A 111,523-nucleotide genomic window follows, 5' to 3' on the forward strand; every position below is an offset into this window, starting at 1 on the left:
ACCAGCACCATCGCCGCCGGACTGGGGTCGTGGGCGATCAACTACGGCCTCGGCAAGGGCATCAAGTACGAGTTCATGCCGTTCACCTACGTCGGTGTCGGCACCGCCGGTGCGGGTGGGCTCGACGAGGACCTCGGCGGCCTCAACCCGGTCGGCTGGCCGGAGAACCTCACGCCCGAGGCCAACCGGGACGGCCTGCCCGACGAGTACGAGTAGGACGGTCAGCGGCCGCCGGGGGCGCGCCGCAAGAACTGCTCCACGAGCGCCTGCACGTCGCCGGAGCCGCGGCTGAAGGCCTCACCGACCTGGCGCATCTGCGCCAGCGCGGCGTCGAGGTCCTGCGGCGGGGTGGCCACGCCCAGCTCGGCGGTCAGCTCGCGCCGCCGGCGCTCGAAGTCCTCACGGGCCGCCCGGGCGACGGCCACGATCTCCTCGGCGAGGTCGACCGAGGGCTTGCGCATCGCCTTCGGGTCGAGCTGCAGCTCGCGCAGCTCGACGTCGGTGGCGATCGCGGTGATCGTGCCGTCGTCGCTGGTCGCGCGCCCGGTGAGCCCGGCGAGCTCCTGCCGCAACCGCCGGAGGGCCTCGCCCTGCTCCTCGGCCTCGCGCTCGACCCGGCCGGGGTCGTCGAGGAGGTCCGGGGGCGGTCGCAGCGACTCGAATCCGCTCGTGTCCACGGTGGTCCTCTCGTCCGGGGCGGGTGCGGGGCGCGACGCTAGCACCGTGGGGATGGGCCCGGCCCACCCCGCGCGGTGGCAGGATCGCCCGCCATGAGCGACCTCTTCGCCGCCTCCGCGTTCACGGTCACCCGCTCCGTCCGGGGCCCGGGCCGCCTCGACTACGAGGTGGTCGGTCCCGGCGGGCCGGTCGCGGTGGCCCGCCAGCGCGACGGCTCCGGCCTGGCGGCGCTGCGCAAGGTGTTCAGCCGCTCCCACCCCGGCCGGGTCTTCGACCTCACCACGGTCGACGGCTCACCCCGGCTCGTGGTCTCCATCGCGCCGGGCACCGGCCTCGGGTACGAGACGACGGTGCACGACGCCTCGGGGGCACTCGTCGGCACCGCGTCGGCCAGGGCCGGGATGCTCGGCGTCAAGGACGCCCGCCTCGTCGACGCCGCGGGCGGCGACGTCGGCAGCCTCGGCGGCCGGCTGCCGCGGCAGCTGACCTCGCCCGACCGCGTGGCGCGGGGCGTCGTCGGCATCGCGGTCCCGGACGACCTGGCGGCGCGCCACCGGACCACGGCGTACACCGTGGAGCTGGCGCCGGAGGTGCCGCCGCACGTGCGTGACCTCGTCGTCGCGGCCACGATCTCCGCGGACGCCGCGACCCTCTCGGCCGGGCCGATCTAGCGCTCAGGCCGTGGTCAGCTCGCGCCAGTCGGGCTCGGCGGTGCGCTCCTGGTACTCCGCGACCCGGCCGGGCCAGTTGGTGGAGATGCGGGAGCCGTCGGTGTACCAGCTGTCGCAGGTCGACCAGGCGGTGTCGCGCAGCCTGGCCTGCATCTCGCGGTCGTAGGCGGCCTCGACCTCGGGCCTCACCTCGGCCGTGCGGGTGCCGTCGGCGGCCATCCGGGCCACGACCTGGGCGACGTACCCGGCCTGGGCCTCCATCATCCCGATGATCGAGCTGCCGCCCAGGTTGGTGTTGGGGCCGTAGATGCAGAAGAAGTTGGGGAAGCCGGGCACGGCGATGCCGAGGTGGGCGTGGGCGCCGTCGGACCACACGTCGTGCAGCTCCGTGCCGTCGGCGCCGACGACCTCGACGCCGGCGAGGAAATCGGTGGCGGCGAACCCGGTGCCCCAGACGAGCACGTCGGCCTCGTGGAGCACGCCGTCGGCCGTGCGCACCCCGCTCGGCTCGACCCCGGCGACGCGCTCGGTGACCAGGTCGACGTGCTCCCGGGCGATCGCGGGGTACCACTCATTGCTGAACAGGATGCGCTTGCAGCCGATCTCGTAGTCGGGCACCAGCTTGGCCCGCAGGTCGGGGTCGGGGACCTGGCGGCGCAGGTGCAGCTTCCACGCCGTGCGCACCGCGCCCAGCAGTGCCCGCGACCAGGTGACCTGGCCGCCCAGGGCGGCGTTGAGTCGCTCGCTGAGCCAGAACACCGTGCCGCGCTCGCCGCGCAGCAGGGCCGGCCAGCGGTCGAACGCGCGGTGGTGGAGGTCGCGGTAGGCCTGGTCGGGCTTGGGGACGACGTACGGCGGGGACCGCTGGAAGACCGTCATCGCCCCGACCCGGTCGACGATGCCGGGCACGAACTGGATCGCGCTCGCGCCCGTGCCGACCACGGCGACCCGCTTGCCGGCCAGGTCGACGTCGTGGCGCCACTCGGCGGAGTGGAAGGACGGGCCGGCGAAGGTCTCGGCGCCCGGCAGGGCGGGCACGACCGGGTTGGAGAGCTGGCCGAGCGCCGGCACCACCACCTCGGCGTCGTACGACGACCCGTCGGCGCACCGGACGTGCCAGGCCGCGGCGTCGGCGTCCCAGGTGCAGGAGACGACGTCCTTGCCGGTCTCGACGAGGTCGAGCAGGCCCTCGCGGGCGGCGGCGTCGCGCAGGTAGGCGAGGATCTCGGGCTGCTGGGAGTAGCGCCGGCCCCAGCGGGGGTTGACCGCCCAGGACCAGGAGTAGAGCGGCGAGGGGACGTCGCAGGCCGCCCCGGGGTAGGTGTTGTCGCGCCACACGCCGCCGACCGCGTCGGCCCGCTCGAGCACCGTCACCTCGGTCAGTCCGTGCTGCAGCATCGCCCGGGCGGCGCCGAGGCCGCCGAAGCCGGCTCCGATGATGAGGACGCGGGGCTGGGTCGTCGCGGTCGCTGCCATGCTCCGAACCTAGGCGGGGGCCACCCCCAGGAGGGAGGGGTGCGCGACACTGGGGTTGATGATTCCGGACATGCGTCTCGAGCCCGCCAGCCCCGACTGGCGCCACCCGCGCGCGGTGGCGGGCGTCGTCGTGCTCGTGCGGTACGCCGCCGGGCGCGGCCTGGCGCCCGCGACCTGCCTCGCGGGCACCGGGCTGGCCGTGGCCGACCTGGCCGACGCCGCCGACCCCGACCGCGAGGTGACGGCCGACCAGGAGCTGCGCGTCGTGCGCACGCTGCGCCGCGAGCTGGGGGAGGTCGGCCGAGCCGTCGGGGCGACCTACGACGCGGGTGTGTTCGGGGCCTTCGGCTACGCCGTGCAGTCCTCGCGCACGGTCCTGGAGGCGATGACGACCGCGGCGCTGTTCATCGACCTGTCCTACGCCTTCGCGGTCCCGCGGGCCGAGGTGGTGGGCGACCGGGTGGTGGTCGAGCAGCACGGGGCCGGCCTGCCCCGCGACGTACGACGCTTCCTGCTGGAGCGCGACGGCGAGGCGGTGCGCCAGGTGCTCGACGGGCTCGTCCCCGGGGGCGTCGGTGCCGAGCTGCGGGTCGAGGGCGACCGCGCGACGGTCGCGTTCGACGCCGACCAGCTCGACCGGCCGCTGCCCGACCGGTCGGCGGAGGCTCTCGAGGCGGCGGCGACCCTGTGCCGCGACGTGGTGGACCGGCGCCGGGCCCGCACCGGCCTCGCCTCCGACGTGCGCGTCCTGGTGGCCCAGCGACTGCGTGACGGCGCGCCGATGCCCGAGGTCGCCGCCTCGCTGGGCTGGACCGAGCGGACCCTGCGCCGGCGCCTGGCGGCCGAGGGCGTGTCCTACCGCGAGCTGCTCGACGAGGTGCGCTCCTCCGTCGCCTCCGCGCTCACCGCCCGTGGCGCGACCCTCCCGCTCGACGACCTGGCCGCGCGCCTCGGCTACTCCAGCGCGTCGGCGTACCTGCACGCGCGGGCCCGCTGGACCGCCTGAACCACGTCACCCTGCGTTCACCCACAGGTCGCCGCGGCCTCAGGTGGCCTCCCTACGGTCCGCGGCATGACGACACGTCCGATCAACCGCCGTCTCCTCCCGATCACCCCCGTCGGGGGCGGCGGCGCCCACGGTCGCTCCTCCCGCGACCCCATGACCTGCCTGTTCCGCTGCGGCAACGCCTGCGACCACCCCGAGCCCAACCGCACCGAGCACGGCCACGTGCAGGACGAGATCGCCAAGGTCGTCGGCCGCCGCGGCCTGCTCAAGAGCAGCCTGCTCGGCGGCAGCGTGCTGGCCGTCGGCGCGACCGTCGGCACCGCGGGCAGCGCGGCCGCCGCCCCCCAGCCGCGCCCCGGCGGGACCCCGCCCGTCAAGCCCGGCCGCGGCCCGGCCAAGGGTGGCGACCTCACCCGCGAGATCGCCGCGGTCACCCCCAACCGCCGCGACGCCGTCGTGACCGCTCCCGGCTACACCAGCTCCGTCGTCGTCCGCTGGGGCGACCCGGTCGAGCCCGGCGCGCCGGAGTTCGACCCCCGCAAGCAGACCGCCGCCGCCGCCCGCACCCAGTTCGGCTACAACAACGACTACGTCGGCCTGCTGCCGCTGCGCCCGGGCTCGAAGCTCGGTGACGAGGCGCTGCTCGTGTGCAACCACGAGTACAGCGACGAGGTCCTGATGTTCCCGACCGGCGTCTACAGCGACGAGCAGGTCAAGACCATCGCCATGAGCAACCACGGCATGTCGGTGCTGCGCGTGCGGCGCGGGGTCGTCCCCGGCTCGTGGAAGCGCGTCGCCCCTGGCGCCCGCACCACGCCGGAGAACCGTCGCCTGCACATCGGCACGACCTTCGTCGTCGACGGCCCGGCCGCCGGCGACCCGCGCCTGCGCACCTCGGCCGACCCCTCGGGCACCAAGGTCCTCGGCACGCTCAACAACTGCGCCGGCGGCACGACCCCGTGGGGCACGGTCCTCTCGGGCGAGGAGAACTTCAACCAGTACTTCGACAAGGGCGCCGGCGCCCTCGACAGCCGGTACGCCGCGGCTTACGCCCGCTACGGCATCACCGGGTCGGGCACCAAGGGCTGGAGCACCGTCGACCCGCGCTTCGACCTCTCGAAGGAGCCGCACGAGCCGCACCGCTTCGGCTGGATCGTCGAGGTCGACCCGTACGCCCCCGGCGAGGCGCCGCGCAAGCACACGATGCTCGGCCGCTTCAAGCACGAGGGCGCCAACATCCACGTCGCCCAGGACGGCCGCGCGGTGGCCTACATGGGCGACGACGAGCGGGGTGACTACCTCTACAAGTTCGTCTCGGCCGCCAAGGTCGACAAGGGCTCCTCGGCCGCGGCCCGCCAGCGCAACAAGCAGCTGCTCAGCAAGGGCACCCTGTACGTCGCCAAGCTGGTCGGTGACGGCACCCAGGACGGCCAGCACGACGGCACCGGCACCTGGATCCCGCTGTGCTCGGACACGCAGTCGTTCGTGCCCGGCATGTCGGTGGCCGACGTGCTCATCCTCACCCGCCTCGCCGCGGACAAGGTGTCGCCGACCAGGATGGACCGGCCCGAGGACGTCGAGCCCAACCCGGTCAACGGCCGCATCTACGCCGCCCTGACCAACAACTCCAACCGCGGCAGCGCCTCGCTGCCCACCGACGAGGCCAACCCGGTCGGCTCCTCGATGGTGCGTTCGGGCCCCGGTGCCCCGCTCACCTCGGCCTCGGGCAACCGCAACGGCTACGTGCTGGAGATGACCGAGACCGGCCGCGAGGGCCACGCCGGCACCAGCTTCGCGTGGAACTTGCTGCTGGTCTGCGGCGACCCCGCCGCCGCCGAGACCTGGTTCGGTGGCTTCGACAAGTCCAAGGTCAGCCCGATCAGCTGCCCCGACAACGTCGCCTTCGACTCCGTCGGCAACTTGTGGATCTCCACCGACGGCAACGTCCTGGGCTCCAACGACGGTGTCTTCCGGGTGCCGACGTCGGGTCGGGAGCGCGGCCGCGTGCAGCAGTTCCTCACCGTACCGAAGGGTGCGGAGGCGTGCGGCCCGCTCGTCACCGACTCCGACCGGTCGCTGTTCGTCGCCGTCCAGCACCCGGGCGAGATCTCGGGCGCGACGTTCGAGGCGCCTGCCTCCACCTGGCCGCACACCGACGACTTCCCCCGCCCCTCGGTCGTCGTGGCCTACCAGGACCGCTGAGCCAGGATCGCTGGTCCCCGACGTACGACGGCCCGTCGCCCCTCGCGGGGTGGCGGGCCGTCGCCGTACGGGCTCGGGGGTCAGGTGATCGTCATGCCACCGTCGACGGCGAGGGTCTGGCCGGTGACGTAGCCGCCGGCGTCGGAGGCCAGGAAGACCAGGGCGGCGGTGAGCTCGCGCGGGTCGCCCTTGCGGCCGGCGGGGATGCGGGCCATCTGGGAGTCGAGGTAGCCCTCGGGGTAGGTGTCGGTCATCTCCGAGGTGAAGAAGCCCGGCGCGATGGCGTTGACCCGGATGCCCTTGCGGCCGGTCCACTGCTGGGCCAGGTCGCGGGTCAGGCCGATCAGGCCCGCCTTGGTCGCGGCGTACGCCGCCTGGGGGAGCCCGGCGGTGGTCAGGCCGAGGACCGAGGAGATGTTGACGATGCTCGAGCCGGGCTGCATGACGCGGCCGCAGGCCTGGGCCATCCAGTAGCAGCCGTTGAGGTTGACGTCGACGACGCCGCGGAACTGCTCCGGCGTCTCGCGGGTGGCGGGCACGGCGGTGCCGACGCCGGCGTTGTTGACCAGCACGTCGACCCGGCCGTACTCCTCCATGGCCAGCGCGACGATGCGGGTGCACGACTCGGGGTCGGCCACGTCGGTCTCGACGGCCAGGGCCCGGCGGCCGGTGGCCTCGACGAGCCGCGCGGTCTCGGCGAGCCGGTCGACGCGGCGGGCGCCGAGCACGAGGTCGGCGCCGGCCTCGGCCAGGCCCTGCGCGAAGGCGACGCCGAGGCCGCTCGAGGCGCCGGTGACGACGGCGACCTTGCCGTCGAGGCGGAACAGGTCGTTGACAGTCTGGTCGGGCATGGCTGGGATCGTAGGGTGCCCGCCACCCCGGCCCAGCGCCGCGACCTCGAGATCACCAGCCACGGCGCCCGGCTCGCGGCCTGGCACCACCCGGCGTCGTCCCCGGCCTGGACCACGCCGTCCGGGCGGCCGGTGGTGGTCATGGCCCACGGCTTCGGGGCGACCAAGGACGCGGGGCTCGTGCCGTTCGCCGAGCGGTTCGCCGCCGCCGGGGCCGACGTGGTCGTCTTCGACTACCGCGGGTTCGGCACCTCCGAGGGGCAGCCACGCCAGCTCGTCGACCACCGCCGCCACCGCCAGGACTACGCCGCCGTCGTGGCCCACGTGCGGGGGATGGACGGCGTCGACCCCGACCGCGTGGTCCTGTGGGGGTCGTCGTACTCCGGAGGGCACGTCGTGGCCGTTGCCGCCGCCGACCCGCGGGTGGCCGCCGTGGTCTCGCAGGGCGCGGCCATGGACGGCCTGGCCGCGGTGCTCGAGATCCGCCGGTACGCCGGCACGGGCCAGCTGCTGCGCCTGACCGCCCACGCCCTGCGCGGCCTGGTGCAGCGCTCGCACACGGTGCCGATCGTGGGGGAGCCCGGCTCGCTCGCCGCGATCACCTCCGACGACGGGCTCGCGGGCTACTCGCTCATCATGGGTCCGACCTTCCGCAACGAGATGCCGGCCCGCGCGATCCTGCCGATCATGGCCAACCGCCCGGTCCGTGCGGCCCGGGCGCTGAGCGCGCCGGTGCTGTTCGTGGTGGCCGCGCACGACACGATCGCGCCGCCCGCGGCGGTCGAGCGGGCCGCGGTGCTCGCCCGGCGGGCCGGGGTGCGGGTCGAGGTGCTCCGCCTCGACGTGGGCCACTTCGCGATCTACGAGGGCGAGGCGTTCGAGCGCTCGGTCGCCACCCAGGTCGCCTTCCTCGACTCGGTGCTCGCCCCGGGCGCCAGGGGCGCTACCCTGGGCAGGTGAGCACCACGACCCTGCTTGGACAGCCGCGCTGATCGACGACCGATCGCGTGGCCACCCCTCCTTGCGAGGGGTTTTTTCATGTCCGAGCAGCGCGGCCCACCCGGCCCACCCGGCCCCCAGCGCCACCAGACCCACAGGAGCAGCCAGATGACCGCCGAGACCGAGCAGCAGGCCGAGCCCACGTCGTACGACGTCGCGGCCGTCGAGGCCAAGTGGCAGCAGGTCTGGGACGAGCTCCAGCCGTTCGTCGCCGACGACGCCGCGGTGGCCTCGGGGGAGCGGGAGAAGCGCTACGCGCTGACGATGTTCCCCTACCCCAGCGGCGACCTGCACATGGGCCACGCCGAGGTGACCGCGCTGCACGACGTCATGGCCCGCTACTGGCGCTTCCGCGGCTACGAGGTCATGAACCCGATGGGCTGGGACTCCTTCGGCCTGCCCGCCGAGAACGCCGCCATCCGCAACGACGAGCACCCGGCGACCTACACCTACGCCAACATCGAGACCCAGTACGAGTCGTTCAGGAAGTTCGGCCTGAGCTTCGACTGGAGCCGCCGGCTGCACACCTCCGACCCGGAGTACTACCGCTGGACGCAGTGGCTGTTCCTGCGCTTCCGCGAGCGCGGCCTGGCCTACCGCAAGAACAGCCCGGTCAACTGGTGCCCCAACGACCAGACCGTGCTGGCCAACGAGCAGGTCGTCGACGGCGCCTGCGAGCGGTGCGGTGCGACGGTGACCAAGCGCGAGCTGACGCAGTGGTACTTCAAGATCACCGAGTACGCCCAGGAGCTGCTCGACGACCTGGACGTGCTGGCGCCCACCTGGCCCGACCGCGTCATCACCGCGCAGCGCAACTGGATCGGACGGTCCGAGGGGGCCCACGTCGACTTCGTCGTCGAGGGGCGGGACGAGCCGCTGACGGTCTACACGACCCGGCCCGACACGCTGTTCGGCGCGACGTTCATGGTGGTGGCCGCCGACGCCGCCCTGGCCGAGGAGCTGGTGAGCGAGGAGCAGCGCTCGGCCTACGAGGACTACCGCGAGCAGGTGCGCCGCGCCTCCGAGATCGAGCGCCTGGCCACCGACCGGCCCAAGACGGGCGTCTTCCTGGGCGTGCACGCCACCAACCCGGTCAACGGCGAGCGCATCCCGGTCTGGGCCGCCGACTACGTCCTGGCCGACTACGGCACCGGCGCGATCATGGCCGTGCCCGCGCACGACCAGCGCGACCTCGACTTCGCCCAGGCCTTCGACCTGCCGGTGCGCCGCGTGGTCGACGTACCGGGGGCGGGTGACCCGGCCGAGACCTTCGAGGCCACCGTCGGCGACGGGGCCTACGTCGACACCCCGCTGCTGGAGGGCGTCGACGGCAAGGCCGAGGGCGTCCGCCGCACCATCGAGCACCTGGAGGGGCAGGGGCTGGGTCGGGGCACCGTGAACTTCCGGCTGCGCGACTGGCTGCTGAGCCGCCAGCGCTACTGGGGCGTGCCGATCCCGGTCGTGCACTGCGAGGCGTGCGGCGAGGTCGGCGTGCCCGACGACCAGCTGCCCGTCACCCTGCCGGAGCTGCGCGGCGCGGACCTGAAGCCCAAGGGCGTCTCGCCGCTGGCCGCCGCCACCGAGTGGTCGCAGGTCGCGTGCCCGTCGTGCGGTGGACCCGCCACCCGCGACAGCGACACCATGGACACCTTCGTCGACTCCTCCTGGTACTTCCTGCGGTTCTGCTCACCGGGCTACCAGGACGGGCCGTTCGACGTCGAGCAGGCCAAGGCCTGGATGCCGGCCGACATCTACATCGGCGGCGTCGAGCACGCGGTGCTGCACCTGCTGTACGCCCGGTTCTTCACCAAGGTGCTGGCCGACATGGGGATGCTGGACGTGCGTGAGCCCTTCGCGGCCCAGCTCAACCAGGGCGTCGTGATCAACCAGGGCAAGAAGATGTCGAAGTCGCTGGGCAACGGCGTCAACCTGGGCGCGCAGCTGGAGGAGTTCGGGGTCGACGCGGTGCGGCTGACGCTGGTCTTCGCCGGCCCGCCGGAGGACGACATCGACTGGGCCGACATGAGCCCCGCCGGGTCGCTGCGCTTCCTGCAGCGCGCGTGGCGGCTGAGCGGCGACGTCACCTCGGAGGTGGGCACGCCGGCCGAGGGTGGCGACGTCGCGCTGCGGCGGGTCACCCACCGCACGGTCGACGACGCCCAGACCCTGGTCGAGGGCCACCGGTTCAACGTGGTGGTCGCCCGCACCATGGAGCTGGTCAACGCGACCCGCAAGGCCATCGACTCCGGCTGCGGCCCGGCCGACCCGGCCGTGCGGGAGGCCGCCGAGACGGTCGCGCGCCTGCTCAGCCTGGTGGCGCCGTACGTCGCGGAGGAGATGTGGGAGCGCCTGGGCCACCAGCCGTCGGTCGCGCAGGCCGCCTGGCCCGTCGTCGACCCGGCGCTGCTGGTCGAGGAGTCGGTGACCGCCGTCGTGCAGGTGCAGGGCAAGGTGCGGGGCCGCCTGGAGGTGCCGCCGACCATCAGCGCCGCCGACCTGGAGGCCGCCGCCCTGGCCGACCCCGCCGTCGTCGCCGCGATCGCCGACCGCCCCGTGCGCAAGGTGATCGTGCGCGAGCCCAAGCTGGTCAACGTGGTCGTGTGACCACCGGGCCCGAGCTGGACACACCGCGGGTGGCGGTCGTGACCGACTCGACCGCCAGCCTGCCGCCCGGGGTGGCCGAGGAGCACGGCGTCGTCGTCGTACCGCTGCAGGTCGTCGTCGGGTCGGAGGTGCACGACGAGGGCTCGCCCGAGGCGACGCCCGAGGCGGTGGCGACCGCGCTGCGGGAGTCGCGGTCGGTGAGCACGTCGCGTCCGGCCCCGGAGGTCTTTCGCGAGGTGTACGCGCGGCTCGCTGCCGCGGGGTACGACGAGGTCGTCTCGGTCCACCTGTCGGCCGACATGAGCGGCACCGTCGAGTCCGCGCAGCTGGCCGCGCGGGAGGCGCCGGTGCCGGTCACCGTGCTCGACAGCCGCCAGGTCGGCGTCGCCACCGGGTACGCCGCCCTCACCGCCGCGCACACCGTGGCCTCCGGCGGTACCGCGGCCGAGGCCGCCGCGATCGCCCGCTACCGCGCGGGCAAGTGCCACTCCTACTTCTACGTCGACACGCTCGAGCACCTGCGCCGCGGAGGTCGCATCGGTGCCGCAGCCGCGCTGCTCGGCGGGGCGCTCGCGGTCAAGCCGCTGCTGACGATCGAGCGGGGCGTCGTGGGCTCGCTCGAGCGCGTCCGCACCTCGGGCCGGGCACTGGCCCGGCTGGCCGACCTCGCCGTCGAGGCCGCGGGGGAGGACCAGGTCGACGTCTGCGTCGCCCACCTCGCCAGCCCCGAGCGCGCCGAGCAGCTGGCCGAGCGCCTCGCCGACCGCCTCGCCGACAACCTCGACGGGCGCGAGGTCTGGTGCGGCGAGGTCGGTGCCGTCCTCGGCGCCCACGTCGGCCCCGGCATGCTCGCCGTCTGCGTCGCCCCCCGGCTGCTCCTCGACATCGACTGACCCTCCCGCGGGAGGGCCGACCTGCCCCCCGGTGGTCGAGGAGGCGCCCCCGCGCCTGTCTCGGGACCGCGCCCGCCACCGTCCAGGAGTCGTCCACAGGACGACGCCCGGGCCCGTTCCTCCACAGCCCCGGCCGCCCCGGCCGGCACCGTCCCCGGAGCGACCTAGCGTCCCTGCCATGCGCAGCCGTCGTCCGGGTCCCGACCACGCCGAGGCCGTCTCCCGCCGTCTCGCGTCCCTCTCCGAGCAGCTGGCCGCCGCCCGGGAGGAGGCGAGCGCGGTGGGTGACGAGGAGTGGTGGGGCGACCACACCCGGGTCTCGCCCCGCCCGGCCCTGCACGTGGTCGGCCCCGATGAGTGGTCCGCGCCTGCACCGCAGCCGGTCGGGGCCTCCCGGGCGGGACCCACCGAGCCGCCGGAGCCGACGGTCGTCCCGACCCCGGGCCGGCACGCCTCGCGCCGGCGGGGGGCCTGGGTCGAGGGCGTCGTGCCCGAGACGCTCCGTGGCCGGGTCGCGCTCGGCCCCGGCCCGGTGGCCGTGGTCGCGGTGCTCGTCTGCCTCGGCCTGGCCGTCGCCTGCTGGCAGGTGCTGCGTGACGACGCCGGTCCGCCGACGCCCGCTGCGGCGCCCGTGAGCGACCTCGTGCCGGTGGCCGGGGCGCCGACGGCAGCCGCGGAGGCCCCGCCCGTGGCCCCGGCACCCTCGGGGGCCACGCCGTCCGCGGCTGCGGGAGGCACGGGCACGGTCACCGTCGACGTCGCGGGCCGGGTCCGGCGTCCCGGCATCGTGGTGCTCCCGGCAGGCTCGCGCGTGGTCGACGCCATCGAGGAGGCCGGTGGGGCTCGTCCGGCGGTCGACCTGAGCTCGATCAACCTGGCCCGCCCGCTGGTCGACGGCGAGCAGGTGCTGGTCGGCGTGGAGGGCGCCGCGGCCCCGGTCGTCACCCCGCCGGCCACCGGCACGGCGCCGGGCGGCTCGGGCGCCGCTCCGGCGGCCCTGGTCGACCTCAACCGGGCCGACCAGGCCGCGCTCGAGACGCTGCCCCAGGTCGGTCCGGTCACCGCGGCCGCGATCATCGCCTGGCGCGAGCAGCACGGCGGGTTCAGCGCGGTCACCGAGCTGCTGGAGGTCGACGGCATCGGCGACGCCACGCTGGCCCAGCTGACCCCGCTGGTGACGGTGTGAGGGCCGGCGGGTGCCCAGCATCACCGACGAGCCGCGCCTGCCCGGCGCGGCCGCGGAGGCGGGTCGTGGGGCCGACCTGCGGATGCCGGTGCTCGCGGCGGCGGCCTGGGCAGGCGCGCTCCTCGGCCTCCTGCTGCCACCGGTCACGGCCACCCTGACCCTCGTCGGCGCCTGTTCGCTGGGCCTGCTGCTCTGGGTGCGCGGTCGGCCTCGCCGGGCGGACCGGCTGCTCGCGCTGGTCGGGTGCGCGCTGGTGGCCGGGGGCGTCCTGGCCGGCGCGTCGTTGCGCACCGAGTCGGTCGCCGGCGGCCCGGTCGGTGAGCTCGCCCGCGACCGGGCCGTGGTCGAGGTCGTCGGGATCCTGACCTCCGACCCCCGGCCGGTGCGGGGTCGCTACGGCGACGACCTGGTGGTCGTGCGGGTCGGCGTCCGCGAGGTGGTGGGTCGGGGCTGGCGGCACACCACGCGCGCCACGCTGGTCGTCCTGGGTGACCCGGCCTGGGCCGACCACCCCCTCGGCGCCACGGTGCGCACCCGCGGCCGGCTGGCGCCACCCGACGACCGAGCCGACGGCGTGGCCGGGCTGCTGACCCGCGCCTCGGAGCCGGTGCGGGTCGCCGAGCCCGACGTGTGGTGGCGGGGCGCGGCGGCGGTGCGGGCGTCGATCCGCGACGCGGTCGCCCACCGTCCGGCCGACCAGCGTGCCCTCGTGCCCGCGCTCGTCGACGGTGACGACGCCGACCTCGACGAGGGCCTCGAGGCCGACTTCCGCACCACGGGCCTGACCCACCTGACCGCGGTGTCCGGCACCAACCTCACGCTGGTCGTGGGCTTCCTGCTCGTGGTCGCCCGGTGGTGCGGCGTGCGCGGACGGTGGCTCGCGCTCGTGGCGGCCCTGGGCATCGTGGGGTTCGTCCTGCTGGCCCGCACCGAGCCGAGCGTGCTGCGGGCGGCGGCCATGGGCACCGTCGGCCTGGTGGCGATGGGGGCCAACGGACGGCGCCGCGCCGTGCGGGGCCTGTCCGTGGCCGTGGTCGGCCTCCTGCTGCTGCAGCCCGGGCTGGCCGTCGCGCCCGGCTTCGTGCTGTCGGTGCTCGCCACGGCCGGCATCGTCCTGCTGGCGCCCGGCTGGCGCGACGCGCTCGCCCGGTGGCTGCCGCGCTGGGCGGCCGAGGCGGTCGCGGTGCCGTTCGCGGCCCAGGTCGCCTGCACCCCGGTCGTGGCGGCGATCTCCGGCCAGGTCAGCCTGGTGGCGGTGCCGGCCAACCTCCTCGTGGCGCCGGTGGTCGGGCCGGCCACGGTCCTCGGCCTCGTCGGCGGCCTCCTCGCGCTGGTCAGCGACCCGGTCGGGCGGATCGCCGGCACGGGCGCCGGGTGGTGCGTCGCCTGGATCATCCACGTCGCCCGCACCGGTGCCGACCTGCCCCAGGCCGTCCTCGGCTGGGGCACCGGCCCCTGGGCACTGCTCGGGCTCGTCGTCGTGTGCGTGGTCCTCGCCGCCCTGGTCCCTGTCCTGCTCGCGCGACCCCGCCGGGCGCTGCCCCTGGCCGCGGTGCTCCTGCTCGTGGTGCTCGTGCCCGCCCCGACGCCGGGGTGGCCGCCGTCGGGCTGGGCGGTGGCGGTCTGCGACGTGGGCCAGGGCGACGCCGTCGTGCTCAACGCTGGCGGCGGGGCCGCGGTCGTGGTCGACGCCGGGCCCGACGCAGCCCTCGTCGACGAGTGCCTGCGGCGGCTCGAGGTCGACCGGGTGCCGCTGCTGGTCCTGACCCACTTCCACGCCGACCACGTCGACGGGATCAGCGGGGTGTTCGACGGCCGCGACGTCGGGCAGGTGTGGACCACCTCGACGCTGGACCCGCCCGGCGGCGTGCGGGAGGTGCTGGCCGCGGCCGCCGAGCACGCACTGGCCCCGACCCTGCCGGCGACGGACCCCCGGCACTACGGCGACGTCGAGCTCCAGACCGTGTGGCCGCCGGCTGCGCAGCCCCGCGCGGGGCCGGGCGACGGCAGCACGGCCAACGACGCCAGCGTCGTCCTGCTCGCCCGGGTGGGCGGCCTGAGCGTGCTCCTCACGGGCGACGTCGAGCCGCACGGCCAGGCCCTCCTGGCCGCCGCGCTGCCCGGCCTCGACGTCGACGTGCTCAAGGTCCCGCACCACGGGAGCCGCTACCAGGACCTGCCGTGGCTGCTGTCCCTGCGGGCGGAGTCCGCCCTGGTCTCGGTCGGGGCGGACAACGACTACGGCCACCCGGCCCCCGACCTGGTGCGGGCCCTGCAGGACGCCGGGAGCGAGGTCCACCGCACCGACGAGGAGGGCGACCTCGTCGTGACCGCCGACGGCCGCGTGCACACCCGTGACCCGTGACGCGGGCCCGAGGTGCAGGCCGACGGGGTGTCGGTGGCGTGTGCCAGGGTGGCCCCGTGCGAGCAGCGGACGTGCTGGGCCGGGTCCTCCTGGTCACCGGCAAGGAGGAGTTCCTCAACGCCGCGACCGTGCAGGCGGCCCGTGAGGCGGTGCTCGGCCACGACGCCGAGGCCGAGGTCGCCGACTCCCCGGCGGCCGACCTCAGCGCCGCCACGCTGGGCGAGCTCACCGCGCCGTCGCTGTTCTCCTCCACCCGGTTCGTGGTCGTCCGGGCGCTCGAGCACCTCACCGACGACGCCGCGCCCGGTCTCCTGGCCTACGCCGCCGCCCCCGTCGACGACGTGGCCCTGGTGCTGGTCCACGGCGGCGGGCCCAAGGGCTCGGGCCACCTGACCAAGCTGCGCAAGCTCGCCACGGTCACCGAGCACAAGTCCGAGGAGGTCAAGCCGTCCGAGCTGCCCGGGTTCGTCGCCGCCGAGGTACGCCGCCGCGGCGCGAGCATTGACGGCGAGGCGAGCCGGCTGCTGGTCGACGCGGTCGGCCACGACCTGCGCTCGCTGGCGGCCGCCGCCCACCAGCTGACCAACGACTTCCCGGGCGAGCAGCTGACGGCCGACAAGGTCGGCCGCTACTTCGGGGGCCGCGCCGAGGCCAAGTCCTTCGTCGTCGCCGACCACGCGTTCGCGGGCCGGCGGGAGAAGGCGCTGGAGGAGCTCCGCTGGGCCATGGACAACGGCACCGCTGCGGTCCTGATCACCTCGGCGTTCGCCGGCAGCGCCCGGGGCCTGGCCCGCTACAAGGGCGCTCGCCGCGGGTTGCGCGACGCCGAGCTGGCCCGCGAGGTCGGGGTGCCGCCGTGGAAGCTCAAGACCCTGCGCAGCCAGGCCCAGAGCTGGTCCGACCACGGCCTGGCCCGGGCGATCCGGGCGGTGGCCCAGGCCGACGCCGACGTCAAGGGTGCGGCCAGCGACGCGGCGTACGCCCTCGAGCGGCTCGTGCTCACCGTCGCCGCGCTGCGCGACTGATCAGTCGGGGCCCGCGGGTCAGCCGGCCCTGCGCGGCGGCGGCTCGACGTGCTGGATGGCGCCGCGCACCCGGGCCACGGTCTCGGTGAAGGCGGGCAGGGCCCGCAGCTCCTCCGGTGGCACCTGCGCCTCGTCGGAGGAGAACCGAGCCGGTTCGTCGAGCACGATGCGGCCGGGGCGCGGGCTCATCACCAGCACCCGGGTGCCGAGGAAGACGGCCTCCTCCACGCTGTGGGTGATGAACAGGATGGTCTTGCCGGTCTCGCGCCACAGCGTGAGCAGCTCGTCCTGCAGCCGCTCGCGGGTGAGGGCGTCGAGGGCGCCGTACGGCTCGTCCATCAGCACGATGTCGGGGTCGGCGGCCAGCACCCGCGCGATCTGGGCGCGCTGCTGCATGCCGCCGGAGAGCTCGTAGGGGCGCAGGTGCCCCACGTCGTGCAGGCCCACCAGGTCGAGGTAGCGGTCGGCCGTCGCGGCCCGCTCGGCCTTGCCGGCACCCCGCAGCCGGGGTCCGAGGGCGACGTTGGCACGGACGTCGAGCCACGGGAAGAGCGTCGGCTGCTGGAAGACGACGCCGCGCTCGGGACCGGGTCCGCGCACCGGGCGACCCCCGACGGTGATCTCGCCGCTCGAGGGCTCCATGAAGCCAGCGAGCAGCCGCAGCAGCGTGGTCTTGCCGCAGCCCGACGGCCCGGCGAGGGTCAGGAACTCACCGGGCTCGAGCGCCAGGTCGATCCGGTCGAGCGCGTGCACCTCGCCGTCGCGAGCGCGGAACCGGTGCTCGACGCCCGACAGCACGACCGAGCGGTCGTGGGGCTCACTCATCCGCGGCGGCCTGGGCCGGGCCGGCGTCGACCCCGTCGGCGTAGGTCTGCGCGGGAGCGACCTCGCCGATGCCGTCCTGCTGGAGCAGGAACTCCGCGGTGGCGAAGAGGTCCTGGCCCAGCTTGCCGCCCAGGTAGTCGGGCCCGACCTGCTCGGAGGCGTCGAGGTAGGTGTAGCCCTCGAACTGCTTCTTCGCCTCCTCGGTGGACACGCCCACCTCGACGGCGACGCTCTCGGCGGCAGCGTCGGGGTCGTCGCGGATGAGCTCGACGGCCCAGTTCTGCGCCTTGGCCCACGCGTCCATGGCCGCCGCGTTGTCGGCGATGAAGCCGCTGTCGGCGATGGCGAGGTCGAACGTCGGCTTGCCGGCCTTCGCGGTGTCGTCGCTGGTCAGGACGACCTGACCGCCCTCGGAGACGAGCTGGCTCAGCGTCGGGTCCCAGATCCAGGCGGCGTCGACGTCGCCGCGGCTCCAGGCCGGGGCGATCTGCTCGGGCTCGCTGTTGATGAGCTGGTAGTCGGCCGCGTCCTCGCCGGCGTCGGCGATGGCCTGGAGCAGCGAGAAGTGCGCGGTCGAGCCGAACGGCGTCGCGATCGTCTTGCCCTTCAGGCCCGCCAGGTCGGTCGCGGCACCGTCCTGGACCACCAGCGACTCGGCGGCGCCGATGACGTCGTGGACCCAGACGACGTCGACCGGGAGCTCGAGCGGCGCGGACAGGGCCTTGGTCGCGGGGGAGGAGCCGACCAGGCCGATGTCGAGGCTGCCGCCGCCGAAGGCCTGGACGACGTCGGCGCCGGAGGCGAAGTTGCTCCACTGGACGTCGGCGTTGGGCAGGCAGGCCTCGAGGATGCCGCGGTCCTTGACGATGACGTCGCCGTTGGGCACCTTCTGGAAGCCGAGCCGGATCGGGCCCGTGACGGACTCGTCGGCCTCCCAGGGGCACTCGGTCGCGGCGGCCTCGTTCTCCTCGCCACCGCCCACGCAGCCGGCCAGCGCGGTCGAGGTGAGCAGGGTCGCGGCGACCAGCGCCGAGGCGCGCAGGCGGGTGCGGGTGCGGGTGGACGTGCGGGTGAGGGTCATGTCAGGCCTTTCCTCGCCAGGGGGCGAGAGTCTTCTCGGAGATGCGGAGGACGGCGTCGAGGGCGATGGCGGTGAACCCGATGACGAGGATGCAGGCGATCGACAGGGCGATCTTGTTCTGGGTGCCCGAGAGGTAGGCCAGGCCACCGATGCCGGGCAGTCCGTTGACGAGCTCGGCGGCGACCACGGTCGTCCAGGCGAAGCCCACCGCGACCCGCAGGCCGCTGAGGATGTCGGGGAGCGTCGCGGGCAGCAGCACGTGCGTGATGACCTGGCGCTGCGAGGCCCCCAGGGTGCGCACCGCGTTGAGCTGGTCCTCGCGGACCCCGCGGACGCCGTTGATCGTGGCCAGGGTGATCGGCGGGAACGCCGCGAGCACGAGCAACCAGACCTTCGAGGTGTCGTAGATGCCGAACCAGGCCACCAGGAAGCCGATGTAGGCCAGCGGCGGGATCGAGCGGAGGAAGTCGACGTACGGCCCGAGGAGGGCGCCGAAGGACCGGAAGAGCCCCATGGCCAGCCCGAGCGGGACGCCCACCACGACGGCGATGCCCAGGCCGATGCCGATGCGGCGCAGGCTGACCACCAGGTGCTCCCACAGGAAGTAGCCCTCCTCGCCCCGCACGACGCGGTCGACGCCCCCACCGATCGGGTGGTAGGAGTTCGCGCGGACGAACGCGTCCCAGACCTCCAGCGGGCTGGGGGCGAGGTAGGCCGGGCTGACCACGTCGGAGGCCGAGACCAGCGTCCACGCCGTCAGCACCACCGCGAACGTCAGCAGGTGGAGCAGCAGGCCGCGCGGCGCGCGGACGGACAGGGTGGTCGCCACGGCCGGAACCATAGCGATTCGATCGACAAACCGATCAATTGTCCGACCAGTGGTCCGGACCAGGGGCCACCACGCCGACCCGTCGTGTGGACCTACGACGGGTCGACCAAAAACAGATCGACCCGTCGTGGCGGCACGACGGGTCGACGGAGGCGGGCTCGGCTCAGAGCGAGGCGGCCTTCTTGGAGATGGCCGACTTGCGGTTGGCGGCCTGGTTCTTGTGGATGACGCCCTTGGAGGCAGCCTTGTCGAGCATCTTGTTGGCCTCGCGGCCGAGGGTGACGGCCTGCTCCTTCTCGCCGGCCTCGGCGGCCTCGCGGAACTTGCGGATCGCAGTCTTCAGGCCGCTCTTGACCGCCTTGTTGCGCTCGTAGCGCTTCTGGTTCTGCTTGTTGCGCTTGATCTGGCTCTTGATGTTCGCCACGGTGGTGTGTCTCGCCTCTGGTGCTCGATGGACAGGAACGAAGTCTGGTCGCGTGCGCGCGTGGACTCGCGTCTGGCACGCAGCCGACAAAGCTACCAGCGGCCCGGGGGCTCTCCTAATCGTCGTCCGGCCGCACCGAGGAAGCGTCGGGCCTCCGTACGACGGAACGCGGCGAGCCCCGGCAGGCCCACGTCGACCACCGTGGCCGCCCGCAGCGCGAGGTGGGCGCCGATGGCCAGCATCGAGGCCGTGACGAGGTCGTCGCCGGCCGCGGCCAGCGCGGGGGAGGAACGGACCGAGGTGTCGAACCAGGGCCGGTCGACCCGTTCGACCCGGGCGAGGAGCGCGTCCTGCCAGGCCGGCCCGATCGCCGCGGCGCCCCAGTCGACGAAGACCACCTCGCCGGAGGGCCGCACCAGCAGGTTGTCGTTGCGGATGTCGTAGTGGACGAGGTGGTCGCACGGCACCTCGGTCAGGGCGACGACCAGCGGCCGGAGCTCGTCGTGGCGGGCCGCCACCCACGCCGGCACGACGTCGGGGCGCTCGTGGGCGACGACGTCGTAGCTGCGCAGCCAGCCCGGGTAGACCTGCCCGAGGTCGGTGAGACCGGGGCGGTACATCGGGTTCTCGACCCCGGGTGCCGGGTCGGGCCGTGGCGGGTCGGGCACGCGCTCGCGCAGCACCCGGCCCAGGTCGTCGGTGGCCGCCAGCAGCGCGTCCATCACCGCGTCGTCGTCGGTGTCGGGGTGCTCGCCCTCGACGTCCTCGAGCAGCAGCGCCACCCACCCGCCGTCGCCCTCGTCGTAGGACGCCAGCAGGTCGGCCCACAGCGGGTGCGAGCCCAGCAGGCCGAGCACCAGCGCCTCGCGCCGGTACAGCGTGGGGGAGTCGGGGTTCAGCTCGGCGCCGACGGCCTTGACGAACGCGCGGGTGCCGTCGGCGCACACCAGCCGGGTCACGCAGCCCGGCGACATGCCGCCCGTCTGCTCCCGCGCGGTGACCACCGGCGAGCCGAGGGCCTGCTCGACCCACGCGCGCACGCGGTCGGGGACCCCGGCGTACGGGAGGTGCGTGCCGGCCGAGCGCGGCGCACTCATGCGCCGCTCACTCGCCCGTCTCCCAGCCGCGCCGCTCGCACAGCCAGTCCCAGGCCACGTCGCCGCACCACCGCTGGTGCTCGCGGATCCAGGGAGACGTGGGCGGCACCGGGTCGTCGGCGGACTTGAGGAGGTAGCCGGTCAGCAGGGCGAGGGCGACGTCGACCGCGTCGGCCGGCACCCCGGCGAACGTCGGGTGGTCGGCGAGCACGGCCTCGACGTCGAGGCCGTCGCCGCGCGGGCCGACCAGGAGCCACAGGGAGTCGAGCCAGGGCGGGCCGAGGACCGGCCAGTTCCAGTCGCACAGGACGGCGGTGCCGTCGGGGCGCACCAGGATGTTGTCGTCGCGGACGTCGGTGTGGACCACGGCGTCCCCGGTCAGCACCTCGGCGGACCGTCGGGCCAACGCGGCCGTCTCCTCGCCCCGGGGCAGCACGAACGTGCGCCGCGCGTAGTCCCAGTGCCCGGGCCAGTCGGCGAGGTCGGCGGCGAGGGGGTCGAGCAGCAGCCCGGCGGGCGGCGGGGTCAGGGCCGCGTTGGCCGCGGCCAGCATCTGCAGCGACGCCGCCAGGTCGGTGTCGGTCCAGGGCCGGTGCGGCGCACGGCCCTCGACGTGCTCGATGCCGAGCACGACCCAGTCGTGCGCCTCCTCCGTCCACCGCAGCCGTGGCGCCGGTACGCCGGCCGGCAGGGCGCCGAGCTTGCGCGCCTCCTCCCGGTAGGACTGGGCGAACAGCCGCTGCGCCTTCGCCGACGCCGCCTTGACGAAGTGCCGCGACCCGTCGGCGCACACCAGCACGGAGGCGAAGCCCGGGGTGAAGCCCGCCGTCTGCGAGCGCGCCTCGACGACCGGGCTCCCGGTGCGCCGCTCGACCAGCGACCGCACGGGCGGGGGCAGGTGCACCCACTCCAGGCGGCGGGCGGTGCGGCCGTGCGGCACGGGCGACGGACGGCGGACGGGCACCGACCCATCCAACACCCGCCGACCCGTCGCGGATCCACGTCGGGTCAGCGAATAGGCGGGGTCGGGGTGGCCTGGAAGAATGGCCCGACCATGTCCCTGCCTGTTGACGCACCGAAGCCCGGCCAGACCGACCCGGGCATCATCCGCAACTTCTGCATCATCGCCCACATCGACCACGGCAAGTCCACGCTGGCCGACCGGATGCTGCAGCTGACGGGCGTCGTCGACGAGCGCGCGGCCCGCGCGCAGTACCTCGACCGCATGGACATCGAGCGCGAGCGCGGCATCACCATCAAGAGCCAGGCCGTGCGGATGCCGTGGACGGTGCCGGCCGACAACGAGGCCGGGGCCGAGCCGGGCACCTACGTGCTCAACATGATCGACACGCCGGGCCACGTCGACTTCACCTACGAGGTCTCGCGCTCGCTCGAGGCGTGCGAGGCGGCCATCCTGCTCGTCGACGCCGCCCAGGGCATCGAGGCGCAGACCCTGGCCAACCTGTACCTCGCCATGGGCGCCGACCTGCACATCATCCCGGTGCTCAACAAGATCGACCTGCCGAGCGCCAACCCCGACAAGTACGCCGCCGAGCTGGCCGGCTTGGTCGGGTGCGACCCCGACGACGTGCTGAAGGTGAGCGCCAAGACGGGCATGGGCGTCGAGGCCCTCCTCAACCACATCGTGGCCGAGACCCCGGCGCCGGTCGGCGACGCCGACAAGCCGGCCCGCGCGCTCATCTTCGACTCCGTCTACGACACCTACCGCGGCGTGATCACCTACGTCCGGGTCGTCGACGGGTCGCTGACCCACCGCGACCGGATCAAGATGATGTCGACGAGCGCGACCCACGAGATGCTCGAGATCGGCGTCATCAGTCCCGAGCAGGTCAAGGCGGGCGAGCTCGGCGTCGGCGAGGTGGGCTACCTCATCACCGGCGTGAAGGACGTCCGCCAGTCCCGCGTCGGTGACACCGTCACCACCCAGCACCACGGCGCCGTCGACCCGCTCGGCGGCTACAAGCACCCCAACCCGATGGTCTACGCCGGGCTCTACCCCATCGACGGCGACCAGTACGGCGAGCTGCGCGAGTCCCTGGAGAAGCTGCAGCTCAACGACGCCGCCCTGGTCTACGAGCCCGAGACCTCGGGCGCGCTCGGCTTCGGCTTCCGCTGCGGGTTCCTCGGCCTGCTGCACATGGAGATCACCCGCGAGCGGCTCGAGCGCGAGTTCGGCCTCGACCTCATCTCCACCGCGCCCAACGTGGTCTACGAGGTCGCGATGGAGGACGGCACCGAGATCGAGGTGACCAACCCCAGCGAGTTCCCCGAGGGCAAGATCGCCGAGGTCCGCGAGCCCGTCGTCAAGGCCACGATCCTCAGCCCCAGCGACTACATCGGCACGATCATGGAGCTCTGCCAGACCAAGCGCGGCCAGCTCGGCGGCATGGACTACCTCTCCGAGGACCGCGTCGAGATGCGCTACACGCTGCCGATGGGCGAGATCGTCTTCGACTTCTTCGACCAGCTCAAGTCGCGCACCAAGGGCTACGCCTCGCTCGACTACGAGCGCTCCGGCGAGCAGGCCGCCGACCTGGTCAAGGTCGACATCCTGCTCCAGGGCGAGCCCGTCGACGCGTTCAGCGCCATCGTGCACAAGGAGGCGGCGTACTCCTACGGCGTGATGATGGCCGGCAAGCTCAAGGACCTCATCCCGCGCCAGCAGTTCGAGGTGCCGATCCAGGCCGCCATCGGCGCCCGGGTCATCGCCCGCGAGAACATCCGCGCCATCCGCAAGGACGTCCTCGCCAAGTGCTACGGCGGCGACATCACCCGCAAGCGCAAGCTGCTGGAGAAGCAGAAGGAGGGCAAGAAGCGGATGAAGATGGTCGGCCGCGTCGAGGTCCCCCAGGAGGCCTTCGTGGCCGCGCTCTCCAACGACGGCGCCGGCTCCTCGGAGAAGTCCAAGAAGTAGTGCACGTCCCCGAGGAGTGGCTCACCCACGTCGACCCGCGCGGTCGCTGGGAGCCGTGGGTGGCCGGGCTGCCGCGCCTGGTGCGTGACCTGCTCGAGGAGTGGGAGCTGGGGGTCGACGGCCGGCAGTGGCACGGGTACGCCGCCGTGGTGCTGGCGGTGCGCACGGCCGAGGACCGCCCGGCGGCGCTCAAGGTCGGGTTCCCGCACGCGGGGTCCGAGCACGAGCACCTCGCCCTCCAGCACTGGCACGGCGACGGTGCGGTGCAGCTGCTCCGCGCCGACCCGCGGCGCTCTGCCCTGCTGCTCGAGCGGCTCGAGCCGGCCGACCTCACCGAGGTCTGGGACATCGAGGCCTGCGAGGTCGTCGCCGGCCTCCACGGCCGCCTGCACGTGCCCGCGCCGCCCCAGCTCCGCCTCCTCTCGGCGTACGTCGCCGAGGCGACCGACCGGCTCGCGCGACTGCCCCGCAGCGCGCCGGTGCCGCACCGGCTGGTCGAGCAGGCGGTCTCGCTCGGGCGCGCGTTCGCCACCGACCCGGGGACCGACGGGCGGCTGGTGCACACCGACCTGCACTACGCCAACGTGCTGGCCGCCGAGCGCGAGCCCTGGCTCGCCATCGCCCCCGAGCCCCTCAGCGGCGACCCGCACTACGAGCTCGCCCCGATGCTGTGGAACCGCTGGGACGAGCTCGACGGCGACTACCGGGGCGGCACGGTGCGACGGTTCGAGGCGCTGGTCGACGCCGCCGGGCTCGACGAGGACCGGGCCCGTGACTGGGTCGTGGTCCGGATGCTGCACCACGTCCTGAGGGCCCTCGACGAGCCGGCGCCCGACAGCGCCTGGATCACCCAGTGCGTCACCCTGGCCAAGGCGGTCCAGCCGTGAGCCGGGCAGCGAGCCGGTCGTGACCGGACACGTGCTCTCGGTCCACGTCGGCCGCCCGCGGGAGGCGGCGTGGACCACGATCGGCCGCACCTCGATCGACAAGACCACGGTGCCGGGGCCGGTCGCCGTCGGCGCGCTCGGCCTGGCGGGCGACCAGGTGTCCAACCTGCGCCACCACGGCGGCCCCGACAAGGCCGTCTACGCCTTCGCCCGGGAGGACCTCGACCGCTGGGCAGCGGCGTTCGAGCGCCCGGTGCCCGACGGGACGTTCGGGGAGAACCTCACCACGGCCGGCCTCGACGTCAACGACGCCGAGGTCGGCGAGCGGTGGCGCATCGGGTCCGACCTGGTCGTCGAGGTGACGATGTTCCGCACCCCGTGCTCGACGTTCAAGGCCTGGCTCGGTCGCAACGGGTACGACGACCGGGCCTGGCTGCGCCGCTTCGTCGAGGACGGCCGGCCCGGCGCCTACCTGCGGGTCGTCGTGCCGGGCCCGGTGGCGGCGGGCGACGCGATCGAGGTCGTGCACCAGCCGGGACGGGGCGTCACGGTGGCCTCGTGGTTCGCCCAGGCCATGGGGACCGCGGCGCCGGAGGCCAGATGAGCGGATCCTCACGCAAGCCTGGCGAGATCCCCTGACGAGCATGTGGCGCAAACCACTAGGTTACTGGCGAGCAACCTGCGGCCCGAGCAGCCGCACCCCTGGGGAGAGGACCCGCCATGCCTGTCAACGAAGACGCCTCGTTCGTCGACCACATGCCGCAGAACGTCGCCGTCCAGTTCCTGGACCGGGTCGAGGTCTCGCCCGACGCCGAGGCGTTCCGCTTCCCGCGCGGCGAGTCCTGGGAGTCGGTGACCTGGCGCCAGGCCGGTGACCGGGTGCAGCGGCTCGCCGCCGGGCTGCTCTCGCTCGGCCTCGAGCCCGAGCAGCGCGTCGGCATCGCCTCGGGCACCCGCTACGAGTGGATCCTCGCCGACCTGGCCGTGATGTGCGCCGCAGGCGCCACCACCACCGTCTACCCCAGCACCAACGCCGACGACGTCGGCTACATCCTCAGCGACTCCGAGTGCCGCGTCGTCTTCGCCGAGGACGACGAGCAGCTGGCCAAGCTGCGCGAGCAGGAGTCCGAGCTCGGTGCGCTGGTCAAGATCATCACCTTCGACGGCACCGCCGACGGCGACCGCGTCCTGACGATGGACGCGCTGGCCGAGCTCGGCGAGGCCTACCTGGCCGAGCACCCCTCGGTGATCGAGGAGACCGCGCGCAAGATCCCCGCCGACCAGCTCGCCACCCTCATCTACACCTCCGGCACCACCGGCCGTCCCAAGGGCGTGCGGCTGCTGCACCGCTCCTGGGTCTACGAGGGCTCGGCCATCCAGGCCCAGCAGATCCTCGACGAGACCGACCTGCAGTTCCTGTGGCTGCCGATGGCCCACTCCTTCGGCAAGGTGCTGCTCTCGGCCCAGCTGGCCTGCGGCTTCGCCACCGCCATCGACGGCCGGGTCGACAAGATCGTCGACAACCTCGCGGTCGTGAAGCCGACGTTCATGGGCGCCGCGCCGCGCATCTTCGAGAAGGCCCACGCCCGCATCGTCACCATGCAGGCCGCCGAGGGCGGGCTGAAGGAGAAGATCTTCAAGCGCGCCTTCGCGGTCGGCACCCAGGTCGACGAGCTGGAGCTGGCCGGCAAGGGCGTGCCGCTGCCGCTGAAGCTGCAGCACGGCCTGTTCGACAAGCTGGTCTTCAGCAAGGTCCGTGACCGCTTCGGCGGCCGGGTGCGCTTCTTCATCTCCGGCTCGGCCGCGCTGAACGCCGAGATCGCCCAGTTCTTCCACGCCGCGGGCGTCCTCATCCTCGAGGGCTACGGCATGACCGAGAACGCCGCCGGCGCCACGGTGAACCACCCCGACGACTACAAGATGGGCACCGTCGGCCGCGCGTTGCCCGGCGCCGAGGTCAAGATCGGCGAGGGCGACGAGGTCCTGCTGCGCGGGCCGCACATCATGGCCGGCTACCACAACCTGCCCGAGGAGACCGCGAAGGCGCTCACCGACGACGGCTGGCTGCACACCGGCGACAAGGGCTCGCTCGACGCCGACGGGTTCCTCACCATCACCGGCCGCATCAAGGACCTGTTCAAGACCTCCGGCGGCAAGTACATCGCTCCCTCGGCCATCGAGGCCAAGTTCAAGGCGCTGTGCCCCTACGCCAGCCAGTTCCTGGTCTTCGGCAACGACCGCAACTTCGTCGTCGCCCTGGTCACGCTCGACCCCGACGCGATGGCCGGCTGGGCCGAGGAGAACGGCATGGCCGGTGCGTCGTACGGCGACGTCGTCCGCTCCGAGAAGGTGCAGGCGATGGTCGACGACTACGTCGAGCAGCTCAACGCCAAGCTCAACCGGTGGGAGACCATCAAGAAGTGGCGGGTCCTCGACGAGGACCTGACGATCGAGTCGGGGGAGCTGACCCCCTCGATGAAGGTCAAGCGCAACGTCGTGGAGTCCAACAACAAGGACCTCATCAACTCCTTCTACGGCTGACCGCAGGCGAGGCACAGCCGACCCACAGCGGGGCGGCCGAGGCTGCACGCATGAGCAGCCACGGCCACCCCGAGCAGCAGCCCACCCACGCCGTCGAGGAGCACGACCTCGGCCTCGCGCACGACCTGGGGCGGCTGTCCCGCCAGCGACGCTCGTGGGGCCGACGCGGTCTGCTCGGTCTGCTCGGCGGCGTGGGCGCGACGGCCCTCGTCGGGTGTGCCGGGGGATCCGACACCCAGGCGGCGTCGACGTCCACGTCCCAGGGCGCTCCGCCCGCGGGCGTGCCGGGCGGTGCGGAGAGCGGCGTCGAGGTCGCCGACGGCGAGATCCCCGAGGAGACCGCCGGCCCCTACCCGGGCGACGGCTCCAACGGTCCCGACGTGCTCAGCGAGTCCGGCGTCGTGCGCAGCGACATCACGGCCAGCTTCGGCGGGTCCACGGGCGTGGCCGAGGGTGTCCCCGTCACGGTGAGGATGAAGGTCTACGACCTCGCCGGCGAGGAGGCCACTCCGCTGGCCGGGTCGGCGCTCTACCTGTGGCACTGCGACCGCGACGGCCGCTACTCGATGTACGACGACGAGGTGGCCGACCAGAACTACCTGCGCGGCGTGCAGGAGGCCGACGCCGACGGCTACCTCAGCTTCACCACGATCTTCCCGGCCTGCTACGACGGCCGCTGGCCGCACATGCACTTCGAGGTCTACCCCAGCCTCGAGGAGGCGACGTCGGCCGAGAACAAGCTCCGCACCTCCCAGCTGGCCATCCCGGCCGCGACCTGCCAGGAGGTGTACGGCGTCGCCGAGGGCTACGACTCCAGCGCGGAGACCTTCGCGAGCGTCAGCCTGGACACCGACATGGTCTTCTCCGACGGGTGGTCCCTGCAGCTGGCCACGGTCACCGGCTCGGTCGACGAGGGCTACGTGTTCGTCCTCGACGTGCCCGTCTGAGCCGTGCTGCACCGGGTGCGACCATGGGGTGGTGCCGTCCGCCCTCCCTCCCGGTGACCCGGCGCCCGTCGACGGCGGGCTGCCGGCCGAGGCGTTCAGCGGCCGCGACGAGCGCACCCTGTCGGTCTACGTGCACGTGCCCTACTGCCGGGTGCGCTGCGGCTACTGCGACTTCAACACCTACACCGCCGACGAGCTCGGACCCGGCGCGAGCCGGTCGTCGTACGCCGACCAGGCGGTCGCCGAGGTCCGGCTGGCCCGGCGGGTGCTGGGCGACGACCCGCGCCCGGTCTCGACGGTGTTCCTCGGCGGCGGCACGCCGACCCTGCTGCCGCCGGCCGACCTCGGCCGGGTGCTGCGCGCCGTCGACGACGAGCTCGGCCTGGCGCCGGGCGCCGAGGTGACCACCGAGTCCAACCCCGACTCGGTCACCCCGGCCGACCTCGTCGCCCTGCGCGAGGCGGGCTACACACGCATCTCGTTCGGCATGCAGTCCTCGGTCGGCCACGTGCTGCGCGTGCTCGACCGCACCCACGACCCCGAGCGGGTGCCGCGGGTGGTGGAGGCGGCGCGGGCGGCCGGGTTCGAGCAGGTCAGCCTCGACCTCATCTACGGCACGCCGGGGGAGACCCTGGCCGACTGGGAGGCCAGCCTCGACGCAGCGCTGGCCTGCCGGCCCGACCACGTCTCGGCGTACGCCCTCATCGTCGAGGAGGGCACCGCGCTCGCCCGCCAGGTGCGCCGCGGGGTCGTCCCGGTGCCCGACGACGACGACCTCGCCGACAAGTACGTCGCGGCCGACGAGCGGCTGACCGCGGCCGGGCTCGGCTGGTACGAGGTCTCCAACTGGGCCTCCTCCGACGACAGCGCGTGCCGCCACAACCTGGCCTACTGGCGCGGCGGCGACTGGTGGGGCGTCGGTCCCGGCGCCCACTCCCACGTCGGCGGCACCCGCTGGTGGAACGTCAAGCACCCCGCGGCGTACGCCGACCGGCTGGCCGCCGGGTCCAGTCCGGCGGCCGCGCGCGAGGTGCTCGACGCGGAGACCCGACGGGTCGAACGGGTGCTGCTCGAGGTGCGGCTGCGCGCCGGCCTGCCGCTCGCCGTGCTCGACGCCGACGGCCGCGCCGAGGTCGAGCGGGTCGTCGCCGACGGCCTGGCCGCCGTGGCCGACGGCCGGCTGGTGCTGACGCGCGCCGGCCGGCTGCTGGCCGACGGCGTCGTCAGGCGCCTGCTGTGAGGTCGGCGGTGACGAAGTCGATGAGCTCCTCGACCCGGCCGAGCAGGGCCGGTTCGCAGTCGGCGTAGGACGACACCCTCGACAGGATGTGCTTCCAGGCGCGGGCGATGTCGGCCTGGTCGTCGTGGGGCCAGCCGAGCGCGGCGCACACGCCCTTCTTCCACTCGACCTCGCGGGGGACGTCGGGCCAGCGCCGCAGCCCGACCCGTTCGGGCTTGACCGCCGCCCACACGTCGACGTACGGGTGGCCGACGACGAGCACGTGCTCGCCCTGCACCTGCTGGGCGATCCGCTGCTCCTTCGACCCCCGGACGAGGTGGTCGACGAGCACGCCGACCCGCCGGCCCGGACCGGGGTCGAAGTCGCGCACGATGTCGGGCAGGTGGTCGACGCCGTCGAGGAACTCGACCACGACGCCCTCGATGCGCAGGTCGTCGCCCCACACCTTCTCGACCAGCTCGGCGTCGTGGCGGCCCTCGACGAAGATGCGGCTGCCGCGGGCGACCCGGGCCTGCACGCCGGCCACGGCGACCGAGCCCGAGGCGGTGCGGGTGGGGGCCGCGGGCGCCTTGACGCGCACCGGGGCGACGAGCACCACCGGCCGGCCCTCGAGCAGGAAGCCCGGACCCAGCGGGAACGTCCGGCGCCGCTGCCGACGGTCCTCCAGCGTGAGCACGTGCAGGTCGCGGTCGACCTGCACGACCTCGCCGACGAAGTCGGTCATCACCTCCTCGACCACGAGGCCGAGGTCGGCGGTCGCCTCGGTGGCCCGGCCGCGCTTGGGCGCACGCCAGTCACCGGCCAGGACGTCGGAGCCGTATCGATCCACGCCCCGACGCTAGGACGACGCTGCGGCGGCGCGGGTCAGGACGCGCCGTCGTCGCCGTCCTGTGACCCGCCCGACGCGCCCTCGGCCCCCTCGGACCCCTGGGAGCCGTCGGACTCGTCGGGGGTCTTGCCCCCGTCCATCAGGTCGTCGACGGTCTCGCCGGCCTCGAGGCCCCCGGCGAGCGGGTTCTCGTCGGGCTGCAGGTCCTCGGGGAGGTCCTCGTCGGCAATGCCCTGCACCTCGGCGGTCTGGTCCTGCTCGCTCTCGGACTGGCTCATGCCCGGCAACGTACGCCGCCCGCGCTCCCCGGCACGCCACCCCCGCGGGTCGGCCGGGGCGCCGGGGTGTCCCCCAGATCGGTCAGAGGAGGGGGAGCCGCTTCTGGGCGCGGGGGAGCTGCTCGTAGACGCGCCGGACGGCCTGGTCGAGGAAGCGGACCGGGAAGGGCCACTCGTCGGCGGCGTCGAGGGCCTCGGCCGCCGGGACCCCGCGGCCGGCCAGGTCGCGGATCGTCTCCGCCAGGACCCCGATGTCGTTGCGCTGCTGCTCGACGAACTCCCGGTCGACGACCGCGCCGTGGCCGGGCACCACGACCGAGTCGCCGGTGGTCAGGCCGAGCACGACGTCGAGGGTCAGCGGCCACTCCAGCGGCCAGCAGTCCGCACCGAAGCCCGGGGTGCCCTCCCGCTCCTGCGACTCCTCGACGAGGTCGCCGGCCAGCAGCACGTCGGCGTCGGGCACCCGGACGACCAGGTCGCCGGCGGTGTGGCCGCGCCCGGGGTGCACCAGCTCGACGAGCCGGTCGCCGAGGTCGACGACCCGGGCCGAGGAGAAGGTGTGCGTGGCGGGCACGAGCGTCGTCGCCCGCACCTCGGCCGATCGCGGGTCGCTGTCGTCGGGGTCCCACGCGTCCTCGTGGCCGACCCCGGCCACCTGCGCCGCCTGGGCGGTCTCGTGGGCGTGCACCGGCACGTCGCCGTAGGCCGCGAGGACGGCGCCGTTGCCGAAGCAGTGGTCGACGTGCTCGTGGGTGTTGACGGCCTCCACGACGTCACCGAGGCCGAGGGCCCGGACGTCGGCCACGACCTCGCGGGCCGCGACGTCGGAGGCGTGCGTGTCGACCAGGAGCAGGCCGCGCGCGCCGCGCACGATCGTCACGTTGAGGTCGAACCACGGGTAGCGGGAGACCCAGACGCGGTCGGCGACCTCGGTGAACGGCATGCTGCCGTTGTAGCAGGCCTCAGCAGAGGCCGGCGTGCAGCTCGCGGCGCAGGGCGTCGCCGAGCTCCTCGGTGGTGGTCGCGGGACGGGCGAAGACGAGGCGGCGGGTGTGGGCGCCGTCGAGGCCGACCCACTGCACCTCGACGCCGGTCGGGCACAGGCCGTGCAGCGCCACGCCGACGACAGCGCTGAGGGGCAGGTCGACGGTGGTGGCGACCGCGCGGCGCAGCTCGTCCTGGTGGGCGAGGTTGGCGTGCTCGGTGGCGCGCTGGAGGTAGCCGCGGTTGAGGTCGTGCACGGAGGAGCGGAAGTGCTCGACGGGCACGCGCACCTGGTCGCCGCCCGCCCGGGGACGGGTCAGGACGACCACGTCGACGACCAGTACGACGGTCTCGCGCTCCTCGGTGCAGCACTCGCACCGGTCGGCTCCGCGCCGCTCGAGCCGCCCACCGAGGGTGAGCACGGCCTCGCGGTCGGGCGTGCCGGGGCGGCCCAGTCCGCTCTCGAGGGTCATCAGCGCGCGGCGACCCTCGGTGGCCGCGGCGACCAGGCGGGTGCCCGCGGGGGAGGAGAAGGTGGGCACGCCGCCGAGGTCCTGCATGCCGAGCTCGCCCCGGCCGCCCTCGGCCGGGTCGCCGAGGTCGTCGAGCACGTCGTCGACACCGTCGACGACCAGGTTGACGCCCTCGGGGCAGGCGAGCACCGAGCGGGCGGCCGCGGCCAGCAGCCGGGGGTCGCCGGTGCCGGTGCTGCGGCGGGAGTCGAGGCTGGTCATGCGGGCTCTCCTGGTGTCCTGGACTGAGACTAAGGCAAGCCTAACCTTGCCGTGGTCGATCGTGCCAGGGGGCTGCCCCGTGAGGTCCGTCTCCGACCCCGGGAGCGGTAGACTTGGCACTCGGATCAGGGGAGTGCCAGGAGGGCCGGGGACGGCCCGCGACGCGATGGGAGGTCGCCGTGCAGGAGGAACGCCGGATCGCCGTGCTGCGCGCGATCGTCCAGGACTACGTCGCGACCGAGGAGCCCGTCGGCTCCAAGGCGCTCGTCGAGCGCCACGGCCTCAACGTCTCACCGGCCACGGTGCGCAACGACATGGCGGCATTGGAGGAGGAGGGCTACCTCACCCAGCCCCACACCAGCGCCGGGCGAGTGCCCACCGACAAGGGCTACCGCCTCTTCGTCGACCGGCTCGGGTCGGTCAAGCCGCTCAGCGCCGCCGAGAAGCGCGCCATCGCCAGCTTCCTCGACGGCGCGGTCGACCTCGACGACGTCGTCACCAGGAGCGTGCGCCTGCTCTCCCAGCTGACCCGCCAGGTCGCCGTCGTGCAGTACCCCACGCTGTCGCGCTCCACCGTGCGCCACATCGAGCTGGTCGCGCTGGCGCCCCAGCGGCTCCTCGCCGTGCTCATCCTGAGCACCGGCCGGGTCGAGCAGCGCGTCGTCGAGCTGCCCGAGCCCCTCGTCGACGACGATCTCGCCCGCCTGCGCAGCCGCCTCAACCTCGCCGCCACCGGCGAGGTCATCGCCGACGCCGTCGCCGCGCTGCGCCGGCTCGGCCCCGAGCAGCCCGACGCGACCCGCACCGTCGCCGACGTCCTCGCCGACGCGATGTCCGACCACCGCTCCGACAGCCGGGTCGCGGTCGGCGGCGCCGCCAACCTCGCCCGGTACGGCGACCACTTCGACTCCGCGGTGCGCCCGCTGCTCGAGGCGCTCGAGGAGCACGTGGTGCTGCTCAAGCTCATGGGCGAGGCCACCGCGGCCGGCACGGTCACGGTCCGCATCGGGGCCGAGGGCCCGATCGAGGAGTTCTCCTCGACCAGTGTCGTCACCACCGGCTACGGCCCGGCCCAGGACGCCCTGGCCAGCCTCGGCGTCGTCGGGCCGACCCGCATGGACTACCCCGGCACGATGGCGGCGGTGCGCGCCGTCGCCCGCTACGTGACCCGCATCCTCGACGAGGCCTGACCGGCCTCGCCCGCCTGCACCCTCCCGCGCACTCCCGCACCACCCGACGTAGAGCGAAGGAACACCGTTGAGCCAGGACCCGTACGACCTCCTCGGGGTCGACCGCGACGCCGACGCCGACGCGATCAAGAAGGCCTACCGGCGGCTCGCGCGCCAGCTCCACCCCGACGTCAACCCCGACCCGGAGACCCAGGAGCGCTTCAAGGAGGTCTCGGCGGCCTACGAGGTCCTTTCCGACCCGCAGAAGCGCGCCGCCTACGACCGGGGCGGCGACGCCTTCGCCGGCGGGTTCGGCCAGGGCGCCGGGTTCTCGTTCACCGACATCATGGACGCCTTCTTCGGCGGCCAGCCGGGTGCCGGCGGTGGGCGCGGCCCGCGCTCCCGCCGGCGCCGGGGCCAGGACGCGCTCGTCCGCATCGAGGTCGACCTGGCCGATGCCGCCTTCGGCGTCTCGCGCGAGCTCAAGGTCGACACCGCGGTGGTCTGCCAGACCTGCCAGGGCGACGGGGCGGCCCCGGGCAGCCAGCCCGTGCCCTGCGAGACCTGCCGCGGCCAGGGCGAGGTGGCCCACGTGCAGCGCTCGTTCCTCGGCGAGGTGCGGACCCTGCGTCCCTGCGCGGCGTGCCGCGGGTTCGGCACGATCATCCCCGAGCCGTGCCGCGAGTGCTCCGGCGACGGCCGGGTCCGCTCCCGGCGCACCCTGACGGTCAAGATCCCCGCCGGCGTCGACACCGGCACCCGCGTCCAGCTCGCCGAGCAGGGCGAGGTCGGCCCCGGCGGGGGCCCCGCCGGCGACCTGTACGTCGAGATCCACGTCGCCCCGCACGAGACCTTCACCCGCCACGGCAACGACCTGCACTGCACGATCACCCTGCCGATGACCGCGGCCGCGCTCGGCACCACGCTCACGCTGCCGACGCTGGAGGCCGACGTCGAGGACGGAGCCGGGTCGGGCGTCGAGACGTCCTTCGAGCTCGAGGTGCCGGCCGGCACGCAGTCGGGCCACGAGCAGGTCCTCACGGGCCGCGGCGTCCCCGGGCTGCGCGGCGGCCGGGGCGACCTGGTCGTAACCACGGTCGTCGAGACACCCACCCGCCTCGACGCCCGGCAGGAGGAGCTGCTCCGCGAGCTCGCGGCGATCCGCGACGAGGAGCACCCCGGCGGCCAGGTGAAGGCCCCGCACAAGTCGGTCTTCGGCCGGCTCTTCGGCGGCCACTGAGCCACGACGACCCCGTGAGCCTCCCGGTCCACCTCGTCCCGTCCCTCGCCACCGCCGCCCCCGGTGGCACCGTGGTCGTCGAGGGCGACGAGGCCCACCACGCTGTCGCCGTACGACGCCTGCGCGTCGGTGAGCCGGTCGTGCTGACTGACGGGGCCGGCCGCACGGCCACCGGGCCCGTCGCGGCCACCGGCAAGCGGCGGCTCGAGGTCGTGGTCGACCGGGTCGACGACGCCCCGCGGCCCGACCCCGAGGTCCTGGTCGTGCAGGCGCTGCCCAAGGGCGACCGGGGCGAGCTCGCCGTCGAGGTGCTCACCGAGGTCGGCGTCGGGACCATCGTCCCGTGGGCCGCCGCGCGCTCGGTGGCGGTCTGGAAGGGCGAGCGGGCCGAGAAGTCGCTGGCCCGGTGGCGCGCCACGGCCCGCGAGGCCGCCAAGCAGGCCCGACGCCCCTGGCACCCGGAGGTCCGGCCGATGGCCACGACCGCCGAGGCCGTCGCGCTCGTCGGCGCCGCCGCCCTCGCGGTCGTGCTGCACGAGGACGCTGCCTCGACCTTCGCGGGGTTGACGGTGCCGACGACGGGCACCCTCGCCGTCGTGGTGGGCCCCGAGGGTGGGCTCGACGAGGCGGAAGTCGCGGCGTTCGCCGCCGCCGGGGCGGTCTCCTGCCGCCTCGGCCCGGAGGTCCTGCGCACCTCCACGGCCGGCGTCGTGGCCGTGGGCGCGCTGCTCGCGCGGACGGCGCGGTGGGCATGACCTGGCTTCGCGTGCTGCTCGTCCCGACGCTGCTCGGGATGCTCGGGCTGGTCGTCCTGCCGATCCTCATGGGCTTCGCCGACGCCGGGTTCAACGAGGTGGAGGCGGGTGAGGACCGGCGGGCGAGGACCGAGATCGACGCCCGCGCCTACGTCGACTCGCGGTTCGACGCCACGTGCGAGGTGACCGCCGCCGACGGGTCCACCACGACGATCGACGTGGGCGAGGCCCCGGGGCGCAGCAGCATCGGCCTCTCGGGCGACTACGTCGACGGGCCGGCCACGATCTCCTGCGACCGCGCCGTCACCCTCGGCCGCGACCCCGGCCCGCTCGTGGCCCTGGGCGACCGGCCGTGGTTGCTGGCCGTGCCGATGGTCCTCCTCGGCGGCGGGGCGCTCCTGCTCGGACGGGCGCTGCGCGCCCAGCGGCGGGACGGTCCGGCGTCCGCCCGGGCCTGGGAGCTCCCGCCGGGCTGAGCGGCGACCCCCGGCGTGTGGGAGACCTCAGCCCACGGTGAAGGTGCGGGTGTCCTCGAACGGGCCGGGGCCCTCGCCGCCGGACGGGTCGTCGGTGCGCGCGACGAGCGTGTAGGTGCCCGGCTCCAGGCCGCTGACGTCGAGCTCGGTGGCGAACGGGTAGAGCTGGTCGCCGAACGCCTCGGCGGTGGTGAAGTCGGTCAGCACCTCGGTGCCGGCCTCGTCGAGCACGGCGAGGGGCACGGTGGCCTCGAAGGAGCTGGCGACGCCCTCGACGGCGAGGGTGCCGGAGGCCTGCTCGCCCTCGGTGGGCGTGGTCAGGCTGACCAGCGAGAGCACGTCGAGCTGCGGCTGCGCCTCGACGCCCTCACCCGTGGGCTGGTCGTAGAGGTCGGCGGGGGAGCCGTCGGCCAGCTCGACCCGGACCGGCTCACGACTGCCGGCGGCGCCCTGCAGCGTGTACACGAGCGACTGCACGGCCAGCGCGGCCTGCTCGGACGAGGTGCCCTTGTCGGCGCTGAGCGGCGAGTCCTCGCCGAGGGTGACCACGATGGCGCCGTCGCGCTGCTCGACCGCCTCGACCGTCACGCCCGGCAGGAGCGTGGTGTAGTCCGGGTCCTCGGCGGCGCCCTCGACGAGCACCTGCGCGGCCCCGAGCAGCGGGTCGCCGTCGACGCGGTGGAACTCGCGGTAGAGGCGCTGGCCCAGGGGGGTCTCGCCGACGAAGTAGACCGGCACGGCCGTGCCGCCCTCGGCCTCGCCGCCCGGCTCGGTGGTGCCGGGCTCCTGGCTGGAGTCGCCACCGTCCGTGGGCGCCGAGGACTCCTCGGTGGGGGCCGGGTCGGCTGCCGTGGGCGACGACGACGGCTCGGTGTCGTCCCCGCACGCGGCGAGGCCGGTGCTCAGCAGGCCGGCGAGGGCGAGGGCGGCGAGACGGGTGGGGGTGCGCATGGGCTTCATCCTGACGTCCTCTCAGCCTGCGGTGACGGTGATCGTGCGCGTGTCGGCGTCGGAGCCCCGGCCCTCGGTGCCGGCCCTGGGGCCGTCGTCGTCGCAGCGGAGGGCGTGGTCGCCGGGCGCGACGCCGGTGAGGTCGACGTCGACCGAAGGCTGGCGCGCGCGGTCGTCGAGCAGCCGGCAGGAGGAGGTCCCCTCGGAGCCGTTGCCCCAGCCGCTCGCCTCGACGCCCGACCCCGCGGCGTGTGCCGAGCCCTCAGCCGGGGAGACCGGGTCGACGGGGGAGCGCACCGCCAGGTCGTCGGCGGGCGCCACCGTGACCAGCTCGGTGCCGTCGGTCGCGGAGGCCTGGTCCTCGACGACGACGGTGCGGGTGTCGGTCGTCTGCTCGCGCTCCTCCGGCTCCCGCGTCGGGTCGGTGTGCTGGGCCACGAAGCGGTAGCCGCCCGGCGGCAGGCCGGCGACGTCGACCACGACGCTCCAGGGCCGCCGTGCTCCGGCGCCGTCGGCGCGGGCCGTGCCCTCGGCGGCGACGCCACCGTCGGCGTCGAGGAGCTGCCAGGAGACCGGGCCGGCGGCCACGCCGCGGGCGGTGAAGGCCTCGCCCACCCGGGTGCCCTCGACCGGGTCGGAGACGTTGACGTCGGCGAGGAGGGAGGAGTCGCGGTCGGTGCCGCCCGCCGGCACGGGCAGCCCGAGCACGGTGGGAGCGGCCGCGCCGCCAGGCAGGAGGAAGGCGACGGGGGCGACCTGGCCCGCGGCGGCCTGGACGGTGAGCACGACCTGCTGGACGGCGAGGCGGGCCTCGTCGCCGGTCATCCCAGCGGGGGCGTCCACCAGCGCGGCGGGGAGGCGCACGGACAGGGACCCGCCGGCGGCGGTCCCCCGGGACGCCCAGCCGTCGAGCGCGCTCGGCCACAGCGTCCGGTAGTCGGGGTCGGTCGCGCTGTCGGTCGTCGCGAGGGCGACGACGTCGTCGGCCCGCTCGGGCGGCAGCGAGCGGTACTCGCGGAACAGCCGCGGCCCGAGCGGGGTCTCCCCGACGTAGTAGACGGCCTGCGCCGTGCCGCCCGGCACCGACCCCGGAGCCGGGGGGAGGCCCCCGGTCGCGGGTCCCACGGACGGCACCGGGTCGGTGGGTGCGGGCTCGACCCCGCTCCGCTCGAAGGTCACCACGGCCACCGTCACCACGGCCGCGGCGGCCAGCAGGGCCGAGCCGCCGGCGTACCAGCCGTGGCGGCGGGTGGTGGAGCGGGTCCGGAGGCGGATCTCGGCGAGGCGGTCGGTCGGCTCGACGTCGCGCACGGCGTCGTCGAGCAGGTCGCGCAGCCGGTCGTCGGCGGTCATCGGTGGTCTCCGGTCTCGTCGGGTCGCTCGTCGTGGAGCAGCGTGCGGAGCGCGGTGGCGCCGCGGGACGCGTGCGACTTCACCGCGCCGCGGCTGATGCCGAGCGTGGCGGCGATGTCGGCCTCGGACAGGTCGGCGTAGTAGCGCAGCGCCAGCACCTCGCGCTGCCGTCCGGGCAGGGCCCGCAGGGCGTCGAGGACGGCGTGGCGCCGGTCGGCGGCCAGGGCCGGGCCGTCGGCCGGGGCCGCGGGCTCGGGAGGCCGCTGCCGTGCGGCGTGCCGGTCGACGACGCCCCGGTGCCGCAGCACCGACCGCGAGCGGTTGACCACCGCCTGGCGGAGGTAGGCCAGCGCGCGGTCGGGGTCGCGCAGCCGCCGCCACCGTCCGTGCAGGGCCACGAACGCGTCCTGCACGACCTCCTCGGCCGTGCCCTGGTCGCGCACGAGCAGCACGCTGAGGCGCACGAGCGGCCGCCAGTGCGCGGCGTACAGCGACTCGACCGCGGTGTCGGCGTCCCAGGTGTCGGGGTCACCCACCGCGGCCTCCCGGTCGATCGTGCGGGTGGCCATGCCCGTACGACGCGCGACGCGCCCTCCTGGTTCACCGGCGCCGTACATTGAGCCTGTGGACTGCCTGTTCTGCAAGATCGTCGCCGGCGACGTGCCCGCCGAGGTGCTGCACACGACCGAGCGCACGGTCGCCTTCCGCGACGTCGACCCGCAGGCGCCGACGCACGTGCTGGTCGTGCCGCGCGAGCACTTCGCCAACGCCGCCGAGCTCGCCGCGGGCGACCCCGAGGCGTCGGCCGAGCTCGTGCGCACGGCCGCGGCCGTCGCCGCCGCCGAGGGTCACCCCGACGACTACCGGCTGGTCCTCAACACCGGCGCCGGGGCCGGGCAGACGGTCTTCCACACCCACCTGCACGTGCTGGCCGGGCGCGAGCTGGCCTGGCCGCCGGGCTGACGGGCGATCGACCTGCGGGACGGGACGGGCTCAGAAGAGCGCGTAGAAGATCCGCATCACCGCGAAGACGACCGGCAGGCCGAAGACCGCGAGCAGGACCCAGGCGGTGACGCGGTGCAGCGGCTTGGCGCCGTCGAGGTTGCCGGCGAAGTCGAGCAGCGCCCCGTCGGGCACGTGGTGGGTGAGGCCGAGCCGGCGCGCGTCGTCGGGCAGGTGGTTGCCGGGGAACCAGTACGGCGGGGCCTCGTCGTCGGGGGAGTAGTCCTCGTCGAACTCGTCGACGTGCTCCCCGGGCCTCATGGCCCCACCGTACGACGCGGAACCCCCGCGACGGGTGCCAACCACCGGCGTAGCATGGGATCCACAGCAAATCCTCACCGAAAGGCCGCCCCCACCCGGGCACCCATGACTGACTCGCAGACCCCCGGCGACCTCCAGACGCGGCACACCGTCGTGGTCCCCAACAGCATCGACATGGTCAGCCTGCTCGGCCCCGGCGACGAGTACCTCGGCATCATCGAGGGCGGCTTCGACGCCGAGGTGCACGTCCGTGGCAACCGCATCTCGCTGCGCGGCAACCCCGGTGAGGTCGCCCTCGCCGAGCGCCTGCTCGACGAGCTCGTGACCATCATCCGCACCGGCCAGGGCGTCACGTCCGAGACCGTCGAGCGGGCCATCGAGATGCTGCGTGCCGAGACCACCGAGCGCCCCGCCGACGTCTTGTCCCTCAACATCCTGAGCAACCGCGGCCGCTCGATCCGGCCCAAGACGCTCAACCAGAAGCGCTACGTCGACTCCATCGACAAGCACACGATCACCTTCGGCATCGGCCCCGCCGGCACGGGCAAGACCTACCTGGCCATGGCCAAGGCGGTCCAGGCGCTGCAGGCCAAGCAGATCAACCGGATCATCCTCACCCGTCCAGCGGTCGAGGCCGGCGAGAACCTCGGCTACCTGCCCGGCACGCTGAGCGAGAAGATCGACCCCTACCTGCGCCCGCTCTACGACGCGCTGCACGACATGGTCGACCCGGAGACGATCCCCAAGCTGCTGGCCGCCGGCACCATCGAGGTCGCACCCCTGGCCTACATGCGGGGCCGGACGCTCAACGACAGCTTCATCATCCTCGACGAGGCGCAGAACACGACGCCGGAGCAGATGAAGATGTTCCTCACCCGTCTCGGGTTCGGGTCCAAGATCGTGGTCACCGGCGACATCACCCAGGTCGACCTCCCCGGCGGCACCAAGTCGGGGCTGCGCATCATCCAGGGCATCCTCGACGGCGTCGAGGACATCTCCTTCCAGGTCCTGACCAGCCACGACGTCGTCCGGCACCGCCTGGTCGGCAAGATCGTGGCGGCCTACGACGACTTCGACGCCCGCGGTGGTCTGGCCACCGCCACCGAGCGCAAGCGGTGACCCCGCTCGTGGTCGGGCGGTGACGGCGTGACGATCGAGATCCTCGACGAGTCGGGCACCGGCGTCGACGTGCAGCACCTGGCCCGGCTCAGCCGGTTCGTCATGGACGCCATGCGCGTCCACCCGCTCGCCGAGCTGTGCGTGAAGGCGGTCGACGAGGCCACCATCACCGAGCTCAACGAGAAGTGGATGGAGAAGGAGGGCCCGACCGACGTCCTGGCCTTCCCCATGGACGAGCTGCGGCCCGGCCTGGTCGACGAGGAGCCCGAGGAGGGCGTGCTCGGCGACATCATGCTGTGCCCGGCGATCGCGGCCCAGCAGGGCGAGGCGGCCGGCCACGGCACGCTCGCCGAGATCGAGCTGCTGACGACGCACGGCATCCTGCACCTCCTCGGCTACGACCACGCCGAGCCCGAGGAGCACGCGGAGATGTTCGGCCTGCAGGACCGCCTGCTCGCCGACTGGCGCGCGCAGCCGAGCTGATGGCGAGCTGATGGGCGGGACCCTCACCCTCGTCGTCGCGGCGCTGCTGGTCGTGCTGGCCGGTGTCCTGACGGCGGCCGACGCCGCGCTGGCGTCGTTCTCCAAGGCGCGCGCCGCCGAGCTGCTCCACGACGAGCGCGCGGGGGCCAAGCAGCTGGTCACCGTCCTCGACGACGCCGCCCGCCACGTCAACACGGCGCTGCTGCTCCGGCTGGCCTGCGAGGTCTCCGCCACCGTGCTCGTCACCCTCGAGCTCGACCGGGCCGTCGACGGCGCGTGGTGGAAGAGCGTGCTCATCTCGATCGCGGTGATGCTGGTCGTGTCCTTCGTGGTGATCGGCGTCGGTCCGCGCACCCTGGGCCGCCAGCACTCCGAGACGGTCGCGCTCTGGTCGGCCGGGCCCCTGGCCGTCTTCACCACCGTGCTCGGGCCGGTGCCGCGGTTGCTCATCCTGCTCGGCAACGCCATCACACCGGGCAAGGGCTTCCGCGAGGGCCCGTTCTCCTCCGAGACCGAGCTGCGCGAGCTCGTCGACATCGCCGAGGCCTCCGCGGTGATCGAGGAGGGCGAGCGGCGGATGATCCACTCGGTCTTCGAGCTCGGTGACACGACCGTGCGCGAGGTGATGGTGCCCCGCGGCGACGTGGTCTACATCGAGTCCTACAAGAACCTGCGCCAGACGCTCTCGCTGTTCCTGCGCAGCGGCTACTCGCGCCTGCCGGTCATCGGCGAGAACCTCGACGACATCCGCGGGTTCGCCTACCTCAAGGACATCGTCCGCCGCGACTTCGAGGCCCCCGACGTCGAGCTGACCCAGCAGGTCGAGGAGGTCATGCGGCCGGTCTCCTGGGTGCCGGAGTCCAAGCCGGTCGACGACCAGCTGCGCGAGATGCAGGCCAACCGCCAGCACATCGCCGTCGTCGTCGACGAGTACGGCGGCACCGCCGGCCTGGTCACCATCGAGGACCTGCTCGAGGAGATCGTCGGCGAGATCACCGACGAGTACGACGAGGAGGAGGTCGAGGTCGAGGAGCTCCCCGAGGTCGAGGGCGCCGGCCCCGAGTACCGCGTCTCCTCCCGCTACCCCGTCGACGACCTCGAGGACCTGTTCGGCTTCGACGTCGAGGAGGAGGACGTCGACAGCGTCGGCGGCCTGATGGCCAAGCGGCTCGGTCGCGTCCCGATCCCCGGCTCCTCCGTCGAGGCGCACGGCCTGCGCTTCGAGGCCGAGACCACCGCCGGCCGCCGCAACAAGATCGGCACGGTCCGCATCCGGCGCGTCGTCGCCCAGGAGGAGCCCGAGCGCGAGGCCGCCGAGGCCTGACCTGGCCGTGCCGTGGTCTCGAGACAGGCGCCAGGGCGCCTTCCTCGACCAGCGTGTGGTCCGGTGGGACCCGGCCCACCCACGGTGGTCGAGGAGGTTGCGCAGCAACCGTCTCGAGGACCACGCGACCGAGCCGGTGCGCACCCCCCTCCTAGATTGGCCGCATGCTGCGCCGGCTGCCCGTCCCGTTCGTCTCGTCGCTGCCGATCCCCGGCCTGGGGAGGACCGGGCCGAAGGTCGTGCTCGAGCTCGACCTCGCCCACGGCGTGCAGACCGGGCCGCCGCGGACGCCGCTCGAGGCGCTGCGAGCCCGCAACGCGCCGTCGCTGCGGTCGATCGGTGACGGGCTGCGCCGGGCGGCGGTCGACGACGACGTGCTGGGCCTGCTCGTCAACACCGGCACCGAGGCGCTCGGGCTGGCCGCGGCCGACGAGGTCGGCGCCATGGTGGCCGACTTCTCCCAGGCCAAGCCCTCGATCGCCTTCGCGACGTCCTTCGGCGAGCTGGGCGGCGGGCTGGCGGCGTACCGGATCGCGGTCAACGCCCGGGAGGTCTGGCTGCAGCCGACCGGCGCCGTGGGGCTCATCGGCGTCCACGGGCGGATCGTGCTGCTGCGCGGAGGGCTGGAGAAGCTCGGCGTCGACCCGGAGTTCGGGCAGCGCCACGAGTACAAGTCGGCCGCCGACCAGTTCGCGGCCGCCGAGGTCAGCGACGCCAACCGCGAGATGGTCCAGCGCCTGGCCGACGCCGTCGTCGACGACACCGTCGCCCGGGTCGCGGCCCGCCGCGACCTGGAGCCGCAGGCCGTGCGCGACCTCATCGCCCTGGCGCCGCTCTCGGCCGCGGACGCGCTGGCCGCCCGGCTGGTCGACCGGCTCGGCTACCGTGACGAGGTCTACGACCACGCCCGCGCCACCTGGACGCCCGACTGGGAGCCGGCCTACGTCCACCGGTGGGCGGCGCGCACCGGTGAGTCCGGGCCGCTGCAGCAGGTGCAGTCGCTGGCGCGACGCGACAAGCCCGCCGTCGCGGTCGTCGACGTCAGCGGGCCGATCGTGCTCGGGCCGGGCACGGGCGCGCAGGCCGGGTCCGACCGGGTCTGCGCCAAGCTGCGCCAGGCCGGGCGCGACGACAGCGTCAAGGCGGTCGTGCTGCGCGTCGACAGCCCCGGCGGCTCCTACGTCGCCAGCGACGCCGTACGCCGAGAGGTGCAGCGTCTCCAGCGCGACGGGCGCCCGGTGGTGGCGACGATGGGGGCCGTGGCCGCGTCCGGCGGCTACTTCGTGGCCATGCCCGCCGACGAGATCGTCGCCCAGCCCTCCACGCTCACCGGCTCGATCGGCGTGCTGGCCGGCAAGATGGTCGTCGAGCGGCTGCTCGACCGCCTCGGCATCGTGCACGAGTCGGTCGACGCCGGCCCGCGGGCCGGGATGCTGGCGCCGACCCGCCGGTTCAGCGACGAGGAGTGGGGCGTGCTCGACGCCTGGCTCGACGCCGTGTACGCCGACTTCACGGCCAAGGCCGCCGCCGACCGGGGGATGGCCCTCGACGTGCTCGAGCCGCTGGCCCGCGGCCGGGTGTGGACCGGCACCGACGCCCACGAGCGCGGCCTCGTCGACCACCTCGGCGGCCTGCGGCTGGCCGTCGAGCGCGCCTGCGACCTCGCCGGGCTCGACCCCGACGACGTACGCCTGCCCTCGGCGTCGCCGCTGGAGTGGCTGCAGCGCCTCAAGCCGGCCGAGTCGAGCGAGTCGCCCGCGGCCGCCGCGGTCGTCGCCCCGACCGGGCCCGAGGCCTTGCTGGCCGGCCTGGCCGCGTCGGTCGGTCTCGCCGTGCCGCACGGTGTGCTCTCGATGCCGCCGGTCTCACTAGCCTGACGGCATGCCCGACGCCCCGCAGCTCGACCCCGAGGACGCCAAGCTCGTCACCCTCGCCCGCGCCACCCGCGCCCGCACCGGCGCCGCCGAGGGGGCTGCGGTGCGCGACCTCGACGGCCGCACCTACGCCGCCGCGACGGTCGACCTCGAGTCACTCAAGGTCAGCGCGCTGCAGGTCTGCGTGGCCATGGCCGTGGCCTCCGGCTCCCGCGGCCTCGCCGCCGCGGTCGTGCTCGGCGACGCCCCCGACCTCGCCGCCCCCGACCGCGCCGTCCTCGACGAGTGGGCCCCCGACGCCGTCGTCCTCCTCGGCGACCCCCGGGGCGCGATCCGGGGGTAGTGCGTCACCCCGTCGACCTGAGAGTCCTCCCTAGAGGTTGACCCAGTGACGTACTACCCATCGGCTACCCCCAGGTAGGACCCCGCTCGCAGGTCGAGCGACCCGGGAGTAACGTGCGAGGACGTGACGGATGCACGGGCGTGGCAGCAGCACGAGGAGGCGGTCGCCCGGTTGGCGGCGTCGTACGCCGCGATCCCGGCGGGCCAGCCGGTCCGGCTGGCCAAGCGCACCACCAACCTCTTCCGCCAGCGCACGCAGACCTCCGCGCCCGGCCTCGACGTCTCGGGCCTGACCGGGGTCATCGAGGTCGACCCCGGGACGCGCACGGCCGAGGTGCAGGGCATGTGCACCTACGAGGACCTCGTCGACGCCACCCTCGCCCAGGGCCTCATCCCGCTCGTCGTGCCCCAGCTGCGCACGATCACGCTCGGCGGCGCGGTCACCGGGCTCGGCATCGAGTCGACCAGCTTCCGCAACGGGCTGCCCCACGAGTCGGTGCTCGAGATGGACGTCTTCACCGGCGCCGGCGAGGTCGTGACGACCCGCCCCGGCGAGGAGCTGTTCGACGCCTTCCCCAACTCCTACGGCTCGCTCGGCTACGCCACCCGGCTGCGCATCGAGCTCGAGCCGGTGCCGGCGTACGCCGCGCTGCGCCACGTCCGCTTCGACGACGCGGCCCTGCTGACCAAGACCATGGAGGAGATCGCCCGCACCGGCGAGCACGAGGGGGAGCGGGTCGACGGCCTCGACGGCGTCGCGTTCTCGCCCGACGAGCTCTACCTCACCCTGGCCCGCTGGACCGACGACCTCGGGGCCGCCGGGGCGACCAGCGACTACGCCGGCCAGCAGGTCTTCTTCCGCTCCCTGCAGGAGCGCGAGACCGACGTGCTGACCGTGCTCGACTACCTGTGGCGCTGGGACACCGACTGGTTCTGGTGCTCGGGTGCGTTCGGCGCCCAGCACCCCGTCGTGCGCCGGCTGTGGCCGCGCTCGCTGCGCCGCTCCGACGTCTACATGAAGCTGCTCGGCCTCGACCGCCGCTTCGACGTCGCCGACCGGCTCGACCGCCGCGCCGGCCGGCCGCTGCGCGAGCGGGTCGTCCAGGACGTGGAGGTGCCGGCCGGGCGGCTGCCGGAGTTCCTGGCCTGGTTCGACGAGCACGTCGGGATGCGACCGGTGTGGCTGTGCCCCTTGGCCACGACGCGCGCGTGGCCGGCCTACCCCCTCGAGGCCGGCGACCTCTACGTCAACATCGGCTTCTGGGGCACCGTCCACGTCGGCCCCGAGGCCGTCGACGCCCCGACCAACCGCGCGATCGAGGCGGCCGTGCACGACCTCGACGGCCACAAGTCGCTGTACTCCGAGGCGTTCTACGACCGCGAGACCTTCGACCGCCTCTACGGCGGTGACCACGTGGCCCGCGTCAAGGCGGTCCACGATCCCGACGACCGGCTGACCAGGCTCTACGACAAGACCGTCCGCAGGAAGTGACCACCATGAGCACCCCCAAGCAGTTCAAGATCGCCGACGTCGTCGCCGACCTCACCCGCGGCGGGATGCCGCTGCGCTTCGAGGCCTACGACGGCAGTGCCGCCGGCCCCGAGGACGCCGAGATCCGCCTCGAGCTGGTCAACCGGCGCGGCCTGCAGTACCTCGTCACCGCGCCCGGTGACCTCGGCCTCGCCCGCGCGTACGTCGCCGGCGACCTCGTCGTGCACGGCGAGCACCCGGGCAACCCGTACGCGGTGATGCAGAAGCTCAAGGACCACACCAAGTTCCGCGCGCCGCTGCCCTCGGAGCTGCTCACCATCGTGCGGGGCCTGGGCCTGTCCAACCTCAAGCCGCCGGCCCCGCCGCCGCAGGAGCACCTGCCCCGCTGGCGCCGGATGGTGGAGGGCGTGCGGCACTCGCTGACCCGCGACGCCGAGGCCATCCACCACCACTACGACGTCTCCAACACCTTCTACCGCCACGTGCTCGGCCCCTCGATGGCCTACACCTGCGCGGTCTACCCCTCGGCCGAGGCCACCCTCGAGCAGGCGCAGACCGAGAAGTTCGACCTCGTGGCCCGCAAGCTCGACCTCCAGCCCGGCCAGCGGCTGCTCGACGTGGGCTGCGGCTGGGGCGGCATGGTGATGCACGCCGCGAGGGAGTACGGCGTCAAGGCGCTCGGCGTCACGCTCAGCCGCCAGCAGGCCGAGTGGGCCAAGAACGCCATCGACGAGGCCGGCCTCGGCGACCTGGCCGAGGTGCGCCACCTCGACTACCGCGAGGTGCTGGAGTCCGACTTCGACGCGGTCTCCTCGATCGGCCTGACCGAGCACATCGGGGTGGGCCAGCTGGAGTCCTACTTCACGTTCCTGCACGACAAGCTCAAGCCCGAGGGCCGGCTCCTCAACCACTGCATCACCCGTCACACCAACCGCCCGGTCCGCACGGGCGCGTTCATCGACCGCTACGTCTTCCCCGACGGCGAGCTCACCGGCTCCGGTCGCCTCGTCACCGAGATGCAGGACGTCGGCCTCGAGGTCCAGCACTCCGAGAACCTCCGCCTGCACTACGCCATGACCCTCCGGGACTGGAACCGCAACCTGGTCGAGCACTGGGACGAGTGCGTCACCGAGGTCGGCCTCGGCACCGCCCGCGTCTGGGGCCTCTACATGGCCGCCTGCCGGGTCGGGTTCGAGCGCAACGAGGTCCAGCTGCACCAGGTGCTGGCGGCCAAGGTCGGCGACGGTGGCGGCAACGGCTTCCCGCTCCGCCCCACCTGGGCCTCCTGACCCGGTGCTCCGCTGACCCGTCGTGGGTCCACGGCGGGTCGGCGTGGATAGCATCGAGCCGATGAGCACCAAGGCCGCGACGTACGACGCCGAGGTGGTCTCGCGCACCCCGCTGACCGACCACCTGGTGCGGCTGGTGCTCGGCGGGCCCGGCCTGTCCGGCTTCACGTCCACGGGCGTCCCCGACGAGTGGGTCGGGCTGGTCGTGCCGGGCCAGTTCCAGAGCCGCTACTACACCGTGCGGTCCTGGGACGGCGCCGAGCTGGTCCTCGACGTGGTGGTCCACGACGTCGGGCTGGTGACCGAGTGGGCGCGGGGCGGGTGCGTGGGCGACCACGTCACCGTCACCGAGCCCAAGGGGTCCTTCGCGCTCCCCGGCGGCGCGGCCTGGCTGCTGCTCGTCGGCGACCTGACCGCCCTGCCGGCGATGGCCCGCATCCGCGAGACCGTCGACGTGCCCACCCGGGTGTGGGCCGAGGCGCCTGAACCGGTGGCCGACTACCTGCCCGGCGAGGTCACCTGGCTGGCGCAGGAGGCCGACGGGGTCAGCCACCTGGCCGAGGTCGTCGAGGGCATCGACTGGCCCGCGGGCGACGGCTACTTCTGGATGGCGGGGGAGTCGGCCCAGATGCGCGCCATCCGCAAGCACCTGATGCGCGACCGGCAGCTGCCGAGCGCCGCCTACGACGTGATGGGCTACTGGCGCTCGGTGGCCGGACGCCAGCCGCGCGCCGTGGACCCGAGGAGGAACGCATGACCGAGCAGCCCGCCCCGCCGTCCGACCGGCCGCACCGCAGCGGGTTCGTCTCGTTCGTCGGCCGCCCCAACGCCGGCAAGTCGACGCTGACCAACGCCCTGGTCGGCCGCAAGGTCGTCATCACCAGCGACAAGCCGCAGACCACCCGCACCGTCGTGCGCGGCATCGTCCACCGCGACGACGCCCAGCTGATCCTCGTCGACACTCCCGGCCTGCACCGCCCGCGCACCCTGCTCGGCGAGCGCCTCAACGACCTGGTCATGACCACGTGGTCCGAGGTCGACGTGGTCGCGGTCTGCTTCCCCAGCAACGAGAAGATCGGGCCCGGCGACCGCTTCATCGTCAACGAGCTGGCCAAGGTCAAGCGCACCACCAAGATCGCCGTCGCCACCAAGACCGACCTCGCCGCGCCCGACCGGATCGGCGAGCACCTGCTCGACATCACCCGACTCGGCACCGAGACCGGCACCGACTGGGCCGAGGTCGTCCCCGTCTCGGCCAAGGCCGGCGACCAGGTCGGCCTGCTGGCCGACCTTCTGGTCGACCGGCTGCCCGAGGGCCCGCAGCTCTACCCTGACGGCGACCTCACCGACGCCCCGGAGGAGGTGCTCGCGGCCGAGCTCATCCGCGAGGCCGCGCTCGACGGCGTGCGCGACGAGCTGCCGCACTCCATCGCCGTCGTCGTCGAGGAGATGGGCCTGCGCGAGGGCCGGCCCGAGGACAAGCCGCTGCTCGACATCCACGCCAACCTGTACGTCGAGCGCGACTCCCAGAAGGGCATCGTGATCGGCCACAAGGGCTCGCGGCTCCGCGACGTCGGCAAGCGGGCCCGGCTGCAGATCGAGGCGCTCCTGGGCACCCCGGTCTACCTCGACCTGCACGTCAAGATCGCCAAGGACTGGCAGCGCGACCCGCGGCAGCTGCGCAAGCTCGGCTTCTGAGCCCCGCGCCCCGCCGACCCTCCGACGGGACCGACCGCTCGCACCCGGTGGGTCAGTCCTCGGTCCAGCAGCGCACGAACGTCTGGCCCGCGGCCCACTCCTGCGCGTCGGGGCCCTCGGAGGCCCAGCGGTAGCTCAGCGGGTCGTCGGCGATGCCGGCGGCGGCGTCCTCGCAGGGGGCGCCGGCCTCGCTGACCGCGCGGCGGCCGGGGTAGTCGCCGGGCTCGAGCGGGAGCACCGAGAACGCCCGCCAGGAGTGCTCGGCGCTGCACGGCACCCGCTCGAAGGACCGCTCCGACGGACTGGCGGTGCCGCACATGCCGTAGCGCTGCCGCCCCTCCTCGGTGCCGAGGACGCCCTCCAGCGACCCCGTCACCGCGAGCAGGTCGCGCTGGCCGGCGAGGGCCACGACGTCGCAGCGGAACCACGCCGCACCCTCGCTGGAGGCCTCCAGGCTCGGGGTGAACCACACCGCCCGGAGCATGCTCAGCCGCTGGTCCTCCAGCGACCCGCCGACGAACCGGCCGAGCCGGTCGGGGCAGGTCGTGGCGACCTGCTGCTGGACCCGCTCGGAGTCGACGGCCAGCAGGTGCCCGTCGACGACGTTGTCGACCGTGCCGATCGCGAACGTCTCGGCCGTGTGCCGCTGGCGGCAGCGCACCGGCTCGGCCCCGTTGGTCGGCGAGACGGCCTGGCGGAAGGTGAGCCGGAAGCAGGCGCCGGCCTCGGGCCCGGCCACCGGCGCGGCCGTGGGCGGCGGGGTGGGGGTCACCACGGCGCTGGGCGAGGCGGTGGGGCCGGCGTCGGGCTCGTCGCTGCCCGAGCAGCCCGCGGCGAGCCCGCCGAGGAGCAGCAGCGCGGCGCCGAGCACGGTCGCGCGCGCCGTACGACGGGGCACGGGGTGGCCCATGCCGGGAGTCACGCGGGGACTCACGCGGGGCTCACTCGGTGGTCCGGGCCCAGCACACCGAGCGTCGGTTGCCGGCGTTCCACTCGGGCTCGCGGAACCAGGTGTAGCCGTAGTCGAACTGCGCGGGGTAGTTGAGCCACGCCTGGACCGAGCGCTTGCAGAAGTCGCGGGAGCGCACCTCGGAGAGGCGGTCGCCCGGGTAGGCGTCGGCCTCCTCGCCGAGCTTGATCGTGGTCACCGCGCGCCAGTCGTGGGGCTGCGAGCACGGGGTCTTGGGGGCGCCGGAGACGGAGGGGCCGTCGACGCAGGCCAGCCACTTGTCGTCGGGCCGGCCCTGGAGCAGCCCGCGGGCCGTCTTGGGCAGCGCGACCAGCTCCTTGCTCTGCGCGCCGCCGCCGACGACGTCGCAGCGGTACCACCGGGCGCCGTCCTCCCACGCCTTGGGCGACGGCCGGAACCACGCCCAGCTCAGCACCGTGCGCATGGTCAGGCTCTCGTCGGCGCCGACGAAGGTGCGCAGGCCCTCGCTGCAGGTGTCGTAGGCGAACTGGGCGACCTCGGGGGAGTCGTAGCCGGCGTCGTCGAGCTCGGGCGGCAGCTCGCCGACGGCGTACGTCTCGGCGGTGTGGCGCTCCGCGCACGGCACGACGGGGCTGGCGTTGGTCGGGGCGGCGACGTCGGTCAGGGCGAGCCGGCGGCAGGAGCCGAGGTCGGGGGCCTCCACGGCGTCGACCTGCTCCGGGTCGGTCTCGCCGCTCTGGCCGGCGGACTCGCCGCAGCCGGCCAGCAGGGCCAGCAGGGCCACCACGGCCAGCACCACCGCCAGCGGGGACCTCGTCGTCACAGGGGGCGATGCTACCGACCGGGGTGTGAGAGCCTGGGACCACGCCTGCGCGATGCGGGCGCCGGACGAGGGAGCCGTACCCGGAACGCGACAAGACGGCCGGAGGAGCTCGTCATGGCGTGGATCGTGCTCGTGGTGTCCGGGGTGCTGGAGGCCGTGTGGGCCACCGCCCTCGGCCGGTCGGAGGGGTTCAGCCGGCTGGCCCCGTCGCTGGTGTTCGGCGCGGCGCTCGTGCTCAGCATGGGCGGCCTGGCCTGGGCGATGCGCACGCTGCCCGTGGGCACGTCGTACGCCGTGTGGGTCGGCATCGGCGCCGCCCTCACCGTGGTGGTCGCGATGGTCACGGGCGAGGAGCCCGTCAGCGTGGTCAAGGTGCTGCTCATCATGGGCCTCGTCGGCTGCGTGGTCGGGCTCAAGCTGACCCACTGAGCCCGCGGACCGTCCCCGCGTCAGTCGGCGACGAGCGCGGCGAGGGTCGCCCCCAGCTCGTGGGCCGCCGCGCGGGCGTCCGCATCGACCTCGCCGAGCACCTCGAGCACCCCGGCCGCCTGCCGCCAGGGCAGGGCACCGGCGATGGCCAGGACCGAGCGGACCGCGCCTGCGGTGTCGTAGCGGCCGTGCACCCACACCCCGAACGGCACGCGACCACCCGGGGACGTGCCGCCGGCGGCGGACCCGTCGTCGGACAGGGCGCCGCCGACCTCGAGGAAGAGGCTGTCGAAGAAGTGGTTCATCGCACCGCTCATGTAGCCGAAGTTCGCAGTGCAGCCCAGCACAATGCCGTCAGCAGCGAGCACGTCGTCGGCTGTTGCCGCTAGGGCCTCCCGGACGACGACATCGACGCCTTCAATGGCATCGTCGTTAGCACCGGCGATCACTCCCGTTGTGAGGGTCTGAACGCTTGGCGTTGGAGAGTGATGGACGACCAACAGGGTGGGCACGTCATCCAGGCTAGGTGCCGCTGTCGGTGGGTGGATCCATGATGTCGATCGTGCTGACGATGAGCGAACTGATGACGCACCTCGACACTGTCTGCCCACCCGGCGCTTCGACTGGACTGGTGGGCATCGACCGACTGACTGGTGGGCTGAGAAGAGGCCAGGTGTGGCTTGTCGTTGGCGTGCCCGAAGAGGGACGGACCACGCTGGCGGTGCAATGGGCGAGAGAGTTCGCTGAACAAGGCCACGCCACGGTCCTTTGGACCCCTCGACAGCCTGCCGCCGATATCGCTGACCGCCTGATCGCTCAGGCGGGTCCGGTTCCGCTCCGAGGCACCGAGGGAAAAGAACGTCGATCTCGGGCCGTTGAAAGAGTCGCAACGCTCCCGTTGCGTGTTGTTCCAAAGGGGGATGGACCGCCCCCTCACGCCGCGCTGACGCCCGGCGATGGCCGATCATCGACGCTCGTTATCGACGACGCCGACCTGTTGGGGATTGAACCGGACGCCGTCCGCGCCCTCGTGAGTCGCACCGCGCTAGTGGTGACGTTGCCGAGAGCGCAGGTTGTCTCCAATGATCCGGTCCGGGACGACCTTGACCCATCGTGGGCTCAGGTCGCCGACCTGGTGGTCGAGGTCCGCCACCGCGGGCTACCTGACGGTGATGAGCATCTGCGCGCAGGGGAAGCGGATCTGATCGTTCTGCACCATCGCTGGGGTCCGTGTTCGAGGATCGGTGTTCAGTTCCAGGCGCACTACTCGCGCTTTATCGACGGGAGTCGACCATGTCCACCGCGCTAGTCGAGGAGATCCGGCTGGTCATCGGTATGGCTGGGACGCGACTACTTGTTGAGGCGTACTTCGATCCAACACGTCGATTCGCTGGGGCGACGTTCGACCTCTTGGGCGACAACCCAGCGAACGAGTTCACAACGGCCGACGTCCTGGGGGCGAGCCTTCTCGACGTGGGATTCCTGCCCAGGGCGGTACGCGGGCTCCTGGTCGACGAACGCCGAGAGCAACTCAATGCCCTTCTGGCGGAGATCCCGAACAACGTCGATCTGTGGGAGGCAACCGATACTGACCTGGGACCTGCCCGCCTGCTGTGGACCGCTGTCATGGGACTAGAGGGCGTTGGGCCCACGCGAACCAGCAAGTTGATGGCCAGGAAGCGACCCCGGCTCATTCCGGTGATCGACAAAGTGGTCCGTGGCGCACTTCCTTCGCTCGGATCTGACTCGTGGTTGTCTATGCAAACGGCGCTCCGCTCCGATATCGACCTACGCGGTCAGATCGACGGGCTGCGGCCCGAGTCCGCTCGTGACATCAGCACTCTGCGCATCCTCGATGCCGCACTGTGGATGAACCTGAGTCGATCGACGCACGTTGCGCGAGAACGACGCCGCGTCAGCAGTTCGACCTGAGCACACGTCGCCAGGCATGGCGGTCAGCGCCTCACAGGCGGCGGCCTCGACGCCTCAATCGCGTCGTCGTCGCCTCCGGCGATCGCCGCGTCCGTAGGTGACCGCACGAGCGGCGGGGGTAGCGGACCAGCAGCAGGCGCGACCGCGGTCTCGACGGTATTGACGGTGATGGGGATCCGGACAGTCGCGGAGGGGACTCGGCGTGGCGTCTGATTAGATGCTGGTTGGGGGCGAGACTTAGGCCATGAGCGAATCATCGAGCGACCCCGAGCCGACTGAAGGCGTCGACAAACCCGCCGCGGAACCGGGCGGCCGACCGTCTTGGATCGAATCTGAGTTGGAGCACGGCGACTTGCAGGGCGACGGCATCGAGCGGAAGCGGCACTAGCCGACCTGTACGGCCGCGATAGGGATACCACGGCTACCTCACCGCCGCCACGGAGGCTGATCCTGAGCAGTGACGCGGCGCGTCGCTGCTGTGTTGCCGTCACAGCCGTCAGAGTTGGCTCGTGAGTGAGCCAACGAGTGAACCGGAACCCTCTGAGGACGTGGAGGGACCGGTCAGCGAGCCCGGCGGTAGACCTTCCTGGATTGACTTCGAGTTGGAAAAGGCCAGTCGTCAACGCCGTGAGGCGGAGACCCGCCGAGACGAAGATGAGTAGCCGGTGACCCAAGGCGTCCACTATCGAGCCCTGGTTGCCGATCGGCTTGCTGCCGAGCAAGACAGGCGGAAACGACTCGACGATCGCTCATCCGCGGTCACCACAGGTTCCGCGGCGTTGCTCTCGCTGATCGTTGCGTTGATCGCCCTTGTGAAGGGCAACGAGTTCCAAGTAGGTGCCACGGTTGGCGTCTTCGTGGTGATCTCGGTGATCGCGTTCGCGTTCGCAAGCGGCTTCGCGATGACGGCAGGAATGTTGCGCCTTTACAAGGTCCCGACCGCCAACACCTTCAAGACCATGCTGGGAACGAGATGGACGGACTCCGAACCGTCTCAGTTACTTGCTTGCGCATGGATGGATCTCGACACGTTGCTCTCAACGCGAGAGGTCAACAACGCCAAAGCGTGGTGGCTCGACCTGGCGCTGAGAGTCCAACTTGGGGCCTTCGTTTCGCTGTCTCTTGCTGCCGTCGTTGCCGTAGTCGACCCCTGAGGGCGGTGACGGGTCATGGCCCGTTCGGTGGCTCTTCGTCTTCATGGCCGATGGTGCTCGACGGGGCAGCCATGCCGCGGAGAATCACTGCCTGATCCAACATCTCCGCGACCTCTGACCGATCAGTCCAGGGCTTCGACGCGAGGTGCGGGTACCAATCATTCTCGTCGAGTCGACTGTAGAGGACCTGATAGGGCCGATCTGTCGATGTGGCTTCCCAGTCGCTCAGGAGCCACGCCGAGCCGACGAGTTGAACCGCATTTGCGATCCATCCTCCGTTGGCCTTCAGGTCGACTCCGGCGAGCAGGACGTCCACGATCCCGTTGATTGCGGACGCAAACTCCCATTGCTCGGTACCTGGCCACAGATCGGTCGGGCGTACCTCTGCTGCCAGGCGCAGCACCACGTCTGCCAGTGACTCCGTCGGTTGCCACCGAGTCGTAAAGGCGCTGGGCTCCCAGCGCGTATCCAGACTCACTGTCAGCGCATCTTCCAGTCGCTGGATGCGCAGGTAGAAGTCGGTCAGCAGGGTTGCGGCTCTGACGCCCAGGGGGCTTAGCAGTCCCAGTTCATCGGCGGCGTCGAGCGCATCGCGGACGTTGTTGTAGGAGGCATCCGTGCGGACAGCCACGATGCGAGCACGGGTCTCATCCTCTTGCGTGCGAAGGGCCAAAGTCACCCGGTCCTGGACCTCTGCAATGGACTGCTGGAGCAACTCCTCGAGACCGGTTTCGCTAATGGGCCCGATCTCTTCCAGTGCGGTCCGTCCGGCGCCTTCGCGAGACTGCTTCCAACCCTCTAGGTCTGGAATCGAGTAACGCTCCGGATGCCGCTTGTCCACGAGTTCGTGGTGCGGCTTGCAGAGGAGTATGAGGTTGGCAAACGACCTTCGCTGGTCGTCTGTCATGTCCTCGACGTATCGAACCCCAGGGTTGGCGTCGCGGATGTGCGCGATCTGATAGTCGATGAACGGCTCGTCACCAATGAACCGGATGACCTGGACTTCGCAGGCGGGGTAGTAGCACCGAGCCCGCGACAGTGCAGCGAGCGCGGCTCGGGTGCCCGCTGAATAGGCTCGTGGTCCTGGCATCAGATCAGCCTGGCATGACTTCGAAGATCAGTGGGACTGACCGTAGTGTGCCCGGCGCGTCGCCTGAGTGCACTTCACGCGCCAAGTACCCGAAGTTGGCCGGCGTGCCGAGCACGAGGCCGTCGGCGGCGAGCACGTCGGCGGCCCGGCAGTCCAGGGCCTCGCGGACCACCACCTCGACGCCCTCGATCGCGTCGTCGCGGGCTCCGGCGACCACGGCGTCGGCCAGCGACCGGACGGCCGGGGTCGGCGCGTGGTGGACGACGAGGAGGCGGGGCACGGCACCGAGGCTAGGCCGGGAGCGGGGTCGGAGGTGAGGTCGGGCACACCCGTGCCCACCCGCGGGGTGAGGCTGCGACGACGGGATCGGGTGACCGTAGGGGCATGGCGACGACGGCTGGAGACAGGCCCCTGGACGCCCGCGACCGACGCCGACCGAGCGACCTGCTCGGCGACGGGTGGGTCGCCAATGCGCTGCTGTGGGTCGGCCCGCTGCTGGCCTTCGTGGTGGTCCTGATCAAGGTCTGAGCGGCTCGTCCTGCTCGCTGTCCCCGCGGTGCAGGAGGGGCACGACGACCCACAGCCCCAGCAGGAACGCCAGCCCGACGGCGAGCGCGACCAACGCCGGGGCGCGGCCGACCGTGACGTCGAAGACGAGGGACAGCACGCCCGAGACCGTCAGCGCGAGCAGGCCGAGCCCCACCCGGGCGGCCCGGTTGGCCGCCTCGACCAGCCACGGCCGCTGCCGCTGCCGGAAGAGCACCCGGTGGAAGGCCACCGGCGCGACGAGGCAGCCGGTCGAGAGCACCGAGCAGCTGATGATGGCGAGGTAGACGCGGACCTGCGCCGCGCTCAGCTCGTCGTACCGGGTGGAGAAGGGCACGGTCAGCAGGAAGCCGGCCAGGATCTGCGAGCCGGTCTGGGTGACCCGGAGCTCCTGGAGCAGCTCGTTCCAGTTGCGGGTGATGCGGTCGCTCGCGGTCTCCGCGCCCGTCCCGGAGGGTCCGGCGGTCATGCCTCCACGTTAGGACCGGCCCGCCCCGTGGACCCCACCTGCGCGGACGGGGGGCGCCCGTTATGGTGGTCAGCGTCATGACGAGCGCTCGACTCCTCCTTCGCTGCCGCAGCGAGGCTCCCGCCACCTAGGCCGCCGCCTCCTCGCTGCGGAGAGCGTGCTGTGCCGGCGCCGCACCCAGCCACCAGCAGGAGAGATCATGACCACCCAGCCCGACCACCGCTCCCGCCAGCACCACACCGGGGCCCAGCAGCCGAGCGGGATGCCGTTCCAGCGCTACGCGCCGTTCATCCCGGTCGACCTGACCGACCGCACGTGGCCGTCGAAGAGGATGGAGAAGGCGCCGCGCTGGTGCGCGGTCGACCTGCGCGACGGCAACCAGGCCCTCATCGACCCGATGAGCCCGGCCCGCAAGCTGGAGATGTTCACGCTCCTGGTGCGGATGGGCTACAAGGAGATCGAGGTCGGCTTCCCCAGCGCCAGCCAGACCGACTTCGACTTCGTGCGCCAGCTCATCGACGAGGACCTCATCCCCGACGATGTCGTCATCCAGGTGCTGACCCAGGCCCGCGAGGAGCTCATCGAGCGCACCTACGAGGCCATCCGGGGCGCCAAGCAGGCGATCGTCCACCTCTACAACTCCACCTCGACGCTGCAGCGGCGCGTCGTGTTCGGCCTCGACGAGGACGGCATCGCCGACATCGCCGTCCAGGGCGCGCGGCTGTGCAAGAAGTACGAGGAGGGGGTGCCCGAGACCGAGGTCTTCTACGAGTACAGCCCCGAGTCCTACACCGGCACCGAGCTCGAGTTCGCCGTCCGGGTCTGCAACGACGTGCTCGAGGTGTTCCAGCCGACCGCCGAGAAGCCCGTCATCATCAACCTGCCGGCCACCGTCGAGGAGGCCACCCCCAACGTGTACGCCGACTCGATCGAGTGGATGAGCCGGCACCTGCACCACCGCGAGCACGTCGTGCTCTCGCTGCACCCGCACAACGACCGCGGCACCGGGGTGGCGGCCGCCGAGCTCGGCTACCTGGCCGGCGGCGACCGCATCGAGGGCTGCCTGTTCGGCAACGGCGAGCGCACCGGCAACGTCTGCCTGGTGACGCTCGGCCTCAACCTGCTCACCCAGGGCGTCGACCCCGAGATCGACTTCAGCGACATCGACGACGTGCGCCGGACCGTCGAGTACTGCAACCAGCTGCCCGTCGCCGAGCGCCACCCCTACGGCGGCGACCTGGTCTACACCGCGTTCTCCGGCAGCCACCAGGACGCGATCAAGAAGGGCTTCGAGGCCCTCGAGCGCGACGCCGCGGCCGCCGGCGTCGCCGTCGACGAGCACACCTGGGCCGTGCCCTACCTGCCCATCGACCCCAAGGACGTCGGCCGCTCCTACGAGGCCGTGATCCGGGTCAACAGCCAGTCCGGCAAGGGCGGCGTGGCCTACATCCTCAAGACCGAGCACAAGCTCGACCTGCCGCGCCGCGCCCAGGTCGAGTTCAGCCGGGTCATCCAGGCTCGCACCGACGCCGAGGGCGGCGAGGTCAGCCCTGACCAGATCTGGTCGGCCTTCCGCGCCGAGTACCTCGACCGCGAGGTCCCGCTGCGGCTCGACTCCGTGCACACCAGCTCGGCGGCGGGTGAGAAGGACGCCCTGACGGTCGGTGTGTACGTCGACGGCGAGCTCCGCACGCTCGAGGGCGTCGGCAACGGCCCGATCGCCGCGTTCTGCGACGCGATCAACGGCCTGCCGCACGACCTCGACGTCCGGGTGCTCGACTACGCCGAGCACGCGCTGAGCTCCGGCGGCGACGCCATCGCGGCGGCGTACGTCGAGTGTGCGGTGGGGGAGAAGGTGCTGTGGGGCGTCGGGCTCGACGCCAACATCGTCACCGCGTCCCTCAAGGCGGTCATCAGCGCGGTCAACCGGTCGAGGTGAGCCGGCCGAGGTGAGTCGTCCGGGGGGCACTGACCGCTACGCTCGCGCCGTGTTGGTCTCCGAGCGCATCGGCCAGTTCTTCCTCGACGGCGAGTCGGGCCGCGACCGCCTCGAGTACACCGAGTACGGCGGCGGCGACCGCTGGGTCGTGCTGCTGCACGGCCAGCTGATGCCGCGCCGCATGTGCCAGCCGCTCGCGCGGGCGCTGGCCGCCGAGGGCCTGCACGTCGTCACCCTCGACCTGCTGGGCCACGGCCGGTCCGACCGACCGGCCGACCCGCTCGGCTACTCCATGACCGCCTTCGGCGAGCAGGTCGTCGCCCTGCTCGACCACCTCGGCGCGCCCGCCGCGGTCGTCGGCGGCACCTCCCTGGGCGCCAACGTGTCCCTGGAGGTCGCCGCGATCGCGCCCGACCGGGTGCGCGGGCTGATCTGCGAGATGCCGGTCCTCGACAACGCCGTCGAGGCCGGCATCGTCGCGTTCGCGCCGCTGATGTTCGCCGCGCGGTTCCTGCCCTTCACCGTCGACGGCCTGCGGCGGGTGACCAAGCTGGTGCCCCGCGGCATCGTGCCCTTCTGGACCGGCATCGCCCTCGACACCCTCGGCCAGGAGTCCGCGTCCATGGCCGCGGTCGTGCACGGCATCTTCTTCGGCCGGGTCGCGCCGTCGTCGAAGATGCGCAAGGCCATGACCGTGCCGGCGCTGGTCGTCGGTCACCCGGCCGACCCGATCCACCCCGCCGCCGACGCGGCGATGCTGGCCGCGGAGATGCCGCACGCGACGTTCGTGCGCGCGCACTCGATCCTGGAGTGGCGGGTGCGTCCCGAGCGGCTCAACGGTGAGGCCGCCCGCTTCGCGCTGCGCTGCTGGGACGCGCCCGCCGCGGGTCGCTCGCGGGCGCGGCGTACGCAGGGCTCGACCAGCTGAGGGGGACAATGGTCCGGTGCCCCTCTACCGCGACGAGGCGGTCGTGCTGCGCACCCACAAGCTGGGGGAGGCCGACCGGATCATCACCCTGTTGACCCGCCACCACGGCCGGGTGCGCGCCGTCGCCAAGGGCGTCCGGCGCACGACGTCGAAGTTCGGCTCGCGCCTCGAGCCGTTCACCCACGTCGACCTGCAGCTCGCCGAGGGCCGCAACCTCGACATCGTCACCCAGGCCGAGACCCGCTCGCTCTTCCACGCCGGGCTCGGCAGCGACTACGACCGCTACACCTCCGGCACCGCCATGCTCGAGACCGCCGAGCGGCTGGCCACGGAGGAGAAGGAGCCGGCGACGCAGCAGTTCCTGCTGCTGGTGGGTGGGCTGCGGGCCATGACGATGCCCGAGCGGTCGCCGCTGCAGGTCCTCGACTCCTACGTGCTGCGGTCGCTGGCCGTGGCCGGCTACGCGCCGTCCTTCGAGCACTGTGCGCGCTGCGGGCTCGAGGGCCCGCACCGGTGGTTCAACCCGGCCATGGGCGGCGTGCTGTGCGCGACCTGCCGGGTCCCCGGCTCGGCCGCGCCGGCGCCGGAGACGGTGCTGGTGCTCGGGTCGCTGCTCGCCGGCGACTGGGACGCCGTCGCGGCCACCGCCGACCGCCACCTCAAGGAGGCCTCCGGCCTGGTGGCGGCGTACCTGACCTGGCACCTGGAGCGGCAGCTGCGCTCCTGGGAGCACATCGCCCGCTGAGCGAGCGGTGACCTTCCCTAGGGTGGGCGCGTGAAGCGCGCCGTCCGACCTCCCACGCCGCACCCCTCGGGCGCCCGGCCGCCGGCGATCCCGGCGGAGCTGGTGCCGAAGCACGTCGCCATCGTCATGGACGGCAACGGTCGCTGGGCCAAGCAGCGCGGCCTGCCCCGCACCCGCGGGCACGAGGAGGGCGAGTCGTCGTTGTTCGACGTCGTCGAGGGCGCCATCGAGATCGGGGTCAAGGCGGTCTCGGCGTACGCCTTCTCGACCGAGAACTGGACCCGCTCGCCCGACGAGGTCCGCTTCCTCATGGGCTTCAACCGCGACGTCATCCGCCGCCGCCGCGACGAGATGCACGAGCTCGGGGTGCGGGTGCGCTGGGCCGGCCGTGCCCCGCGGCTGTGGCGCTCGGTCGTCAAGGAGCTGCAGGTCGCCGAGGAGCTGACCCGCGACAACGACGTGCTGACCCTGACCATGTGCGTCAACTACGGCGGTCGCGCCGAGCTCGCCGACGCCGCCCGCTCCATCGCCCGCGAGGTCGCCGCCGGCCGGCTCAACCCCGACAAGGTCGACGAGAAGGTCTTCGCCCGCCACCTCTACGTCCCCGACCTCGCCGACGCCGACATGGTCTGGCGCACCTCGGGCGAGCAGCGCCTGTCCAACTTCGTGCTGTGGCAGGCGGCGTACGCCGAGATGGTCTTCACCGACGTCCTCTGGCCCGACGTCGACCGCCTCGCCCTCTGGCGCGCCATCGAGACGTACGCCGAGCGCGACCGCCGCTACGGCAAGGCCTGACCCCCGCCGGCGGGCCTGCTCGGGCCGGGCGGCGGCGACTCCCTCACCGCTGGGCGCGCTCACCCGCCCGTATTCGGGCGGGGGAGTGCATCGCACGGTGAGTTGCATGCCGGGGGCCCGGCTGAGCCGGCGGCCGGGACTACCTCACCGCTGGGCGCACCTACCCGCCCGCATTGGGGCGGGGAAGTGCACCGGACGGTGAGTTGCATGCCGGGGGCCCGGCTGAGCCGGCGGCCGTGACTACCTCACCGCTGGGTGCACCTACCCGCCCGCATTGGGGCGGGGAAGTGCACCGGACGGTGAGTTGCCTGCCGGGGGCCTGGTCGGGCCGGCGGCCGCGACTCCCTTGCCGCCGGGCGAACTCTTCCGCCCGCATTCGGGCGGGGCAGGGCACCGGTCGGTGAGGTAGACCGCGCGGGGCGGCGGCGTACGGGGCACAGGCGCCCTGACCCCACTCAGACCGGGCCACAGGGCGCACGGAGCGGCCGGGTGGGGCAGGTGCCGGACCCCGCGCCGTACCAGGCCGGCGGCAGCGAGGAGCGTGGTGCGCGGGGTCGGCACGGCCCACGCGGGCCGCGACCAGACCAGCTAGTGCTCGTCGTAGTGCGCGCCGTGCTTGGCGTGCCGGTGGCCGTCGTGGACGTAGTCGACGTGGTCGTCGTGGGGGACGGCGAGGTGGCCGCAGTCGGGGCCGTGGTCGTGCTCGCGGTGGTCGTGGTCGTCGCTGACCTCGTGGCCGAGGGGTTCGTCGGCGAAGGGGGCGACGCGGCGGGAGCGGTGGCGCAACCAGACGCCGACGGGCCAGGTGACGGCGAACATCGCGAGGGCGAGCAGCACGATGGAGGGGCCGGGGGCGACGTTGACGCGGTAGGAGGCGACGGCGGCGAGGGCGAGCCCGCCGACGGAGGCGACGAGGCCGAGGACCATGGCGCCGACGAGGGTGGCGCGGAAGGAGCGGCTGACCTGCTGCGCGGTGGCGACGGGCACGACCATGAGCGCGGAGACGAGCAGGAGCCCGACGGTGCGCATGGCCACGGTGACGGTGACGGCGGCCAGCACGGCGACGAGGAGGTTGTAGACGCGGACGTCGAGGCCGGCGACGCGGGCGAACTCGCGGTCGTGGGAGACCGCGAACAGCTGCGGCGCGAGCCCGAGGGCCACCACCACGACGACGGTGGCGAGGACCATGGTGACGATGACGTCGGAGATGCCGATGGTCAGCAGCGAGCCGAAGAGGTACTCCTGCAGCCGGCTGGCCGACTGCCCGCCGATGCCGGTGAGCAGCACGCCGCCCGCGAGCCCGCCGTAGAAGAGCAGCGCGAGGGCGACGTCGCCGTTGGTGTGGCCGCGCTCGCGGATGACCTCGATGGCGATGGCGCCGGCGGCGGCGACGAGCACGGCGGTCCAGGTGGGGGACCAGCCGGTGAGCAGGCCGATCGCGACGCCGGTGACGGCGACGTGGCCGATGCCGTCGCCCATGAGCGCGAGGCGGCGCTGCACGAGGTAGGTGCCGATGGCGGGGGCGGCGAGCCCGGTGAACAGCGCGGCGATGAGGGCACGCTGCATGAAGGGGAGCGAGAACAGCTCGGCGGGGCTCACGGGCGGCGCCCCTCGGCAGGACCGCCGGCGAGGCCGTCGAGCGGGGCGGAGACGCGTAGGGCGTGGGCGCCCGCTCCGGCCCGGCGGTGGTGGTGGTCGTGGTGGCTGAGGTCCTGCTCGCGCAGCTCGCCGTCGTGCTCGATGCGGCCGTCGCGCATGACGACGGCGCGGTCGACGAGCGGCGCGATCGGTCCGAGCTCGTGGGCGACGAGGACGACGGTGGCGCCGAGGTCCTTCAGCCCGCGCAGCGCGTCGGCGAGGGCGCGCTGGTTGAGGGCGTCGACGCCGGCGGTGGGCTCGTCGAGGAGGAACAGCTCGGGCTCGCCGGCCAGGGCCCGCGCGATGAGCACGCGCTGCTGCTGGCCGCCGGAGAGGGTGCCGACGCCGTCGCGGGCCCGGTCGGCGAGGCCGACGAGCTCGAGGGCGGAGGTGATGGCCCGGCGGTCGGCGGCCCCGAGCGGCCGCAGCAGCCGCCGTCGGGTGAGGCGGCCGGCAGAGACGGTCTCCCACACCGACGCCGGGACGCCGGACTCGGCCGAGCTGCGTTGCGGCACGAACCCGACCCGTCGCCAGTCGCGGAACTCCGCCAGCGGGGTGCCGAACAGGGTGACCTGGCCGCGGCTGAGCGGGCGCAGCCCGGTCATGGCCCGGACCAGGGTGGACTTGCCGGACCCGTTGGGGCCCATCAGGGCCAGGAACTCACCGGGAGCGACGGTCAGGTCGATGCCGCGCAGCACCGGCCGGCCGCCGATGGCGACCGCGCCGTCGGAGACCTCGACGGGGCTCAACCGCATCCGTTGGCCTTCTGCAGGGCCTCGAGGTTCTCGCGCATGAGGGAAAGGTAGTCCTCCCCGGAGGTCTCGTCGGTCAGGCCCTCGATCGGGTCGAGCACGGCGGTCGTGATGCCGGTGTCCTCGGCCAGCGACTCGGTGAACGCCGGGCTGGCCAGCCGCTCGCTGAAGACGGTGGTGATGCCGTCCTCGCGGATGAGGGCCTGCAGGTCGGCGAGGACCGACACGGTGGGCTCGGCGTCGGGGGTGAGGCCGGCCACCGGGGCCACCTCGACGCCGTACTTCGAGAGGTAGCCGAAGGCGTCGTGCGAGACGACGATCGTCTCCCGCTCGCAGCTGCTGAGCCCGTCGGTGAGAGCGTCGTCGAGGTCGTCGAGGTCGGCACGCAGGGCGTCGGCGTTCTCGGCGTACGTCGCGGCGCGCTCGGGGTCGATCTCGGAGAGCTGGTCGGCGACGGCGTCGCCCAGGTCGGCCATCCGGTCGGGGTCGAGCCAGAAGTGCGGGTCGAGGTCGCCCTCGTGGTCGTGCCCGTCGCCCTCGTGGTGGCCCTCCTCCTCGGACGGCGTCGCGGCGACCGGCTCGTCGGCGGGCTCCTCGCCCACGTGCTCGTCGCCGTGCTCGTCGGCGTGCTGGTCCGCGTGCTCGTCCGCGTGGTCCTCGTCGGCGAACGGCTCGAGGCCGACGACCTCGCCGGCGTCGAGGGTGGCCCCGGCCGCGTTCTGCTCGACGGCCTCGTCGACGGCGGGCTGGAAGTCACGCAGGTAGACCACGAGGTCGGCGGCGGAGATCTCGGCCGTCTCGCCGACGGTCAGCTCGAGGTCGTGCGGCTCCTGGCCCGGCTGGGTCAGGTTCTCCACCGCGACGTCCTCGCCGCCGATGCGCTGCGTGACGTAGGCGAGGGGGTAGAACGCGGTCGCGACGGTCAGCCCGTCGCCGCTGCCTCCACTGCCCTCCGACGCGGTGTCGTCGCTGAAGGCGGCGCAGCCCGAGACGCCCAGGGCCAGGACGACGGCGGAGGCGAGGGACAGGGCGGCGGGACGGAGGGCGGGGGTGACGCGCATGAGAACGAGTCTCACTCTTGATGAGAACCGTTGTCAAAACGGCCGATGGGCCAGGATGGCGTCATGACCTCGCCCCTGGTGACCGTCGACGAGCTGCGCGGCCTGCTCGGGGAGGTCACCGTCCTCGACGTGCGCTACCGGATGGGTGGGCCGCCCGGCCGAGCGGAGTTCGATGCCGGGCACGTGCCGGGGGCGGCGTACGTCGACCTCGACGCCGACCTCGCCGCTGCACCCGGCCCGCGGGGCCGCCACCCCCTGCCCGACCCGGCCGTGCTCACGGCCGCGATGCGCCGCTGCGGGGTGCGTGCGGACCGCCCTGTCCTGGTGTACGACGACTGGGCCGCCCACGCCGCCGCCCGCTGCTGGTGGCTGCTGCGGCACCACGGCCACGACGACGTGCGGGTGCTCGACGGCGGCTGGTCGGCCTGGGTCACCTCTGGCGGACCCGTGGCGACCGGGGCGACCGACGTCGAGCCCGGCGACTGGACGGCCGGTCCGGGCCGGCTGCCCGTGGTCGGGCCCGACGAGCTGCCGGCCGCGGCGATCGTCCTCGACGCCCGCGCACCCGAGCGCTACCGCGGCGAGGTCGAGCCCGTCGACCCGGTGGCGGGCCACGTGCCCGGCGCCGTCAACGTGCCGACCACGGGCAACCTGCGCGCCGACGGCACCTTCCGTCCGCCCGCCGAGCTCCGCGAGCGGTACGCCGCCGCCGGGGTCGCGGGCGCAGGTGCGGGTGCGGGTGCGGGTGCGGGTGCCGCGGTCTACTGCGGCTCCGGCGTCACCGCCTGCCACGACCTGCTGGCCCTCGACGTCGCCGGCCTGCCCGGCGCCGCGCTGTACCCCGGCTCGTGGTCGGAGTGGGTCGCCGACCCCGACCGGCCGGTCGAGACGGGCTGACGGGGCGACGACCACCGGGTGGCACCGGTGCGGTCGCCTTCCCGGTTGCGGTGGTTTCGAGATGGGGCCCTTACCAGTGGACGCCCTTGAACACCTTGGCGAGCATGATCTGCTCGCTCTCGCGGGTGCCGCCCTGGCCGACCTCGCCCTTGGCTGCCGCGGAGTCGGGGAAGACGTGGTAGGCCATGTTGAGCACCCGGAAGGCGATCTTGGGCGTCACCGTGTGGGCGACCGCGCCGAGGTTGCCGAGCAGGGTGTTGATCTCGTGGGGCTTCTCGACCATCGCCGTGATGACCGTGTCGGCGGCCTGGGCCGGCGAGATGGTGGGGAACTTGTCGTAGATCTTGGTCGGCGCGATCATCGGCGTCCGCACCAGCGGCATGTGGATGCTGGTGAAGGTGATGCCGTTGCCGACCACCTCGGAGGCGACGACGTTGCTCCAGGAGTCCAGGGCGGCCTTGCTGGCGACGTAGGCCGAGAAGCGCGGCGGGTTGGTCTGCACCCCGATCGAGGAGATGTTGACCACGTGGCCCGACTTCTGGCGCTGCATCGCCGGCATCAGGCCCATGACGAGCCGGATCGCCCCGAAGTAGTTGAGCTGCATGGTGCGCTCGAAGTCGTGGAAGCGGTCGGTGCTCAGCCGCAGCGAGCGCCGGATGGAGCGGCCGGCGTTGTTGACCACGAAGTCGACCGTGGGCAGCTCGGCGACGAGCTGCTCGCACAGCCGGTCGATGGCCTCGAGGTCGGAGAGGTCGCACGGGTAGACGTGGGCGGTGCCGCCGCGCATCTCGATGGTGGCCTTGGTGTCCTCGAGCTTGTCCTTGCCGCGGGCCACGAGCACGGGGATGCCGCCGGCCTGGGCGACCTTGAGCGCGGTGACCTGGCCGATGCCGGAGGAGGCGCCGGTGATGACCACGTGCTTGCCCTGCAGCGCCCCACGGACCTTCGGGTCACGACCGGTGGACTCGTCGAGGTGCTCCTCCCAGTAGCCCCACAGCGTGCGGGCGTAGCTCTCGAGGTCGGGCACGCCGATGCCGGAGCCCGCGAGCGCCTGCTCGGTGCGCCGTGAGTCGAAGACCGCGCTGAACCCGGTGTGCGCCACGACCTCGGCCGGGATGCCGAGCCGCCCCAGGGTCTGGTCGAGCAGCAGCTGGGCCGGACGCTGCTTGACCACGGCGTTGATCAACCGCGAGGTGCGCAGCACGCCCGGCACGGGCAGCCGCGACGCCGGTGTCGCGAGCTGCGGGGCGCCGGCGGCCTTGCAGAACAGGTTGACCATCTCGACCGTCGGCTGCGGCTCGGGGTTGACCAGGTGGAAGGCCTCGCCGTCGCGGCCGGGGAGGTGGGCCAGGTGGTCCATCGCCTTGGCGACGTAGTCGACCGGCACGACATTGGTCTCGCCGAGGTCGACCCCGACGAGCGGCAGCCACGCCGGCAGGCGGTCACGCAGCGCCTTCATCAGCGGGAAGAAGTAGTAGGGGCCGTCGACCTTGTCCATCGCGCCCGTCTGGGAGTGGCCGACCACGATCGCGGGACGGTAGACGCGCCACGGCACGTCGCCCTCGCGCACGATGCGCTCGGACTCGAACTTGGTGCGGTGGTACGGCGAGGGCAGGTGCTGCCCCTCGTCGAACATCGTCTCGTCGAACGTCCCGCGGAACTCGCCGGCCGCCGCGACCGAGGAGACCTGGTGGAAGGTGCCGGCCCGCAGCGCGGAGGCCAGGGCGACGGCGTTGGTGGTGCCGCCGACGTTCATCGTCTCGTTGGTCGCGTCGTCGGCGGCCATGTCGTAGATCGCGGCCAGGTGCATGAAGTGGTCGATCTCGCCAGCGTGCTCGGTGACCCACGCCGGGTCGACCCCGAGGCGGTCCTCCGACAGGTCGCCGACGACCGGGACGACCCGGTCGGACCCCCAGCGCCGCACCAGGGTCTCGAGGCGGCCCATCGAGCCCTGGCGGCACAGCACGAAGATCTCGCCCTCGCGGTGGTCGACGAGCTCCTGGACGAGGTGTCGACCGATGAATCCAGTGGCGCCGGTCACGAAGTAGGCCATGGCGCTGACCCTACTGTCCGGTCACCGCCCGCGGCAGTGCTTCCGGAGGCGCTCCGACGCGGCGTGTGCCGGCGGCTGAGGTGCGGGCGGAGCGAGCCGGTCTCGGTGGCTGAGGTGCGAGCGGAGCGCGCCTCGAGGCCTCGGTGCTGCCACTCGACCCAGGTGGGTCGGCTGCGGTGGCGTCGAGGCTCGTCGCTGGGGCTCCTCGCACCTCGGCCCGCGTCGCTCCGTCGCTCAGCTGTCGCCGGGCCCGAACATGATCTCGTCCCAGCTCGGGACGGAGGCGCGGCCCTTCTTCTTCTGCACCGGGCGGCGGGCGGGCTCCGGGGCGGGCTCGGGCTCCGGGTCGGGGTCGGTAGCAGCGGCCTCGGCCGCCTCCTCGCGCAGCGCCGGGTCGTCGGCGGCGGGAGAGTCGCCGAGGAAGGCCTCGACGGGGGAGTCGGGCTCGGAGACGAGCTCGATGGCGTCGTCGCCGAGCGGCAGCTCGTCGTCGTCGGGGCCGGCGCCGAGCGGGAGTGCGCCGAGGCGGCGCTCGCGGGCGCTGCGCAGGTCGTCGCGGGCCGGCTCGGGGGCGGCGACGGCGTCGCCGACGAGCCAGTGGGCGTCCTCGTCGTCGACGACGACGTAGCTGCCCCGGACGTCGTAGGTGAGGTGGGCGGTGCCGGTGCGCTCGGTGAGCGCGAACCCGGCGGTCAGGGTCCAGCGGCCGTCCTCGCGGCGCCAGGCGTCCCACTCGACGGCCGCGGGGTCGAGGTTGAGCGAGCGCAGGTGGGTCTCGACGGCGTCACCGAGCGTGCGGGCGCCCGTGGACGGCTCGCCCGCCGGGCGGCGCAGGGTCGAGCGCTGGGCGCGCTCGGCGACGTGCTCGCGCTCGGCCAGGACCGGGCCGACGAACGGCATGATCTTCTCGACGCTGGTCTGCGCCGCCTCGGCGACGGCCTCGGCGGTCTCGCCGGCGCGGATGCGGGCCTGGATGTCGCGGGGGCGCAGGGCGCTGTCCATGGGGGTCTCCATCTGGCCGGGCCGACCGGGGCGGGGGGTCTCGCCGCGCACGGCGGCGCGGAGGCCGGCGGTGACCGGCAGGGTGTAGGTCGCGCCGGTCTCGTCGGCGAGCAGCAGGCTGGTGCGGTCGTCGCTCACGCCGGTGAGGGTCAGCGGACGCTCGCGGGCGGCCCGCGGCGCACCGGGCACCGGGGGCTCGAGGTGCCCCGCGACGTGCTCGGCCCTCTCCATGACGTGCCTGCCTCCCGTGCTGCTTCCGTTCCGGACGACCCTACGCCAGCCCGGTGCCCGACCACCGGCGGCGCGCCCGGCGGGCCCGCCCTACCCTCGTGCGGTGGCCGGCACCCTCGTCACCCTCGACCTCGTGGGCATCTTCGTGTTCGCGATCTCGGGCGCCCTGGTGGCCGTGCGCAAGGAGCTCGACGTGTTCGGGGTGCTGGTGCTGGCCGCCACGACGGGGCTCGGCGGCGGGTTCCTGCGCGACGTGCTCATCGGTGCCGCTCCGCCGGCGGCCCTCGCCGACTGGCGCTACCTCCTCGTGCCCCTGGCGGCCGGGCTCGTCTGCTTCGCCTTCCACGGGGCCGTGGGCCGGATGGAGCGGCAGGTCAACGTCTTCGACGCCTTCGGGCTCTCGGTCTTCTGCGTCGCGGGAGCGCTCAAGGCCCTCGACCACGGCCTCGGTCCGGTGCCGGCGGCCCTGATGGGCATGGTCACCGGCATCGGCGGAGGCATGGTGCGCGACCTGCTGGCCGGTCGTGTCCCCGTGGTCTTCCGCGGTGAGCTCTACGCCACCCCCGCCCTCGCCGGCGCCGCGGTGGCGGTCCTCGGCGACCGCACCGACCTCCCGGCGTACGTCGTCGCGGTGGCGGGCGCGACCGTGTGCCTGGTCTGGCGGCTGCTGGCCCTGTGGCGCGGCTGGACCGCGCCCCTGGCGGCCGGGTCGGCCAGCGTCTAGCCGACCGTCACCGCTGCTCTTCGGGGCACCACCACGTGGTGCGGCCGCCGACGGTGGCGCGGGTCATCTCGGCGCCGCAGCGCGGGCAGTGCTCGCCCTTGCCGCGGTGGGCGATGACCTCGCCGGTGTGGACGCCGCCCCGGCGGATGGCGGCCTTGGTCGCCTTGCGCAGCTCGCGGTGCAGCCGGGCGACCTCGTCGTCGTCGAGGGTGTCGACGCGCCGCCGCGGGTCGAGGCGGGCCTGCCAGAGCGTCTGGTCGGCCAGCAGGTTGCCGACGCCGGCCAGCATCGACTGGTCGAGCAGGCGGGCCTTGAGCGGGGCCTTGCCCCGGCCCATGACCTCGCGGAACTCCCCGAGCCCGACGAGCTCGGCGTCGGGCCCGAGCGCGTCGACGTCGGGGTCGAGCCGCACCCGCCCGAGGCGCCGCTTGTCGAACAGGCGCAGCACGGCACCGCTCTCGAACGTCACGGTGAACCGGTTCCACTCGGGCTTGCCGTCGAGGGCGCCGCGGACCCGGTCGCCTCCCTCGACGACCTCGCCGTCGGGGTCGGTGACGAACACCCGCCCGGCCATGCCGAGGTGCACGCCGAGGTCCGGCCCGTCGCGGGAGGTGGAGAGCCACATCGACTTGCCGCGCCGGTGGGCGGCGCTGAACTGGCGGCCCACGATGGCCTCGCGGATCTCGCCGGGCGAGTGCGGGCGGCAGACCCACGTGTCGGTGTCGTCGACGTCGGCGATGGTGCGGTGCAGCGCGGACCGCTCGAGGGCCGCGCGCGCCGTCTCGACCTCGGGGAGCTCGGGCACGTCTGCATCGTGCCCGGCTCCCCGGGTCGGTCGCTCACCCTCCGGTGGTCAGCGGCGGGTGGCCAGGTCGTGCATCGCCGAGCCGATCAGCTCCATGCTCACCGTGAGCCGGTCGATGCTGATGTTCTTGGCGATCGTGTCCTCGGGTGAGTGGTACGGCGGCTCGAGCAGCGCGGGCGAGGCCTCGCCGCGCCAGGAGAAGTTGGCCGAGGCGATGCCCTGCTCCTGGAACGACTGGTGGTCGCTCGACCCACGCTCGGTGACCTCGGAGATCTCCGGGGCGTAGCCGAGCCGGGTCGCGGCGCTGGCCACGGTCTCGGTGGTCGCGTTGGCCCGGCCGTCGAAGGACAGCAGCCAGTAGCGGGTGGCGGGCTCCCAGCTGGTGCCGACCATGTCGTTGTTGAACGCCCCGCGGATGCGGTCGCGCTCGGACTGCGGCAGCTGGGCCACGTGGTGGCGCGAGCCGATGAGGCCCTGCTCCTCCGAGCCCCACAGGGCGAAGCGGATGCCGGCCTCGGTGGCCCCGATCGTGCGGAACACCCGGGCCAGCTCGAGGGTGAGCACGGTGCCGGACCCGTCGTCGTTGGCCCCGGGGGCGCCGATGACGGTGTCGTAGTGCGCGCCGACGTACACCAGGGGCGAGAGGCCGCGACGGCCGCTGGGCCGCTCGGCGATGACGTTGTGGCTGGTCAGGCCGCGGTGGGCCGTCGTGCTGACCTGGAGGCGCAGCGGCCGGACGGCGAGGTCCTCGCGCAGCAGCCGCTTCTGCACCTGCGCGACGCCGACCACCGGGACGGCCGCGGTCGGGGTGGGCGGCGGGGCGGTGGTGCCCGTCGTCGGGACCAGTCGCAGGGAGGCGGCCGAGGCGCGGCGGGGGAAGGCCTGGTCGAGCGGGAGCAGGACGACCGCGACGGCGCCGCGGCGCTGCGCCTCGGCCACGAACGCGGCCCGGGCGACCACCCGGGCGGCGGCGTCGGTGCTCTGGGTGTCGTCGGCCAGCACGACCGCGCCGGTCGTGGCCGCGGCGTCGGTGGGCCAGCGCGGGGCGTCGGCCGGGCCGACGTCGAGGGCCGGGCCGGCGACCTTGACACCGTGGGCGGCGTCGGGCGAGGCGCCGGCCTGCCAGCAGATGTCGTCGGGCAGCTGGCCGCCCGGGTCGCCGATGTCGGCCAGGAACTTGTCGGCCACCGGGAACGGCTCGAGCCGCACCGCGAGCCGCTGCCGGTCGAGCTCGGCGGCGATGTAGTCGGCGGCGGCGCGCTCGGACGGCGTCCCGCCGATGCGTGGGCCGATGTCCTCCGAGAGCGCGCGCAGGTCGCGCAGGGCGCGGTGGGGACGGATCGCGCTGACGACCTTGCGGTCACCGGGGCGCAGCTTGGGCGCGGTGCGGGCGCCGGGGCGGACCGCGTCGGCGGCCCAGGCGGGCTGGCCGGCGGCGAGGACGGCGACCCCCGCGGCACCGGCCGCAGCGCCACCGAGGAGTCGGCGGCGGCTGAGGCCGGCGGCCGCAGGATCGGCCGTGAGCGTGGTCGTACGACGGACGTCTTCCCGAGATGTCATGGGCGGGACCGTAGTGCCGTGTGGTCCAGACCACAACGCGGGAGCGGTCAGTCGTCGCTCATGTCGGCGCCGGCGGGGAGCACGAAGGTGCCGCTCTCCAGCGTGTCGGCGTCGACCTGGTCGCCGGCGAGCGTCTCGCACGACCCGGTCGGCACCGTGCAGGCCAGGAAGGACGCCCCCGGGGCCGGGTCCTCCACCGCCAGGGCCAGCAGCCGTCCGTCGGGCAGCCAGTCGTAGCCGACGGAGAAGCCGGGGAGCCCCAGCTCCACCAGCTCGCCGCTGGCGGTGTCGACCACCGTGGCGGTCTCGGCGTCGAGGGTCAGCCAGGCCCCGTCGGGGGAGAAGACGGCGGTGCTGGCGTACTGCCCGTCCAGCCGGAGGCGAGGCTGGTCGGTGCGCGGGCCGATGGCCAGGCCCTCGTCGGTGCCGAAGACGACGTCGCCGTCGCGGGCCGCCACGAGGTCGAAGCCGTTCTCGGTCGGTCCCAGGGGCCGGGTCGTGCCGTCGGCCAGGTCGAGGGCGACGGCCCCGCCGGTCGACCGCAGGTAGGCCGTCCCGGCGTCGAGGGCGTAGAAGGAGGCGGGGTCGGCCTCGTCGTCGAGCACCGCCATGCCGGTGGTGTCGACGTCGAGGGTCTGCTGCTCACCGGTCGCGGTGTCGAGCACGACGTACGCCGGGGCGGCGCCCGACGGGTCGACCCACCCCACTTGCGAGGTGGCGGGGTCGTGCACCAGGTCGGAGTCGCGCTCGTCGGTCTGGCCGACCCGCTCCACGGCGTACGCACCGTCGGCGCCGCGCAGCACCGACCACACCGCCCCGTCGCGGCCCGCGGCCACGAAGCCCTGCCCGGTCGCGACGTACGACGCCACGGGCCGCCCGACGTCGACGACCGTCGTGCCGTCGAGGAGGTGGACGGTGGAGCCGGCGAGGTAGGTCGGCTCGGGCGGGCGTCCCGCGGGCGCCGCCGGGTCGACCGCCCGGCCGGGGGCGTCGTCGCCGGGGGCGAGGACCACGACCAGGCCGGCCACCACGGCCGCGGCGGCCAGGCCGCCGGCCGCGGTGGCGGCGTACCGGCTGTGCCGCCGGCGCCGGCCGGCACGGCGGACCGCGTCGAGGTCGGGGAGGGGGAAGTCGACCGCGGACGCGCGCTCGTCGAGCAGGGTCTTGAGCTTCTCGGTCATCGGGTCACCGCCGTGGCGTAGGAGGGGAGGAGGTCGGGGTCGTCGTCGCCGAGGGCGTCGCGCAGCCGGGCGATCGCGGCGGCGGTCTGGGACTTCACGGTGCCGACCGCGCAGCCCATGGCGGCGGCGGTCTGGGCCTCGGTGAGGTCCTCGTAGTAGCGCAGCACGATGCAGGCCCGCTGGCGGGCGGGGAGGGTCTGCAGCGCGTCCCACAGCCACCGGCTCTGGGTGACGCCGCCGGCGACGTCGGGTCCACCTGCCGGCTCGGGCAGCGCGTCGGCGGGACGCTCGTGCGTCCAGCGACGTCGCCGGAACCACGAGATCGCGGTCGTGGTGATGGCCTTGCGGCAGTAGGCCTCGGCGTTCTCGGGCTGCCGCAGGCGAGGCCAGGCGGCGTAGGTCTTGACCAACGCCTCCTGCACGAGGTCCTGGGCGAGCGCACGCTCGCCGACCATCAGGTAGGCCGCACGGTGCAGGGCCGCCGAGCGGCCGTGCACGAAGGCGGCGAATGCGTCGTCGTCGGTCACGACTGGCCAGACGCGATCAGGCGGCGGAAAGGTTCGGTGTGCGACGCGAGGTCGTCGGCAGGCGGACGGCCAGGCTGGCCGCGAGGGCGAGCAGGCCGCCGGCCACGGGCACCAGGTAGGCCGGCGAGGCCCCGGCGGCGTCGATGACCAGTCCCGCGAGCACGGCGCCCGGGGCGACGCCGGCCACGATGCCGGTCTGCACGAAGGCCATGCTCTCGGTCAACCGCGAGGGCGGCACGGTCTGCTCGGCCAGCGCCATGGTGGCGATGAGGGTCGGGGCGATCGCGAACCCGCCCACCAGCAGCAGCGCCCCCATCACCCAGACGCTGTCGACGAGCAGCAGTGGGGCCATGGCCACCGTCATCGCCACCGCACCGAGGCGCAGGCGCTGGAGCACCGTGCGCTTCCAGGTGACGGCGCCGGTGATGACGCCGGCCATGAGGCTGCCGGCCGCCCACAGGGCGAGCAGGACGCCGGCGAGGGGCTCGACGCCACGCTCCTCGGCGAAGGCGACGGTGGTCACCTCGGCGGCACCGAAGAGCGTGCCGAGGGCCAACGAGGCGACGCTGAGGGGGACCACCGTGGCCCAGGGCATCGGGGCCCGGTCGCGGCGGTCGACCAGCGGCGGGTGGGGCGGCGGCTCGGTCGCCCGCTGCGAGGCGAAGAAGAGCGTGCCGGTCACGCCGGCGGTCATGGCCGCGGCCAGCCCGGCGACCGGGTGCACCGCCGTCGCGAGCAGCGTCACCAGGATCGGACCGGTGATGAAGACCGCCTCGTCGGCCACGGCCTCGAGGGCGAACGCGGTGTGCCGGTCGGCCTCGCCCGGCAGCACGTGGGCCCAGCGGGCGCGCACGCACGAACCGACCGACGGCAGGCACGCGCCGGCCAGCGCCGCCACCACGAAGGTCAGGGGGAGCGGCCGGTCGCCCTCGACCGACCAGATCGCCGCCGCGAGGCCGAGGCCCCACAGCACGATCGCCACCGGCAGCACCCGCGACTGCCCGAACCGGTCGATCAGCCGCGCCTGCGGCACCGCGCAGGCGGCGTTGGCCAGCAGGCCGACCCCCGAGACCGCACCGGCGAGGCCGTAGGAGCCCGTCGCACCCTCGACCAGCAGGACCGTCCCCAGGCCGACCATGGAGATCGGGAGGCGCGCGACGAGCGCGGTCGCGCAGAAGAGCGCGGTGCCCGGGCGCGACAGGATGCGGCGGTAGGTCGAGAGCATGACGACCCCGAGGTTAGGAGCAGGTCCCACCGGCCGGCCCCGGGGCCACCCCTCCGGGCGCGCGGCCGTCCCTACGATCGGGGTCGTGACTGAAGCCCCCGCCGCACCCACGGTGCCCGACGTGGCGCCGTACGACGCCCTGCTCCTGGTCTCCTTCGGCGGCCCCGAGGGCCCGGACGACGTGGTGCCGTTCCTCGAGAACGTCACCCGCGGCCGCGGCATCCCCCGTGAGCGCCTCGAGGAGGTGGGGGAGCACTACTACCTCTTCGGTGGGAAGTCGCCCATCAACGACCAGAACCGTGCGTTCCTCGACGCCCTGCGCGCCGACCTCGCCGAGCACGGGATCGACCTCCCGGTCTACTGGGGCAACCGCAACTGGGACCCTTACCTCACCGACACGCTGCAGCAGATGGCCGCCGACGGCGTGCAGCGGGCCGCGTGCTTCGTGACCAGTGCCTACTCCTCGTGGTCCTCGTGCCGGCAGTACCGCGAGAACCTGTACGACGCCGTCACCTCCGTCCCCGACGGCACCCCGGCGCCGCGGCTGGACAAGCTGCGCCACTACTTCAACCACCCCGGGTTCGTCGCCCCGGTCGTCGACGGCGTGCTGGCCGCGCTGGCCGGCCTCCCCGAGGGCTCGCGCATCGTCTTCGTGACCCACTCCATCCCCGACGCCATGGCCGACTCCAGCGGGCCGCCGGAGGCCGGCGGGTCGGCGTACGTCCGCCAGCACCTCGACGTCGCGCAGGTCGTCGCCGACGCCGTGGCCGAGCAGACCGGCACCCGCCACGAGCACGACCTCGTCTACTGCTCGCGCTCCGGCCCGCCGCAGGTGCCGTGGCTCGAGCCCGACGTCAACGACCACCTCGAGGCCCTGGCCGCGCAGGGCGTGCCCGGCGTCGCGGTGGTGCCGGTCGGGTTCGTCTCGGACCACATGGAGGTCATCTACGACCTCGACACCGAGGCCAGGGAGACGGCCGAGCGGCTCGGCCTCCCGTTCGCCCGGGCCGCGACGCCGGGCACCGACCCCCGCTTCGTCGCCGTGGTGCGCGACCTGCTCGTGGAGCGGGCCGCCGTCGAGCGCGGCGTCGAGGTCACCCGGGCCTTCGAGGGCGAGCACGGCGTGTGCTGGGACCGCTGCCCGGTCGGCTGCTGCCCCAACCCGCGCGCCGAGCGACCCGCCCTGACCGGCGTCGGCGACGAGACGCCGCGGTGAGCGCCGACGGGACCGCCCTGGCCGCCGAGCTGGCCGACCTGGCCCTCGACGTCGCCCGCGAGGCCGCCGCCCTGGTGCGGGAGCGGGCCCGGGGCACCGTCGAGGTCACCGACACCAAGACCAGCGCCATCGACGTGGTCACCCAGGTCGACAAGGACTGCGAGGCGCTCGTGCGCGAGCGGCTCCTCGCCGCCCGGCCCGACGACGCCGTGCTCGGCGAGGAGGGCGACGACGTCGCCGGCACCTCCGGGGTGCGCTGGGTCGTCGACCCGATCGACGGCACCGTCAACTTCCTCTACGGCATCCCGCAGTACGCGGTGTGCATCGCCGCCGAGCTCGACGGCGAGGTGGTGGCCGGCGTCGTGGTCGACGTCGCCAAGCAGGTCGAGTACGTCGCCCGGCCCGGCGCCGACGGCACCACCGTCGCCCTGCGCAACGGCGACCCCATCTCGGTCGGCCCGCCGCGCCCGCTCGGCGAGCGCCTGGTCGCCACCGGCTTCTCCTACCGCACCGAGGTCAAGGTCGTGCAGGCCGCCGCGGTCGCGCAGCTGCTGCCCCGGGTGCGCGACGTACGACGGATGGGCTCGTGCGCGCTCGACGTGTGCGCGGTGGCCGAGGGCATGGTCGACGCCTACGTCGAGGAGGGCGTCAACCTGTGGGACCACGCCGCCGCCGGGGCGGTGGCCCGGGCCGCGGGCGCGACCACCGTGCTCGGTCGCGGGCGGGGCGGGATGACGCTCCTGCTGTGCGCCCCGGAGCACGGCGTCGAGGAGCTGCGGGCGGCGACGGAGGAGGCCGGTTTCTGGGCCCCGTAGGGGCTGCGACACGCCGGAATAGGGCACTGGGGGGCGACGTTGGACCGGACGCCCCCGGACCGGTGTATCGATCCGTGACCGGATGGTGCATGATCTGCCGCGCCAGGCGGGGGAACGGGCACCTGGGGCATCGACCGTGAGGGGAGTGAGCAACGCGATGGCGACCGACTACGACGCACCGCGCAAGAACGAGGAAGACCAGTCCGAGGAGAGCATCGAGGAGCTCAAGGCTCGACGCCACGACAAGAACTCGGGCAAGGTCGACGAGGACGAGACCGAGGCCGCTGAGTCCTTCGAGCTCCCCGGCGCCGACCTGTCGCACGAAGAGCTGGCCGTGGAGGTGAAGCCCAAGCAGGAGGACGAGTTCACCTGCATGAGCTGCTTCCTCGTGCACCACCGCAGCCAGCTGGCCGACGAGAAGAAGCTCATCTGCCGCGACTGCATCTGACGCGCGAGCGCGTCACGAGAGAAGGTGCCCGGGCCGACGGCCCGGGCACCGGTGTTTTTGGTCGGCCCCGGTGGTCGAGGAGGTTCCGCTGGGGACCGTCTCGAGGCCATGGACAGACGCGGCACGCCTCCTCACTCGCGGTCAGTGGTCTCGAGACAGGCGCCAGGGCGCCTTCCTCGACCACCGTGCGGCGCGTCAGAGGCGCTGGTCGTCCTTGCGCAGGTCGGGGGGCAGGTGGCCGGTGGAGCGGTGGTAGTAGGAGGCGGCCCGGCGCTGGGCCAGCATCCGCGCGAGCCCGACGACCGCGCCGCTGAAGACGGCCCAGGCCACGGCCTCGCGCAGCTCGACGTCGGGGTCGGCGGGGTTCTCCGGGGGCTGCTTGCGGGTGGCGGCCTTCCACGAGACGTCGAGGCCGCGCTTGGCGACCTGCGCGGCACCGAGGGCCGCGGCGAGGGAGAAGACCGACCAGATCTTCGAGCTGTCGGGTGCGCCGCCGGACTTCTTCTTCTTGGCCATGGCGAAAACCTAGCGGGGCGCCGCGCCGCCCGACATCGCCCCGACGGCGCCGGCCAGCGCCTCGGGGTGGCGGGTGCTCACCAGCCAGTACGGCGCGGGGTCGGCCGGGTCGTTGATCTCGACCTTGACCGCCCGCGACAGGTAGGGCCGCAGCAGCAGGAACGCGCGGGCGTCGGCCTCCACACCGGCCGTGCGCCGGGTCTGCTCGGCGTCGAGGGCCTCGGCCGCGCCGAGGTGCCGGGCCTCGATGCGAGCCCGGCCGACCTGCAGCTGGCCGTCGGCCACGCGCACCCGCGCGCCGCCGTAGGACCGGAAGGCGGCGGCCATCAGCAGCATGGCCACCGCGGTCACCGACCAGGCCAGCGGCGAGGGCACGGCCACGATCATCGCCAGCCACAGCGAGGCGACCAGCATCGAGCCCTGCACCCACCAGCGCAGGGGCACGGCGAGCCGCTCCTCGTACGCCGTCGCCACGGCCCCAGCCTCCCACCCCGTCGTCGGTGCCGCGCCGTAGGGTCCCGTGCGTGCCCGACCTCGAGATACCGGTGCTGCGCCTCGACCCCGACCTCCCGCTGCCGGTCTACGCCCACCCCGGCGACGCCGGGGCCGACCTGCTCACCACCGTCGACGTGGTGATCGCGCCGGGGGAGCGGGCGCTCGTCCCGACCGGCATCGCCCTCGCCCTGCCCGAGGGGTACGTCGCGCTCGTGCACCCCCGCTCGGGCCTGGCCGCCCGCCACGGCGTCTCGCTCGTCAACACCCCCGGCACCGTCGACGCGGGCTACCGCGGCGAGGTCAAGGTGCTGCTGATCAACCACGACCTCCACGAGCCCGTCGAGCTGCGCCGGGGCGACCGGGTCGCCCAGCTGGTGGTGCAGCGGTTCGAGACCGCCGCGTTCGTCGAGGTCGACCGCCTCCCCGCGAGCGCCCGAGGGTCCGGGGGCTACGGTTCTACCGGCGGTTTCGGCCGCCCCACCCCCGACCAGCCCGTCCGAGGAGAGACCCCGTGAGGTTCCGCCGCAAGTCCAGCGCCGAGGACGCCCCGGCCGAGGCCGAAGGCACCCCGGCCGAGCCGACCGAGGGGCCCTACGACGCCGACGCGGTCCCCGACGACGGCCTCGAGCGTGTCGACCTCGGGTCGCTGCTGATCGCGCCCGCCGAGGGCCGCGAGCTGCGCATGCAGGTCGACGAGGCCTCCGGCGCCGTGCAGGCCGTCATCCTGGCCGGCGCCGAGGGGGCCATCGAGCTGCGGGCCTTCGCCGCGCCCCGCAACGGCGACCTGTGGAGCGAGGTGCGTCCCAAGATCGCAGCCGACATGTCGCAGCGCGGTGGCACCGCCTCCGAGCGCGAGGGCCGGTTCGGCACCGAGCTGCAGTGCCAGATCCAGGTGCGCCGGCCCGAGGGCAACGGCGTCCAGGTCTCGCGCATCGTCGGCATCAACGGCCCGCGCTGGCTGCTGCGCGCCACCTTCCTCGGTCGGCCCGCCATCGAGCTCGACACCGACGACACCCGCCAGTGGGAGCACCTGTTGACCACGGTCGCCGTGCAGCGCGGCACGGGCCCCATGATGGTGGGCGAGCCGCTCCCGCTGGTGCTGCCCGAGAGCGCCCGTCGGGTGGGCCCGGCCGACCAGAACCGCCCGGCCGGGGCCTGAGCAGGACCACGGTGGCCGAGAAGAGCCGCCTGCGGCGCACGATCAGCCGCTGGGCCAGCCCCGACGACCGGTACGCCCGCGACCTGCGCGCCACCCACGTCGGTGCCGGTGACTGCTGCATCGCCGACGCCCCCGACCGCCGGCCCGTGACCCTCCAGGGCACCGTCCGCACCATCACGGTGCGCCCGCGCGGCGGCGTACCCGCGCTGGAGGCCGAGCTGTACGACGGCTCCGGGGTCCTGACCATCGTGTGGCTCGGCCGGCGCCGGATCGCCGGCATCGACCCCGGGCGCTCGCTGCAGGTCCAGGGCCGCATCGGTGTCCACGACGGCGCCCGGGTCATCTACAACCCGCGCTACGAGCTGAAGTCGTCATGACCGAACCCACGCCCGCGCCCACCGTCGCGACCGTTGAGGCGCTGGTCCGCCAGCAGATGTCGACTGCGCTCGGCGGCCGACGCGGCATGCTCGAGGCCGCGGTGCCGGGGCTGGCCTTCACGTTCGTGTGGCTGCCCACCAAGGACCTCACGCTCGCCCTGACCGTCTCGCTCGTCCTCGCGGGCATCGAGCTCGCGGTCCGGCTGGTGCAGCGCAGCACGCTCCAGTTCGTGCTCAACGCGGTCTTCTCGATCGCCATCGGCTACGCCTTCGTGCGCATCGCCGCCAGCTCCGGCGGCTCGGAGGACGAGCAGGCCCTGGCGTTCTTCCTGCCGGGCATCCTCTACAGCCTGGCCTACACGATCCTGCTCGTCGGGTCGTGCGTCGCCCGCTGGCCCGCGGTCGGGTTCATGCTCGGCAGCGTCACCGGCGACCCCACGGCGTGGCACGCCGACAAGCAGGTCGTCCGGCTCTGCTCGCGCCTCACGCTGCTGCTGGCCGCCCCCGGCGCCGTCGGCGTCGCCCTGCAGGGCCCCGTGTGGGTGCTCGGCTGGCAGGGGGCCATCGGCACCGGCACGGCGGTGGCGATCATCGCCGGCCTGCGCTACGGCCTCGGCTGGCCGCTGCGCATCGCGTCGTGGTCGGCCATGGTCTGGCTGCTCGCCCGCAACGCCACCCCGCTCGAGCCCGCCGAGGACCCCGACGGACAGCGCGGCCTCACCGCCTGAGGCCGGGGCTCGAGGCTCGCTCCGCTCGCACCCCGGCCAACGAACGGCCCTCGACCGGCCGAGGTGCGCCCCGCCCTAGGGCGACGGGTGCGAGGACGGCGCCAGCAGCCGCTCGAGCTCGTCCTCGAGCTCGGCCGGGACCACGAAGAGCAGCTCGTCGCCGGACTCGACCGGCTGCTCGCCGTCGGGCACGTAGACCTGGCCGTCGCGCAGGATCGTCACCAGCGCGCAGTTCTCGGGGAACGGGATGAGGCCGACCGGCTTGCCGACGTACGGCGAGTCGGCGGGCAGGGTCATCTCCACCAGGTTGGCGTTGCCCTGGCGGAAGGTGAACAGCCGCACCAGGTCGCCGACCGAGACCGCCTCCTCGACCAGTGCCGACATGATGCGCGGGGTCGAGACGTTGACGTCGACGCCCCAGGCCTCGGTGAACAGCCACTCGTTGCTCGGGTGGTTGACCCGGCCGACGGTGCGCGGCACCCCGAACTCGGTCTTGGCCAGCAGCGAGGTCACCAGGTTGACCTTGTCGTCGCCGGTTGCGGCGATGACCACGTCGCACCGGTCGAGGCGCGCCTCCTCCAGCGAGGACAGCTCGCAGGAGTCGGCCAGCAGCCACTCGGCGTCGGGCACCCGGTCGGGCTGCACCGAGCGGGCGCTCTTGTCGATGAGCAGGACCTCGTGGCCGTTCTGGATGAGCTCGCGGGCGATGGAGCGCCCCACGGCGCCCGCCCCGGCGATGGCGACCCTCATGCGTGCTCCTCCGGCCCGTCCTTGATGACCCTGAAGACCCGGCTCGCGTCCTTCTCGCGCATGACGAGGTGGAGCAGGTCGTTCTCCTGGATGACCGTGTCGCGGTCGGGCAGCATGCCCTCGCCGAGCCGGTCGATCCACGCGATGCGCGCCCCCGACTGCGCCTGCAGCGCGATGGTGCGGTGGCCCACCCACACCTCGGGCACGGTGACGTGGTCGACGCGGATAGCGCCGCTGGGGTCGCGGAAGTCGGGCTCGGCCCCGGCGGGCAGCAGCCGGCGCAGCACCTGGTCGGAGGTCCACTTCACCGTGGCGACCGTGGTGATGCCGAGCCGCTGGTAGACCTCGGCGCGCCCCGGGTCGTAGATGCGGGCCACGACCTGCTGGATGCCGAACTGCTCGCGCGCCACCCGGGCGGCGATGATGTTGGAGTTGTCGCCGCTGGAGACCGCGGCGAACGCGTCGGCCCGCTTGATGCCGGCCTTCTCGAGGACCTGCTGGTCGAAGCCGTAGCCGGTCACCTTCTCACCGTTGAACCCCGGCCCCAGCCGTCGGAAGGCGTCGGGCTCGCTGTCGATCACGGCGACGGTGTGGTTGCGGTCCTCGAGGGAGCGGGCCAGGGTCGAGCCGACCCGGCCGCAGCCCATGATCACGACGTGCACTGCGTCAGACTAGTCGCCGCGGCGGCTGCCCGACGGCGGGCCGCGGGTGTCGAGCCGCTGGGGCGCGGCACCGGCGGCCGCACTGTCTTCCGCCGGGGTGGTCGTTGCGTCGGCCGCCGGCACCACGCCCCCGACGCGGCTCGCCGTCCCGCGGCCCGGCGCCGGGCGCCAGCGCCGCCGCGGCGACGGGCTTCGCTCCGCGCGGGAGCCGGTGAGCTGGCACCTGGTGTCGGCTCGCTGCCGGCGTCGCTGTCGGCGTCGCTGCCGTCCTCGGAGCCGCGCGTCGGCGGGATGGGGGCGGCGGGTCGCGGCTGCCGTACGCTCCTCGCTCGTGGGTGTCGGCGACGTCTCGAAGCGGATCCTGCTCGGACGCAAGCTCCGGAGCGCGCAGCTGGGGGAGACCCTGCTGCCCAAGCGCATCGCCTTCCCCATCTTCGCCAGCGACGCGCTGTCGTCGGTGGCCTACGCCCCCGACGAGATCTTCATCATCTTGTCGCTGGCCGGCATCAGCGCCTACGCCTTCTCGTGGTGGGTGGCGATCGCGGTCGCCATCGTGATGCTCGCCGTGGTCGGGTCCTACCGGCAGACCGTGCACGCCTACCCCAGCGGTGGCGGTGACTACGAGGTCGCCACGGTCAACCTCGGCCGCAACGCCGGCGTGACGGTCGCGGCCGCGCTGATCGTCGACTACGTCCTGGTCGTCGCGGTGTCGCTGTCCTCGGCCGCCCAGTACGCCGCCTCGGCGATCAGCCCGCTGGCCGAGCACGAGGCCACGGTGGCGGTGGTGCTCACCGCCTTCCTCACCGTGATGAACCTGCGCGGCGTGCGGGAGTCGGGCACGTCGTTCGCGGCGCCGGCGTACCTGTTCATGCTCGGCATCGCCGGCATGTGCCTGTGGGGGCTCTTCCGCGACCTCACCGGCAGCCTGCCCCAGGCCGCGAGCTCCGACCTGCGGATCGTCGAGGCCGAGGGCTACGAGGGCACGATCACCACGATCGCGCTCGTCTTCCTCGTCGCCCGCGCGTTCTCCTCCGGCTGCGCCGCGCTGACCGGGGTCGAGGCCATCTCCAACGGCGTGCCGGCGTTCCAGCGGCCCAAGAGCCGCAACGCCGCCTCGACCCTGGCGCTGCTCGGCCTGGTCGCGATCACGTTCATGCTCGGGGTCGTGACGCTGGCCCGCGAGATGGGCGTCAAGTACGTCGACCCCCACGAGCTCGAGCGGCTGACGTACGCCGACGGCTCGCCGCTCCCGGCCGACTACGACCAGCCGACGCTGATCGCCCAGATCGCCCGGGGCGTCTTCGACCACTTCCCGCCGGGCTTCTACTTCGTGGTCATCGTGACCGGGGTGATCCTGGTGCTGGCGTCCAACACCGCCTTCAACGGGTTCCCGGTGCTGGGCTCCATCCTGGCCCGCGACGGCTTCGCCCCGCGCGCGCTCGGGTCGCGCGGCGACCGGCTCGCCTACTCCAACGGCATCGTGTTCCTCGCCGTCATGGCGATCGTGCTGATCGTGGCCTTCGACGCCCAGGTGACGCGGCTGATCCAGCTCTACATCGTCGGCGTCTTCGTCTCCTTCAACCTCAGCCAGCTCGGCATGATGCGCCACTGGAGCAGGCTGCTGTCCTCCGAGCAGGACCCCTCCGAGCGCCGGCGGATGCAGCGCTCGCGCCTGATCAACGCCGTCGGCCTCTCGCTCACCGCGGCGGTGCTCGTCGTCGTGCTGCTGACCAAGTTCCTGGCCGGCGCCTGGATCACGATCCTGGCCATGGGCACGTTCTTCATGCTCATGAAGGCGATCCGCCGCCACTACGACAACGTGGCCGAGGAGCTCGTCGCCGACGAGGGCGACCGGGCGATGCCGACCCGGGTGCACGCCATCGTCCTGGTCTCCAAGATCCACAAGCCGACGCTGCGGGCGGTCGCGTTCGCCAAGGCCTCGCGGCCCAACGTGCTCGAGGCGATCTACGTCGCGAGCGACCCCGCCGAGACCAACGCGCTCGTCGACGAGTGGGACCGGCGCAACCTCGGCGTCCCGCTCAAGCTGCTGCACTCGCCCTACCGCGAGCTCGTCAACCCGATCGTCGCCTACGCGACCGAGATCCGTCGGGCCAACCCCCGCGGCGTCGTGGCGGTCTACATCCCCGAGTACGTCGTCGGGCGCTGGTGGGAGCAGCTGCTGCACAACCAGACCGCGCTGCGCCTCAAGGGCCGCCTGCTGTTCACCCCGGGCGTCATGGTCACCTCGGTGCCCTACCAGCTGCGCTCCTCGCAGGTCGCGGTCGAGCGCGAGGAGCGCAGCCACCGGGTCAAGGCCGGCGACCTGCGCAGCGGCAACGTCGACGACCGCCGGTGACGCCCCAGCCCGACCGCCCCGACCGCCGACCCGACCGCCGGCGCAGCCGGCAGCCCCGGGCGCGCGCCCCGCGCGGCGCCTCCGTGGTCGGCCGCGAGCTCGAGGTCGAGGTGGGCCCGGTCGGCCACGGGGGGTTCTGCGTGGCCCGGCACGAGGGCCGCGCGGTGTTCGTGCGCCACGCGCTGCCGGGGGAGCGGGTGGTGGCCCGGATCACCGAGGGCACCGAGGGCGACCGGTTCTGGCGCGCCGACGCGGTGTCGGTCCTCGACGCCTCGCCGCACCGGGTCACCCCGCCCTGCCCGTACGCCGGCCCCGACGCCTGCGGCGGGTGCGACCTCCAGCACGTCGCCCTGCCCCACCAGCGCGAGCTGAAGGCGGCGGTCGTGGTCGAGCAGCTGCGCCGCGTCGCCGGGCTCGACGTGGAGGTCGTCGTGGAGGAGGTGCCCGGCGACCACCCCGCCGGTTCGGGCCTCGGGTGGCGCACCCGCCAGCGCTACGCCCGGCTGCCCGACGGCGGCCGGGCGATGCGCAAGCACCGCTCCCACGACCTGGTCCCGGTCGAGGCGTGCCTGCTGGAGTCGCCCGTCCCGGCCCGCCACGAGGTCCGCGGCCTCGACTACGAGGTCGCCGACGGCGGGTTCTGGCAGGTGCACCCGGGTGCACCGGAGGTGCTCCTCGGCGCCGTCCTCGACGCCCTCGACCCGCGCCCCGGCGAGGCCGCCCTCGACCTGTACGCCGGCGTGGGGCTCTTCGCGCGGTTCCTGGCCGAGCGGGTCGGCGACCCCGCCCGGGTGACGATGGTGGAGGGCGACGCCTCCGCGTCGTCGTACGCCCGGCAGAACGTGCCGGGCGCCACCGCGCTGTCCGGCGACGTCGCCACCGTCCTGGCCGGCCTCCCGGTCGAGCCCGTCGACCTGGTCGTGCTCGACCCGCCCCGCGAGGGCGCCCGCCGCGCCGCGGTCGAGCAGGTCGTGGCCCGCGCGCCGCGGGCCGTCGCGCACGTGGCCTGCGACCCGGCCGCGCTCGCCCGCGACGTCGCGCTCTTCGCCGAGCACGGCTACGCGCTGCGCACGCTGCGGGCCTTCGACCTCTTCCCGATGACCCACCACGTGGAGTGCGTGGCCCTGCTCGAGCCCACGCCGGCCTGAGCCCTGGCCGACGGGGCTAGCGTCGAGGTCATGACGCAGACCTCGGGCAAGACCTGGTTCATCACCGGCGCCTCGCGCGGCTTCGGCCGCGAGTGGACGATCGCCGCCCTCGAGCGCGGTGACCGCGTCGCGGCCACCGCGCGCGACACCTCCACCCTCGACGACCTCGTGGCGACGTACGGCGACGCGCTGCTGCCCCTGCAGCTCGACGTCACCGACCGCGCCGCGGACTTCGCGGCCGTCCAGCGGGCCGCGGACCACTTCGGCCAGCTCGACGTGGTCGTCAACAACGCCGGCTACGGCCACTTCGGCTTCGTGGAGGAGCTGACCGAGGAGGAGTTCCGGGCCCAGCTGGAGACCAACGTGTTCGGGGCGATGTGGGTGACCCAGGCGGCGCTGCCGATCATGCGCGAGCAGGGGTCGGGCCACGTCCTTCAGGTCTCCTCCATCGGCGGTATCTCGGCCTTCCCGCTGGTCGGCGCCTACCACGCCTCGAAGTGGGCGCTGGAGGGCTTCTCCCAGGCCCTGGCCCAGGAGGTCGCGGGCTTCGGCGTCAAGGTCACGATCATCGAGCCGGGCGGGTTCGCCACCGACTGGGGCGGGTCGTCGGCCTCGCACTCCGAGCGGCTGCCGGCCTACGAGGAGCTGTTCGAGCAGGTCGCGGAGCAGCGCAGCAAGAGGGTCGGCACCCCGGGCGACCCGCAGGCCTCGGCCACGGCCGTGCTCCGCCTCGTCGACGCCGACGAGCCGCCGCTGCGGGCCTTCCTCGGCGAGGCGCCGCTGGGCATCGCCCGCGCCGACTACGAGTCGCGGCTGGCCGAGTGGGAGGCCTGGCAGGACAATGCGGTGGCCGCGCAGGGCTGACCGGCCGGTCGGGGGAGCCCGGTCGGGGGCGCGGGCGGCCGGACGTCTTGGTCCGGGCTGCCAGGCTCGGCACGTCCCCACCCCCGACGGAAGGCCCCCGATGCCCATCTCGCTCGACAAGGTCCAGTCCACCGCCCCCGGTCTCGTCGACCTGGCCAAGACGGCCAAGGTCAGCCTCGAGAAGCGCAACCTCTTCGGCAGCCGCGCCAAGGTCGCGGTGGTCATGGACTACAGCGGGTCGATGTCGCGGGAGTACAAGGAGGGCCGCGTGCAGCGGCTCACCGAGCGCATCCTGGCCCTGGCGACCCAGCTCGACGACGACGGCGCGATCGACTTCTTCGTCTTCGACACCACCGCCGCCCACCTCGGCGAGGTCCCGCTCGACAACTACGCCGGCGCGGTCGACCGGCTCACCGCGGGCCGCCGGATGGGCACCACCGACTACGCCGGTGCGTTCCGCGCGGTGCGCGACCACTTCGGCTTCCCGCCGCCGCAGCCGGCGCAGAAGAAGGGGCTCTTCGGCCGGAAGAAGAAGGTCGAGGGCGCGATCGACGTGCAGGTGCCCGCCGGTCAGCAGCCGGCGCCCGAGCCCGTGTTCGCCATCTTCCTCACCGACGGCGCGCCCAACTCCAAGCCCCAGGCCGTCCAGGCGCTGATCGAGGTCTCCACGGCCCCGATCTTCTGGAAGTTCCTCTCGATCGGGCGGGAGTCCTTCGAGTTCCTGCAGCGGCTCGACGACCTCGAGGAGCGGGTCGTCGACAACGCCGACTACAAGCCCATCGGCTCCATCGACGCGCTGTCCGACGAGCAGCTCATCGACGCGCTGCTCGACGAGTACGGCGAGTACGTCGCCGAGGCGCGGCGACTCGGCCTGCTCGCCTGAGCACGGCCCGACGCGGCCTGTCAAGGCCCGTCGGTGCCATGTGGTCGGTCATCAGGCCTCCTACCGTCCGGGCTCCGCAGCCCACCAGGACCAGGAGACACCCATGACCGCCCGCCCGACCTCCCGCACCCGCGCCCTCACCTACGCCAACGTCACCGCCACCCTCGCCCTCGCCGTCGCGCTCGGCGGCGGGGGCGCGGCGGTCGCGGCCGGGGTCGCCAAGAACTCCGTGGGGTCCGCCCAGATCAAGACCGGCGCCGTCAAGACGTCCGACCTCGCCGCCGGCGCCGTGACCTCCAAGAAGGTCAAGGACGGCTCGGTGACCGGGGGTGACGTCAAGGACGGCTCGCTCACCGGCGCCGACGTCGTCGAGTCCACGCTCGACCTGTCCGGCACCCGTGCGGGCAACGTGCTCTCCGCGGTCGTCGAGGGCAACGGGACCCTCGTCCCCGGCCAGTCCAACGGCGCGGTGAGCGCCAGCAGGGTGGGGGCTGGCGTCTACAACGTGCTCTTCGGCACCGACGTGAGCGACTGTGCGTACGTCGCCTCGCTCGGACAGCCCGGCGGGACCGGGTTCCCGCCGAGCGGTGACGCCGGCGTCACCGGTCTGGAGAACAAGCCCGCCGGCCTGTTCGTCGTGGCCTACAACCAGGCCGGCGCCACGGCCGACCGGCCGTTCCACGTCGTCGTCGTCTGCTGACCGAGCGTGTGCGGGCCGCGGGGCTTCGAGGCTCGCTGCGCGCGCACCTCAGCCACCGCGGCCGACCCCACGCTGGCTGAGGTGCGACGAGCGCCAGCGAGGAGCCTCGAAGCCACCGCAGCCGACGTGCCCGGGCCGCGCGAGGACCCGGCGGGCGCTGTGCCCGCACCTCGGCCACCGCGGGTCAGCGGCGGGCGGCGTACACGCGCCGGACGACGTCCTCCACGTCGGGCTCCTCGATCGTGAGGTCGAGGACCTCGGCGCGGCGGGAGACCTCGGCCAGCACCCTCGCGGCCGTGGTGGCGCCGGGGTCGAAGGCCAGGCGCTGGCGCAGGCCGCCCCCCTCGCTGCCGCGGTGGGTGGTGGCCTCGACGTCGACGAGGTCGGGCAGCGGCTCGGCCAGGTCGACGGTGACCACCCGCTCGGCCCCCACGGTCGCGGACAGCCCGGTCAGCGTGCCCTCGAAGACGAGTGAGCCGCGGTCGACGAGCAGGATGCGGTCGCACAGCCGCTCCACGTCGCCCATGTCGTGGGTGGTGAGGACCAGCGTGGTGCCGTGCTCGCGGCGCTCGGCGACGAGGAACTCGCGCAACCGCTGCTTCGAGAGCACGTCGAGCCCGATCGTGGGCTCGTCGAGGATGACCAGGCGGGGGGAGTGCAGCAGGGCTGCCGCCACCTCGGCGCGCATCCGCTGGCCGAGCGAGAGCTGGCGCACCGGCGTACCGAGGAACTCGGCCAGCTCCAGCCGCTCGACCAGCTCGTCGGTGCGCGCCCGCTCCTCGACGGCGTCGAGGGCGTGGATCGCGGCGAGGATGCGGAACGACTCCCGCACCGGCAGGTCCCACCACAGCTGGGTCCGCTGGCCGAACACCACGCCGACCTGGCGGGCCAGCTGCCGGCGGTCGGGCACGGGTCGCAGGCCGCAGGTGTGCACCTCGCCCCGCGTCGGCACGAGGATGCCGGTCAGCATCTTGATGGTGGTGGACTTGCCGGCGCCGTTGGCGCCGATGTAGCCGACCGCCTCGCCGGGTTCGACCCGGACCGTGAGGTCGTCGACCGCGACGAGGGTGCGCCGACGCAGGCCGTCGCGGACCTTGAAGTCGCGCCCCAGCCCGTGGGTCTCGATGATCGCGCTCATCCGCCGCCTCCTTGGTAGTGCCGGGTGCCGAGCCGCCAGCTGACGGCCGCGAACGCCCACGCCCACAGCGCCGCGACCGGCGCCAGCCACCCCACCCAGTCGGGCAGCCCGATCCGGGACGCGCCGTCGAGGCCGAGCAGGGTGACCACGGGCAGGTAGGCGGTGAACGCCATCGGGAAGGCGAAGCCGAAGACGACCAGCAACGGCCGGCCCCAGACCGAGGCGGGCTGCGTGGCGGCGTACCGGCCGCCGTACACGAAGGCGTTGGTGGTCTCGGCGCCGTCGAGCAGGAAGAACTGCGCGCCCGCCGCCCAGACGAACATCGCCGCGAAGGTGACCGGGCCGGAGACGAGCGCGAGGGCGAGCAGGCCCACGGTGTGCGGGTCCCACGACAGGTCGTTGAGCCCGACCGCGACCACCAGCACCGCGAGCGAGACGGCCGCCCGGGCCAGCCGCCGCAGCTGGATGTCGCTGGTCACCAGCTGCAGGAGCAGCGGCTGCGGACGCAGGTAGAACACGTCGAGGGTGCCGGCGCGGAGGTACTCCGGCAGGTTGTCGCAGTGCCCGAAGGCCATGTCGGCCAGGGAGAACGACAGGTCGGCGATGGCGAAGACCAGCAGCACCGCGCGCAGGTCCAGACCCCCGATGCCCTCCACCTGCAGGTAGAGCACCGCGACCTCGGCCAGCTCGACGACCCCGACGAGCAGGCTGCTCAGTGCGTCGACGCGGAAGGAGACGCGGTGGCTGCGCTGGGAGCGGATCCGGGAGGCCAGCACGGCGCGGTACGGCGCGGTGCTCGCGGTCAGGGAGCGGCTCATCCGCCCTGCACCTCCAGCCGCCGGCGTCCGGCCCGGACCAGCAGCTGCCCGGCGACGAGGGTGACGACGAGCCAGCCGACCTGGGCGGCCAGGTGACCGAGCGCGCCGGTGGTGTCGACGCGCCCGGAGAGGATGTCGGTGGGGTACATCAGCATCGAGGGGAACGGCGTCGCGCTGGCCGCCACGACCAGCCAGTCGGGGAAGAACCAGATCGGCAGGTACAGCCCGGCGAAGAACCCCGAGACGATCATGTAGAACAGCTGGACCCCGCGGGTCTCGACCAGCCACAGCCCGACCACGCCGACCAGGAAGACGGTGGTCGCCGAGACGGTGATGGCCAGGAGCACGCTGAGCACGCCGAGGACGGGCGCGACGCCGCCGGCCAGCGGCACACCCACGACCAGCGCGCCGATGGTGAACGTCGGCAGGCCGCGGGGGAGGAAGGTGAACAGCGACCGGCCGACCTCGGTGGCCACGAACGCGCCCTGCACGTCGACCGGTCGCAGGAAGTCGACGACGACGTCACCGGTGCGGATGCGCTCGGCCAGGTCGTTGCGGCCCATCAGGTTGACCGAGCCGAGCATGGCCTGGCTGACCCAGACGTACGCCGCGACCGCGCCCACGTCGTACCCCTCGAGTGAGCCGTCGGCGGCGCGGACGGCAGCGAGGAGGAGCGCCACCTTGAGGAACCCGAAGGTCGTGTTGGCGACGAGCCCGCCGAGGGCGGCGAGCCGGTAGGTCGACTGGCGCCGGAACCCCGCGACCACGAGGCGGCGGTAGACCCGGGTCCCGTGACGCACAAGCGCGAGAACCTACCCCGCCGGGCCGGGCAGCACCAGCGACGGGCATGTCCTCTCGACGTCATGTATCTTGACATCAAGAGATTGCCCGTGGCCGGGACCCGGACACGACCAAGGCTGCCCTTACTACCGCTGCCCACCGGGGCGGCGGCAGGATGGGGGAGCCACCCGAGCACCCCGAGGAGACGGTTGATGCCCAGCAAGGACAGCTTCGGCGCCAAGAGCACGCTTGACGTGGACGGCGCGTCGTACGAGATCTTCCGCCTCGACGCGGTGAGCGGTGACGGCCTCGACGTCGCCAGCCTCCCGTTCAGCCTCAAGGTGTTGCTGGAGAACCTGCTGCGCACCGAGGACGGCGCCGACATCACCGCCGAGGACATCAAGGCCCTGGCCGGGTGGAACGCCGACGCGCAGCCCGACAAGGAGATCCAGTTCACGCCGGCCCGCGTGATCATGCAGGACTTCACCGGCGTCCCCTGCGTCGTCGACCTCGCCACCATGCGCGAGGCCATGGCCGACCTCGGCGGCGACCCGACCCGCATCAACCCGCTCGCGCCCGCCGAGATGGTCATCGACCACTCCGTGATCGCCGACGTCTTCGGCACCCCCGAGGCCTTCGAGCGCAACGTCGAGATCGAGTACGAGCGCAACCGCGAGCGCTACCAGTTCCTGCGCTGGGGCCAGGGCGCCTTCGACGACTTCAAGGTCGTCCCCCCGGGCACCGGCATCGTCCACCAGGTCAACATCGAGCACCTGGCCCGCACGGTCTTCACGCGCGAGGTCGACGGCGTGCTGCAGGCCTACCCCGACACCTGCGTCGGCACCGACTCCCACACCACCATGGTCAACGGCATCGGCGTCGTCGGCTGGGGCGTCGGCGGCATCGAGGCCGAGGCCGCGATGCTCGGCCAGCCCGTCTCCATGCTCATCCCGCGCGTCGTCGGCTTCAAGCTCTCCGGCGACCTGCCCGAGGGCTCCACCGCCACCGACCTGGTGCTCACCATCACCGAGATGCTGCGCGAGCACGGCGTCGTCGGGAAGTTCGTGGAGTTCTACGGCCCCGGCGTCTCCGCGCTGCCGCTGGCCAACCGCGCCACCATCGGCAACATGAGCCCCGAGTTCGGCTCGACCATCGCGGTCTTCCCGATCGACGGCGAGACCATCAAGTACCTCGAGCTCACCGGCCGGCCGAAGGAGCAGCTCGCGCTCGTCGAGGCCTACGCCAAGGAGCAGGGCATCTGGCACGACCCCGACGCCGAGCCGCGCTACTCCGAGAGGCTCGAGCTCGACCTGGCCACGGTCGTCCCCTCCATCGCCGGCCCCAAGCGGCCGCAGGACCGCGTCTCGCTCTCCGACGCCAAGCAGTCCTTCCGCGGTGCCCTGGCCAACTACGTCGAGGCCGAGGAGGACGGGTACGACGAGTCGGTCGCCGAGACCTTCCCGGCCAGCGACCCCGCCACCAGCAACGGCCACGGCGAGTCCGCCCCGCCGACCGACCACCTCTCGGCCACGCCGAAGGACGGCGGCCGGCCCAGCGACCCGATCGAGGTCACGCTCGAGGACGGCACCACGTTCACCCTCGACCACGGCGCGGTGACGATCGCCTCGATCACCTCCTGCACCAACACCTCCAACCCCTCGGTGATGATCGGCGCGGCCCTGCTGGCCAAGAAGGCCGTCGAGAAGGGCCTGCAGCGCAAGCCGTGGGTCAAGACGACCCTCGCCCCGGGCTCGCAGGTGGTCTCCGACTACTACGAGAAGGCCGGCCTGACGCCGTACCTCGACAAGCTGGGGTTCAACCTCGTCGGCTACGGCTGCGTGACCTGCATCGGCAACTCGGGCCCGCTCATCCCCGAGGTCTCCGCCGCGGTGCAGGAGAAGGACCTCGCGGTCGTCTCGGTGCTCTCGGGCAACCGCAACTTCGAGGGCCGCATCAACCCCGACGTGAAGATGAACTACCTCGCCTCGCCGCCGCTCGTGGTGGCCTACGCGCTGGCCGGGTCGATGGACGTCGACCTGTTCAACGACGCGCTCGGCCAGGACGAGGACGGCAACGACGTCTTCATGCGTGACATCTGGCCCTCGCCGCAGGAGGTCGAGGAGGTCATCGCCTCGGCGATCTCCTCCGACATGTTCGACTCCTCCTACGCCGACGTGTTCGCCGGCGACGAGCGGTGGCGCTCGCTGCCCACGCCCGAGGGCAAGACGTTCGACTGGGACCCCGAGTCGACCTACGTCCGCAAGCCCCCGTACTTCGACGGCATGCCCGACGAGCCGGAGCCGGTCTCCGACATCGTCGGCGCCCGGGTGCTGCTCAAGCTGGGCGACTCGGTCACCACCGACCACATCAGCCCCGCGGGCGCGATCAAGAAGGACAGCCCGGCCGGCACCTACCTCGCCGAGCACGGCGTCGAGCAGCGTGACTTCAACTCCTACGGCTCGCGCCGTGGCAACCACGAGGTCATGATCCGCGGCACCTTCGCCAACATCCGCCTGCGCAACCAGCTCGCGCCCGGCACCGAGGGCGGCTTCACCCGCGACTTCACCGAGTCCGACGGCCCGGTCACCACGGTCTACGACGCCGCCCAGAAGTACGCCGAGGCCGGCACCCCGCTCGTCGTGCTGGCGGGCAAGGAGTACGGCTCGGGCAGCTCGCGCGACTGGGCCGCCAAGGGCACCGCGCTGCTCGGCGTCAAGGCCGTCATCGCCGAGTCCTACGAGCGCATCCACCGCTCCAACCTGATCGGCATGGGTGTCCTGCCGCTGCAGTTCCCCGCCGGCAAGACCGCTGACGACCTGGGGCTCACCGGCGCCGAGGTCATCAGCATCAGCGGTGTCACCACGCTCAACGACGGCGAGACGCCCCGCACCGTCACCGTGCGCGTCGAGCCCGCCCCGGGCACCGACCAGGCCCACGGCGAGACCAGCGAGTTCGAGGCCACCGTGCGCATCGACACCCCCGGCGAGGCCAACTACTTCCGCAACGGCGGCATCATGCAGTACGTGCTGCGCAGCCTGCGCGCGAAGGGCTGAGCCTCCCGCGCCACCCGCACGACCCACGCCGTCGCCCCGGTCCCCGCTTCGCGCGGGTGGCCGGGGCGTCGGCGTCTAGCGTCCGCCCGGGCCGGGGTGGGATCGGCGAGCTGTCGTCTGGTTCCTGGGGCGCCTGGGGTGGCTGTGGCTGAAGTGACTTGAGAGTCTCTTGTGCGGGGCGCGGAAACCCCGGTCGACCGGGGATTCCTCCATCTGGCCAGGGCATTCATGCGCTTGGCGGGCATTGCATTGCCCGTCGAGCGCAGGAAGAGCCTGTCCAGTCGGCCCCGCCGCCGCCGACGGCGGGACGGAACGGTCGGCCGCGCGCACCGTGGAGGTGGTGCAGACCACCCTCGGGTGGTCGTAGCCCCCGCCGCGCGTCCGCGTTGACGTGGTGTGAGCACCCGCCGTCCGGTCCCGCCCGTCCTGGTCCTGGGCACGGTCCTGGTCGTGCTCGGCGGGGCGCTGCACCTGGCCGGCTCCGTCCCCCTCGCGGTGGGCCTGACGCTGCTCGGCGGGCTGCTGGTGGTCCTGGTCGCGGCCGCGGTGCGTCCGGTGGCGCGACCAGAGCGCAGCCGCCCCGGGAGCCCGAGGGACGTCCGCGCGCGGAGCTGACCGGCACGCCGCACCGCCGGAGTTGCCGACGTGGCGACGCTCCTCGCGCGACGATGGGCCGGTGCGCCTTCCCCACCTCCTGCTGCTCCTCGCGCTCGCCGTCGGGGTGACCGCCTGCGGCGACGACGAGCCGTCCGCGACGCCGACCTCCGCCGCGCCGACCCCCTCGCCCAGCGAGCCCACGTCCGAGCCGACGACCGAGCCCACGAGCGAGCCGCCGACCAGCGAGCCCTCGATGAGCGTGTCGCCCGTCGAGCCCAGCGACGAGCCGACGACCGAGCCCGCCCCCGAGCCCACGCAGGCCCCCACCACCGCGCCGCCGGTCGAGCCGACCCGGCCGCCGGGCTCGACCGCGCCGTCGTCGTACGCCGAGGCGCGGGCGCTCATCGACACCGCCGGCGGGCAGCCGCAGCAGCTGGAGCGGTTCCGGACGCCCACCAGCAGCTACTGCCTGGTCGACTACGGGCCGCTCGTCGGGTGCGAGCTGCGGCGCGGCGGGATCCCCGACCCGGCGTACTGCGGGGACGGGCCGACCCAGAACATCGGACGCATCCTGTTCGACGAGCTCAGCGGGAAGCCGACGCCGGAGTGCAACTCCGACACCGTGCGCGAGCCCGGCGCGCCGCGGTTGCCGGCGGGCTCGGTCGTGGCGGCCAACGGCGTCGAGTGCCTCGTCGAGGCCGACGCCGTGCTGTGCGTGCAGCCCTCGCGGCGGTCCGGGTTCTACCTCGGCGGCGACGACTACTCGACCTTCACCTCCTGAGGTGCCGGGCGCTGCCCGGGAGGTGTCGGTGGCGGTCGGTAGCGTGGCCGCATGATCGTCGCCTTCAGCATCAGCCCGGCCACCGGTGACGCCGAGGGCGGTGTGGCCGAGGCGGTCGCGGCCGCCGTGCGCGTCGTCCGCGAGTCCGGCCTGCCCCACGAGACCAACGCGATGTTCACCAACATCGAGGGCGAGTGGGACGAGGTGATGGATGTCGTCAAGCGTGCCGTCGACGTCGTCGCCGCCGTCTCGCCACGGGTCAGCCTGGTCCTCAAGGCCGACGTGCGCCCGGGTCGGACGGGTGAGATGACCGCCAAGCTGGAGCGGCTCGAGCAGGCCCTCGACCAGTCGTGATCACCCGCACCCGCCGCTACAGCACCGGCGGCCACGAGGTCGTCGTCGACCTGACGGCCGACGTCTCGTCGTTCATCGCCTCGACCGGCCAGCAGGAGGGCCTCCTGCAGGTCTTCGTCCCGCACGCCACCTGCGGCATCGCCATCATCGAGACCGGCGCGGGCTCCGACGACGACCTGCTCGCCGCGCTCGGCGACCTGCTGCCCGCCGACGACCGCTGGCGCCACCGGCACGGCAGCCCGGGCCACGGGCGCTCCCACGTGATGCCGGCCATCGTCCCGCCCCACGCGACCGTCCCCGTCCTCGAGGGCCGTCTCGCGCTCGGCACGTGGCAGAGCATCTGCCTGGTCGACCTCAACGTCGACAACGACGTGCGCGAGGTCCGGTTCAGCCTGCTGGGGTGAGGCCGGTGGTCCGGGTCGAGGCGTGCGAGGACGAGGCAGCCCTGGGGGCGGCCGCGGAGCTCCTCGCCGAGTACCGCGGTCACTACGCCGCCGACCCGGCCGCCCCGCGCGCCGTCCTCGACTGGCTGGTCGAGGTGGTCGGCTCCGGGATGCTCGCGGTGGTCGTGGCGCGGGACGACGAACCGGGGGAGCCGGGTCCGGTCGGGTTGGCCACGACCCACGTCGTGCCCGCGACGCTCGCCCTCGGCCGGTCCTGGCAGCTGCGCGACCTGTACGTGCGACCGTCGGCCCGCCGGCGCGGGGTGGCGGGCGCTCTCGTCGCCGCCGTGCGGACGGCGGCCGAGGAGGCCGGAGCGACGCGGCTGTCCCTGGTCACCGAGGACGACAACCAGGCGGCTCTGCGCCTCTACGCGCACCTCGGGTTCGCGCCGGTCGAGGGACTGACCAGCCTCGGCGTCGACCTGCGCCCCTCGTCGTCCACCTGGGCCTGACGGGCCTGGCGGTCGAACACGTGTTCGATTACGATGGGCTCATGGCCGCTCTTCCCCCTGGGCTCGACGAGACCGCCGTGCTCGCGGGTGCGCGGGCACGGGTCGAGGTGGTCGCGTGACGGCCGGGTACGCCCCGCCGGGGTGGCCCGCGGGGGTCCGTCCGCCCGACACCCCCGAGTGGGAGCGCACCGCCGAGGCGTGGCTGCTCGACCTGTGCCCGCCGGAGTACCGCGGCTACGCACCGCTGCGTCGGCACCGCGCGCTGCTGGCCCGGTTCGCCGTGTTGCACGTCGAGGGCATGCAGGCTGCGGTCAAGCGGGGGCTCAGCGAGGCTCGCGGGGCGCTGCGCGACGTCGCCCCGCCCGACGTGGTCGGTGCCGCCGTGGCGACCTGGCTCACCGAGGACGCCCGGCTGCTCGGCGTACGACGGGAGGTCGGGCTGGTCGAGGACGCGTTGCGCGGCCGCCGGTTCCGGGCGCAGCTCTGAGGACCCGCCGTGGTCGGATGGGGGCGTGACGGAGCCGAGGCTGAGGCAGGCGGTGCGGGCGCTGGTGATCGACGACGACGACCACGTGCTCCTGGTGCACTTCGACGCCGAGGGCCGATGGGTGCCGGGCGGGTTCTGGTCGTGCCCCGGTGGCGGGATGGAGCCGGGAGAAGAGCCCGAGGCCGCGCTGAGGCGCGAGCTGTGGGAGGAGGTCGGCCTGGCCGACCCCGACGTCCAGGGCGCGGTGTGGCGCCTGACCCGCTTCTTCGAGCTGCACGGCTTCGACGGGCAGACCGACGTGACCTACCTGGTCCGCACACCGCGCTTCGAGCCCCGACCCCAGGTCGACCTCGAGGCGGAGGGGGTCAGCGGGGTGCGCTGGTTCAGCCCGGCCGAGCTGGCGCAGGGAGCGGTCACCTTCAGCCCACGCGACCTCGAGGACCAGCTCGCCCGGGTGCTCGCCGACGGCGTGCCGGCCGAGGTCCGCGAGATCCCGGCGATCTGAGCCCGACGACGGGTCAGCGCAGCGGGTCGGCCGACCCGAGGCGCCACAGCGCGAGCCCGCGCACCCCGAGCCGCGCCGCGAGGGCCTGGCGCTTCCGCAGCGACCGTGCGTCGGCCCACCACAGCACCCGTCCACCCGGCAGCCGGGCCGACCACTCGCCGGCCCGCGGGTGCCACACCGGCCGGACACCGGCGCGCGCGGCCTGCGCGCGGGCCCGGGCGGGCGTGACGGTCCAGCCGCGCCCGGAGCGGGTCCAGGCGTAGCCGTAGCCGGCGGTGCCCAGGTCGATCCGGTCGCGCGGCACGACCCGCGCCAGCGTCGCCACGGCCCGCCGTTGCCAGGGCAGGGCGCCCACCGGGCCGGGGCCGGACCAGCCCGGTCCGTGCTGGTCGTAGGCCATCAGCTCGACGCGGTCGACCACCGCGGCCAGGCCGCGCAGGTCGTAGCCCCGGTCGCGATAGCCCGCCAGCGAGCCCGACGCGCTGATGTCGATCGTGACCGTCGACCCCGCCGGCAGCGCCGACCGGACGGCCCGGCACAGCGCGACCAGCCCGGCCGCGTCGCCGCGCCGGACGAGCTCGAGGTCGACGTCGACCCCGCCCCAGCCGCCGGCCCGCGCCAGCGCACCGAGGCGACGGGCGACCGCGGCGATCCGGTCGGGGTCGGACAGCAGCCGGTGCAACCGGACGGGGTCGAAGCCGTCGAGCCGGTCGGAGTAGTTGCTCACCAGCAGCGCGGTCCGCAGGCCCAGGGACGAGGCCCGTCGCGCCTGGCGCACCGCGTCGGGGGCCGGGGCGGTCACGCCGCGGCCGTCGGCCCGGAGCGCCGCGCCCACGACGGTCAGGGTCGAGATCGCCGGGGCGTCCCGGCGGAGGCGGTCGAGCGGGTAGGAGCCGTAGGCGTACGCCGTCAACGGGAGGACGGTCGGGGCGGACCGGACCGGGGACGAGGCCGGGACCGGTGCCGCCGGCACGAGCACGGCCGAGCCGAGGACGACCGGGAGCACGAGGGCGAGGAGGCGACGCAGCACGCCCGCCAGGGTGGCACGCCGGTGTGGCAGGGTGGCGGACGTGCCGACGTTCGCCTGCGTGGTCCTCGTCGACCCGCGGGGGTGGGTGCTGCTGCAGGAGCGCGACGAGCACGCGCCGATCGATCCCGAGTGCTGGGGCATGTGCGGCGGGCACGTCGAGCCGGGGGAGGGCCTCGAGGAGGCCGCCCACCGCGAGCTCGAGGAGGAGACCGGCCTGCGGCTCGACCCGGGGGCGCTGCGCCACCACGCGACGTACGACGTCTTCCACGAGCACTACGGCTCCGTCGACCCGGTCCACGTGTACGTCGGCGCGGTCGACCTGACCGATGCCGACGTCGAGTGCCACGAGGGCCGCCGCATCGTCTTCGTCGACCCCGCCACCGTGCCCAGGCTGCGCCTCACGCACTCCGCCGCCGCCGCGCTGCCCGACCTGCTCGGCAGCGAGGCCCACCGCGAGCTGCGCTGGCGGGCGCACGGACCCACCACCTACGCCTGCGTGGCCCTCGTCGACGGTCGCGGCCGGGTGCTGCTGCAGGAGCGCGACGAGCACGCGCCGGTGGCGCCGGAGACGTGGTCGTTCCCGGGCGGCGGGCTCGAGCCGGGGGAGTCGTACGCCGACGCGGCCCGCCGCGAGCTCGCCGAGGAGACCGGGGTGGAGCTCGCGCTCGACGACCTGCGCCGCGTCGGCGCGGGCCCGCACGCCGTCGCGGTCTCGGCCGAGGGCCCGGAGGCGAGCTTCGAGGTCTGGGCCGCGCGCACCGACGTCACCGACGACGAGGTCGAGTGCCGCGAGGGCCGGCAGATGGTCTTCGTCGACCCCGACCACGCGCGGACGCTGCCGCTGTCCCGGGCCACCGCCGTGGTGCTGCCCGGCTTCCTGACCTCCGACCTCTACCGGGAGCTGACCGCATGACCGCCCACCAGCTGGCCGTCCACCCCGTCCCCGCCCGCGGCGCCGAGGACGTCGTCGTCGGCCTGTCCGGCCGCGACGAGGGCGCGGTCTTCACCGGCACCGCGGACGGGTCGGTCTTCCGCGTCTCCCACGACGGGTCGAGAATCGACCTGGTCGCCACCACCCAGGGCCGCCCGCTCGGCCTCGAGGTCGACCTCGACGGCCGGCTGCTGGTCTGCGACGCCCACCGCGGGCTGCTGCGCGTCGACACCCGCAGCGGCGGGGTCGAGGCCGTCGCGGGCGAGATCGCCGGCGTGCCCATGAAGTTCTGCAACAACGCCGCCATCGCCTCCGACGGCACGGTCTGGTTCTCCGACTCCTCGCAGCGGTTCGGCATCGAGAAGTGGAAGGACGACTTCGTCCAGCACACCCGCACCGGCCGACTGTGCCGGCTCGACCTCGACGGCACGGTCACCGTCGTCCTCGACGGCCTGGCCTTCGCCAACGGTGTCGCCCTGTCCCGTGACGAGAGCTTCGTGTGCGTCGCCGAGACCGGCGCCCGCACCGTCGTCCGTCGCTGGCTGACCGGACCCAACGCCGGCATGCGCGACCTGCTGTGCTCCGACCTGCCGGGCTACCCCGACAACATCGCTCGCGGCAGCGACGGGCTCATCTGGGTGACCATCGCCAGCCCGCGCGACCCCGTCGTGGAGAGGCTCCAGACGGCGCCCATGGCGCTGCGGCGCGCGGCGACCCGGCTGCCGGAGCGGCTGCAGCCCGCACCGAAGCGGTCCGTGCACGTCCAGGCCTATGACGACGAGGGCCGCCTGGTGCACGACGTCGACGTCGACGTCGCGCGCCAGCGCACGGCGTACCACATGGTGACGGGGGTGCGGGAGCACGAGGGCCGGGTCTGGATGGGCAGCCTGCACGAGCCCGCGATCGCCGTCGTCGACCTGTAGAAAGGTAACCTCGACCCATGTCCCTGCTCGCGTCGATCACCGGCCCGCGCGACCTCCGAGACCTCGGCGACGACCAGCTCGCCCGGCTCGCCACAGAGATCCGCGACCTCCTCGTGCGCTCGTGTGCGCGCGCAGGCGGGCACCTCGGACCCAACCTCGGCGTCGTCGAGCTGACGCTCGCGGTGCACCGGGTCTTCGACTCCCCGCACGACCGGGTCGTCTTCGACACCGGCCACCAGGCCTACGTGCACAAGATGCTCACCGGCCGGGCCGGCGAGTTCGACGGCCTGCGCACCGAGGGCGGCCTCTCGGGCTACCCGAGCCAGTCCGAGTCGCCCCACGACATCGTCGAGAACTCCCACGCCTCGACCGCGCTGAGCTACGCCGACGGGCTGGCCAAGGCCTACCGCATCCGGGGCGAGGACCGCCACGTCGTCGCCGTCATCGGCGACGGCGCGCTCACCGGCGGCATGGCCTGGGAGGCGCTCAACAACATCGCCGTGGCCCAGGACAGCCGGCTCGTCATCGTCGTCAACGACAACGGCCGCTCCTACACCCCCACCATCGGCGGCCTGGCCACCGCGCTGACCACGCTGCGCACCAACCCGCGCTACGAGCAGGTCCTCGACCTGGTCAAGAAGCGCCTGACCTCGGTCAAGGGCGTCGGGCCGGCCGCCTACGACGCGCTGCACGCCATGAAGAAGGGCCTCAAGGACGCCCTCGCCCCCCAGGGCCTCTTCGAGGACCTCGGCCTGAAGTACGTCGGCCCCATCGACGGCCACGACCGCGCGGCCATGGAGCAGGCGCTGGTGCAGGCCAAGCGCTTCGACGGGCCGGTCATCGTGCACGCGATCACCCGCAAGGGCTTCGGGTACGACGCCGCCGAGCGCCACGAGGCCGACCAGTTCCACTCCCCGGGGGCCTTCGACGTCGCCTCCGGCGAGGAGAAGCCCAAGGGCACGATCTGGACCGACCACTTCGCCGACCACATGGTCGCCCTCGGCGCCCGCCGCCCCGACGTCGTCGGCATCACCGCGGCGATGATGCACCCCGTCGGGCTGCACAAGTTCGCCGCCGCCTACCCCGACCGCACCTTCGACGTCGGCATCGCCGAGCAGCACGCCGCGACCTCGGCGGCCGGGCTCGCGCTCGGCGGGCTGCACCCGGTGGTCGCGGTCTACGCCACGTTCCTCAACCGCGCCTTCGACCAGGTGCTCATGGACTGCGCCCTGCACCGCACCGGCGTCACCTTCGTCCTCGACCGCTCCGGCGTGACGGGCGACGACGGCGCCAGCCACAACGGCATGTGGGACATGTCCATCCTCCAGGTCGTGCCCGGGCTGCGCCTCGCCGCGCCCCGCGACGCCACGCGGCTGCGCGAGCTGCTCGACGAGGCCGTCGAGGTGGCCGACGCCCCGACGGTGGTGCGCTTCCCCAAGGGCCCGCCGCCGGCCGACGTCCCCGCCATCGGCAAGGCCGGCGGCGCCGACGTGCTGGTGCGCCAGGGCGCCTTCGACGTCCTGGTCGTGGCCGTGGGCTCGATGGGCTCGGTCGCGATCGACGTCGCCGAGCGGCTCACCGACCAGGGCATCGGCGTCACCGTGGTCGACCCGCGCTGGGTCAAGCCCGTCGACGAGGCCGTCGTCGAGCTCGCCCGCCGCCACCAGCTCGTCGTCAGCGTCGAGGACAACGGCGTGGTCGGCGGCTGCGGCTCGGTGCTGCTGCAGACCCTCAACGCTGCCGGCGTCACCACCCCGGTCCGCCTGCACGGCATCCCGCAGGAGTTCCTCGACCACGCCAAGCGCGCCGCCATCCTCGAGCGCATCGGACTGACCCCCCAGGCACTCGCCCGCGGCATCGTCGAGGACGTCACCGCCCTCGCCGAGGGTGGCTCGCTGGTCGACCGTGTCGACGCGCCCTAGCGCGCGGCCCACCGCGCCGGCCACCGCGGTCACGGTGGCCACGGTCGTCCTCGCGCTGGCCCTGGCCGGCTGCGGCGGCGACCCCGAGCCGCGCTCCGACGCCTCACCGAGCGCCGCCGGCGGCACCGCGAGCGCCGCCCCCTCGGCCCCGGCGGGGGAGACGCCGACGGTGCCGGCCGACCTGCCCCGGGTCACCGCCGACCTCGCCGCCACCCTCCAGGGCGTCCTCGACCGCCGCGGCGCGGCGGTGCTCGACCGCGACCGGCCCGGCTTCCTGGCCACGCTGGCCGACGACCCCGACCTGCGCACCGCCGAGGGCGGCTACTTCGACAACCTCGTCCAGCTGCCGCTCTCGCAGGCCGACTACCGCCTCGAGCCGGCCAGCCTGGTCCGCACCGGCCGCGCCTACTGGGGGGTCGTGGCCGTCACCACCCGCCTCACGCCGTACGACGCCACGCCGGTGCGCACGCTCGACCGCTACCGGTTCGTGCCGGCCGCGGGCGGCACGTTCCGGGTCGCCTCGACCACCGACACCCGGTGGGAGGTCGAGCACCCGCAGCTGCGCCAGCCGTGGGACACCGAGCCAGTGACCGTGGTCGAGGGCGCCGGCGTGCTCGGGGTCTTCGACACTGCCGACCAGCGCCAGCGCGCGGGCATCGTGCGCTCGGTCGAGCGCGGCATCGTCGACGTCGCGGCCCGGGTCCCGTTCACCGAGTGGGGCTCCCAGGCGGTCGTCTACGCCCTGGCCGACCCGCGCTTCCTCGACAGCTTCGAGGACGTGCCCGGTGGCGACCCCGAGGCGCTCGACGGCGTGGCGTTCACGGTGCCGTCGGGCACCGACGAGACCTCGGTGGCCGGCACCCGGGTCGCCCTGAGCCCCGACCTGCTGCCCGCCGCGGCCGCCCGCCGCGTCGACCCCGACCTCGACCGCCTGGTGCGGCACGAGCTGGTCCACGTCGCCATCGGCCCCCACGACGACACCGCCCCGGTCTGGCTGGGCGAGGGACTGGCCGAGTGGGTCTCGGCCCAGGCCCTGCCGCCCCAGCAGCGCGACGTGCCCGACCGGGCCGTGGCCCAGGCCCGCCGCGGCGAGCTGCGGACGATGCCCACCGACGAGGCCTTCAACGACGCCGACGCCCCGGTGCACTACGCGCTGGCGTGGTGGGTGTGCGAGTGGCTGGCCGCCACCTACGGCCCCGACGGCCCCTTCACGCTGCTCAAGGCCTTCGAGCTCAGCCCCGCCGACGCCGACCCGGCCCGGGTCGTGCGCGACGCGCTCGGGTTCTCCGTCGACCAGCTCGCCCGCCGCGGGGCGTCCTTCCTGGCCCAGGCCTATGCGCCCGCCCCGCCCCCGGCCTCACCGACCGACCCGACGGCCCCGACCGCGCCCGCCCCGGGCGAGACGCCGACCACACCCGCGGGCCGCGCCGCCACCTCAGGCTGAGGTGCCCCGGCGCCGGTCACTACGCTGGCCGGATGGCCACCGAACGCCCCGAGCGTCTCGTCCACATCATCGACGAGGTGCCCGCCCTCGACGAGCTGGACTCCCTGACGATGCTCGTCGCCCTCGACGGCTTCCTCGACGCGGGCAGCTCCGCCGCCCTCGCCGCCAAGCACCTCGTCGCGGGCTCCGACGGCGGGTCCGTCGTCGCGACGTTCGACGTCGACCAGTTCCACGACTACCGCGCCCGGCGACCCGCCGTGTCCTTCCTGCGCGACCACTACACCGCCTACGACGCCCCGCGGCTGGTCGTGCGCCTGCTGCACGACGTGGGCGGCACGCCGTACCTGCTGCTGCACGGCCCCGAGCCCGACAACCGCTGGGAGGCCTTCTGCCGCTCGGTGCACGAGGTCGTCGAGCGCCTCGGCGTGACCCTCGTGGTGAGCATGGGCTCGGTGCCGATGGCCGTGCCGCACACCCGGCCCATCGCGGTCACCCACCACGCCAACGACCCCAGCCTGATCACCGGGTCCAACCCGTGGCAGGGCGAGCTGCGGGTGCCCAGCAGCGCCCAGGCCCTCCTGGAGATCCGGCTCGGCGAGTGGGGCCGCGACGCCCTCGGGTTCGTCGCCCACGTGCCGCACTACCTCGCCCAGCTCGACTACCCCCGCGCCTCGGTCGAGCTCCTGGAGCACGTCGAGCGGGCCGGTCGGTTGACCCTCGACCTCGAGCCGCTGCGGGCCCTGGGCGTGGAGCGCGAGGAGGAGATCACCCGCTACCTCGCCGCCAACAGCGAGGTCGGCGAGGTGGTCGCCGCCCTGGAGCGCCAGTACGACTCCTTCGCCGAGGCCGAGGCCAACGGGTCGAGCCTGCTCGCCGAGGACCAGCCCATCCCGACCGGCGAGGAGATCGGGCAGCAGTTCGAGCAGTTCCTGGCCGGGCTCGAGGACGACGAGAGAGGCGACCAGCCGTGACCGACCCCTCCCACGACCCCGCCCTCGACCCGGCCCAGCAGCTGCGGGCCCTGCTCGACCTCGAGTACCTCGACGTCGACCTGTTCCGCGGGAGGCAGCCCGAGTCCACCCGCCAGCGCGTGTACGGCGGCCAGGTGGCCGCCCAGGCGCTCGTGGCCGGCACCCGCACGGTCCCCGACGACCTGCACGTGCACTCGCTGCACTCCTACTTCCTGCTGCCCGGCGACTACCAGGTGCCTGTCATCTACGACGTCGAGCGCATCCGCGACGGCAGGTCGTTCGCGACCCGGCGGGTCATGGCGCGCCAGCACGGCCGCCCGATCTACTACCAGACCCTGAGCTTCCAGCGCGCCGAGGACGGCTTCGACCACCAGGACGCCATGCCGCAGGTGAAGTCGCCCGACGACGGGCTCGACCTGGTCGAGCTGATGCGCGGGCGGGGCGCCGAGGACGCCGAGGCGCTGGGCAAGGAGTGGGCCGCGCTCGACGTCCGCTGGCTCGGCAGCTCGCTGCACGGCCTCGACCCCGATCCCGACCGCCCGTCCCGGGCCCAGATGTGGATCCGCATCCAGGGCGAGATGGGCGACGACCCCGGCGACCACCTGGCGGCGTTCACCTACGCCAGCGACGTCTCGCTGCTGGGTGCCTCGCTGGCCGCGCACGACACCGACCCGACCAAGGTCCAGATGGCCTCGCTCGACCACACGATCTGGTTCCACCGGCCCTTCCGGGTCGACGACTGGTGGCTCTACGACCAGTGGTCGCCCTCGGCCTCCGGCGCCCGCGGCTTCTCCATCGGCCGCATCTACACCCAGGACGGCACCCTCGTCGCCACCGCGGCGCAGGAGGGCCTCATCCGGCCGCGCACGCGCTGACGCCGACCCACGGTGGTCGAGGACGGCGCCCTGGCGCCTGTCTCGAGGCCACCTGCCGCAGCGGCGGTGTGGTCTCGAGACGGGCCTGGCGGCCCTCCTCGACCACCGTGGACGTGCCTCAGAGGGCGGTGGTGCGGCCTGCGAGGTGCGGCTTGCCCGAGGGGCTGGTCAGCGCGAACGCGTAGCCCCGGTCGAGCGTGGTCGAGCCGAACGCGACCGTGCCGGGCAGCAGCACGGGCGTCTTGAACGCCACGTCGACGCGGACGGCGTCGGGCAGCCGGTTCTCCAGCGCGGCGACGCAGCGCGCCATCGTCCACATGCCGTGGGCGATCTGGCGCGGGAAGCCCAGCGCCTTGGCGGTCAGCGGGTAGAGGTGGATCGGGTTGGCGTCGCCCGAGACCGCGGCGTACCGGCGGCCGAGGTCGGCCGGCAGCCGCCACTCCACGCCCGTGGTGGGGGCGTCGGGGAAGACGGTGCCGTACGACGCGCCGTCGGTGCCCCCGCCCCGGCGCAGGTAGGCCGAGGTCTCCTCCCAGACCACCTCGCCGTCGGGGCCGCCGGCGCGGACGGTGGTGGCGAACTCGAAGATGCGGCCCTTGGGGTGCGGCACCGCCGCCCCGACGTGGGCGGTCACGTCGAGGGTCTCGCCGACCGCGATCGGGCGGTGCTGGGTGATCGAGTTCTCCAGGTGCACCGTGCCGATGGCCGGCGCGGGGAACGCGGGGTCGCTCATGATCGCCATCTGCTGGGCGAAGACGAGCAGGTGCGGGTAGGGCAGCGGCACGACGTCCTTGGTCGGGAAGCCGCAGACCTTGGCGTAGGCCTCGACGTCGGCCCGCTCGACCGTGACCGGGGGACGGGTGCGCGTCAGGCCGTCGAACGACGACGCGGGCGCCTTCTTGACCCCCGGCAGCTGGTTGACGACCGGGATCGAGGGCAGCGCCGCCTTGAGCAGCATCGGGAGCGCGGCCACGATCAGGCCCCGAGCATCATCTGGCCGCAGACGCGGACCACGTTGCCGTTGACCAGGCTCGAGCGCGGGTCGGCGTACCAGGCGACGGCCTCGGCGACGTCGACGGGCAGGCCGCCCTGCGACATGGCGTTGAGGCGCTGGCCGACCTCGCGGGTGGCGAACGGCACGGCCGCGGTCATCTGGGTGATGATGAAGCCGGGGGCGACGGCGTTGATGGTGATGCCGGCGTCGAGCTCGTCGGCGAAGGCGTCGACGAAGCCGATGACCCCGGCCTTGGACGCGGCGTAGTTGGTCTGGCCGACGTTGCCCGCGATCCCGGCGATGGAGGCGACGCCGATGATGGAGCCGAACGGGTTGACCGCGCCCTGCTCGAGCAGCTCGCGGGTGATGAGCTCGGGGGCGCTGAGGTTGACCGCGATGACGGAGTCCCAGCGGGCCTCGTCCATGTTGGCCAGCTTCTTGTCGCGCGTGATGCCGGCGTTGTGGACGACGACGTCGACCCCGCCGTGCTGGGTCTTGACGTGGTGGGCGATGCGCTGGGGCGCGTCCTTGCCGGTGATGTCGAGGGTCAGCCAGTCGCCGCCGAGCTCCTTCATCAGCGCCTGGAGCTCGCTGGCGGCCTGGGGCACGTCGACGCCGAGGACGGTGGCGCCGTCTCGGTGCAGCACCCGGGCGATCTGCTCGCCGATGCCGCGGCTCGCGCCGGTCACGAGGGCGACCTTGCCGGTCAGCGGCTTGGCGGGGTCGGCGACCTCGCCCACCTCGGCCTTGGCGACCGGGCCGCCGGTGTGGGCGCCGATGCGCACGACCTGGCCGGAGACGTAGGCCGACTTGGGGGAGAGCAGGAACCCGAGGGTGCTGGTCACCGCGTGCTCGGCGCCGTCGGCGACGTACACGAGCTGGACGGTGCCCCCCTTGCCGATCTCCTTGCCCAGGCTGCGGGTGAAGCCCTCGAGGGCGCGCTGGGCGATGCGCTCGGAGCCCTTGAGCTGCTCGGGCGGGGTGCCGAGGACGACGACCCGGGGGCACGACTCGAGGCTGCGCAGCACCGGGGTGAAGAAGTCGCGCAGGGCGACGAGGTCGGCCGAGGACGTCAGGCCGGTGGCGTCGAACACGAGGCCCTTGAGCTTGCCCTCCTCCGGCTTCACCGGCGTGGAGGCGATGCCGAGGGTGTCGAGCATCCCCGAGAGCGACTCGGCGAGGCGCCCACGGCCGCCGACCAGCACGGTGCCGTCGACCAGGGGCGCACCGTCGCGGTAGCGCTCGAGCTTGGCCGGGGCGGGCAGGCCGAGGTTCTTGACGAGGATCTTGCCGACAGGGGTCTTGGTGAAGCCCTGGTACTTGTCGCTCATGCGGGTGCGTGCCTTCGATCTGGATCGCGGGAGTCGGACGAGAAGATGCAACCGGGTGTGTAACTCAGTGTCCACCTTTCGTGACGTGGCACTCAGACCCTTGGCCCGGCTGTGGTTACCCGCCAGTATGGTCCCATGATCGACAAGACCCGTCGGGTGGCCGTCATCGGCGGCAACCGGATCCCCTTCGCCCGTTCCAACGGCGCCTACGCCACCGCCTCCAACCAGGAGATGCTGACCGCGGCCATCGACGGTCTCGTCGTCCGCTTCGGCCTCCAGGGCGAGCGGCTCGGCGAGGTCGTCGCCGGCGCCGTGCTCAAGCACGCGCGCGACTTCAACCTCACCCGCGAGGCCGTCCTCGGCTCCCGGCTCTCGCCCGAGACGCCCGCCACCGACATCCAGCAGGCCTGCGGCACCGGCCTGCAGGCCGCCATCCAGGTCGCCAACAAGATCGCCCTCGGCCAGATCGAGGTCGGCATCGCCGGCGGCACCGACACCACCTCCGACGCGCCCGTCGCCATCAGCGACAAGCTGCGCAAGAAGCTGATGAAGGTCAACGCCGCCAAGGACACCGCCGGCCGCCTCAAGGCCCTCGGCGCCATCCGTCCCGGCGACATCGGCCTGGAGATCCCGCAGAACGGCGAGCCCCGCACCCGCCTGTCGATGGGTGAGCACGCTGCGCTGACCGCGCTGGAGTGGCAGGTCGGCCGCGAGGAGCAGGACGAGCTCGCCGCCGCCTCCCACCAGCACCTGGCCGCGGCGTACGACGCCGGGTTCCTCGACGACCAGGTGACGCCGTTCCGCGGCGTCGAGCGCGACACCAACCTGCGCGCCGACTCCACCGCCGAGAAGCTCGGCAAGCTCAAGCCGGTCTTCGGCAAGGGCGAGGCCGCCACCATGACCGCCGGCAACTCCACGCCGCTGACCGACGGCGCGTCCGTCGTGCTGCTGGCCTCGGAGGAGTGGGCCAAGGAGCGCGGCCTGCCCGTGCTGGCCTACATCACCGCCTACGAGACCGCGGCCGTCGACTACGTGCACGGTGGCGAGGGCCTGCTGATGGCCCCGGCGTACGCCATGTCGCGGATGCTGCAGCGCGAGGGCCTCGAGCTGCAGGACTTCGACTTCTACGAGATCCACGAGGCCTTCGCCTCCCAGGTGCTCTCCACGCTCAAGGCGTGGGAGGACCCGGTGTTCTGCAAGGAGCGCCTCGGCCTCGACTCCCCGCTCGGCGCGATCGACCGCACCAAGCTCAACGTCAAGGGCTCCTCGCTCGCCGCGGGCCACCCGTTCGCCGCCACCGGCGGCCGCATCGTCAACGTGCTGGCCAAGCTGCTCTCGCAGTCCGAGGGCGGCACCGGTCGCGGCGTGATCTCGGTCTGCGCCGCCGGTGGCCAGGGCGTCGTCGCGATCCTCGAGCGCGCCTGACCGATCCACCTCACGCTGACCCGTCGTAGATCTACGACGGGTCAGCGTCGTCCTCAGGCTCCGGCGAGCGCCAGGGCGGAGGCGACGAGGTGGGCACGGACCTGGTCGGGGGTGATCGTGCCGACGGTGGGGACGCCGGGAGCGGTCTCGCTGACCAGGATGCCGACGCGGGCCAGCTGCAGGGCGCCGAGGCCGCTGGCGTACAGCGTGTTGGCCATCAGGGCCGGGTCGGGGGTGCCCATCTCCTCCAGCGCCGTGGTGAGCACGGCCAGGCACGAGGAGATCGCGCGGCCCAGGCGGAACAGCGCGCTCTCGGTGATCTCCTCCAGCAGGTCCTCGCCGCGCCGGCGCATCAGCGCCTGCGCGCAGTCGACGAACGCGGGGTGGGTGACGCCGTAGTCGACGAAGGCGCCGACGATCGCGGAGAGCCGGTCGGTGGGCCGGGTCGCCGCCTCCGAGGCCGCGGCGAGCGCGTCGCGCAGCTCGTCGAGGTAGCTCACCAGGGTGAGCGCGAAGAGCTCCTCCTTGCCCGTGAAGACGCGGTAGACGATCGCGCGGTTGATGCCGACCGCGCTGGCGATGTCCTCGATGCGCATCTCGCCCACGCCCTGCTCGTCGAACTGGGCCCGGGTCGCGGCGATGATCTCCGCCTCGCGGGCGCGCCGGCGGGCCGCGGCGGCGCGACGGCGCCCGTCGGTCTCGGGGGCGCGCTGGGTCGTGGTCACCGCTCGATCGTACGGCGTGTGCAACTCGGAGTTGCACGACTGTGACGCGAGCCCCGTGTCGTCCCCCTCACCCGAGCATGGCCTGCACGACGTCGATGGTGTCGGCCTCGGCGGCCGTCTTGTCGTCGCGGTAGCGCACGACCCGGGCGAAGCGCAGGGCGACGCCGCCGGGGTAGCGCGGGGAGCGCTGGACGCCGTCGAGGGCGATCTCGACCACCTGCTCAGGGCGCACCCGGACGACGTACCCGTCGGCGGGGCCGTCGGCGAGCTCGGTGAAGCGCTCGGTCTGCCAGGCCAGCACCTCGTCGGTCATGCCCTTGAACGTCTTGCCGACCATCACGAACGCGCCCGGGCGCTCCGGGTCGCGGGCGCCGAGGTGGATGTTGGACAGCCAGCCCCGACGACGGCCCGAGCCGCGCTCGACGGCGAGCACGACGAGGTCGAGGGTGTGGACGGGCTTGACCTTGACCCAGGCCGCGCCGCGGCGGCCGGCGGCGTACGGCGCGGCGAGGTCCTTGACGACGACGCCCTCGTGGCCCGCGGCGAGCACCTCGGCCACGAAGGCCTCGGCCGCCTCGGGGTCGGAGGTGACCAGCCGCGGCACCCGGTGCTCGGCGGGCACCAGGGCCTCCAGGGCGGCGGCGCGCTCGTGGCCGGGGGAGTCGATCAGGTCGCGGCCGTCGAGGTGCAGCACGTCGAAGAAGTACGGCGTCACGCGCACGCCCTCGCCCATGGCGGTGCGCGAGGCGGTCTCCTGGAAGGGGCGCGGTCGGCCGTCGTCGGCCAGCGCCAGCACCTCGCCGTCGAGCACGACCGAGGTCACCGGGAGGGCGCGGACCACCTCCACGACCTCCGGCAGCCGGGCGGTGATGTCGTCGAGCGACCGGGTCACGACCAGCACCTCGGCCTCGCCGTCGGCGCCGTCGGCCCCGGGCCACCGGTGCACCTGGACGCGGATGCCGTCGAGCTTGGTGTCGACCGCGCCCTCGCCCCCGACCTTGGCCAGCGCCTCGGCCACCGAGGTCGCCGACGAGGCGAGCATCGGCAGGACCGGCCGCCCGACCTCGAGCCCGATCTCGGCCAGTGCGGCCTCGCCGCCGTTGAACGCCGCCCGCACCGCGGCCACCGTGGACCCGCCGAGCATGGCCGCGCGGCGCACCGCGGCCAGGGGCACCTCGGCGGCCTGGGCCACCGCCTCCTGCACGAGGGCGTCGAGCGCGCCCTGGCGGACCTCACCGGTGACCAGGTTGCGCAGCCAGCGCTGCTCGTCGGCCGTGGCGGCGCCGAACAGCTCGGCCACGGCCGCGCCGCGGGCGGCCTGCGACCCGGCGCCGGAGACCAGCGAGATGCGCTCGAAGGCGTCGTCGACCTCGCGGAGGGTCAGCGAGGACGTCGCGGCCGGGGGCGGCAGCGAGGACAGACCCCGCCAGCCGACCCCCGTGCGCCGCTGGCGCAGCGACCCGCCGAGGTAGGACACCGCGAGCTCCAGGTCGGGTCCGCCGCCCGCCGAGGCCGCGGCCGCGCGGCCCAGGAGGTCGGCCAGCGCCACGGTCTTGGCCTTGCGCGAGCGGGTGGCGGCGACGGCGGTCGACGTCGCGACGACATCTGCGAGCAACATGACTGCATCAAACACGGGCGTACCCCCAGGACCGTCCGGTCGTTGTCGTGGGCAGGGCACGGTCGAACCCCGACCCGCGCCGTCGTACGAACCGAATGGACTCCCGTTGACCCGCTCGACCCTCACCCGTGCGGTCGCCCTCGCGGCCGTCTCCGCCCTGACCCTCGGGCTGCCCAGCCTCGCCGAGGCGGCCACCGACGGCGCCGGCCTCGTCGCGGCGCGCCCGACGCCCGTCGGCGCCGACAGCACCGCCGTGCCTCCGGCCGGTGACGGTCTGGCCGACCTCTCCTTCGACTCCCGCTCGCTGCTCGCGCCGCTGGCCCCGACCGCCGCCCAGCGCGCCGCGGTGGCCCGCCTGCGGGGCGCGGTCGCGACCTGGAACGCCTCCGGCACCCCGCGCACCCTCGGCGTCGACGGCGGCGTGCTGTCCGGTCCGCGCGCCGGCGCGCCGGTCGCCGCGGCCCGCGGCTGGCTGGCCGAGCAGCGGGCGGCGTTCGGCCTCTCGGCCGCCGACGTCGCCGCCCTGTCGGTCGTGCGCGACCACGAGCTGCCCGGCACGGGCACCCGCGTCGTCAGCTTCGCCCAGAGCTTCGGCGGCGTGCCCTCGGGCATCGGCGGCATCCTCACCGTCGTCCTCGACCGCCAGGGCCGCGTCGTCTCGTACGCCGGCGACCCGGTGCGCACCGGACGGCTGCTCGGGGAGTTCCGCCTCAGCCCGGGCCAGGCGTTGACCGGCGTCGTCCAGGCGCTGCTGCCCGGCACCCGCTTCACCGCCACCTCCACCGGTGGCCAGAAGGGCGGCTACGAGGTCTTCGAGGGCGGCCCGCTCGGCGTCGACCAGCTGGTCCGCAAGGTCGCCTTACCGACCCCCCAGGGCGGGCGCGCGGCGTACGCCGTGCTCACGATCGCCAGCCTCGACCAGGCCTGGGCCACGATCGTCGACGCCGCCACCGGTCG

Annotated in this window: 114 protein-coding genes and 1 riboswitch (2 of these 115 running past the window's edge); of the genes, 69 read left to right on the forward strand and 45 right to left on the reverse strand. The window is 73.7% G+C overall.

The window, feature by feature from the left end:
* Positions 1–216, forward strand: partial view of a hypothetical protein gene (locus FJQ57_RS06480; RefSeq protein ID WP_139978338.1) — the end only. It extends 657 nt beyond the left edge of the window; the window shows 216 of its 873 coding nt (coding positions 658–873); its start codon lies off the left edge, out of view; the stop codon is at positions 214–216.
* 5 nt (positions 217–221) lie between these two features.
* Here the strand turns inward: FJQ57_RS06480 and FJQ57_RS06485 are convergent, their stop codons facing one another.
* Positions 222–677, reverse strand: coding sequence for a YbaB/EbfC family nucleoid-associated protein (locus tag FJQ57_RS06485; RefSeq protein WP_139978339.1), 456 nt, complete (start codon positions 675–677; stop codon positions 222–224).
* Positions 678–770: 93 nt separating this feature from the next.
* Here FJQ57_RS06485 and FJQ57_RS06490 point away from each other — a divergent pair, with 93 nt between their 5' ends.
* A complete protein-coding gene (locus FJQ57_RS06490) occupies positions 771–1,349 on the forward strand; it encodes a hypothetical protein (protein WP_139978340.1) in 579 nt (192 codons plus the stop codon).
* A gap of 3 nt (positions 1,350–1,352) precedes the next feature.
* Here the strand turns inward: FJQ57_RS06490 and FJQ57_RS06495 are convergent, their stop codons facing one another.
* Positions 1,353–2,825 (reverse strand): flavin-containing monooxygenase, encoded by a 1,473-nt coding sequence (locus FJQ57_RS06495; RefSeq protein ID WP_139978341.1) that lies wholly within the window; start codon positions 2,823–2,825, stop codon positions 1,353–1,355.
* Between the two features lie 70 nt (positions 2,826–2,895).
* Between FJQ57_RS06495 and FJQ57_RS06500 the strand changes: the two genes are divergently transcribed.
* Positions 2,896–3,831, forward strand: coding sequence for an AraC family transcriptional regulator (locus FJQ57_RS06500; protein WP_170219299.1), 936 nt, complete (start codon positions 2,896–2,898; stop codon positions 3,829–3,831).
* 66 nt (positions 3,832–3,897) lie between these two features.
* A complete protein-coding gene (locus FJQ57_RS06505; protein WP_139978343.1) occupies positions 3,898–6,033 on the forward strand; it encodes a PhoX family protein in 2,136 nt (711 codons plus the stop codon).
* 80 nt (positions 6,034–6,113) lie between these two features.
* Here the strand turns inward: FJQ57_RS06505 and FJQ57_RS06510 are convergent, their stop codons facing one another.
* A complete protein-coding gene (locus FJQ57_RS06510) occupies positions 6,114–6,884 on the reverse strand; it encodes an SDR family NAD(P)-dependent oxidoreductase (protein WP_139978344.1) in 771 nt (256 codons plus the stop codon).
* Positions 6,885–6,899: 15 nt separating this feature from the next.
* On the opposite strand from FJQ57_RS06510, the gene FJQ57_RS06515 reads away from it, so the two are divergent.
* From FJQ57_RS06515 to holA, 6 genes are all read left to right on the forward strand, one after another.
* On the forward strand, positions 6,900–7,844 hold the full coding sequence (locus tag FJQ57_RS06515; RefSeq protein WP_139978345.1) for an alpha/beta hydrolase: 945 nt from the start codon (positions 6,900–6,902) through the stop codon (positions 7,842–7,844).
* 147 nt (positions 7,845–7,991) lie between these two features.
* The gene (gene leuS / locus FJQ57_RS06520) at positions 7,992–10,487 is read left to right on the forward strand and encodes a leucine--tRNA ligase (protein ID WP_139978346.1); all 2,496 of its coding nucleotides are present in this window, start codon (positions 7,992–7,994) and stop codon (positions 10,485–10,487) included.
* Positions 10,488–10,525: 38 nt separating this feature from the next.
* The gene (locus FJQ57_RS06525) at positions 10,526–11,380 is read left to right on the forward strand and encodes a DegV family protein (protein WP_246081616.1); all 855 of its coding nucleotides are present in this window, start codon (positions 10,526–10,528) and stop codon (positions 11,378–11,380) included.
* Between the two features lie 178 nt (positions 11,381–11,558).
* Positions 11,559–12,566 (forward strand): ComEA family DNA-binding protein, encoded by a 1,008-nt coding sequence (locus tag FJQ57_RS06530; protein WP_139978347.1) that lies wholly within the window; start codon positions 11,559–11,561, stop codon positions 12,564–12,566.
* Between the two features lie 10 nt (positions 12,567–12,576).
* Positions 12,577–14,931, forward strand: coding sequence for a ComEC/Rec2 family competence protein (locus FJQ57_RS06535; protein WP_246081617.1), 2,355 nt, complete (start codon positions 12,577–12,579; stop codon positions 14,929–14,931).
* Positions 14,932–14,987: 56 nt separating this feature from the next.
* Positions 14,988–15,956, forward strand: coding sequence for a DNA polymerase III subunit delta (gene holA / locus FJQ57_RS06540; protein ID WP_139978348.1), 969 nt, complete (start codon positions 14,988–14,990; stop codon positions 15,954–15,956).
* Between the two features lie 18 nt (positions 15,957–15,974).
* Here the strand turns inward: holA and FJQ57_RS06545 are convergent, their stop codons facing one another.
* The 6 genes from FJQ57_RS06545 to FJQ57_RS06570 all read right to left on the reverse strand — a co-directional run bounded on the left by FJQ57_RS06545 (position 15,975) and on the right by FJQ57_RS06570 (position 21,176).
* Complete coding sequence (locus tag FJQ57_RS06545) at positions 15,975–16,781, reverse strand: ABC transporter ATP-binding protein (RefSeq protein WP_139978349.1); 807 nt, start codon at positions 16,779–16,781, stop codon at positions 15,975–15,977.
* Positions 16,774–17,862, reverse strand: a complete 1,089-nt coding sequence (locus tag FJQ57_RS06550; RefSeq protein ID WP_139978350.1) for a taurine ABC transporter substrate-binding protein — start codon at positions 17,860–17,862, stop codon at positions 16,774–16,776. Before FJQ57_RS06550 ends, FJQ57_RS06545 begins: the two co-directional genes overlap by 8 nt.
* Before the next feature lies 1 nt (position 17,863).
* Entirely contained in the window at positions 17,864–18,691 is an 828-nt protein-coding gene (locus tag FJQ57_RS06555; RefSeq protein ID WP_246081618.1) for an ABC transporter permease, read from the reverse strand.
* A 163-nt stretch (positions 18,692–18,854) separates the two neighbouring features.
* Positions 18,855–19,115: a 30S ribosomal protein S20 gene (rpsT, locus tag FJQ57_RS06560; protein WP_139978352.1), complete on the reverse strand. Its 261-nt coding sequence runs from the start codon at positions 19,113–19,115 to the stop codon at positions 18,855–18,857.
* 92 nt (positions 19,116–19,207) lie between these two features.
* A complete protein-coding gene (locus FJQ57_RS06565) occupies positions 19,208–20,212 on the reverse strand; it encodes a phosphotransferase (protein ID WP_139978353.1) in 1,005 nt (334 codons plus the stop codon).
* Between the two features lie 7 nt (positions 20,213–20,219).
* A complete protein-coding gene (locus FJQ57_RS06570; protein ID WP_139978354.1) occupies positions 20,220–21,176 on the reverse strand; it encodes a phosphotransferase family protein in 957 nt (318 codons plus the stop codon).
* A 90-nt stretch (positions 21,177–21,266) separates the two neighbouring features.
* Between FJQ57_RS06570 and lepA the strand changes: the two genes are divergently transcribed.
* From lepA to hemW, 6 genes are all read left to right on the forward strand, one after another.
* Positions 21,267–23,147 (forward strand): translation elongation factor 4, encoded by a 1,881-nt coding sequence (lepA, locus tag FJQ57_RS06575; RefSeq protein ID WP_139978355.1) that lies wholly within the window; start codon positions 21,267–21,269, stop codon positions 23,145–23,147.
* Positions 23,147–24,034, forward strand: coding sequence for an aminoglycoside phosphotransferase family protein (locus tag FJQ57_RS06580; RefSeq protein ID WP_139978356.1), 888 nt, complete (start codon positions 23,147–23,149; stop codon positions 24,032–24,034). The genes lepA and FJQ57_RS06580 overlap by 1 nt, the downstream gene beginning before the upstream one ends.
* Before the next feature lie 19 nt (positions 24,035–24,053).
* On the forward strand, positions 24,054–24,638 hold the full coding sequence (locus FJQ57_RS06585) for an MOSC domain-containing protein (RefSeq protein ID WP_211348756.1): 585 nt from the start codon (positions 24,054–24,056) through the stop codon (positions 24,636–24,638).
* Positions 24,639–24,754: 116 nt separating this feature from the next.
* On the forward strand, positions 24,755–26,575 hold the full coding sequence (locus FJQ57_RS06590) for an AMP-dependent synthetase/ligase (RefSeq protein WP_139978357.1): 1,821 nt from the start codon (positions 24,755–24,757) through the stop codon (positions 26,573–26,575).
* Positions 26,576–26,625: 50 nt separating this feature from the next.
* Positions 26,626–27,522: a dioxygenase family protein gene (locus FJQ57_RS06595; protein WP_139978358.1), complete on the forward strand. Its 897-nt coding sequence runs from the start codon at positions 26,626–26,628 to the stop codon at positions 27,520–27,522.
* A 31-nt stretch (positions 27,523–27,553) separates the two neighbouring features.
* Complete coding sequence (gene hemW / locus FJQ57_RS06600; RefSeq protein WP_139978359.1) at positions 27,554–28,762, forward strand: radical SAM family heme chaperone HemW; 1,209 nt, start codon at positions 27,554–27,556, stop codon at positions 28,760–28,762.
* On the opposite strand, the gene FJQ57_RS06605 is transcribed toward hemW, so the two are convergent.
* From FJQ57_RS06605 to FJQ57_RS06620, 4 genes are all read right to left on the reverse strand, one after another.
* Positions 28,746–29,591, reverse strand: coding sequence for a DUF3097 domain-containing protein (locus FJQ57_RS06605; protein WP_139978360.1), 846 nt, complete (start codon positions 29,589–29,591; stop codon positions 28,746–28,748). The two genes, hemW and FJQ57_RS06605, sit on opposite strands and share 17 nt — an antisense overlap.
* A gap of 35 nt (positions 29,592–29,626) precedes the next feature.
* Entirely contained in the window at positions 29,627–29,869 is a 243-nt protein-coding gene (locus tag FJQ57_RS06610; RefSeq protein ID WP_139978361.1) for a hypothetical protein, read from the reverse strand.
* Between the two features lie 82 nt (positions 29,870–29,951).
* Positions 29,952–30,812: an MBL fold metallo-hydrolase gene (locus FJQ57_RS06615; RefSeq protein WP_139978362.1), complete on the reverse strand. Its 861-nt coding sequence runs from the start codon at positions 30,810–30,812 to the stop codon at positions 29,952–29,954.
* 19 nt (positions 30,813–30,831) lie between these two features.
* Positions 30,832–31,587, reverse strand: coding sequence for a hypothetical protein (locus FJQ57_RS06620; protein WP_139978363.1), 756 nt, complete (start codon positions 31,585–31,587; stop codon positions 30,832–30,834).
* A 179-nt stretch (positions 31,588–31,766) separates the two neighbouring features.
* On the opposite strand from FJQ57_RS06620, the gene hrcA reads away from it, so the two are divergent.
* The 4 genes from hrcA (at position 31,767) to FJQ57_RS06640 (ending at position 35,227) form a co-directional block, all read left to right on the forward strand.
* Positions 31,767–32,777 (forward strand): heat-inducible transcriptional repressor HrcA, encoded by a 1,011-nt coding sequence (gene hrcA / locus FJQ57_RS06625; protein ID WP_139978364.1) that lies wholly within the window; start codon positions 31,767–31,769, stop codon positions 32,775–32,777.
* A 67-nt stretch (positions 32,778–32,844) separates the two neighbouring features.
* Positions 32,845–33,996 carry a molecular chaperone DnaJ gene (gene dnaJ, locus FJQ57_RS06630; RefSeq protein WP_139978365.1) on the forward strand — a complete coding sequence of 384 codons (1,152 nt, stop codon included), beginning with the start codon at positions 32,845–32,847 and terminating at the stop codon, positions 33,994–33,996.
* Between the two features lie 14 nt (positions 33,997–34,010).
* On the forward strand, positions 34,011–34,751 hold the full coding sequence (locus tag FJQ57_RS06635) for a 16S rRNA (uracil(1498)-N(3))-methyltransferase (RefSeq protein ID WP_139978366.1): 741 nt from the start codon (positions 34,011–34,013) through the stop codon (positions 34,749–34,751).
* The gene (locus tag FJQ57_RS06640) at positions 34,748–35,227 is read left to right on the forward strand and encodes a hypothetical protein (protein WP_139978367.1); all 480 of its coding nucleotides are present in this window, start codon (positions 34,748–34,750) and stop codon (positions 35,225–35,227) included. Before FJQ57_RS06635 ends, FJQ57_RS06640 begins: the two co-directional genes overlap by 4 nt.
* 27 nt (positions 35,228–35,254) lie before the next feature.
* Here the strand turns inward: FJQ57_RS06640 and FJQ57_RS06645 are convergent, their stop codons facing one another.
* From FJQ57_RS06645 to FJQ57_RS06655, 3 genes are read right to left on the reverse strand one after another with little or no spacing between them, the layout of a single operon-like run.
* The gene (locus FJQ57_RS06645) at positions 35,255–36,178 is read right to left on the reverse strand and encodes a Gmad2 immunoglobulin-like domain-containing protein (RefSeq protein WP_139978368.1); all 924 of its coding nucleotides are present in this window, start codon (positions 36,176–36,178) and stop codon (positions 35,255–35,257) included.
* A 21-nt stretch (positions 36,179–36,199) separates the two neighbouring features.
* A complete protein-coding gene (locus FJQ57_RS06650) occupies positions 36,200–37,531 on the reverse strand; it encodes a Gmad2 immunoglobulin-like domain-containing protein (protein WP_139978369.1) in 1,332 nt (443 codons plus the stop codon).
* Positions 37,528–38,100: a SigE family RNA polymerase sigma factor gene (locus FJQ57_RS06655; RefSeq protein WP_139978370.1), complete on the reverse strand. Its 573-nt coding sequence runs from the start codon at positions 38,098–38,100 to the stop codon at positions 37,528–37,530. Before FJQ57_RS06655 ends, FJQ57_RS06650 begins: the two co-directional genes overlap by 4 nt.
* Before the next feature lie 55 nt (positions 38,101–38,155).
* Between FJQ57_RS06655 and FJQ57_RS06660 the strand changes: the two genes are divergently transcribed.
* Positions 38,156–38,494, forward strand: a complete 339-nt coding sequence (locus FJQ57_RS06660; RefSeq protein ID WP_246081619.1) for an HIT domain-containing protein — start codon at positions 38,156–38,158, stop codon at positions 38,492–38,494.
* A 30-nt stretch (positions 38,495–38,524) separates the two neighbouring features.
* Here the strand turns inward: FJQ57_RS06660 and FJQ57_RS06665 are convergent, their stop codons facing one another.
* A complete protein-coding gene (locus FJQ57_RS06665) occupies positions 38,525–38,794 on the reverse strand; it encodes a hypothetical protein (protein WP_139978372.1) in 270 nt (89 codons plus the stop codon).
* 105 nt (positions 38,795–38,899) lie between these two features.
* Here FJQ57_RS06665 and FJQ57_RS06670 point away from each other — a divergent pair, with 105 nt between their 5' ends.
* The 9 genes from FJQ57_RS06670 (at position 38,900) to era (ending at position 48,415) form a co-directional block, all read left to right on the forward strand.
* Positions 38,900–39,913 (forward strand): PhoH family protein, encoded by a 1,014-nt coding sequence (locus FJQ57_RS06670; protein WP_139978373.1) that lies wholly within the window; start codon positions 38,900–38,902, stop codon positions 39,911–39,913.
* A gap of 27 nt (positions 39,914–39,940) precedes the next feature.
* The gene (gene ybeY, locus FJQ57_RS06675; protein WP_139978374.1) at positions 39,941–40,396 is read left to right on the forward strand and encodes an rRNA maturation RNase YbeY; all 456 of its coding nucleotides are present in this window, start codon (positions 39,941–39,943) and stop codon (positions 40,394–40,396) included.
* A gap of 10 nt (positions 40,397–40,406) precedes the next feature.
* Entirely contained in the window at positions 40,407–41,720 is a 1,314-nt protein-coding gene (locus FJQ57_RS06680; RefSeq protein WP_139978375.1) for a hemolysin family protein, read from the forward strand.
* 164 nt (positions 41,721–41,884) lie between these two features.
* Entirely contained in the window at positions 41,885–43,597 is a 1,713-nt protein-coding gene (gene sppA, locus FJQ57_RS06685) for a signal peptide peptidase SppA (protein WP_139978376.1), read from the forward strand.
* 4 nt (positions 43,598–43,601) lie between these two features.
* Positions 43,602–43,937, forward strand: coding sequence for a cytidine/deoxycytidylate deaminase family protein (locus tag FJQ57_RS06690; RefSeq protein ID WP_139978377.1), 336 nt, complete (start codon positions 43,602–43,604; stop codon positions 43,935–43,937).
* A gap of 123 nt (positions 43,938–44,060) precedes the next feature.
* Positions 44,061–45,428, forward strand: a complete 1,368-nt coding sequence (locus FJQ57_RS06695) for an FAD-binding oxidoreductase (protein WP_139978378.1) — start codon at positions 44,061–44,063, stop codon at positions 45,426–45,428.
* 5 nt (positions 45,429–45,433) lie between these two features.
* Positions 45,434–46,717, forward strand: coding sequence for an SAM-dependent methyltransferase (locus FJQ57_RS06700; RefSeq protein WP_139978379.1), 1,284 nt, complete (start codon positions 45,434–45,436; stop codon positions 46,715–46,717).
* 61 nt (positions 46,718–46,778) lie between these two features.
* Positions 46,779–47,474, forward strand: a complete 696-nt coding sequence (locus FJQ57_RS06705) for a siderophore-interacting protein (RefSeq protein ID WP_139978380.1) — start codon at positions 46,779–46,781, stop codon at positions 47,472–47,474.
* On the forward strand, positions 47,471–48,415 hold the full coding sequence (gene era, locus FJQ57_RS06710) for a GTPase Era (RefSeq protein WP_139978381.1): 945 nt from the start codon (positions 47,471–47,473) through the stop codon (positions 48,413–48,415). Before FJQ57_RS06705 ends, era begins: the two co-directional genes overlap by 4 nt.
* A gap of 52 nt (positions 48,416–48,467) precedes the next feature.
* Here era and FJQ57_RS06715 read toward each other — a convergent pair whose 3' ends face one another.
* A complete protein-coding gene (locus FJQ57_RS06715; protein WP_246081620.1) occupies positions 48,468–49,337 on the reverse strand; it encodes a septum formation family protein in 870 nt (289 codons plus the stop codon).
* A gap of 19 nt (positions 49,338–49,356) precedes the next feature.
* Positions 49,357–50,169, reverse strand: coding sequence for a septum formation family protein (locus FJQ57_RS06720; RefSeq protein ID WP_139978382.1), 813 nt, complete (start codon positions 50,167–50,169; stop codon positions 49,357–49,359).
* Between the two features lie 39 nt (positions 50,170–50,208).
* Positions 50,209–50,273, forward strand: a riboswitch (guanidine-III (ykkC-III) riboswitch).
* 10 nt (positions 50,274–50,283) lie between these two features.
* Here FJQ57_RS06720 and FJQ57_RS06725 point away from each other — a divergent pair.
* On the forward strand, positions 50,284–50,598 hold the full coding sequence (locus FJQ57_RS06725) for a DMT family transporter (protein WP_139978383.1): 315 nt from the start codon (positions 50,284–50,286) through the stop codon (positions 50,596–50,598).
* A 20-nt stretch (positions 50,599–50,618) separates the two neighbouring features.
* On the opposite strand, the gene FJQ57_RS06730 is transcribed toward FJQ57_RS06725, so the two are convergent.
* A complete protein-coding gene (locus FJQ57_RS06730; RefSeq protein ID WP_139978384.1) occupies positions 50,619–51,110 on the reverse strand; it encodes a flavodoxin family protein in 492 nt (163 codons plus the stop codon).
* A 38-nt stretch (positions 51,111–51,148) separates the two neighbouring features.
* Between FJQ57_RS06730 and FJQ57_RS06735 the strand changes: the two genes are divergently transcribed.
* From FJQ57_RS06735 to FJQ57_RS06745, 3 genes are all read left to right on the forward strand, one after another.
* On the forward strand, positions 51,149–51,907 hold the full coding sequence (locus FJQ57_RS06735) for a DnaB-like helicase C-terminal domain-containing protein (protein ID WP_139978385.1): 759 nt from the start codon (positions 51,149–51,151) through the stop codon (positions 51,905–51,907).
* Positions 51,892–52,530 (forward strand): DUF6308 family protein, encoded by a 639-nt coding sequence (locus FJQ57_RS06740; protein WP_139978386.1) that lies wholly within the window; start codon positions 51,892–51,894, stop codon positions 52,528–52,530. Before FJQ57_RS06735 ends, FJQ57_RS06740 begins: the two co-directional genes overlap by 16 nt.
* Positions 52,531–53,195: 665 nt before the next feature.
* Entirely contained in the window at positions 53,196–53,684 is a 489-nt protein-coding gene (locus FJQ57_RS06745) for a hypothetical protein (protein ID WP_139978387.1), read from the forward strand.
* 13 nt (positions 53,685–53,697) lie between these two features.
* Here the strand turns inward: FJQ57_RS06745 and FJQ57_RS06750 are convergent, their stop codons facing one another.
* A complete protein-coding gene (locus FJQ57_RS06750) occupies positions 53,698–54,774 on the reverse strand; it encodes a hypothetical protein (protein ID WP_139978388.1) in 1,077 nt (358 codons plus the stop codon).
* 4 nt (positions 54,775–54,778) lie between these two features.
* Positions 54,779–55,054, reverse strand: coding sequence for a flavodoxin family protein (locus FJQ57_RS06755; RefSeq protein ID WP_211348757.1), 276 nt, complete (start codon positions 55,052–55,054; stop codon positions 54,779–54,781).
* A 104-nt stretch (positions 55,055–55,158) separates the two neighbouring features.
* Between FJQ57_RS06755 and FJQ57_RS22315 the strand changes: the two genes are divergently transcribed.
* Entirely contained in the window at positions 55,159–55,302 is a 144-nt protein-coding gene (locus FJQ57_RS22315; RefSeq protein WP_170219301.1) for a hypothetical protein, read from the forward strand.
* Here the strand turns inward: FJQ57_RS22315 and FJQ57_RS06760 are convergent.
* On the reverse strand, positions 55,292–55,789 hold the full coding sequence (locus tag FJQ57_RS06760; RefSeq protein WP_139978389.1) for a DUF6328 family protein: 498 nt from the start codon (positions 55,787–55,789) through the stop codon (positions 55,292–55,294). The genes FJQ57_RS22315 and FJQ57_RS06760 overlap by 11 nt on opposite strands.
* A 199-nt stretch (positions 55,790–55,988) precedes the next feature.
* Here FJQ57_RS06760 and leuA point away from each other — a divergent pair, with 199 nt between their 5' ends.
* Genes leuA through FJQ57_RS06780 form a run of 4 tightly spaced genes read left to right on the forward strand, consistent with a single transcriptional unit; the run spans position 55,989 to position 60,196 of the window.
* On the forward strand, positions 55,989–57,728 hold the full coding sequence (gene leuA, locus FJQ57_RS06765) for a 2-isopropylmalate synthase (RefSeq protein ID WP_139978390.1): 1,740 nt from the start codon (positions 55,989–55,991) through the stop codon (positions 57,726–57,728).
* A gap of 49 nt (positions 57,729–57,777) precedes the next feature.
* Positions 57,778–58,656, forward strand: a complete 879-nt coding sequence (locus FJQ57_RS06770) for an alpha/beta fold hydrolase (RefSeq protein ID WP_246081621.1) — start codon at positions 57,778–57,780, stop codon at positions 58,654–58,656.
* A gap of 16 nt (positions 58,657–58,672) precedes the next feature.
* The gene (gene recO / locus FJQ57_RS06775) at positions 58,673–59,401 is read left to right on the forward strand and encodes a DNA repair protein RecO (RefSeq protein ID WP_139978391.1); all 729 of its coding nucleotides are present in this window, start codon (positions 58,673–58,675) and stop codon (positions 59,399–59,401) included.
* A gap of 30 nt (positions 59,402–59,431) precedes the next feature.
* Positions 59,432–60,196 carry an isoprenyl transferase gene (locus tag FJQ57_RS06780; protein ID WP_139978392.1) on the forward strand — a complete coding sequence of 255 codons (765 nt, stop codon included), beginning with the start codon at positions 59,432–59,434 and terminating at the stop codon, positions 60,194–60,196.
* 588 nt (positions 60,197–60,784) lie between these two features.
* On the opposite strand, the gene FJQ57_RS06785 is transcribed toward FJQ57_RS06780, so the two are convergent.
* Genes FJQ57_RS06785 through FJQ57_RS06795 form a run of 3 tightly spaced genes read right to left on the reverse strand, consistent with a single transcriptional unit; the run spans position 60,785 to position 63,647 of the window.
* Entirely contained in the window at positions 60,785–61,795 is a 1,011-nt protein-coding gene (locus FJQ57_RS06785) for a metal ABC transporter permease (protein ID WP_246081622.1), read from the reverse strand.
* The gene (locus FJQ57_RS06790) at positions 61,792–62,589 is read right to left on the reverse strand and encodes a metal ABC transporter ATP-binding protein (protein ID WP_139978393.1); all 798 of its coding nucleotides are present in this window, start codon (positions 62,587–62,589) and stop codon (positions 61,792–61,794) included. The genes FJQ57_RS06785 and FJQ57_RS06790 overlap by 4 nt, the downstream gene beginning before the upstream one ends.
* Complete coding sequence (locus FJQ57_RS06795) at positions 62,580–63,647, reverse strand: metal ABC transporter substrate-binding protein (RefSeq protein ID WP_139978394.1); 1,068 nt, start codon at positions 63,645–63,647, stop codon at positions 62,580–62,582. Before FJQ57_RS06795 ends, FJQ57_RS06790 begins: the two co-directional genes overlap by 10 nt.
* 63 nt (positions 63,648–63,710) lie before the next feature.
* On the opposite strand from FJQ57_RS06795, the gene FJQ57_RS06800 reads away from it, so the two are divergent.
* Positions 63,711–64,544 carry a sulfurtransferase gene (locus tag FJQ57_RS06800; RefSeq protein WP_139978395.1) on the forward strand — a complete coding sequence of 278 codons (834 nt, stop codon included), beginning with the start codon at positions 63,711–63,713 and terminating at the stop codon, positions 64,542–64,544.
* A 70-nt stretch (positions 64,545–64,614) separates the two neighbouring features.
* On the opposite strand, the gene FJQ57_RS06805 is transcribed toward FJQ57_RS06800, so the two are convergent.
* Both FJQ57_RS06805 and sepH read right to left on the reverse strand, forming a co-directional pair.
* Positions 64,615–66,597, reverse strand: a complete 1,983-nt coding sequence (locus FJQ57_RS06805; RefSeq protein ID WP_139978396.1) for an SDR family oxidoreductase — start codon at positions 66,595–66,597, stop codon at positions 64,615–64,617.
* 234 nt (positions 66,598–66,831) lie between these two features.
* The gene (gene sepH, locus FJQ57_RS06810) at positions 66,832–67,830 is read right to left on the reverse strand and encodes a septation protein SepH (RefSeq protein WP_139978397.1); all 999 of its coding nucleotides are present in this window, start codon (positions 67,828–67,830) and stop codon (positions 66,832–66,834) included.
* A gap of 103 nt (positions 67,831–67,933) precedes the next feature.
* On the opposite strand from sepH, the gene FJQ57_RS06815 reads away from it, so the two are divergent.
* Positions 67,934–68,554, forward strand: a complete 621-nt coding sequence (locus FJQ57_RS06815) for a trimeric intracellular cation channel family protein (RefSeq protein WP_246081623.1) — start codon at positions 67,934–67,936, stop codon at positions 68,552–68,554.
* Between the two features lie 7 nt (positions 68,555–68,561).
* Here the strand turns inward: FJQ57_RS06815 and FJQ57_RS06820 are convergent, their stop codons facing one another.
* Genes FJQ57_RS06820 through FJQ57_RS06840 form a run of 5 tightly spaced genes read right to left on the reverse strand, consistent with a single transcriptional unit; the run spans position 68,562 to position 73,852 of the window.
* Positions 68,562–69,359 (reverse strand): Fpg/Nei family DNA glycosylase, encoded by a 798-nt coding sequence (locus tag FJQ57_RS06820; RefSeq protein WP_139978399.1) that lies wholly within the window; start codon positions 69,357–69,359, stop codon positions 68,562–68,564.
* Between the two features lie 48 nt (positions 69,360–69,407).
* Positions 69,408–70,919 carry a M28 family peptidase gene (locus tag FJQ57_RS06825; RefSeq protein WP_139978400.1) on the reverse strand — a complete coding sequence of 504 codons (1,512 nt, stop codon included), beginning with the start codon at positions 70,917–70,919 and terminating at the stop codon, positions 69,408–69,410.
* Between the two features lie 47 nt (positions 70,920–70,966).
* Positions 70,967–72,100, reverse strand: coding sequence for a hypothetical protein (locus FJQ57_RS06830; RefSeq protein WP_139978401.1), 1,134 nt, complete (start codon positions 72,098–72,100; stop codon positions 70,967–70,969).
* A complete protein-coding gene (locus tag FJQ57_RS06835) occupies positions 72,097–72,627 on the reverse strand; it encodes a SigE family RNA polymerase sigma factor (RefSeq protein WP_139978402.1) in 531 nt (176 codons plus the stop codon). Before FJQ57_RS06835 ends, FJQ57_RS06830 begins: the two co-directional genes overlap by 4 nt.
* A 16-nt stretch (positions 72,628–72,643) precedes the next feature.
* Entirely contained in the window at positions 72,644–73,852 is a 1,209-nt protein-coding gene (locus FJQ57_RS06840; protein ID WP_170219302.1) for an MFS transporter, read from the reverse strand.
* A gap of 85 nt (positions 73,853–73,937) precedes the next feature.
* Here FJQ57_RS06840 and FJQ57_RS06845 point away from each other — a divergent pair, with 85 nt between their 5' ends.
* The 3 genes from FJQ57_RS06845 to FJQ57_RS06855 all read left to right on the forward strand — a co-directional run bounded on the left by FJQ57_RS06845 (position 73,938) and on the right by FJQ57_RS06855 (position 76,331).
* The gene (locus tag FJQ57_RS06845; RefSeq protein WP_246081624.1) at positions 73,938–75,068 is read left to right on the forward strand and encodes a ferrochelatase; all 1,131 of its coding nucleotides are present in this window, start codon (positions 73,938–73,940) and stop codon (positions 75,066–75,068) included.
* Complete coding sequence (locus tag FJQ57_RS06850; protein WP_139978405.1) at positions 75,065–75,883, forward strand: inositol monophosphatase family protein; 819 nt, start codon at positions 75,065–75,067, stop codon at positions 75,881–75,883. Before FJQ57_RS06845 ends, FJQ57_RS06850 begins: the two co-directional genes overlap by 4 nt.
* Before the next feature lie 157 nt (positions 75,884–76,040).
* Positions 76,041–76,331: a DUF4193 domain-containing protein gene (locus FJQ57_RS06855; protein ID WP_139979118.1), complete on the forward strand. Its 291-nt coding sequence runs from the start codon at positions 76,041–76,043 to the stop codon at positions 76,329–76,331.
* Positions 76,332–76,526: 195 nt separating this feature from the next.
* Here the strand turns inward: FJQ57_RS06855 and FJQ57_RS06860 are convergent, their stop codons facing one another.
* On the reverse strand, positions 76,527–76,847 hold the full coding sequence (locus FJQ57_RS06860; RefSeq protein WP_139978406.1) for a DUF4235 domain-containing protein: 321 nt from the start codon (positions 76,845–76,847) through the stop codon (positions 76,527–76,529).
* A 9-nt stretch (positions 76,848–76,856) separates the two neighbouring features.
* Positions 76,857–77,321, reverse strand: coding sequence for a DUF3093 domain-containing protein (locus FJQ57_RS06865; protein WP_139978407.1), 465 nt, complete (start codon positions 77,319–77,321; stop codon positions 76,857–76,859).
* A gap of 50 nt (positions 77,322–77,371) precedes the next feature.
* Between FJQ57_RS06865 and dut the strand changes: the two genes are divergently transcribed.
* The 4 genes from dut to FJQ57_RS06885 are packed head-to-tail and all read left to right on the forward strand — an operon-like array spanning position 77,372 to position 79,606.
* Positions 77,372–77,857, forward strand: coding sequence for a dUTP diphosphatase (gene dut / locus FJQ57_RS06870; protein ID WP_139978408.1), 486 nt, complete (start codon positions 77,372–77,374; stop codon positions 77,855–77,857).
* Positions 77,854–78,501, forward strand: a complete 648-nt coding sequence (locus tag FJQ57_RS06875) for a DUF3710 domain-containing protein (protein WP_139978409.1) — start codon at positions 77,854–77,856, stop codon at positions 78,499–78,501. The genes dut and FJQ57_RS06875 overlap by 4 nt, the downstream gene beginning before the upstream one ends.
* Before the next feature lie 11 nt (positions 78,502–78,512).
* A complete protein-coding gene (locus FJQ57_RS06880) occupies positions 78,513–78,878 on the forward strand; it encodes an OB-fold nucleic acid binding domain-containing protein (RefSeq protein ID WP_139978410.1) in 366 nt (121 codons plus the stop codon).
* Positions 78,875–79,606, forward strand: coding sequence for a DUF3159 domain-containing protein (locus tag FJQ57_RS06885; protein ID WP_139978411.1), 732 nt, complete (start codon positions 78,875–78,877; stop codon positions 79,604–79,606). The genes FJQ57_RS06880 and FJQ57_RS06885 overlap by 4 nt, the downstream gene beginning before the upstream one ends.
* Positions 79,607–79,681: 75 nt before the next feature.
* Here the strand turns inward: FJQ57_RS06885 and FJQ57_RS06890 are convergent, their stop codons facing one another.
* Both FJQ57_RS06890 and FJQ57_RS06895 read right to left on the reverse strand, forming a co-directional pair.
* A complete protein-coding gene (locus FJQ57_RS06890; RefSeq protein WP_139978412.1) occupies positions 79,682–80,356 on the reverse strand; it encodes a potassium channel family protein in 675 nt (224 codons plus the stop codon).
* Entirely contained in the window at positions 80,353–81,003 is a 651-nt protein-coding gene (locus FJQ57_RS06895; protein ID WP_425465418.1) for a potassium channel family protein, read from the reverse strand. The genes FJQ57_RS06890 and FJQ57_RS06895 overlap by 4 nt, the downstream gene beginning before the upstream one ends.
* A gap of 346 nt (positions 81,004–81,349) precedes the next feature.
* Here FJQ57_RS06895 and FJQ57_RS06900 point away from each other — a divergent pair, with 346 nt between their 5' ends.
* From FJQ57_RS06900 to FJQ57_RS06920, 5 genes are all read left to right on the forward strand, one after another.
* Positions 81,350–83,374, forward strand: a complete 2,025-nt coding sequence (locus tag FJQ57_RS06900) for an APC family permease (protein WP_139978414.1) — start codon at positions 81,350–81,352, stop codon at positions 83,372–83,374.
* Positions 83,371–84,522 carry a class I SAM-dependent RNA methyltransferase gene (locus FJQ57_RS06905; protein ID WP_139978416.1) on the forward strand — a complete coding sequence of 384 codons (1,152 nt, stop codon included), beginning with the start codon at positions 83,371–83,373 and terminating at the stop codon, positions 84,520–84,522. Before FJQ57_RS06900 ends, FJQ57_RS06905 begins: the two co-directional genes overlap by 4 nt.
* A gap of 30 nt (positions 84,523–84,552) precedes the next feature.
* Positions 84,553–85,386: an SDR family oxidoreductase gene (locus FJQ57_RS06910; RefSeq protein ID WP_139978417.1), complete on the forward strand. Its 834-nt coding sequence runs from the start codon at positions 84,553–84,555 to the stop codon at positions 85,384–85,386.
* A gap of 100 nt (positions 85,387–85,486) precedes the next feature.
* Positions 85,487–86,269, forward strand: coding sequence for a VWA domain-containing protein (locus FJQ57_RS06915; RefSeq protein WP_170219303.1), 783 nt, complete (start codon positions 85,487–85,489; stop codon positions 86,267–86,269).
* A gap of 103 nt (positions 86,270–86,372) precedes the next feature.
* A complete protein-coding gene (locus FJQ57_RS06920) occupies positions 86,373–86,969 on the forward strand; it encodes a hypothetical protein (protein WP_139978422.1) in 597 nt (198 codons plus the stop codon).
* Between the two features lie 184 nt (positions 86,970–87,153).
* Here the strand turns inward: FJQ57_RS06920 and FJQ57_RS06925 are convergent, their stop codons facing one another.
* Genes FJQ57_RS06925 through FJQ57_RS06935 form a run of 3 tightly spaced genes read right to left on the reverse strand, consistent with a single transcriptional unit; the run spans position 87,154 to position 89,725 of the window.
* Positions 87,154–88,107, reverse strand: coding sequence for an ABC transporter ATP-binding protein (locus FJQ57_RS06925; RefSeq protein WP_139978424.1), 954 nt, complete (start codon positions 88,105–88,107; stop codon positions 87,154–87,156).
* Positions 88,104–88,925, reverse strand: coding sequence for an ABC transporter permease (locus tag FJQ57_RS06930; RefSeq protein WP_139978426.1), 822 nt, complete (start codon positions 88,923–88,925; stop codon positions 88,104–88,106). The genes FJQ57_RS06925 and FJQ57_RS06930 overlap by 4 nt, the downstream gene beginning before the upstream one ends.
* Complete coding sequence (locus tag FJQ57_RS06935) at positions 88,922–89,725, reverse strand: ABC transporter permease (RefSeq protein WP_139978428.1); 804 nt, start codon at positions 89,723–89,725, stop codon at positions 88,922–88,924. Before FJQ57_RS06935 ends, FJQ57_RS06930 begins: the two co-directional genes overlap by 4 nt.
* Positions 89,726–89,917: 192 nt before the next feature.
* Here FJQ57_RS06935 and FJQ57_RS06940 point away from each other — a divergent pair, with 192 nt between their 5' ends.
* The 8 genes from FJQ57_RS06940 (at position 89,918) to FJQ57_RS06970 (ending at position 96,377) form a co-directional block, all read left to right on the forward strand.
* Positions 89,918–92,758: an aconitate hydratase gene (locus FJQ57_RS06940; RefSeq protein ID WP_139978429.1), complete on the forward strand. Its 2,841-nt coding sequence runs from the start codon at positions 89,918–89,920 to the stop codon at positions 92,756–92,758.
* A 396-nt stretch (positions 92,759–93,154) separates the two neighbouring features.
* Entirely contained in the window at positions 93,155–93,373 is a 219-nt protein-coding gene (locus FJQ57_RS06945) for a hypothetical protein (protein WP_139978431.1), read from the forward strand.
* Positions 93,374–93,434: 61 nt separating this feature from the next.
* The gene (locus tag FJQ57_RS06950) at positions 93,435–94,136 is read left to right on the forward strand and encodes a hypothetical protein (RefSeq protein WP_139978433.1); all 702 of its coding nucleotides are present in this window, start codon (positions 93,435–93,437) and stop codon (positions 94,134–94,136) included.
* Between the two features lie 51 nt (positions 94,137–94,187).
* Complete coding sequence (locus tag FJQ57_RS06955; RefSeq protein WP_139978435.1) at positions 94,188–94,490, forward strand: thiamine-binding protein; 303 nt, start codon at positions 94,188–94,190, stop codon at positions 94,488–94,490.
* A complete protein-coding gene (locus tag FJQ57_RS06960; RefSeq protein ID WP_139978437.1) occupies positions 94,487–94,894 on the forward strand; it encodes a secondary thiamine-phosphate synthase enzyme YjbQ in 408 nt (135 codons plus the stop codon). Before FJQ57_RS06955 ends, FJQ57_RS06960 begins: the two co-directional genes overlap by 4 nt.
* Positions 94,891–95,385, forward strand: a complete 495-nt coding sequence (locus FJQ57_RS06965; RefSeq protein WP_211348758.1) for a GNAT family N-acetyltransferase — start codon at positions 94,891–94,893, stop codon at positions 95,383–95,385. Before FJQ57_RS06960 ends, FJQ57_RS06965 begins: the two co-directional genes overlap by 4 nt.
* Positions 95,386–95,500: 115 nt before the next feature.
* Positions 95,501–95,872, forward strand: coding sequence for a hypothetical protein (locus tag FJQ57_RS22320; RefSeq protein WP_170219304.1), 372 nt, complete (start codon positions 95,501–95,503; stop codon positions 95,870–95,872).
* Positions 95,873–95,897: 25 nt separating this feature from the next.
* Complete coding sequence (locus FJQ57_RS06970; RefSeq protein WP_170219305.1) at positions 95,898–96,377, forward strand: NUDIX hydrolase; 480 nt, start codon at positions 95,898–95,900, stop codon at positions 96,375–96,377.
* Positions 96,378–96,390: 13 nt separating this feature from the next.
* Here FJQ57_RS06970 and FJQ57_RS06975 read toward each other — a convergent pair whose 3' ends face one another.
* Positions 96,391–97,407: a glycosyl hydrolase family 18 protein gene (locus tag FJQ57_RS06975; protein ID WP_170219306.1), complete on the reverse strand. Its 1,017-nt coding sequence runs from the start codon at positions 97,405–97,407 to the stop codon at positions 96,391–96,393.
* A 40-nt stretch (positions 97,408–97,447) separates the two neighbouring features.
* Here FJQ57_RS06975 and FJQ57_RS23245 point away from each other — a divergent pair, with 40 nt between their 5' ends.
* From FJQ57_RS23245 to FJQ57_RS22880, 6 genes are read left to right on the forward strand one after another with little or no spacing between them, the layout of a single operon-like run.
* Complete coding sequence (locus tag FJQ57_RS23245; RefSeq protein ID WP_246081625.1) at positions 97,448–98,320, forward strand: NUDIX domain-containing protein; 873 nt, start codon at positions 97,448–97,450, stop codon at positions 98,318–98,320.
* Positions 98,317–99,261, forward strand: coding sequence for an SMP-30/gluconolactonase/LRE family protein (locus FJQ57_RS06985; RefSeq protein WP_139978443.1), 945 nt, complete (start codon positions 98,317–98,319; stop codon positions 99,259–99,261). Before FJQ57_RS23245 ends, FJQ57_RS06985 begins: the two co-directional genes overlap by 4 nt.
* Positions 99,262–99,278: 17 nt before the next feature.
* The gene (gene dxs / locus FJQ57_RS06990) at positions 99,279–101,183 is read left to right on the forward strand and encodes a 1-deoxy-D-xylulose-5-phosphate synthase (RefSeq protein WP_139978445.1); all 1,905 of its coding nucleotides are present in this window, start codon (positions 99,279–99,281) and stop codon (positions 101,181–101,183) included.
* Positions 101,167–102,627, forward strand: coding sequence for a hypothetical protein (locus FJQ57_RS22325; protein WP_170219307.1), 1,461 nt, complete (start codon positions 101,167–101,169; stop codon positions 102,625–102,627). The genes dxs and FJQ57_RS22325 overlap by 17 nt, the downstream gene beginning before the upstream one ends.
* Before the next feature lie 32 nt (positions 102,628–102,659).
* The gene (locus tag FJQ57_RS22875; protein ID WP_139978447.1) at positions 102,660–103,598 is read left to right on the forward strand and encodes a proteasome assembly chaperone family protein; all 939 of its coding nucleotides are present in this window, start codon (positions 102,660–102,662) and stop codon (positions 103,596–103,598) included.
* Positions 103,595–104,473 carry an acyl-CoA thioesterase gene (locus tag FJQ57_RS22880; RefSeq protein WP_139978449.1) on the forward strand — a complete coding sequence of 293 codons (879 nt, stop codon included), beginning with the start codon at positions 103,595–103,597 and terminating at the stop codon, positions 104,471–104,473. Before FJQ57_RS22875 ends, FJQ57_RS22880 begins: the two co-directional genes overlap by 4 nt.
* A 118-nt stretch (positions 104,474–104,591) precedes the next feature.
* On the opposite strand, the gene FJQ57_RS07010 is transcribed toward FJQ57_RS22880, so the two are convergent.
* Together FJQ57_RS07010 and FJQ57_RS07015 are read right to left on the reverse strand one after the other, a co-directional pair.
* Complete coding sequence (locus FJQ57_RS07010; RefSeq protein WP_246081626.1) at positions 104,592–105,446, reverse strand: MaoC/PaaZ C-terminal domain-containing protein; 855 nt, start codon at positions 105,444–105,446, stop codon at positions 104,592–104,594.
* Positions 105,447–105,448: 2 nt separating this feature from the next.
* Positions 105,449–106,798 carry a 3-oxoacyl-ACP reductase gene (locus FJQ57_RS07015; protein ID WP_139978451.1) on the reverse strand — a complete coding sequence of 450 codons (1,350 nt, stop codon included), beginning with the start codon at positions 106,796–106,798 and terminating at the stop codon, positions 105,449–105,451.
* 135 nt (positions 106,799–106,933) lie between these two features.
* Between FJQ57_RS07015 and FJQ57_RS07020 the strand changes: the two genes are divergently transcribed.
* On the forward strand, positions 106,934–108,223 hold the full coding sequence (locus tag FJQ57_RS07020) for an acetyl-CoA C-acetyltransferase (RefSeq protein WP_139978453.1): 1,290 nt from the start codon (positions 106,934–106,936) through the stop codon (positions 108,221–108,223).
* A gap of 53 nt (positions 108,224–108,276) precedes the next feature.
* Here the strand turns inward: FJQ57_RS07020 and FJQ57_RS07025 are convergent, their stop codons facing one another.
* Both FJQ57_RS07025 and FJQ57_RS07030 read right to left on the reverse strand, forming a co-directional pair.
* Positions 108,277–108,948: a TetR/AcrR family transcriptional regulator gene (locus FJQ57_RS07025; protein ID WP_139978455.1), complete on the reverse strand. Its 672-nt coding sequence runs from the start codon at positions 108,946–108,948 to the stop codon at positions 108,277–108,279.
* A gap of 67 nt (positions 108,949–109,015) precedes the next feature.
* Complete coding sequence (locus tag FJQ57_RS07030) at positions 109,016–110,566, reverse strand: ATP-dependent DNA ligase (RefSeq protein ID WP_139978457.1); 1,551 nt, start codon at positions 110,564–110,566, stop codon at positions 109,016–109,018.
* Positions 110,567–110,672: 106 nt separating this feature from the next.
* On the opposite strand from FJQ57_RS07030, the gene FJQ57_RS07035 reads away from it, so the two are divergent.
* Positions 110,673–111,523: the 5' portion of a M36 family metallopeptidase gene (locus FJQ57_RS07035; RefSeq protein WP_170219309.1), read on the forward strand. 2,392 nt of this gene lie beyond the right edge of the window; only the first 851 of its 3,243 coding nucleotides appear in the window; the start codon lies at positions 110,673–110,675; its stop codon lies off the right edge, out of view.

Source organism: Nocardioides litoris, from assembly GCF_006346315.1.
GTDB classification, from domain to species: Bacteria; Actinomycetota; Actinomycetes; order Propionibacteriales; family Nocardioidaceae; genus Nocardioides; species Nocardioides litoris.

Coding starts and splice junctions, on each gene's coding strand:
- FJQ57_RS06680 (WP_139978375.1), top strand. CDS start 40,407: ATGGGCGGGACCCTCACCCTCGTCGTCGCGGCGCTGCTGGTCGTGCTG.
- FJQ57_RS06615 (WP_139978362.1), bottom strand. CDS start 30,812: ATGCCGTTCACCGAGGTCGCCGACCGCGTCTGGGTCTCCCGCTACCCG.
- FJQ57_RS07020 (WP_139978453.1), top strand. CDS start 106,934: ATGATCGACAAGACCCGTCGGGTGGCCGTCATCGGCGGCAACCGGATC.
- FJQ57_RS06505 (WP_139978343.1), top strand. CDS start 3,898: ATGACGACACGTCCGATCAACCGCCGTCTCCTCCCGATCACCCCCGTC.
- FJQ57_RS06640 (WP_139978367.1), top strand. CDS start 34,748: ATGACCTGGCTTCGCGTGCTGCTCGTCCCGACGCTGCTCGGGATGCTC.
- FJQ57_RS06665 (WP_139978372.1), bottom strand. CDS start 38,794: ATGAGGCCCGGGGAGCACGTCGACGAGTTCGACGAGGACTACTCCCCC.
- FJQ57_RS06705 (WP_139978380.1), top strand. CDS start 46,779: ATGAGCACCAAGGCCGCGACGTACGACGCCGAGGTGGTCTCGCGCACC.
- FJQ57_RS06490 (WP_139978340.1), top strand. CDS start 771: ATGAGCGACCTCTTCGCCGCCTCCGCGTTCACGGTCACCCGCTCCGTC.
- FJQ57_RS06670 (WP_139978373.1), top strand. CDS start 38,900: ATGACTGACTCGCAGACCCCCGGCGACCTCCAGACGCGGCACACCGTC.
- FJQ57_RS06655 (WP_139978370.1), bottom strand. CDS start 38,100: ATGGCCACCCGCACGATCGACCGGGAGGCCGCGGTGGGTGACCCCGAC.
- FJQ57_RS06545 (WP_139978349.1), bottom strand. CDS start 16,781: ATGAGTGAGCCCCACGACCGCTCGGTCGTGCTGTCGGGCGTCGAGCAC.
- FJQ57_RS06825 (WP_139978400.1), bottom strand. CDS start 70,919: ATGACATCTCGGGAAGACGTCCGTCGTACGACCACGCTCACGGCCGAT.
- FJQ57_RS06735 (WP_139978385.1), top strand. CDS start 51,149: ATGATGTCGATCGTGCTGACGATGAGCGAACTGATGACGCACCTCGAC.
- FJQ57_RS06920 (WP_139978422.1), top strand. CDS start 86,373: ATGACCGCCCGCCCGACCTCCCGCACCCGCGCCCTCACCTACGCCAAC.
- dxs (WP_139978445.1), top strand. CDS start 99,279: ATGTCCCTGCTCGCGTCGATCACCGGCCCGCGCGACCTCCGAGACCTC.
- FJQ57_RS06955 (WP_139978435.1), top strand. CDS start 94,188: ATGATCGTCGCCTTCAGCATCAGCCCGGCCACCGGTGACGCCGAGGGC.
- FJQ57_RS06805 (WP_139978396.1), bottom strand. CDS start 66,597: ATGGCCTACTTCGTGACCGGCGCCACTGGATTCATCGGTCGACACCTC.
- FJQ57_RS06890 (WP_139978412.1), bottom strand. CDS start 80,356: ATGAGGGTCGCCATCGCCGGGGCGGGCGCCGTGGGGCGCTCCATCGCC.
- FJQ57_RS07030 (WP_139978457.1), bottom strand. CDS start 110,566: ATGTTGCTCGCAGATGTCGTCGCGACGTCGACCGCCGTCGCCGCCACC.
- FJQ57_RS06510 (WP_139978344.1), bottom strand. CDS start 6,884: ATGCCCGACCAGACTGTCAACGACCTGTTCCGCCTCGACGGCAAGGTC.
- leuS (WP_139978346.1), top strand. CDS start 7,992: ATGACCGCCGAGACCGAGCAGCAGGCCGAGCCCACGTCGTACGACGTC.
- FJQ57_RS06740 (WP_139978386.1), top strand. CDS start 51,892: ATGTCCACCGCGCTAGTCGAGGAGATCCGGCTGGTCATCGGTATGGCT.
- FJQ57_RS06725 (WP_139978383.1), top strand. CDS start 50,284: ATGGCGTGGATCGTGCTCGTGGTGTCCGGGGTGCTGGAGGCCGTGTGG.
- FJQ57_RS06860 (WP_139978406.1), bottom strand. CDS start 76,847: ATGGCCAAGAAGAAGAAGTCCGGCGGCGCACCCGACAGCTCGAAGATC.
- FJQ57_RS06855 (WP_139979118.1), top strand. CDS start 76,041: ATGGCGACCGACTACGACGCACCGCGCAAGAACGAGGAAGACCAGTCC.
- FJQ57_RS06565 (WP_139978353.1), bottom strand. CDS start 20,212: ATGAGTGCGCCGCGCTCGGCCGGCACGCACCTCCCGTACGCCGGGGTC.
- FJQ57_RS06915 (WP_170219303.1), top strand. CDS start 85,487: ATGCCCATCTCGCTCGACAAGGTCCAGTCCACCGCCCCCGGTCTCGTC.
- FJQ57_RS06595 (WP_139978358.1), top strand. CDS start 26,626: ATGAGCAGCCACGGCCACCCCGAGCAGCAGCCCACCCACGCCGTCGAG.
- FJQ57_RS06610 (WP_139978361.1), bottom strand. CDS start 29,869: ATGAGCCAGTCCGAGAGCGAGCAGGACCAGACCGCCGAGGTGCAGGGC.
- FJQ57_RS06895 (WP_425465418.1), bottom strand. CDS start 81,003: ATGGGCTGCGGCCGGGTCGGCTCGACCCTGGCCCGCTCCCTCGAGGAC.
- FJQ57_RS22315 (WP_170219301.1), top strand. CDS start 55,159: ATGGCGACGACGGCTGGAGACAGGCCCCTGGACGCCCGCGACCGACGC.
- FJQ57_RS06840 (WP_170219302.1), bottom strand. CDS start 73,852: ATGCTCTCGACCTACCGCCGCATCCTGTCGCGCCCGGGCACCGCGCTC.
- FJQ57_RS06940 (WP_139978429.1), top strand. CDS start 89,918: ATGCCCAGCAAGGACAGCTTCGGCGCCAAGAGCACGCTTGACGTGGAC.
- FJQ57_RS07015 (WP_139978451.1), bottom strand. CDS start 106,798: ATGAGCGACAAGTACCAGGGCTTCACCAAGACCCCTGTCGGCAAGATC.
- FJQ57_RS06550 (WP_139978350.1), bottom strand. CDS start 17,862: ATGACCCTCACCCGCACGTCCACCCGCACCCGCACCCGCCTGCGCGCC.
- FJQ57_RS06930 (WP_139978426.1), bottom strand. CDS start 88,925: ATGAGCCGCTCCCTGACCGCGAGCACCGCGCCGTACCGCGCCGTGCTG.
- sepH (WP_139978397.1), bottom strand. CDS start 67,830: ATGGAGAGGGCCGAGCACGTCGCGGGGCACCTCGAGCCCCCGGTGCCC.
- FJQ57_RS06985 (WP_139978443.1), top strand. CDS start 98,317: ATGACCGCCCACCAGCTGGCCGTCCACCCCGTCCCCGCCCGCGGCGCC.
- FJQ57_RS06650 (WP_139978369.1), bottom strand. CDS start 37,531: ATGACCGCCGACGACCGGCTGCGCGACCTGCTCGACGACGCCGTGCGC.
- lepA (WP_139978355.1), top strand. CDS start 21,267: ATGTCCCTGCCTGTTGACGCACCGAAGCCCGGCCAGACCGACCCGGGC.
- FJQ57_RS06800 (WP_139978395.1), top strand. CDS start 63,711: ATGACCTCGCCCCTGGTGACCGTCGACGAGCTGCGCGGCCTGCTCGGG.
- FJQ57_RS06885 (WP_139978411.1), top strand. CDS start 78,875: ATGACCGAACCCACGCCCGCGCCCACCGTCGCGACCGTTGAGGCGCTG.
- FJQ57_RS22875 (WP_139978447.1), top strand. CDS start 102,660: ATGGCCACCGAACGCCCCGAGCGTCTCGTCCACATCATCGACGAGGTG.
- FJQ57_RS06795 (WP_139978394.1), bottom strand. CDS start 63,647: ATGCGCGTCACCCCCGCCCTCCGTCCCGCCGCCCTGTCCCTCGCCTCC.
- FJQ57_RS06700 (WP_139978379.1), top strand. CDS start 45,434: ATGAGCACCCCCAAGCAGTTCAAGATCGCCGACGTCGTCGCCGACCTC.
- FJQ57_RS06530 (WP_139978347.1), top strand. CDS start 11,559: ATGCGCAGCCGTCGTCCGGGTCCCGACCACGCCGAGGCCGTCTCCCGC.
- FJQ57_RS06790 (WP_139978393.1), bottom strand. CDS start 62,589: ATGCGGTTGAGCCCCGTCGAGGTCTCCGACGGCGCGGTCGCCATCGGC.
- FJQ57_RS06760 (WP_139978389.1), bottom strand. CDS start 55,789: ATGACCGCCGGACCCTCCGGGACGGGCGCGGAGACCGCGAGCGACCGC.
- FJQ57_RS06495 (WP_139978341.1), bottom strand. CDS start 2,825: ATGGCAGCGACCGCGACGACCCAGCCCCGCGTCCTCATCATCGGAGCC.
- FJQ57_RS06690 (WP_139978377.1), top strand. CDS start 43,602: ATGCCCGACGCCCCGCAGCTCGACCCCGAGGACGCCAAGCTCGTCACC.
- FJQ57_RS06500 (WP_170219299.1), top strand. CDS start 2,896: ATGCGTCTCGAGCCCGCCAGCCCCGACTGGCGCCACCCGCGCGCGGTG.
- FJQ57_RS06590 (WP_139978357.1), top strand. CDS start 24,755: ATGCCTGTCAACGAAGACGCCTCGTTCGTCGACCACATGCCGCAGAAC.
- sppA (WP_139978376.1), top strand. CDS start 41,885: ATGCTGCGCCGGCTGCCCGTCCCGTTCGTCTCGTCGCTGCCGATCCCC.
- FJQ57_RS06925 (WP_139978424.1), bottom strand. CDS start 88,107: ATGAGCGCGATCATCGAGACCCACGGGCTGGGGCGCGACTTCAAGGTC.
- leuA (WP_139978390.1), top strand. CDS start 55,989: ATGACCACCCAGCCCGACCACCGCTCCCGCCAGCACCACACCGGGGCC.
- FJQ57_RS06910 (WP_139978417.1), top strand. CDS start 84,553: ATGACGCAGACCTCGGGCAAGACCTGGTTCATCACCGGCGCCTCGCGC.
- era (WP_139978381.1), top strand. CDS start 47,471: ATGACCGAGCAGCCCGCCCCGCCGTCCGACCGGCCGCACCGCAGCGGG.
- FJQ57_RS06830 (WP_139978401.1), bottom strand. CDS start 72,100: ATGACCGAGAAGCTCAAGACCCTGCTCGACGAGCGCGCGTCCGCGGTC.
- FJQ57_RS06750 (WP_139978388.1), bottom strand. CDS start 54,774: ATGCCAGGACCACGAGCCTATTCAGCGGGCACCCGAGCCGCGCTCGCT.
- FJQ57_RS06620 (WP_139978363.1), bottom strand. CDS start 31,587: ATGACCAGCCTCGACTCCCGCCGCAGCACCGGCACCGGCGACCCCCGG.
- FJQ57_RS06645 (WP_139978368.1), bottom strand. CDS start 36,178: ATGCGCACCCCCACCCGTCTCGCCGCCCTCGCCCTCGCCGGCCTGCTG.